This window comes from Pelagicoccus sp. SDUM812005, assembly GCF_031127875.1.
Lineage (GTDB): Bacteria > Verrucomicrobiota > Verrucomicrobiia > Opitutales > Opitutaceae > Pelagicoccus.
Genome location: NZ_JARXIA010000012.1, coordinates 1 through 115,343, shown reverse-complemented (window position 1 = coordinate 115,343; position 115,343 = coordinate 1). Strand labels below are relative to the sequence as shown.

Below are 115,343 nucleotides of genomic sequence, written 5' to 3'. Positions count from 1 at the left end.
TTGTTGATACAAATCTATTCGTTTTCGAAGATCAATGGGCGACTCTGGCTAAGACGCCATGCTATTGGGAACATCACATCCGAACCGCTTTGGAACGTTTCGTTGAAATTTCGCCAATAGAAGAATGCTCTCCGGAGGATATTGCAGTTGTTTCACTCACGGGAGGCAAGCTCGGGGGAGCGGCGGTAAAGATACCGGATTGGAGGGTTGAGTTGAGGGAGTCCCTGTTAATTCCGGAGGAGGGGTTGCCCGATGAGTTTATCGCCAAGATTATTCGACTGGCGACGTTCCCCAATCCCGAGTTTTTTGAAAAGCAGAGGATGCGCTTTCCGGTGTTTGGTATTCCTCGCTACATTGTGAGTGCAGGACGACAATCTGGTTGGATAACGATTCCGCGTGGGTGCATGGAAGCCGTTACGGAATTATTTGCGACTAGGGGGTCCCGTTTGGAGGTCGAGGATTTTCGATTAAGCGAGAAGCGAATACGTATAAGATTCGCGGGGACACTCACCAGAGTCCAGAAGAGCGCTGTCGCCGCAATTGAAGCCAATGAGTATGGTGTGCTGGTAGCTCCGCCAGGATCGGGTAAAACAGTAATGGCATGTGCATTGATTGCTCGATGGAAACTGGCAACGGTCATTCTCATCAACCGTCGCTCTCTTGCAGACCAATGGAGAGAGCGTTTGGGAGAGTTCACGACTATTTCAGAAGAGCGTTGTGGAATCTGGGGCGGGGGCAAAAGGAAGCTAAGCGGTATTGTTGATGTGGTAATGATTCAGAGTCTTGCTCGCACCGAAGACGTGGCCTCGTTCTTTCGCAACTACAGCTTGGTGGTGATCGACGAGTGTCATCATATGCCTGCTGTCAGCTTTGAAGGTGTCTTAAAGCTGTGTGCTTGCCGGCGGATATTGGGGCTCACCGCAACCCCCAGTAGGAAGGATGGTTTGGAAAACTTGCTTTTCCAGCAATGTGGTCCAGTCAGGTTCCGAATATCTGAATATTCGGATCCGAGTCTGGAAAAACGTATCCAATTTGTAGAAACGGGATTTGGGTCAGGGCTTGGAACGCATTTGGCCCTTCATGAGATTTGGGAAGAGCTCATTCAGGATGTGCGAAGAAATGAATTGCTTGTCTCCTTTGTGCGGAGACAGCTAAGGGATGGACGTAAGTGCCTTATCATCTCCGACCGCGTTTCCCATTTGGAGTCAATGGGAACCTTGCTTCGCGAGTGCACGAGGAGGATGGGTATTGTTCCTGAATTGATGACGGGAGGAAGAGGTACGAAGGCTCTGAAGGAGCAAAACGAGCGTATTCGTATGAGTCTGAGTGATGGGAAAGGAATTTGCTTGCTGGCAACTGGCTCATTTCTAGGGGAAGGGTATAATCTCCCTGAATTGGATACGCTCTTTCTGTCGATGCCCATTTCTTTCAAGGGGCGTCTCATTCAGTATGCGGGGCGTTTGCACAGAAAATGCGAAGGCAAAGGCGAAGTCAGGGTATTCGATTTCATCGATGAAAAATTGCCCATCGCGTTGAGCATGTTTCGAAAGCGTAAGCCGGCCTATAAAGAGATGGGGTACGTCGAGGTGAGGGAGTGCTCGGGAGCCTATTGAAACGCCGCTCAAGACAGCCGCCTTGACAAGGGGCTGCGTTTTTGCAGAAATCGTCTCTAGGCAAGCGCAGAAGAAGTAGAGGTCGCTCTCCTTGAGTGGCAGCCCTTTATGGGTGGGATCCTCGGTTTCTGGGGCCTACAATTTTAGAAGCTCTCGAAGTTTTCAACTTCGGGAGCTTTTTGTTTTACGGTTTCGAAGTCGTCAGGCCAGAATTTGATACCGTAACCGAAAGGATTCCCTTCATGGCGATAAACCGATCGCTTGAGGTGCTGAAGATAACTAGGTTCGCTTTCCCCATAAAGGTTTCGCTTCACCGCGAAGTGCACTCCTGATGCGACTGCATCCGCAACTTGTAGGCCGGCAAGTTTCCCGTGTTCAACGGATCTGATCCTTGTAGGATCAACTACTGTTTTTTCGATCTGCACCTGGGCTAGGCCGGGGTCGCTTTGCTCTAGCAGAACACGCAGGTAGTCTTTGATTTCTTCGTAAGACATGATGCTTCTGTTCGAAAAAATGATATCAGCAGAGCCGTTCCCCTCGTCTTTTTTCCGATGATCTCGACAAAGCCAGGATGTCCTTTCGAGAAGTAGGCGGGTTGCATAGCGATACAGTAGGAATTTGTGATTCTGGAATTTTTCGGGTTCTTTGATCGAAGGCTTATGGATCAGTACACTGACCGTTCTTATAGGCAGTTTTCCAACACGCTTGATGTAGGGTACCCTCTGCTCGTGCTTCAGATCGACGAAATGGAGTGGTGTTTTGGGCTTCTTCCTTAGCACTTCTCTCGTTTCCTTAAGGCATTCTACCATCTTGAGGTCATTCGATTTTCGAATGACTGTAGCTGATAAGACGAACCAGCGTGAGCTCCCTGAGCCATCGTTACGGAATACGAATCCTTCATCGCCGGATTCATCTACGTAGACAACAAAGCTGGGCTGCTTCTCGCTCATGAAAGCCCAACTTCGCCAATCTCGGGAAGTTGTTCAATGAGATAAGCGGGATAACCAAACTTCCCCGCTTACTCTATCTCGATGGCAATTAGCGAATTAGGGCGCTTATCGAGGAATGTGGCTCTCGGGAAGCGCGAACACGTGCGTGTTGGAACTCAGATTCCTCTTGCTGTAAAGCATGTCTACTCGTGTCTCTTCGAAGTAAGTTAAAGTACCGAGGAGAGAGGGATTGGTTGAGCGTTGCTCAAGTCCTTTGGACCCGCCCTTGGCGTCCCATCTCCGGTCGCTGCGCTTCCTTCGTCGAACCCTCGGATCGGGTTCTTCATCCCGCTATCTCGTTATTCGACTCTGCGCGTTGAGTGGCGGAGAGTACCGAGGAGCGAAGTGACGACATGTTTCCTCCCTTTGGTCCTCAAGTGTCAGCCTTCGGCTTCGGTACGAGGAGTGCGCGACGGGACAAGGGATTGGCTCACTTCGTGCGGAGCTTCGCTCTAATGCATCGCATCCCCGTTCCGCTTCGTTGAGAGGGAGCCCTTGGGTTTGAATTGCTCTCCTTGTGAGCTCTCTCGGCCAACTTTCTTTGTCCGCGGAGGGGGCGGCGCGGCAGGATGCATTGAGCGCTCGTTGTGTTGCAGCCGGCGCCATCGGAATGCACTCCATCATTAATGTGCGCATTTTGTTCGGAAGCGTCCGTCCTAGTGCGTCTTTCTTTCGGCGACCATGATCTGCTACGGTACGTGGATGGCTAAGGTGTTGTTTTCCCGAGGACGTCGAGATGGTCGCTGTCTAGATCGTTCCGGAGGAGGTGAAGGAGAGTCCGGAATCCTGCGAACGCTTCGGCGAGGAGAAGATGGGAGATCGGCATCGTGCCAATGTAACCGATACGCCGCCTGATCGTCCGGACCAGGTTCAATCCCAAGGGCGCTATCGACGCGGTCCCTTGCCTCGCGACTCTTCCCGGGCGTGAGCTTGCGTCGTTTTTGTGCGATCGCGGACGAGGGCCTCCTTGGTTTTGGCGGGCGCTCGTATGTCGTGTCGCATCGCCGGGAGTTGGGTTTCTGGAAGGATGTCGGCGAAGGCTTGAGGGCTAAGCTCAGGGTTTTGAGCTGGTCCCCCGAAGGCTAGCGGTAGGGCTAGTTCGGGGGAGCAGGTAATTGTTGGGCGATGTTATTCGTCGTAATCGTACAATTTCAAACACTGGGAAGCTCGGCTGCTGCGTGCAGAAGGAACTGCAGCGGATCGATTCGCCCTGCTGGGTAGTAACCGTGATATCGCGTGTTTGCTTGAAGTGTCGGTGGTGATAACGAGGAGATGTGGCCCTAATTGGATAGTAGCGTGACCGATTTCAGGTTTATGGGGTTCCATGCTTTAGAAGCGGGCGCTAGATGAATTGAAACATCCCCGGCTTTCTCAATCTCAATGATTCCTGCTTCGACTTCTTTATACGTATCATAGTCACCGCTTGCGGGTATTTCTGAGTTTATCGATTGATCTCCAATGGAAATCTTAAGGGCGCTTTCCTGCTCTGATGCGGAAGATAGAATAATGCGGTATGTGCCGGGAGAATTTACTACGAAATCCCAATCAATGGTCGCGCGAGTATTCGTCCAATGATCGATGCAATCATTCTCTTTGTTGTAGGCGAGGTGAGAGCCGATGACGTTGTTAATGATCGCCTTCTGGGCAGGTAGGAAGATTGAGCCGTCCGCTTCCTGGATTGTTTTGTCGGCATCGCTGACTTTGGGGGCGCCGCTAAGCTTCAAAACAACAACCGAACTCATCGCATCGGGAGCTTCGCCTGTGAGCGCTATCGTAATCCCTCGCTCGTCAAGCGTGGTTTGGAATCTCTGATTTTCATCTGCCAGCAGATGGCAAGCCTGGACCTTGTTAGTCACTGGGAGAAATAATTCCCCGCTTTTTGGCCAGTCAAAAACGTTTAGATATAAGGTCGTGCTTCCATTTTCCACACGAGTCGTAACACGCCCCCACGCAGGAGTTCTGCAAGGACTGGCGGTAGTCCCGTAGACAGATTCACCGTTTGCTTTCATCCATTGCCCGATTGCCTTTAGTCGCTCTATGCTCGGCTCCGGTATAAGGCCTTCTGCTGTCGGCCCCACGTTGAGCAGGTAATTTCCTCCCTTGCTCGCGATATCAACAAGGTTGTGGACTAGAGTTTTGGTAGACTTCCAATTGTGGTCATAGCTCTTGTATCCCCACGTCTTGTTCATGGTCATGCACGACTCCCAGTCGCCTGGAAGCCCGGTGCCTGGGATGTGTTGTTCCGGTGTGCTTATGTCGCCTTTGTAATCCCCGCCTAGGCGGTTGTTGTGAATGATTCCCGGGCGAAGCTTAAGAAGTGGCAAGAGCTGTTCCGCGCGTCTTTTGTTCATGCCGCGAGGGGTGTCCCACCACAAAACGGCAGGTTTATACTGTGTGAGTATTTCTTCTACCTGAGGGACCGCTATGTTTTTGATATAGTCATCCATGTCGTGGTCCTGCGCAGGATCCCAATTGCCGCCCCTCGCGGAACCTCCTTGGATCCAGTCCTGGGCTTGGGAATAATATAATCCTAATTTCATTCCGTGTTTTTCGCATGCTTCCGCTAAGGGGGCTATCAAATCCTTACCATATGGGGATGCGTCGACAACATCCCACTCTGATACCTTGGAGTCAAACAATGCAAAGCCATCGTGATGCTTGGAGGTAATGACAATGTATTTCATTCCGGCCTCTTTTGCCAATTGAACCCAGGCGTCCGCGTCGTATTTGATTGGGTTGAATTGTTTGGCAAACGCTTGGTATTCGGTCACGGGGATTTTGGCCTTGTTCATGATCCATTCTCCTATGCCGGAAACTTGTTCCCCCTTGTAGGTGCCAGCCGGGACGGCATATACCCCCCAATGAATGAATAGGCCAAACCTCGCTTCGCGGAACCATGCCATACGTGCGTCACGTTCAGCGATCGTTTCATTCGCGTAGGGATCAACTGGCTGGTTTTCGTTTTGAGCAAACAGGTTGCTGATTATTACAAGACCTAATACGTAGGTAAGGATTGTTCGCCTTGGGTTTAGATTTATCATGGTAAATTGCTTGGTCGTGTATTCTCCTTTGATCGGAGTTGAGTAAAGCGCTCGCAGGGTCGTTAGATTTCCATTAGGGGTGCCTTCAGCGAGTATTCGGCTTCCACGGTATGGGTTCCCCGGAGTTGCCATCTCCGATGTCCACTTGCCGACGAGGCTGGGGGAGATGTGCGTTTTCGCTTCGCTTAATGTCGCGAGCGTCGTGCAGGCGGTCCACTCGAGTATGGCGCGGGTTGCGTGTTTTGAATTCATATTCCCTGCCTTTTTCCTCTTGTTCTCGGAGTTGGGGCGTAGGCTTGTCTGGGGGTTAGCATATGGTTTGTCGCCTGGGCTTGTGGCTATTTGGGTTGAGGCATTTCGTTTGGGGGGAGGAGGCGGTGAAAAATGGGAAATTGAGAGCCCTTGGAGTGTCTTTGGGGGATATCAACCAGAGATAATTGCTTGCCGCCTGCGACATCCAGTGCGACAATCCGCACCAAGTTGCGTGAATCCAGTTTCCTAGGTGAAGAGTCCGGAGCCGGATCCCGCATAAATGCTAAGGGTTTGAACAGAAATCGACGAGTTACGCTTCGGGATATCGCACGGGAGGTAGGGGTCTCGCATACGACAATCTCTAGAGCGTTGAGGAATAGCCCCGAGGTTTCAGAGGGCATGAAGGATCGGATCAGGCGTAAGTCCGAGGAAATGGGCTATGTTCCCGATCCATTGCTTTCGGCTCTTTCCCATTACCGTTTGACGAGCAAAGAGAAGCCCGCTCAGTCGGTTCTCGCTTGGCTCAATCCTTGGAGTAGTCCGAAAAGGATGCGAGAGATTGGAGAGTTTCGGCTTTACTGGGAGGGAGCCAAGGAAGCGGCGGAAAGGCTGGGCTTCATTCTCGAGGAGTTTTGTACAGCCGAGGTTCCGCTTAAGAGGCTTGGTCAAGTTTTTAAGGCTCGGAACATTCAGGGGGTGTTGATCGGGCCTGACCATGATCTTAGCTTAGACGGCGCCACGACCGACCTCATTGAGGTTGATTGGAAGGATTTTGCGGTGGTACGTTTTGGTCGATCGAAAGCGTACCCATCCGTTCATTTCGTGACGAGCGCGCAAGCTTCCAATACATCGAAATCTTTCGAAGTGATTAGCGAAAGGGGGTATCGTCGCATTGGTTTCGTCGGCCTTCTTCTCTCGATGCGCATATTTTGTTCGGGGTATTATATGGCCCAGCAGGACACGCCAAAGAATCGCCGTTTGCCCCCGCTTTACTTTCAGGAAGGCGAGTCGGTTGTAGAGCGACAGGACCGCCTTGCTGTTTGGGTCAGCAATACGAAGCCCGATGCGATCATTACGGATCGAGATGACTTGCCCCGTATGTTGGCTGATCTGGGGTATCGAATCCCTGAAGACATCGCTCTAGCGACTACCAGTGTTCACGATACTCCGATCGACGCTGGGATTGACCAGAACCCAAAAGAAATCGGCCGCACTGCGATTCGGACTCTTGTTGGTCTTATCGGCGAACAAAACTTTGGCATACCCCAAAACCGCACCGAGATTCTAATCGAGGGAACCTGGGTGGATGGCTCAATGCTTCCGAGCAGAAGCCAATGAATCTCGAGTGGGAGCCAAGTTTGCTTCAATGGATCGAGTGAATCGTATCGGTTTCTCAGCATAACCACAAAAACCGCATTCCGCGGGCGTTTACGTGGCGGAGGCAGGGATTGGTTGAGCGTTGCTCAAGTCCTGTGGACCCGCCCGTGGCGTCCCATCTCCGGTCGCTGCGCTTCCATCGTCGAACCCTCGGATCGGGTTCTTCCTCCCGCTATCTCGCTGTTCGACGCTGCGCGTCGAGTGGCGGAGAGTACCGAGGAGCGAAGTGACGACATGTTTCCTCCCTTTGGTCCTCAAGTGTCAGCCTTCGGCTTCGGTACGAGGAGCTCTGCCGACGAGACAAGGGAGTATCCCTCGAACGGAGCCGCTTTTGCCTGGGGCAAAAGTGGCGGAGAGAGAGGGATTGGTTGAGCGTTGCTCAAGTCCTGTGGACCCGCCCGTGGCGTCCCATCTCCGGTCGCTGCGCTTCCTTCGTCGAACCCTCAGATCGGGTTCTTCATCCCGCTATCTCGCTGTTCGACTCTGCGCGTCGAGTGGCGGAGAGAGAGGGATTCGAACCCTCGGTACGGTTACCCGTACACGCACTTTCCAGGCGCGCGCCTTCGACCACTCAGCCATCTCTCCTTGGTCACTCTTTCCTGGGGCTCCGGGGAGCTCCTGGAAAAGAACGGCCAAATAAGGCGATTCGGATTCGCTCGGTCAATGACTTTTCTCAAAAAATAAACGCGAGGGCGAATCCATCTGGTTTCGGGCAAATCCCGCTTGCATGTTACCTAGGGCGACGTAGGTTCGGGCGTTTGAAGCTTTCTGAGAAAAATGGTCTCTTCTAACGCAGACATAGGTTACAACAGCAAGGTCGAGGGGGGCGTGATCGTCTCCAAGGCGGACGCTGTCATTAACTGGATTCGCACCCACTCGCTTTGGCCGATGCCGATGGGGCTGGCGTGCTGCGCGATCGAGCTCATGGCCTCCGGGGCTTCGAAGTTCGATATCTCGCGCTTCGGCGCCGAGGTGATGCGCTTTTCGCCGCGCCAGTCGGACGTGATGATCGTCGCTGGCACCGTCACTTACAAGATGGCGCCTATCGTGCGCCGCATCTACGACCAGATGGCGGAGCCGAAATGGGTGATCGCCATGGGGGCCTGCGCCTCTTCGGGCGGCATGTACCGCTCCTACGCGACGCTGCAGGGAGTGGACCGCATCGTGCCGGTGGACGTTTATGTGAGCGGCTGCCCGCCGCGGCCGGAAGCGTTGCTGGACGCCCTTATAAAGCTGCAGGACAAGGTGCGTACGGAGACGTCGGCCAAGGACCTCCTCAAAATTAAATCCTGATCTGCTCGCACGATGATTGCTCAAGATCTACTCGCCGCCCTGCAAGGAGTTAACTCCGAAGTCGCAGAGCGCGAATCTGCCGATTGGCCCTCTTTCAACTGCCCGATCGACTCGTTGGTCGATGTGCTCAAGGCCCTGCGCGACAACCATGGCTACGACATGCTGGTCGACGCTACGGGCATCGACAACGGAGTGGAGGCGAGCCCGCGCTTCACGGTGGTGTACCACCTCTTGTCCACTAGCAACCATGTCTACATCCGCGTGGCTGCCGACTGCTTGGACAGCGAAAATCCGGTGGCGCCGTCGGCGGTGTCGCTTTGGCCGGCGGCCGACTGGCACGAGCGCGAGGCCTACGACATGTTTGGCATCAAGTACGAGAACCACCCGGACCTGCGTCGCATCTTGATGTGGGACAGCTACCCGTACCATCCTTTGCGCAAGGATTTTCCTCTGGCCGGACACGAGGAAGACTTGTGGGACGAGGAGATCCGCGAGGAGACTGGCACCAAGGTGATCCCCGCTCCCATGGCGGGAGGGCCGTTCGTGTCTAGCAGCTCTAGCTTCGAGGCGGATAAGGAGCCTCGAGCCAAGGACGAGAGCTGGAGCGAGGAAAAGGAGAAGCCGGACGCCTAGGCGGCCCGCTGCAATTGCCACATATCGAAACGAATTTAGCCAATGGCGACCGAATCTAAAGAATACACCATGCCGGACGCGGGAGCGCGGGCGGCGCAAGCTTCGGAAGAGTTCGAGACTGAGAAGCTCGAGCTTAGCATGGGCCCATCCCACCCGTCCACACACGGGGTTTTGCGCCTCAATCTCGAGCTCGACGGGGAGATCATCCAGAAGTGCGACCCGGTGCTGGGTTACCTGCACCGCGGCGACGAGAAGATTGCCGAGAACATGACCTACAACCAGTTCGTGCCCTACACGGACCGGTTGGACTACCTCGCCCCGCTGGCCAACAACGCGATCTACGCGATGGCGGTGGAGAAGCTGACGGGCATCGAGGTGCCGGAGCGCTGCCAGGCCATTCGGGTGCTGACCAGCGAGATGGCGCGCATCTCGGCTCACCTCCTGGGCTTGGGCGCCTACACGATGGACGTGGGGGCCTTGACGGTGTTCATGATCACTTTTACCGAGCGCGAGAAGCTGTACACGCTTTTCGAGGAGCTGACGGGGGCCCGCTTCACCACGAGCTACAGCCGCATCGGCGGGGTGACCCGCGACATGCCTGAGGGCTGGACGGACCGGGTTTTGACTTTCTGCGAGGAATTTCTGCCTCTGCTCGACGACGTGGAGAGCCTGCTTTCCCGCAACCGCGTGTTCGTGGACCGTACCGCGGACATCGGCGTGATCAGCAAGGAAGACGCCATCGCCTACGGCTTGACCGGACCGAACGCCCGAGCCTCGGGTGTGGACTTGGACTTGCGCCGCGACGCTCCTTACTCCGGCTACGAGAAGTACGACTTCGAAGTGGTGCTGGGCGAGAACGGGGATTGCTACGACCGTTACTTGGTACGCATGGAAGAGATGCGGCAGAGCGTTCGCATCATCCGCCAGGCGATCGATAAGATGCCGGAAGGGCCTTACCGGGCGGAGGACGCGAAGAAGATCATCCTGCCGCACAAGGACAAGACGCTCACTTCCATGGAGGAGCTCATCCAGAACTTCATGATCACTACCGAGGGGCCGCAGATCCCGGCGGGTGAGGTGTATTTCGAAGGCGAAGCTCCGAAGGGGGCGCTTGGGTTCTTCATCCACTCGAAGGGTGGGGGAGTGCCGTACCGCATGAAGATCCGCGGGCCTTCCTTCTGTAATTTGAGCATCCTGCCAAAGCTTTGCGTTGGCTCCATGGTTTCGGACATCCCGTCCATCCTCGGCAGCTTCGACTTCGTCATGGGGGAATGCGATCGGTAGAAAAGGGCGAATGGTGAAGAGCGAAGGGTGAGTCGGAGCCTGTATCCGATAAGCAATTACCTCAATAAGATCATCCCTCAGAATTCATACTTTTAAAAAATGGACTTAAAGCCAGAGACGCTAGCTGAGATCGAAGCTGCGATTCCGAAGTATCCGGAAGCGCAGAGCGCGGTCATGCCCTTGTTGCACGCGATCCAAAAGGATCAGGGGTTCATCTCTAACGAAGCCGCGGAATGGGTGGCTGAGAAGCTCGGTATCGCGCCGATCAACGTTTTGTCGGTGGTCACCTTTTACCCGTTCTTCCGCCAGCACAAGATCGGCAAGCGTCACATCCGCGTGTGCCGTACGCTTTCGTGCGCCATGGCGGGCGGTTCCAAGGTTTGCGACAAGATGCTTGCGGAATTCGAGACCGAGCTCAACCAGGTGTCTCCTGGCGGCGAGGTAACGGTGGAATTCGCCGAATGCCTAGCGAGCTGCGGCAGCGCGCCGGTGATGCTGGTCGACGAGGACCTGCACGAGAACCTGACCGTGGAGAAGGCTAAGGAAATTTGCGACAAGATCAAAGCGGAGGCGAAATCGTAGTTAAGATGGCAATACATCCCAAAGAGCAGCGCCTCGTCCTCAAGTACGCCGACGAACCCGGCTACACGCCGCATATCGACAGCTACCTAGCCCATGGCGGCTACGACATGCTGAAGAAGGCGGTCACCATGGAGCCGCAGGCGATCATCGACGAGGTGAAGGCGTCTACCTTGCGCGGTCGCGGCGGAGCGGGATTCCCCTGCGGTTTGAAGTGGAGCTTCGTCGACCGTAAGTCCGGCAAGCCGATCTACCTGATCTGCAACTGCGACGAATCCGAACCCGGCACCTTCAAGGATCGCCAGATCGTGCACAAGGATCCGCATCAGCTGATCGAAGGCATGATGATCTCTTGTTTCGCCAACAACGTAGCCAAGGCATTCATCTACATCCGCGAAGAGATGCCGTACGGAGCTAAGATCCTCGACCAAGCGATCTTGGAAGCGAAGGAAAAGGGATTTGTCGGAGATAATGTATTGGGATCTGGATACAGCTGCGATATCGTAGTGCACCGCGGCGCGGCAGCCTATATTTGCGGCGAGGAAACCGGTCTCATCGAATCCCTCGAAGGCAAGCGGGCCAACCCGCGTATCAAACCGCCTTACTTCCCGGCCGTGCTCGGCCTCTACAATTGCCCCACCATCGTCAACAACGTGGAAACCCTGTGCAACGCGGTCCATATCTTGGACCTGGGCGCGGAAGGGTTTAAGAAGATTGGCCGTCCCAACAACGCGGGTACGCGCATCTGGTGCGTGTCCGGCGGCGTCCAGCGTCCCGGCTACTACGAAGTGGGCGAGATGACCTTGGGCGAGCTGGTCTACGACGTTTGCGGCGGCCCTCTTCCCGGTCGCAGCATCAAGGCGATCATCCCGGGCGGCTCTTCCATGAAGATCCTCAAGAACGGCGAGCGCTACAAGGGCAAGAACCCCGACGGCAGCGAGTACGATTGGGGGCTGGAAGACATTCCTTTGGACTACGACGGCATAGCCGCGGCGGGCTCCATGTCCGGTTCCGGCGGCATGATGGTGCTCGACGACACGGTATCCATCCCGGCGGCCTTGGCCAACCTGATGGCATTCTACTCCCACGAATCATGCGGCCAGTGCACTCCGTGCCGCGAAGGTTCGCTTTGGTTGAAGAAGATTACCTCGCGCATGGTGCACGGCCAGGCGCGTCCCGAAGACGTAGACCTGATGCTCGACGTAGCGGGCCAGATCGCAGGCCGTACCATTTGCGCTTTCGGTTTTGCGGTGGCGTGGCCGGTACAGAGCTACATTGCCAAGTTTGAAGACGAATTTAGAGAATATGCGGCGCACCTCAGCGATCCCAATGCTGACCGCCAAGCCATAAAGGAACTCGCGTGTAATGGCTGAGGAAAAGAAAGATAACCTGATAACGGTCAATATTGACGGACAAGACCTGCAGGTGCCTCCGGGTACCAACATGGTCGAGGCTGTCAAAATGCTCGGCAAGGAGGTTCCGCATTACTGCTACCATCCGAAGCTCTCAATCGCGGGCAACTGCCGCATGTGTCTCGTGGAGATGGGCATGCCCGGCAAGGACCGCGCCACCGGCGAGCCGATGCTCAACGAGGACGGCACGCCTAAGATCATGTGGATGCCCGGTCCGGCCATCGCTTGCGGCACCAATGCGGCTCCCGGCATGCACATCAAGACCAACTCGCAGAAGGCCATCGAGTCGCGCGAGTCGGTTACGGAGTTCTTGCTGATCAACCACCCGCTCGATTGTCCGATCTGCGACCAGGCGGGCGAGTGCAAGCTGCAGGAGTTTTCCGCGTCGCACGGACGTGGATACAGCCGTTTCGTTGAAGAGAAGAACGTGAAGCCCAAGCGTACGCGTCTGGGGCCGAGGGTGACGCTCGACGACGAGCGTTGCATTCTCTGCTCGCGCTGTATCCGCTTCTCGCAAGAAGTGGCCAAGGACGACGTGCTCGGCTTCACCGATCGCGGCAGCTACTCGACCTTGACCTGCTTCCCCGGCAAGGAGCTGGCTAACAACTACTCTCTTAATACAGTCGATATCTGCCCGGTGGGAGCGCTGACCAGCACGGACTTCCGGTTCAAGATGCGCGTCTGGTTCCTCAAGGAAACCAAGAGCATCGATTTCGAGTCCAGCGTTGGCTGCAACACGGTGGTTTCCTCCCGCGAGGGCAAGGTCTACCGCGTGACGCCGCGTCGCAACGACGAGGTGAACGATACCTGGATGCCGGACTCCGGCCGCGAGCTTTACAAGCAGATCGAAGCGGAGGACCGCCTCTCGTACTCGACCGTCAACGGCGTGGGCACGTCCGCAGTGGAAGCGCTCAAGGCGGCAGCCGAACTCCTGAAAGGGGAGGGCGTTGCCATCGTCGCTTCCGGGCGCAACACGGTGGAAGAGCAGTTCGTGCTCAAGCAGATCGCCGATCAAGTAAATGCGAAAGGCGTGTATTTGGTCGCTCGATACGGCGAAGACGACGGAATTCTCATCTCCAAGGATCGCAATCCGAACGTACGCGGGGCACTGGCGACGGGCTTGATTTCCGATCTTCCGGCAGAGCAGCTTTCGGTGCTCGGTTCCCAAATCGACAGCGGCGAAGTTAAGACCGTTCTAGCTGCGAAGGAAGACTTGGTGGCGGCGGGCCTTAGCGAAGAGCAGCTCAAGAAGTTGAAGCTCGTGGCCATCGATACGCATGCTACTGCCACGACTCGGAATGCGGACGTGGCGATCGCCGGTCTGACCCAATTCGAAAAGTCCGGCACCTTGATCAACCAGCAGTTCCGTATCCAGAAATTCCATAAGGCGATTCCAGGGCCGGTCGGTTCTATCGACGACCTTGCTGCCTTGTCGGCGATCCAAGCCAGCCTCTCCGGCGAGACCTATCCATCGGTCGTGGGCACTGTATGGGAAAAGATCGCGGCGGAAGGAAGTATCTTCGAGGGGCTTAGCTTCAAGGGCATCGCCGATACCGGCGTATTGCTCGATGGTTCGGCATTTTCCGGACTGGCCTTCGTCGAAGGCAAGTCGCTCCACTTTGAACCTCAAGTTGTGGAGGTAGCGAAGGGATGAATACACGATTTAAGGTAGCGCGGAGTTTCAGCCCGCGTGTTCAATGCAAGATCAACTCTCTGCGGTCGCAGGCCAAGGCTTCGCGCTCCTCCTTCTAGCGTCATGGAACTTACTGATATAGCAATCAAGTCGATCTACGCGATTGTCGTAGTGAGCGTGCTGATGGGATTTTGCTCCTACGCCGTTCTCGCGGAGCGTAAGATTTCCAGCTGGATTCAGGGCCGTGTTGGTCCGAACCGGACCACGCTTCCGATCATCGGATCGATTCCCTACGTCGGCCGTTTCCTGACTCGCCTCGGCGTCTTCCAGCCAGCGGCGGACGGTTTGAAGTTTCTCTTCAAGGAAGACGTAACGCCGGCGCACGTTAACAAGCTCTACTTCACGCTCGCTCCGGTTCTATCCTTGGTTCCGGCCCTGACTACTGTGGTGGTGGTGCCGTTTGGCTATTTCGAGAACGCGGCGGGCGAGGTGGTGAACCTGGTTCTCGCTGACCTCAACGTGGCGATCCTCTTCCTCTTCGCGATTTCTTCGCTGGGCGTCTATGGGGTGGTGCTTGCCGGTTGGGCTTCCAATTCGAAGTATCCATTTCTTGGAGGCATTCGCGCTTCCGCTCAGATGATTTCCTACGAGCTGGCGATGGGTATCTCGGTTTTGCCCGTATTCATGTGGCTGAACGCTCCCGGGACGGATGGTACTTTGAGCCTCGTCGACGTGGTCAACGCTCAAGGCGGGGCCCTTTGGAATGCGATGTGGATGCCCGGATCCTTCCTGATCTTCGTGGTCTGCATTTTTGCCGAGACCAACCGTTTGCCATTCGACATGGCGGAGTCCGAGACGGAGCTGGTGAGCGGCTTCCATACTGAGTACAGTTCTTTCAAGTTCGGTCTCTTTTTCGTGGGCGAATACGCTCACATGCTGGTCGGATCCGCGGTCGTCGCGGTTCTCTTCCTCGGTGGCTGGCATCCGCTGCCCTTCATGACCTGGGCGGATTTCGGCGTCCACGGTTGGCTTGCGGGCGTGCTTTCGGTCGGTACCATGATCGGCAAGCTCTGCGGCTTCATGTTCTTCTTCATGTGGATTCGCTGGACGCTTCCACGTTTTCGCTACGACCAAGTCATGCGCATCGGTTGGCAAATGCTTTTGCCGCTCTCGATCGCCAACCTGATCGTGTACACCTTTGTCATCTACTTTTTGGAGAGACCTTAACCCACACGAGCCATGGCTATCGTCGTTAAGAGAAAACCCCTTACTTTTTTAGAAAAGCTCTACATTCCTGAGATCGTACGCGGTCTCACGGTTACCTTCCGCCGCATGTTCTTCGGCGAAACCGTAACCTTGGAATACCCAGAACAGCGTCCGCCCATTCCGGCCGGCTACCGTGGAGTGCCTACCCTCGTTCGCGATCCGGAAGGCCGCGAGAAGTGCGTGTCCTGCCAGCTGTGCGAATTCGTTTGCCCGCCCAAGGCGATCCGCATCACTCCGGGCGAGATCCCCGAGGACAGCGATTACGCGCACGTCGAGAAGGCTCCCAAGGAGTTCGATATCGACATGCTTCGCTGCATCTACTGCGGCATGTGCCAGGAGGTTTGTCCGGAAGAGGCGATCTGGCTGCAGAACCAGTATTCGATGTCTGGCTACACGCGCGCCGAGATGGTGAACAACAAGGCGAAGCTTTACGAACTCGGCGGCACGCTGCCCGACGATCACTTCAAGTGGAACAAGAAAAAGGAAGCGGCTAAGAACGGCGGCGGACATGGACACGCCATGCCTCCAGCCGATATGCCCCGAAGCGAAAACCCAGAAGTTCCGCCCGTTTTTCCAAAATGACTGACCTGTTTTTCTACCTTTTCGCAACCCTTACGCTCGGTTGCGCTTTTGGCGTTGTTTTCAGCAAGAATCCCGTGAACGCGGCGATGTTCCTGATCATGACCTTCCTCGGCATGGCGTCGCTCTTCGTGTTGCTGGAAGCCTACTTCCTGGCAGTGATCCAGATCCTGGTCTACGCCGGCGCGGTCGTGGTGCTCTTCCTCTTCATCATCATGCTTCTCGACGTGAAGGAGGAAAACAAGCACCGCGTGAAGCCGCTCACTTGGGTGGCCAGCTTGATCGGGTTCGCGCTGCTTATTCTAGGAGTCGTGGCGATCACCTCCAGCGATAACATCAAGGCCACGAGCGAGTCGCTTCCGGAAGCGGCTGGGGCTTCGCTCAAGAACTTCGGCTACGAGCTCTTCACGACTTACCAGTTGCCCATGCAGGTGACGGGTTTCCTCCTGCTTATCGCGATGATTGGCGTCATCGTTTTGAGCAAGAAGGTGAAGACCGATTCCTAACTCTCCATTTCCATTAATACTTACACTTCAATTCGCAGATGACCGTCGGACTTGAACAATACATTGCGGTGAGCGCCGCGCTTTTCGCCATCGGTTTCTTTGGCGTCCTGCGCCGCAAGAACACGCTCGTCATCTACATGTGCCTCGAGCTCATGCTCAACGCCTGCAACCTTGGCCTGATCGCCTTCTCCCGCTACCACGGCGGCATGAGCGGCTCGGTTTTCGTATTTTTCACCATTACGGTGGCGGCCGCGGAAGTGGCGGTCGGTCTCGCGATCATCGTGGCCCTGTTCCGCAAGCGGCAGACCGTGCAGGTGCCTGACCTCAACGCCCTGAAGAACTAGCTTACCGATGAATCCTCAACTATTCGCATACGCTCTTCTTGCGTTTCCATTGATTTCCGCGGCAGCGATCGCTTTTGGCATGCGTCGCAACGGAGCCTTGGCCTCAGGCGTATCCGTCGGGGCGGCGGCTTTGATCCTCGCAACTGCGGGACACATCATCTTTCGCCTCGAGAACTTCGAGTTCTCCTCGAACTGGATACAGCTGGGACCGCTCTCTCTCGACTTCGGTTTCTTGGTCGACGACCTCGCCAAGCTGATGCTCTTCGTCGTCGCCTTCGTCGGTTTCCTTGTTCACGTATTCAGCCTTGGATACATGAAGGAAGATCCGAACAAGGCTCGCTTCTTCGGCGGACTGTCGATCTTCATGTTTTCCATGCTCGGCCTCGTGATGGCCAATAGCTTGGTAACGCTTTTCATCTTTTGGGAGCTCGTCGGCTTTAGCTCCTACATGTTGATCGGATTCTACTTGGACAAGCCAAGCGCCGCCGCAGCTTCCAAGAAGGCCTTCATCGCCAACCGCGTGGGCGACTTCGGTTTCCTCATCGGCATAGCGATGGCGATCGGCCTCTTCGGCACGGTTAGCCTGACCGAGATGCGCGAGCTGGTGGTTTCCGGCGAAGTGGTCGTCGGTACGGCCGCTCTGGGCCTGCTTCTCTTCTGCGGCACGGTGGGCAAGTCCGGCCAGATCCCGCTGCACGTCTGGCTTCCGGACGCGATGGAAGGTCCGACTCCGGTATCCGCTTTGATCCACGCCGCGACCATGGTTGCGGCAGGCGTTTTCCTCCTCTGCCGCACGGGATTCCTCATGACAGCCGATGCGCTGAACGTGATCATGTGGGTGGGGGTCGCCACTGCGATTTACGCCGGTTTGACCGCGATCGCCCAGCGCGACATCAAGAAGATCTTGGCCTACTCCACGGTTTCCCAGCTCGGCTACATGGTGGCCGCTTTCGGTCTCGGCAGCTTGGTCGCTCTCAAGGACAACCCCGGCGACGCGGCCAGCGCGGTGGTCACTGGCGGGGTCGCGGCAGCGATGTTCCACTTGACCACGCACGCCTTTTTCAAGGCGCTGCTCTTCCTCGGATCCGGTTCCATCATCCACGCCTGCCACCACGAGCAGGACATCTTCAAGATGGGCGGTTTGATGAAGAAGATGCCGGTCACCTTCGCGTGCTTCACGCTCGGCTTGGCGGCGCTGGTAGGTACGCCTTATCTCTCCGGCTATTTCTCGAAGGACGCGATCCTCGCTCTCGCGGTTGAGGAAAACATGACGGTTTTCTACCTCTTGGTTTTCGGCGCGTTCCTTACGACCTTTTATATGGTTCGCCTTTGGAAGATCGTCTTCTTGGGAAAAGCGAACTCGGAGAACGCCAAACATGCGCACGAGAATGGCTTGGTAATGACCGTTCCTTTGATGCTTCTGGCCGCTTTGGCGGTGCTCGGTGGATACGCTGGCATCTATCCTGAAGCGATGGCGCCGCTCGTGGACATGGGCGATGCGATTGCGCATGGCGAACACCATGGAACTGTAATGGTGCATGGAATCGGCGCTTGGATCGTCGGTCTTGCTCTCGCCTGGGTCGTCTATGGGGCGGGCGCGAAGGAAGATCGTTTCGGCGGTCCGGCCTACGCGGTGCTGCAGAAGAAGTTCTTCTTCGACGAGGTGTACGATTTCTATATCGCCAAGATCCAGCAGCGCGTGGCCTTGACCCTTCACTTCTTCGAGCAGATCGCTCTGTCCGGTTTGATCATTCGCGGAGCGGCAGGGGTGGCAGGCTTGATCGGTATCGGGCTCAAGAGCCTGCACGTCGGCAGCCTTCACCAATACGTTTACTGGTTTATCGCCGGTCTCGCCATCTTCTGGTTCATCGCGGGCTAAGTGCGTAAACCAGTTGTATCAGTTTTTAACCACAGATGACTCAGATATCACAGATCTCAAAGGTAGCGCGGAGCTTCAGCCCGCGTCCGCAGAGGTTTGATCCTGCCTTGATTACGCGGGCTAAAGCTCCGCGCTACGTAAAATGAACGACTCCGTTTCACTTCTCCATTTCGCCATAGCGATTCCGCTGCTTGCGGCATTCGCCACGCTCTGGGCGGGCAAGCTCGGCCGTCCAGCGGTGCAGATCGTTTCTGTAACCGGTTTTGCGCTACCGACCCTCCTCGCCATTTTCGCTTGGGTTTCCTACAATCCAGAAGTTGCAGGCGGCTACGACTTCGTCACGCGTCACAACACCGGTCTCGAAGCGGTCGGCATCAGCTTGCACCTCGGCCTCAACGGAGTGGCGCTACCGCTATTTGTGATGGCGGCAGTGGTCGGCTTGGCGGCGGGCCTTTACGCCGCCCAGTCCAAGGCGGAGAACCTTTCTCGCTACTTGTTCTGCCTGCTCGTGATGCAGAGCGGCCTGATGGGCGTCTTCGCTTCCATCGACGTTTTCTTCTTCTACTTCTTCCACGAACTCGCCCTCATCCCGACCTTCGTGATGGTAGGCGTTTGGGGCGGTCGCGAACGTAGCTACGCGGCGATGAAGATGACCATTTACCTGACCCTAGGAGCGATGCTTTCGCTCGCTGGCCTGATCGCTCTCTACGTGAAGAGCGGGGCGGAGTCCTTCGATCTGATCACGCTCAAGGCTCACCTCGCGGCGGCGCCTTTGAGCGATACGGTTTCCACCTACGCGTTCGGACTGCTGCTCTTCGGTTTTGGCATTTTGGTATCCCTCTGGCCACTACACACTTGGGCTCCGCTCGGATATGGGGCGGCTCCGAGCTCGGCGGCCATGCTGCACGCAGGCGTGCTCAAGAAGTTCGGCCTCTATGGCCTGATCCAAATCGCGGTGCCGCTCATCCCTGGGGGAGTCGGGCAGTGGGAAGGCTGGATCATTTGGCTGGCTTTGGGCAACGTGGTGATCGTTGGTTTGGTGACCATGGCCCAGCGCGACCTCAAGCAGATGCTCGGTTACAGCTCGGTTATGCACATGGGCTACGCCTTTTTAGGAATCGCGGCGATGTCGGTCATCGGCGTCAGCGGCGCGGTGATCATGATGGTTGCCCACGGTTTGACGGTGGCCTTGCTCTTCATGCTTTCGACCATGATCCACCACCGTACCCAGACTTTCGAGATGGAAGAGATGGGTGGGCTCTCCAAGAAGGCTCCGGTGCTCAGCGCCTTTTTCGTGTGCGGCATGATGGCGAGCATCGCGCTTCCCGGGCCGGGCTTGGCGAATTTCTGGGGCGAGTTCGGGATCTTCGTGAGCCTTTGGCAGTTCAAGCCTTGGGTGCTTTGCGTCGCGGCGACTGGCATTATCATCTCCGCGATCTACGCCTTGCGGGCCATTGCTCGCGTATTCTTCGGCACCGAGTCCGAGGATTTCCAGGAGGTGCAAAAGGAGCACACGGTCATCGACATGACTTGGGCGGAACGCGTGCCGGCCTTGATCCTCATTATCGTTCTCTTCTTCATCGGCTTCTTCCCGAAGACCATCTCTTCCTCACTCAACGACGCGCTTGAGAGCGAACCCGTCTACGCGACGACGGAAGCCGAGCAAGGAGGTTCCCACTAGTAAACGAACATGCCGGAGATTAGCAGGTTTCTCGGAATTGTGGTCCGCATGTATTATAGAGATCATGCTCCCCCGCATTTTCACGCGTTTTACGGCGACTACGAGGTATCTGTTGAGATCGAGTCAGGCGTAGTTGCCGGTCGTTTCCCTAGGCGGGCCTTGAGCGCCGTGTTAGAGTGGACGGAGATCAACAAAGCTGCGCTCCTCGAAGACTGGAGACTCGCTGAACAAGAGAAACCGCTAAAGAAAGTACCTCCTCTAGAATGAAAACGATCTTTGTACACGTAGATGAAGTAAAGCCCTTGGGGGGCTACCGTCTGTGGCTTCGTTTCAACGACGGAGCAGAGGGCGAGGTCGATCTCGAGGGCGAGCTCGAAGGTCCCGTTTTTAGTCCCTTGAAGGACGTGGAGGTCTTTTCACGCGTCTCCATTGAAGGAGGAACGGTTTCGTGGCCGAACGGCGCCGATTTCGCTCCTGAATTTCTTAAATCAAAACTTCGATAATTTCTTACAACGCATTTCTGAGTCTAGGCGCTCGTTAATTATTCACGCATTTTCCCATGCCAACTGATACTCTGAATTCCCTCGGCGAAATCGCTGCTACCAATACTTGGGGGGCGATCTACCCAGAAATGATCCTCGGCTGCTTGGCTCTGTTCTTGCTCGTCCTGGAGGTGGTCCTTCCGAAGTTCGCTCACGGAGCCATTCCTCGCATCGCGATCCTCGGCCAGATCCTGTTGCTCGGCTACATCGTGGTTTTCGACCCGAGCGGTTGCTGCAACGGGGTTGCCTTCGGCGGCATGATCGAGCTGAGCGGTACCGGCCAGGCCTTGCGGATCTTCTTCCTGCTGGCTTCGATTTTCGTGAGCTACTTGGCGATGGTCAGCTTCGAGAACAAGACGCTGGCCCGCGTCGAGTACTTTGCGATTACTTTGGTGGTAACAGGGGCGCTCTCGCTCATGGCCATGGCGAATCACTTCGTGATGCTCTTCGTGGCGCTGGAAACGGCGACGGTCGGCTTCTATGTCTTGGTAAGCTATTTCCGCCAGAACGTGCTCTCGCTGGAGGCGGGGCTCAAGTACTTGATCATGGGAGCGCTCAGCTCCGCGATCCTGCTGTTCGGCATCGTGTTGCTTTACGGGGCGGCGAGCAATCCAGCCCTTGCGGGCAGCAGTGAGGACGCCATGAATTTCCAAAACCTGCGGGCCTTCCTCGAAGCGAATCCCACGGACAGCCTCGCCATTATCGGCATGCTGCTGGTGATCTCCGGCGTAGCTTTCAAGATCGGCGCCTTTCCTTTCCAGATCTGGATTCCCGACGTCTACCAAGGCGCCCCGGTTTCCACGACCGCGTTCTTGGCGGTTTCGTCGAAGGCGGCCGGCTTCGCGGTGCTGTTGACGCTGGTTAAGACCTTCGCCCCGCTTTCCTCAGTGTTGGTTCCGGTGCTTACGGGAATCGCGGCCCTGACCATTCTTTTCGGAAACTTCGCGGCCCTGACGCAGCGCAACCTCAAGCGGCTCATCGGCCTGTCCGGCGTTTCGCACGCAGGTTTCTTGCTCATCGGCGTGATCGCGGCCCAAGCGGTGCCGCAGGCGACCAATTGGGTGCTCTTCTACCTTTTCGCTTACTTGCTCGGTTCCATGGCGGTGTTCGCCGTCTTCGCCCATTTGCCCAAGGTGTGGGACTCCGACCTCGAGCTGGACGACCTTGGCGACATGGCGAAGCGAAACGGTTTCCTGGGAATTGCTTTGGCGATCGGCATCGGTTCGTTGGCGGGCATTCCGCCGCTCGCCGGATTCATCGGTAAGTTCCTCATCTTCGTGGCCGCCTTCAAGGCAGAGCTCTACGTGTTGCTGGGCGTGGGAATCGTGGGCGTGGTGATCTCGATCTACTACTATTTCGGCGTGATCAAGGCAGCCTTCTTCGAGGTCTGGCGCTTCACCGACGAGGACGAGGAAGCCGAAGCGGCTCCGGCGCTTCCGGGAGCTACCCTTACTGGTCTCGGAAAGCTGACCATCGTGGTCGCGATCGCGGGATCCGTGGTCCTCGGCTTTTTCCAGGGACCGCTCGGTTCTTGGCTTTCCGGCCAGTAGTCGCGTTCATGATGCGCTGCTGATTCGATGAATGAAGCTCGTCCCAAAATGGCGGGCTTTATTGCTATTCTCTTTGTACTGGCAACCTTGGGATATTGCTTCAGTTTACCAACTTTTGACGTCCCCAAACCGCACCTTTTTTTGAATGAAAGTTACTGGTCTCGCGATCGTACCCCCTGAAACTGCTGCCAATGAAGCCCAGGTTACTCCTGAGCTCCTCGCTTCCGTCCTCGCTCGTTACTCCCGCAGCAACGAAGGCATCGATACGATCATGTCGAAGGTGGACCTCAAGAACGCCGACAAGTCGATCGACCGCATCCTCAAGTTCGTGGACTACGGGCACGCTTCGATTGGCGGTTTGACGGGAGGAATCGCGGTCGCGATCGACGACGTTTCCATGTGGCTCGCTTTCAAGCTGTTCGAGGTGTCGCAGATGTGCGATGGGCAGGAGTCCAGCACCCGCTATATCGCCATGGACCCGCAGAACATCCCGACTCCGGACGAGATCGGCATGCCGATGGACCTTGCGGAAGAATGGCTCTCGGTCATCAGCGAAGGCTTCGATTGCTACAACAAGGAGTACGACCGCTTGGACAAGGTGGCCGAGGCGGATTCCAGCGTGGTGCGAGCCCCGGAAGGGACTCCGGAGAAGGTGTTGGCTCGCATGCGCAAGAATTTTGCCCTGGACCGGGCTCGCTACTTCATCCCGCTCGCGACCAAGACGAATCTGGCGCTGGTGATGTCGGCTCGCATGTGGGCCCAGACCATCAAGCATGTCGCCTCGCTCCCTCAGAAGGAAGCTCAGGTAGTTGCGGAGCTGATACGCGCTGAAGTCGCCAAGTTCGCTCCTCGTCTCGTCAAGCACAGCAAGGCGGAAAAGTCTTTCCAGAAGCAAGCGCTCGCCGAGCACAACCGCAGCCTGGATTTGCTCAAGACCCGCTTGTCCATCGAAAACCTCGAAGACGAAGTTTGGGTAAATGTCGATAACAGCATGCCGCCGTTCCTTTCGGAAAACCAGTCCATCGGAAACGCCCTGAAGTATCGAGCGAATCGATACGGCTACTGCGGGACGGCGATCCGGCGCATGCGGGTTTCCTTCGCGTGGAACAACATGGCGATCGCGGAACTGCGCGACTTGAACCGTCACCGTACGGGTCATCGCTACACGCCGTGTATCCAGGCCGGCTTCTATCTCGCGCCCGAAACGGATCGTGAAGCCTACCGTCCCTTTTTGGAGCGCCAGAAGGCGCTGCTCGCCAAGCTCATGGATCGCGGCGAACCCGCGTACCTCTACGGCTTGATGCTCGGCAGCCAGACGCCCTTCGAGCATTCGACCCATGCGGACAAGTTCATCTACGAAGCGGAGCTTCGTACTGGCTTGGGCGCCCACTACCGCTATGCGGAGCACTTGAGCAAGGCCTTGGCGGAATTCTACAAGCAGGTCCCGGACGCCCGCGAATGGGTGGTCGAAGGGACGGCGGAGCCGGAGTGATGAGAGGCTTTCGCATCTGGGCGTTCGTCGTTTGCTGGGCAGGCTTGGCAGTCCTGCCTACGGACTCCCCAGCGGCGAAGGACCAGGAGAAAGTCATGCCGGCGAAGGTCGTCAAGGCGAGCGAGACGAAGTTCAAGCACGCCAAGATCGTCGAGAAGAAGGTAAAGAAGAAGCGCTTCCTGTGGTTTAGGAAGAAGGAGAGCAAGGTCGTGGAGCCTCGAATGGCCACCGTCGCGGTGAAGCCGGTGGCGCCGTCCATCGAGCAGCCCAAGGCTGAGGCCGCGAAGGTGATACCGGTGCCGACGAAGCAGGCGAAGGCCAAGTCTTCTGAAAAGGCGACGAAGGTCGAAGTACCCGAGGCGACCGTTCCAGCTGCGGAATCGCCGCGAGACTGAGGCGGGGCTGGAAGCTAGCCTTCGTTGCGGATGGCGTCTTTCTTGGCTTCGCGTTCTTCCTCGAGGCGGGCTCGTTCGTGGGCGATCTGCTTGCGCAGGTCTTCGGCTTCGGAGAAGTTGCCGCTGGCTTGGGCGGCGGCGAGCTTGGGCTTCAGGAAGACTTCGCGCTCGGCGATCTTGGCACGGTACTTTTCGTCGATTTCCGCGAGCTTGGCCTTTTGCTCCTCGGTGACGACTTTGCGGTCGCCGTCGCTGGCGGCGAGGCGTTCCATGGCGAGTTCGTAGGCGGATTTCATAGGCTTTATGCAGTAGGTGGATCGGCTTCCAGGTCAATGGAATTAGAGCGGTGCGCGTGGCTCTGGCGACGCGCTGGCCTGCTGCTTTCCTCAGAGCGCTGGCAGGAGGAAGATCCAAGCGGCGCAGCCGACCAGGACGCAGGCCTGCCAGAGGCGGGCCTTCTGCGGCTCCGCCTGGGAGTAGGCGACGCTGACGAGGCATAGCGAAGTAAGCAGGGCGATCGCTGCCCAAGGGGCAGGGACGGCAGGGGTTGCGATGCTGGCTGCGGGAAGCTTGCTGGTGAGTTCGAGGAAGGTGTGGATGATCTGGATCAAGAAGAGAGCGGCGTTGTTGAAGAGCGCGCTGATGGGAATCCATGCGATTAGGGGCGAGAGAAGCAGGGAGAGGAATCCAGCTATGATGGCGAGGGATGCGATGGGGAGGGCGACGAGGTTTATGAGGATTCCGTAGCTGGGAAGTATTTGAAAGTAGTAGATCCCTAGCAGGGCGGAAATCAGGAAGGCCGCTGTGCTGACGCCTAGAGCATCAAGTATCCACTTTTTGGAGGCGACAATAACTCGCTGGAAAGTGTTGAGGATGGCGTGCGGTCGGTCGGAGAAGAGGGGGAGGAGTTCGTTGAGCGTTTTTCCGAGTGGGAGTCCGAACAGGAGGATGGCGCTGACCGTGAGGTATGACATTTGGAAGCCGGCTTGGAACAGCTGGCCGGGTAGGAGCAGCAGGTAGATCAGGGCGGAAAGGGCGAGCGCGTTGATGGGGGAGGCTTGTTTGTATCCAAAACTCGTTAGGTAGAAGCATGCGACCATGAGCAGGGCCCGCCAGGAGGATGCGGAACCGCCGGTGACGAGTACGAAGCAGGCGATGGCGCTGAGAGCTGCGAGGGCTCGGACGCCGCTCTTGAGGCGCAGCAGGGAGAGCAGTTGGTGGAGGCAGATGGCGATAACTCCGATATGCAGGCCGCTGATGGCGAAGAGGTGCATGGTCCCGTTGGCGAGGAAGAGCTGCTTTTGTTCGGGGGTGAGCTCGCTTTTTTGTCCGAGCATGAGGCCTTTGTAGGCGCCGGTGAGGGGGCTATGGGGGCGTTTGTTCTGGGAGAGGGCGTCGGCGAATTTCTCCTTTATTCGGTTCGTCAGCTTGGAAAGGCCGGCGGCGGAAGCGGTCTTCGCTTGGAGGAAACCTTGCTTGTAGGCGTGGGAGATTCCTTGGTTGCGGAGGTAGGAGTCGAAGCGGTCGCCCTGGGAGTAGGAGGGCAGGGGCCGGATGACACCGAGCGCGGAAAAGCGTTCCCCTTCTCGGGGGTAGTCAGCGAGGGAATCGGTATCGAGAAAGAAGAAGATTCTTAATCCGCTGAGCTCGCTCTGTTGTATCGGAGCGACAACTACGCGAGCGATGCCGAGGGCGGTGTCGGGATCGGTAGCGTTGAAGAGGGTGTCGATTTCCAGCTGGAGAGCGGCTTCGCGCGGGATGTGAGCGATCTGGTCCTGCGGGTCGAGATGGAGGTCGAGGAAGCGGGCGGCGCCGAGCAGGGCGACGGAGGGAACGAGGGCGAGGTGCCAGCGTTTGTTGTAATCCTTGGCGGCATGGTTAGCGAAACCCAGTCCCAAGGCGGAGGCGCTGAGGAGGATCCACGGGTTGGGAAGCGGAAGGAAACGGGCGATGCCGATTCCGAGGGCGTAGGGTAACAGTATCCAAAGCAGCGGTACGCGGCGCGGCTTGGTGGCTTGGGGCATTCTAGGGGAGGTGGTTGATGAAGGGGGATTGGGGGAGCTTTATGGGATTTTCCATGCCTTGGCGAAGGTAGCTTCGGGCGATGGAGATTGAGTTGGGAATGGAGTTTCCTCGGGCTATCTGCGCGGCGATGGCGGCGCTGAGGGTGCAGCCGCTGCCGTGTGTATCGATATCTAGGATACGATTTTGGTTGAATCTCTGGCTTTGGCCGTCCGGGCTGGCTACGACGTCGACCAAGTTGTCGCCCGGGAGATGTCCGCCCTTGAGCAGGACGGTCGCCTGGTAGGCTCTGGCTAGGTCGAGGGCGGCTTCGCGCATTTCTGCGGGATTTGAGATCTGCCGGTTGAGGAGGAGCTTGGCTTCGTCGAGATTGGGGGTGAGGACGGTGGCGAGGGGCAGCAGGTGGAGCTTGAGGGCTTCGAGGGCGTCTTCCTGCAGGAGGGCGTGTCCGCTGGTGGCGACGGAGACGGGATCGATGACGAGGGGGATGAGTGGGGCTTTTTTGAGCCGGCGGGCGACGGCGAGGATGATTTCCCGGTTGAAGAGCATGCCCGTTTTGATGGCTTTGACGGGGTAGTAGCGCAGGACCTGGTCGATCTGTGCTTCGACGAAGTCCGCTTCCGCGGCTTGGATGGCGGAAACGCCGGTCGGGTTTTGGGCGGTGAGGCAGGTGATGGCGGTGGTGCCGTACACGCCGTTGGCGGCGAAGGAGAGCAGGTCGGCCTGGATGCCGGCGTTTGCGCCAGAGTCGGAACCGGCGATGGAGAGGGCGGCGGGAACTGTGGATCGGCTAGCCATTGACCTAGGTGAGAATGCGGGGAGAGGCGGGAATGCCAAGCTTCACTTGGCGGCGGATTTGGGGGTTGTATGCGGGACGACTTGGGTTATGGGACTTGTAGCGATGAAGATAGGGCTGACAGGAGGAATTGGCTGCGGGAAGTCGACGGTTTCGAGGTTGTTTCGGGAGCGAGGCTTTTCGACCATCGACGCGGACGCGATCGTGCACGACTTGTTGGCCAAGGACGAGGAGACGATTGCGGAGGTGGTGGCCCTCTTGGGCGAGTCGGTGCGTTCTCCCGAAGGCGGGATCGACCGGGCGGCGGTAGGGCAGCGCGTTTTTGGGGATGCGGAGCTGCTAGGGAGCCTGGAGGCGATACTGCATCCGAAGGTGAGATCCACCTGGGAAAAGGCGGCGGAATCCGGTGGAGATTGGCTGGTTGAGATCCCTTTGCTTTTCGAAAAAAACCTTCAGAAAAACGTTGATCTTACGATATGCGTGTTCTCTGATCCGCAAACGCAGGTCGAGCGTCTTGAGCAGAGAGGAATGAATCGAACTCAAGCCCTGGCCCGTATGAAGCGGCAGATGCCGGTGTCCGAAAAAGCTGAGCTTGCGGACTTCGTCTTGTTGAATGATGGCAGCCTCGAATTCCTCACTGAGCAGGTTGACCTCCTGATCTCGAATATCAAAAACCTCCAAAACCAATAGCGTGTAACTTTTTGAATGTCAGGCTGATGTGGCCGGCATTCCGGGAACATAAGATCCCTTTCCCACTCTAGAAGCATTTCGATATGTCTAGTGACTCTGACTTTACCAACGATGGCGGACTGCCGCTCGATTACGGTTTCGATGACCTGCCCCGCAAGGCTGCCAAGAAGGCGACCAAGAAGGTAGCGAAAAAGGCCGCCAAGAAGGCCACGAAGAAGGTGGCCAAGAAAGCCGCCAAGAAAGTGGCCCGGAAGGTAGCCAAGAAGGCGACCGAGGCGGAGGCAGCAGCCCCCGTTTCCAAGGAGGAGGCGCCGGCGCCTGTCGAGAAGGAGACCGTTCGCAAGGACGCAGAGCCAGCTCCCGTCAAAGCCGCTCCGGCCAAGCCGAGCGACAACGAGTTTCGCCCGGCGGACTTCAAGGGGCGGGGTTCCCACTCCGAGGGCAAGGAGACGGTCGAGGTCGTTCCCGATGCCAAGGATGCTCCATCCGAGCGCAAGAAGGTGGTGGCGGACGAGGGTCCCAAGCCTGCCGGCGACAGTGAATCGGCCAAGCAGGATGGCGCGGACAAGTCCGATGAGCGCGAGCGTTCCGACAACAGCGACCGCAACCAGCGCAACGATCGCCAGCAGCGCAACGACCGCGGCGATCGCAACCAGCGCAACCAAAAGGGTGGCAAGTTTAACAAGAACAAGAAGGGCGACCATCAAGGCGGCGACCGCAACAACCAGCACGGCGGCAAGCACGGGAAGCACCAGAAGGGCAACCGCAATCAGCAGGGCGGCAAGCAGCAAGGCGGATGGCGCCAGCCGCCGCCTCCGTCGGAGCGCGACCACATCGAAGGCGAATTGCCAGCCTCGGCCCGCTTCCCGAACAAGGAGGCCTGCGAGGCGATCCTGGCGGAGCTCGATGGAACCGAACCGATCGATTTGACCTCCCTCTACGAGCTGAAGGTCGAGCCGATGGGAGCGGAAGTTCGGGCCTTGGGCGCCGAGCTCGAGCCGAAGTCCAGCCGCAAGCAGGCGATCGAAGCGCTCTACAAGTTCGCTCGCGAAGGTAAGAAGGTTTTCAAGGATACTGGATTTTTGGATACAAGCGACGATGGTCACGGCTATGTGGTCCATCAGGTTAGCAACTACCAGCTGAAGCCCGAAAGCGTTTACGTGCCGGCGTCGTTGATCCGTGAATACGGGTTGCAGCGTGGACATGAAGTGGAGGTTTTGGCGGTTGCTCCAGAAGAGGGCGAACGTTGCCCGGCTGCTTTGAAGATCGTCTCTGCCATGGGCGAGGATCCTGTCGAGCTGGCCAAGATCACTCCGTTCGAGGATTTGATTCCCTACTACCCGACCGAGCGGCTGGTGCTCGAGACTCCGGATCCGGGCAACAGCAAGAAGGACGTATCCATGCGCGCCTTCGACCTGCTGACGCCGATCGGTTTCGGCCAGCGTGGCCTGATCGTGGCGCCGCCGCGTACGGGTAAGACGATCTTGTTGCAAGGGCTTGCCAACTCGATCCAGGAGAATTGGCCGAATGCTCACTTGATTGTTTTGCTGATCGACGAGCGTCCGGAAGAAGTGACCGATTTCAAGCGCCGGGTTAAGGGCGAAGTGATCAGCTCGACCTTCGACGAGACGCCGACCAGCCACGTGCATTGCGCGGAGATGGTTTGCGAGAAGGCCCGCCGCATGGTGGAGAAGGGCAAGGATGTCGTCATCCTGCTCGATTCGATCACCCGTCTGGCTCGCGCTTACAATGCGTTGGCCAGCAATAGCGGAAAGATCATGTCGGGCGGTATCGAAGCCACCGCGATGCAGAAGCCGAAGCGTTTCTTTGGTTCCGCTCGCAACATCGAAGATGGCGGCACGCTTACGATCATGGGTACTGCTTTGGTGGATACAGGAAGCAAGATGGACGAAGTTATTTTTGAGGAGTTCAAGGGCACCGGTAACATGGAAATCCACCTCGACCGCGATCTCATCAACAAGCGCATTTTCCCTGCTATCAACTTCGAGCGCAGCGGCACCCGTAAAGAAGAGCTGCTTTACCACCCGCAGGAGATGGAGAAGGTCTACGGCCTGCGCCGCGTGATGCAGGGCGTGCCGGGCGTGGAAGCGATGGAGATGCTGATCAAGCGCCTGAAGGTGACCAAGAACAACATCGAGTTCTTGATGTCGCTGAAGTAGCGAGCGTCGAAACGTTTATTTTATGGGGGCGAGGCGGTCGTAGGACTGCCTCGCCTTTTTCGTGCCGCAGCTCGGATCTTCAGCCTAGCCTGCGTCCGCAGTGGGGGCACAGGAGTCCGGTCGCGGCAAGGCTATTCCGAGAGCGAGTTCGCTTCGCCCGTCCTTTTATTTGTCTGGCGGGAATTGGGGGCTTGGGTTTTGCTGGTATCCGTTATGGCTGACGCGTCGCTTATCCTTCAAGTCGTGGAATCGCGCGGACTTGTGTCCGAGGAGCAACTACACGCGTTGCGAGCGGCTTTGCCGCGGGCCGGGGACGAGGCGTTGGTGGAGGCGATTTTCTCGAAAGGCTATACGGAACGCCGGGTAGTGGTTCGGGAGTTGGCCAAGGAATTCGCGCTCGAATCGATCGATTTGGCGGACGCTCCTTGGCCGAACAACGCCCGCGAGCTTTTGGAGGAGTCTCTGGCCCGGCGCTTCCAAGTGTTTCCGTTGTCGGGTGGACGAGACCGGTTGAAGGTGGCCATCTCGGATCCTTTGCAGGAGCTGGACACGCTTTCCCACCTTTTGGGCAAGCAGGTGATTCCGGTGCTGGCGATGGAGGAGGATGTGGAGATCGCGATCGACGCCTCCTACCTCGACTCGCATTTGACGGCTTCGGCTCGCTTGAGCCAGGAGGAGCGGAAGTTGGCCGACGAGGTTCAGGTCGCGGACGCGGGGGTGGAGATATCGACCACGATGACGGGCGAGGACGACGCCCCGATTATCCGTCTGGTACAGGTGATCATTTCGGACGCGATCCGCATGCGGGCCTCGGACATCCACTTCGAACCTTTGGAAAATCGTTTCCGGGTTCGCTTTCGGGTGGACGGTACCTTGCAGGAGATTCCGAATCCGCCGCCGCAGCGCCTGCAGTTGCCGGTGATCTCGCGCATCAAGGTGATGGGGAAGATGAGCATCGCCGAGAAGCGTCTGCCGCAGGATGGGCGAATCCAGGTGAAGGTGGAGGGGACGGAATACGATTTGCGCGTCTCGACCCTGCCGACCGCCTACGGCGAGAGCATTGTGATGCGTATCTTGGACAAGTCGGGGCTGATGCTGGGCTTGCCGGAGCTTGGCTTTTTGCCGGACGACCAGGAGGTGTACGAGCGAATGATCACCATGCCGGACGGGATGTTGCTGGTCACGGGGCCGACGGGCTCGGGCAAGACGACTACGCTCTACAGTTGTTTGCACTTCCTCAACAAGCCGGACCGCAAGATCATCACGGTGGAGGACCCGATCGAGTACCAGATGCCGGGAATCAATCAGGTTCCGGTGAAGAAGGAAATCGGGATGAGCTTTTCGGCGGCCTTGAAGGCGATCCTTCGCCAGGCTCCCAACATTATCATGGTGGGGGAAATTCGCGATCTGGAGACGGCGGAGATCGCGATCAACGCTTCGCTGACCGGGCACATGGTCTTCAGCACCTTGCACACGAACGATGCGCCGTCGGCGGTTACGCGTTTGGTGGATATCGGCGTAAAGCCCTATCTGGTAGCTACTTCCTTGCGGGCGGCCTTAGCCCAGCGACTGGTGAGGAAGATTTGCCCGAGCTGTCGGGAGCGTTACGAGCCGAGCCTGCGGGAGATCCATGCGGTAGGCTTGGATCCGGTGAACGCCCGGGCGGCGACCTTCATGAGGGGAAACGGTTGCGCCGAGTGCCACGAGCAAGGGTTTCGGGGACGAATAGGGGTTTTTGAGATTTTTAACGTGAACGAGGAGGTGGAGCGTTTGATCTATTCGAACGGGACTTCGGCCCAGCTGCGTTCCTTGTCGCGTCAGTTGGGGATGCGTTCCATGCGCGAGGATGGAGTGCGCAAGGTGATGGCCGGCATGACGACGGTGGAGGAAGTGCTGTCGGTAACGGTGGACGAGCCGACTTTCGCCTAGGGCTGGGCTTGGGTGAGTGGCGCTTTGAAGTCGAGCGCTCGAAATGCGGGAAGAATTTGCGGCTACGTGGATCTTTGTAGGGGAGATTCGTTGCCTTGCGGAGCTCAGGTGGGAGCGGTTTTGGACGATACTGCTTCTATATGAGTTACGAGATGAACGAGCTGCTGGAATTGGTCTTCGACGAGGGGGCCTCTGACTTGCATATCCAAGTGGGCCGTCCGCCGACGATTCGTTTGCACGGCGAGATGGTTTCGGTCGATGGCCCGGACTTGACGCCGTCGGATACGGAGAAGCTGATGCAGTCCATCACTCCGGACTCGTACATCCAGTCGGTGAAGACGACGGGCGGGGCGGACTTTGGCTTCGCCTATCTCGACCGGGCGCGTTTTCGCGTGAGCGTGATGCGGGCGAAGGGGACCTATGGAATGGTGCTTCGTTTGATTCCGGCCGACTTTATCCCGCTCGATAAGATCGGCATTCCGGACAAGATCCGCGACTTGCTGTATCGTCCGCGCGGCTTGATTTTGGTGACGGGCCCTACGGGGTCGGGCAAGAGTACGACCCTTGCTTCGATGGTGAATTACATCAACGAGCGGCGTAGTGGCCATATCATTACAATTGAGGACCCGATCGAATATTACCACGATCATAAGAAATGTATCGTGACCCAGCGTGAGGTCGGGGTGGACGTGGATTCGTTTTCGGGCGCTATCCGCAGCGCCTTGCGTCAGGATCCGGACGTGATTCTGGTCGGTGAAATGCGAGATTTGGAAACGATCGAAGCGGCCATCAGCGCGGCGGAGACGGGTCACTTGGTTTTTGGCACTTTGCATACGAACAGCGCGGCGAAGACGATCGACCGTATCGTGGACGCGTTTCCGGCGAACATGAAGGAGATGATCCGTACGCAGCTTGCGTCTTCGATCGTGGGCGTCATCTCGCAGGTGCTCTGCAAGAAGATCGGCGGCGGTCGCGTGGCGGGTCTCGAGATCATGGTTACGACGACTTCGATCAGCGCTTTGATTCGCGACAACAAAACCTACCGCATCAATTCCGATATCCAGACTGGCGCGGCTCTTGGCATGATCCCTATGGATACGCACCTGTTGAGCTTGTACAACCAAGGGCTCATTACGGCGCGGGACGCGTTCGAAAAAGCGCAGTCGCCGGAGGATATGCTCAAGCGTTTGAGCGAACTGGGCGCGGAGGTGGAGGAATCCTAGGGGATTCGAACAATCGCTGCATTCTAAATTTGGGCACGCCTTGTAATGGGGCGTGCCTTTTTGATGGCTAGCCGGAGCTCGCGTGGCGAGCGGGTCAGGTGGCGGGCTTGATGTTCGCGACGAGTACTTTGGTAAGGCTGTCGCGCAGCTCCATGAGCTTTTCGCCGTCGGAGTCTTCGCCCGGTTCCACCTCGGTGAGGTAGAGGGTGTCGATGGCGATGCCGCGTTCGGTATTGATGCGGGCGAAGGTGATGTCGAAGCCGTGTTTGGAAATCTGGTGTGAGATTTGGTAGAGCAGTCCGAGGTGGTCGGGGGCTTGGACTTCGAGGATGGTGCGTTGGAGGGAGAGCTCGTGGTAGACGTCGACTTGCGGCTCGAAGGATTCGGCGAGCGGGTTGTCGTCGCTTTTGCTGAAGATGTCGGCGGCTTCCTTGCGCACGATCTCGAGGATGCGCGGGTAGAGGTCCTCGTTGGATACGAGGGCGTCCTTGACGGCGTTGGCGAAGGCTTGCTTGGCCTTTTCCGGATCGGAGGGGCCGCGTCCGCTTTCGGTGACGTAGAAGGTATCGATGGCGATATGGTCGTCGCGCGAAATGGCCTTGGCGGAGAGGATGGAGTAGCCGGCGATATTGAGGGCGCCGGCGAGCTTGTGGAAGAGTCCGGCGCGGTCCCAGGTGACGATGTTGACGACGGTGAGGGAGCGGTTGAGGTCCTGCTTCCAGTCGATGACGGGCTTGAGGGCTCCGATGGAGTCGGCTCCGGCGATGGCCTTGATGAGCTCGTTGATCATCTGGATGTGCTTGATGATCTCTTCCTTGGAAGTGTTGATGAAGTAGCGGTCGGGTAGGAGCTTGAAGTGGGCGTCGACCTCTTCGGAACCGACGCCTTCGATGTCGATGGAGAGCAGTTCTTGTTGGGTCATCTTCTTGTGCTGCTCGAATTGCTGGTCCAGCTTGCCTTCCGCCTTGAAGACGTCGAGGGCGCGGCGATAGAGGGTGCGGTGCAGGGTGTCCTTGTACTGGTTCCAGAGTCCGGCGGCGGTGCCTTTGGCGTCGCAGAAGGTATGCACGTAGAGGAGGCGCAGGAGTTCCGGCGACTCGACTTGTTCGGCAAACGCTTTTGCGGTGTCTGGATCATCAATATCGAACCTCTGCCAAAATCGCGCCATTTGTAGGTGGTTCTTGATAATAAATCGTACGGAGGCCTTATTTTCTTCGTCGATTTGCAGGCGGTCGAGGATGGGCTCTGCGATATCGACGCCGTTTTCGGCATGGTTCCTGATGCCGCGGGCTTTGCCGATATCGTGGAGGAGGAGGATGAGGTAGGTCAGGTTGGGCAAGCGCAGCTCGTGGAGGGCCTCGCGGTAGGATTTGTAGATGCCGCTTGGGTTTGAAAATATTTCATCGAGTTCCCTGATGGTATGAAGGGTATGCACGTCGGCGGTGTAGCGATGGTAGTATTCATGTTGTACGAGGCAGGTGAGCTTTCCCCACTCCGGGATGAAGGCTCCGAGCACGCCGAGCTCGTGCATCTCGTTGAGGGTAGGGTAGACGTTGCCGGCCTCCTGCATGATGGTGCGGAAGCTGAGGTTGGCCTCGGCGGATTGGCGTACGGTGTCGTCGATGAGGTCGAGGGATGCTCGAATTAGAGCATTGAGCTCAAAATCTATCTCGACTCCGTGCTGCTGGCTGTGGCGGAAAATGCGAATGAGCCGGGTCGGTTCTTCGGCGAAGACGGTGTTTTCCTCGAAGGTGATTTCCTGGCCTCGTATGAGGAAGCCGTCGACTTTCTTGACGCGTTCCTTGCGGCGGGCCAGCAGGAAGCTTTTGACGGACTCGAGCGGACTTTTGCTTTCCTTCTTGGAGGAGGAGAGGGCGAGGCGTTTCTCTATGTTCTTGGATACGCGGAAGATGATCTGGGCCTGCTTGTAGTAGTCGCGCATGAAGCTCTCGACGCGTTCGAGGATGTCGCGTTGCTTGTAGCCGAGGCGGTAGGCGACCTTGGGCTGGAGTTCGAGGGAGAGCAGGTCGGTCGGACGCTTGACGCGGAAATGGAGCTCGTTGCGCACGCGGATGAGGAATTCGTAGGCGGCGCGGATGTCTTCGAGCTCTTGCTTGCTGAGGTAGTTGAGGGGGACGAGGCCGGCCATGTCCTTGAGGTTGAGGCGGACTTGGGCCATCCAGAGGGTGTTGTGGTAGTCGCGCAGGCCGCCGACGCCGCTCTTGATATCCGGCTCCTGCATGTAGATGGAACCGCCGAACTTGGCGCGGCGGCTCCGCTGGTCGTCGAGGCGTTGCTTGATGTACTCCTTGGGGTCGTCCTTGCGGTAGAAGAGGTGGTAGGAGGTTTGGAAACCTTCGAAGAGTGGGGCGGAGCCGCAGATGCGGCGAGCTTCGAGCAAGGCGGTTTTGGTTTGGATATCGGCTTTGGCTTCCTTGAAGGCTTCGTCGACGGTGCGGGTCGAGTGGCCGACTTTGAGTCCGGCGTCCCAGAGCGGATAGAGAACTTCTTGGACGAGCAATTCCTGGGCTTTTTCGAGCAGCTTGCTGTCTGTCTCTGACGGATACAGGAACATGATGTCGATGTCGCTCAGCGGACAGAGCTCCTCGCGGCCGTATCCGCCGAGGGCGACGACCGAGACGGCTAGGTCGGACTTGCTGGAGAGTTTTTGCACGCCTTCGATGGCGGGTTCGGCGAGGTTTGAGATCAGGGTGTCGATCATCAAGGACCGGGCCTTGCCGACTTCGAGTCCAGGGGCGCCGTTTCGGTGTTCCGCGAGGATGGCTTCGGTCCCGGATTTGAGGAAGCCTTTGAGGGCGGCTAGCTTCTCGGCTGGTGTAGTCTCGGCGGTGAATGCCAGCTGGGCGCTGGCATCGTTCTTCAGTCGTTTAGTGAAGGCTTGGATCATTGACGGGATCGATTGGGAGTACGCGAGTGCGCCTCTGCTCGGAGGGGAGCAAGGCGGATGAGGCGCGATGGGTCAACAGCAACAAGCGAGGCGCTTCTCCAGGCAAGCAAGCCGTTGGTCCCATCCGAAAGCTTACGCTCTCAAAATAGGGACAGGCTATTTATGTGTGGACTTTGAGGTGGTTTTGGGCCATCTGAATCTAGTTATGAGGACGCGGAGGATTAAGGTGACGGATGCGAGCGCTGTTTATCACTGCATCAGCAGGATCGTCGGCGCTGAGTTCCTTTTGGAAGGAGAGCGGGAAAAGGAAGTCCTGCGGAACCAGATCTGGAAAGTCGCCGATTTTTGCGGGGTGGAGATTCTCACCTACTGTATCATGTCGAACCATGTGCACCTCTTGATCCGAGTCCCACCTCCGTCTTCGCTCGCTCGTATCCCTAATTCTGAACTGAGTCGCAGAGTGAAGCGTATCTACGCCCCGGAAAAAGCGGCTGCATTTGCCGAGGGGCTCTCTTCTTCGGAAGCGGACGAACGTGAACGATTCCGATCCCAGTTGGTTACCCGAATGGGAGATCTGTCGCAGTTTATGAAGGAGCTGAAGCAACGCTTCTCGATTTGGTACAATCGCAACCATGGGCGGTTGGGGACCTTGTGGGCGGAGCGCTTCAAGAGCGTTTTGATCGAGGACGAGTCGATGGCGTTGAGTACCGTGGCTGCCTACATCGACTTGAACCCCGTCCGGGCAGGGCTCGTTTCGGATCCTGCCGATTACCGCTACTGCGGCTATGCGGAAGCGATGGGTGGCCACTCGCTCGCGCGACGGGGAATCGCATCCCTCTTCGGACACCGTGGCGCCTGGGCTTCAAATGTATCCATTTACCGGATCGTCCTCTTCGGAAAGGGGCAAAGCTCTCCAGCATCAGGACAGGGAGCTTCCGTAAGCCCTGGCAAGGTCGCTCAAGTGATGAGCGAGGGCGGCAAAGTGAGTCGCGAAGAGGCTCTGCGTTGTCGTATCCGCTATTTCTCGGATGGCGCCGTTCTGGGATCTAAGGAGTTTGTCCAAAAATGCTTGGAGTCAACCATGCCTCCGGCGAATAGGCAAAGAGCTAGGGCCGGACCTCGAGAATTGAAAGGATCCGATTGGAGCGGCTTGAACTGCCTGCGGGGACTCCGCTCTCAGGTTTTCGGAAGCGCCCCGCAGTGAAAGTTATCCCGACCTAGATTGGTTTACTCGACCTTTAGCATTTGGCTCTCTGAATGGCTGTTGAATTCGGGCGCGTACATGCACTGGATTTCGGCAATGCCGCTTTGGTAGCTGCCTTTTAGCTGCACTCGCGTGGAATACTCGAATACGTAGGTCCCTTTGGGGAGGTAATCGATAAAGAAGTGGCTGGCGGTGTCTCGCGTGCTCTCGTAATAGCCGAGGCGGTCTTGGTAGCGGTAGCCGCTCAGCACATTGACGGGTTCGGTGCCGCTGCCGCGCTGGTCTTTGAGATGTAAATACTCCATGTCGCGGTCGCTGCGTAGTTCGAGGCGAACTACAAGTTCGTCGCCCACAGAGAGAGGTCCGTCGACCGCCTTCAGCACCGGACCTCGAGCAGTGTTCTGCTTTACGAATAAAGTCTTTTTCAAGGTGAGCGGCGTGCCTTCGTGGGGCGTGACCTTGCTCATGTCTTCGAGATATTGCCAGTGGACGCTGCCCCAACTCACGCCGTCGTCGCTCTTGGTGACAGTGATGCGTCCCATCTCGGGCTGGACCTCTTGGCGGAGGAAGCGCTTCTCGTAGTAGCCAGTGCCAGCCTCCACGTTTTCAGGGGCGATGGTTGTGTCGCCTAGTTTCACGGCTACGAGGGCGTCGCTGGCGAGCAGGTTTTGTCCGCGCAGCAGCAACGCGTAGACCGCATCTGCAGTGGCTTTAGTGGTTTTCCAATTTTGGGTCTGCTTTTGCTTGAGCAGCCAAACCTTGAGGTTCTCGACGTCTTCGGCGTTTTCGGCGACTTCGCCAAAGGCCTCTATCATCAGCGCTTGGGTTTCGATGGGAGCGTGGTACCACCACCAGCCTCGGCTTTCGCTGTCGCGCCAGAACATGCCGAGTTCCTCGTCGGTAACGCTGCGCTCCTTGAGAGACTTCAAGATTGCTGACGGTACATCGCTGTCGCCGAAGCGTTGCAGGGCAAGAGCGAGATGAGCTTCGCTTTGGCGGCTGGAAACTTTGGTCCAGTGTTCGCGAGCCCGGTCGAGGAAAAAGTCGAGGGCTTTGCGGTGGGCGTTCGCTAGAGGCTGGTCCTGAAGATAAAAGCTGCGGCCGTAGAGGTAGAGGGCAATGTAGTGGTCAGGTACATACGCCTGTGGATCTTCGTAGTTTTCTTGGATATCCTGATAGCGTTCGTGCATCCAGCGATCGAGAGCCTCGAGGGAGCGGATGGCCGGTTCCATGTCGATCTCGACGCCGAGATGGCGGAGGCGGGCGAAGCCTGTGGCGATGTAGAGGGTGATGTAGTCGCTGCCGCGGCCACCGGGGAACCAGGACCAGCGTCCGTCGCCGAGCTGGCGTTCGGCTAGCTTTTGCAGGGCCCGAGCGGATTCGTCGGCGAGTCGGTTTGGGGCGAATAGGTTGCCGAGGCGCCGTCGGGCTTGGCTTTCGGATTGGGCGTCTCTGAGCCAAGGCGTTTCTTCGATAAGAACCGATTTGAGCTCTTGGTTTTTCTCAAGGGGGCTGTCGAGGGCTGCGGTGTTTTTCCAGAGCTCGAAGATGCGGCGAATCGTGGGATCGGACTGGGCAATGTGGGAACCGAGCGTGTTGGCGTAGTAGCGACTGAACAGCTGCTCGCTGCATTCGTGCGGGAACTCCATGAGGTAGGGCAAGGCTAGGACCGCATACCATGCTGGCTGGGATACCATTTGCACAGTGAGGCTTTGGTGTTGAAGCGTATCCGAATTTCCTGACGCGAGAAGTTTATCGAAGTCGAATCGTTTGCTTCCTTCGTTGCGGATTGGCAGGGGCAGGGATTCGGTGATGAGTACGCGGCGGCTCAATACCGGTAAGAAACCCTCCTCGCCGTCGCTCAGGGATTCGGTTGCTCCAACCGCTTTGTAGGTGAGTACGCGGGCCCCGTCGGGGACCTTTAGTCGCCAAGAGTAAGTGCGAGACTCTTTGGCGGGGATGGTAAAGCTCTTGTCTGTATCCAAGTTTTGGAGAGATGCATCTGCTGCCTCGAGGGTGGCGGCGTCGGCGAAACTGAGGCGTACCTGGCCGCTTTGCTCGCTTTCGGATTGGTTGCTGACCTTGACGGTGAACTCTACTTCGTCGCCTTCGCGCAAAAAGCGGGGCGGGTTGGGCTGTACCATGAGATCCTTGGCGGTCACGGCGGTGTCGGTGAGGAATCCGGAGCGGAGCTCGTTGTCGTGAGCGAAGCCGAAGAAGCGCCATTGCGTTAGAGCTTCCGGCATCGTGAACTGGATTTTCACGACACCTTCTTCGTCGCTCAAAAGGTGCGGGTAGAAAAACGCGGTTTCGTTCAGGTTCTTGCGAGCGGAAACTTGGCTGAGGTTTGGAGCTGGCGGTGGGGCGGCAGGTTCGGAGATCTCCATTTTCATCGCAGAGTCACCCGAGACGTCATCCAGTGAGACGGGCAGCCGAGCTTGCTGGAGACGGCTGCCAGCGAGCGTGTTTGTGGAGCGGTATCCTTCGCCCGGTGCGGCTTCGATGGAGAAGGACGACAGTTCGAATACCTCATCGTTGGCGCCGGAGCTGACGGCGGCGCGGGGGAGGCTGCGATAAAAGTCCTGTTGGTAGCCAAAGGCGAGCCAAGGGGGAAGCCTGCGGTGGCTCCAGGACTGGGAACGGTAGTCGCTGCTCCAGTATCCGGCGAAGTGGTGAAGGGGGAGAAGTTCGTTGGCGAAGCTTGGGCTGTGGTAGTATGCTTCGTGGCGGAATTCGCTAGCGAAGCTTTGTATCCAGTTGTGGGTACGGTATTGATCGAGCGAGGCGTCGTAGAGTCCGGCGACCATTTCGGCAGCGGCGCGTTCGGCGTCGGGGCCGGAGAGGGTGGCGGTCCAGGTTTCGGCTTCGCCGGGCTTGAGCTTGGAGCGGAAGCGTTCCCATTTGACGGCGAGCTGTTTGTTTGTCCAAGGAACGTTGATACGTTTGGTTTCGGTGTAGGATCGGTTTTCCCGGACGAAGGTAGTGCGCAGGGTGATGCCGCCGCGGTGCGCTTCGGTGATGGGAAATTCGATAAGGGCTTGGGAGTGGCCGGTTTCGCTCCAATAGCTTTGCAGGCTGCGGCCTTGGGAGAGGATTTCGATGTAGGCTTGGCCTTCGGAGTAGCCGGTGCCCCAGAGGGCGGAGAAGGTTTGGCCTGGCTCGCAAGTGTAGGTGGGAGCTTCGAGGAATTGGGGAAGCTTGATGGAGAAGTGTTCGGCGTCGGGATCGACGACGGTGAGGGTGGAGAGGGCGGTGACGTCTTGGCCGAAGCGGTCTTTGGTGGCGAGCTCGAGACGGTAAGGGCCGGCTGGGAGGGAGAGGCTGAGCTTGGCTTGGCCGTCGGGTCCGGTTCGGAATCGGTGGCTGGAAAGGCGTTGGCCTTTTTCCCAGCTGCTAGGGTTGGAGGGATCGAAGCGGGGCGCTTTCTCGATGGGATCCCACCAGCGGTGGGGGGGCGCGAGGGAGGAGCGCTGTACGGTTTGCGGTTGTTCGAGATGGTAGACCGTGAGGGTGCCGCGGGCGGACTGGGGATCGCCGTCGAGGGAGCTGGTATCGAGGGTGACGGCGACGGGGTCTTGGATGGTTTGCCAGGTCTCGTGGGCGAGGCTGGCTTGCAGGGCGGTGTATCCGGCTCGGGTGACGAGGCGGGCGGAACGGGTTTCGCCATTGGTGTCGGTCACGTCTGCGTAGACGGTGTAGGAGAAAACGGGCTCGAAGTCGCGGGAAATGGCGGGGTCTGGAGCGGCTTGGAATTCGATGGCGAAGCTGCCGTCGGCGGCGGTTTCGGTTTCGCCGTGGGCGATGGCTTGGCTGCCCTGGGGTTCCCACCACCAGCACCAGATGGGACCGCGGGCGGAGCGTTCGACGCGCCAGGCCACCTTTGCCCCACCGATGGCGGCGCCCGTGTAGGCGGTGGCTTTGCCGGTGAGGCTGACGGTTTCGCCGAGCTTGGGAGCGGCTTCGGGAGAGAGGAGTTCCGCTTGGAATTGGGGGCGTTTGTATTCTTCGACGGAGAGGACGGTAGATCCGTGGGGGCCCTCGAGGGTGCGGATGGTCATGCTGCCGCTTAGCCCGCTATCGGGCGCGGTGAAGCTTCCGCTGAAGGAGCCGTAGTTGTTGGCGCGGTGGGTTGCGGTGGCGATTTCCTGGCGGTTGCGATCGAGAAAGACGACGGTGACTTTTTGGTCGGTTAGGGTGGCGTAGCGTTGCTGCTCCCGGTCGGATTCGATGCAGATGCCTTTGTAGTGGACGGTTTGGCCGGGGCGGTAGAGGGAGCGGTCGGTGAAGAAGACGGTTTTTTGAGTGGGCTTGTTGTGGATCGCCCTGCTGCGGGCGCTGTAGTTGTTTTGGTCGGTCGCGACGGCTTGGCCTTGGTGGCTTGCGTGGACGAGGTAGCGGTAGCTGCGGGAGGCTTGCTTGAGGAAGTAGCGGCCGTCGGAGTCGGTGACGCTTTGGTCGCCTGGCTTGTAGTTGCCTTGCTGGGTCTGGTTCCAGATGCGGACTTTGGCTCCTGCGAGGGGGCGTCCGGTGCGGGCGTCGAGAACGAAGCCGTTGACTTGGGTGGAGCGGTCTTCGTCGAACTCCGAGCGAACGACGAGGGCGAGTTCGCTGACCCAGACGTTGGCCTGAGAGAGCAGGTTTTCGTGTTCGGAGAAGTCGGGGTCGAAGCTGGCGACGATATGGTAGTAGCCGGGGGAAAGGGTTTCGGGGGCGGCGAGGGATTCGGTTCGTTCCTTGTAGTCGTCGGTGGGCGGGAGTTCGGCTTGCCACTCGAGGACTGGTTTGGAGTCGAGGAGGTGTTCGCGATCGAAGGAGTGGCGGTAGTTGGATCCTTGGCGGGCGATGGCTTCGAAGTCGGCGGGAATGGCGCGGAAGTAGACTCGGGTGAGGTTTCGGTAGGTGAGCTCGAGAGTGGGATAAGGGGCGTTCCAGACCGCTTCGGTGGAGAGCTGGGCGGATTTGGCTTCGATTTCTTGGATGAGGTTGTGGCAGAAGTTGGCTCCGATGCTTTCGGGGAAGGCGGTCTTGCCGGTTTGGGCGATTCGGTGGGCGGTGAGGGCGTCGCCGGATTGGTAATGGAATTGGGCGAGGCGGGCGCGGGCGAGGGAGGAGATTTCGTGTCGGGCGGCGTTCTCGATGAAGGTTTCCAGGGCGGATTGGTAGCGGCTCTCCCGCTGCTCGCCGGTGGCGGCATTGAAGGCGTAGGTGATGCGGGCGAGGTCGGCGTCGATGTAGGCGCTGGGGTCGGGGTCGTTTTGGTGGAAGCGGAGCAGGTCTTGATAGAGCTGGATGGCTTTGAACTCGGGCGAGTCGTTTTCGGGGGGCTCGGGCGACCAGGCGAGGAAGGCGGGGGCGGGATCGAAGAGAGGGCTTTGGGCGGAGAGTGGGAACGGGTTTTCGGCGGCGATGGCTCCTTGTTCGCCGGTTTGGTAGAAGGACAGGGCTTCGTGTACGACGAAGTCGTAGAGGGTGGGGCGGAAGGCGACGGGGGCGGCACCTTCGGTCAGGAATGCGTCGTAGCTCTCGATGGGGGTGTTTTGGAGGAATTCCTTGTGGGAGAGGGCGGCGGTGAAGCGGGCGTCGATCTCGTGGAGGATGCGGGAGAGGTCCCAGGTTTGGAAGTCGTCGCTGGGCGGGGCGGCGGTTTGCGAGCGTTGGAGGAAGCTCCAGCGGTTTTGTTGGAAATAGTTCCAGTAGGAGTGGGCGAGGAGGGTTTGGAGGATGGGGCGGAGTTCGGCTGGGGCGCGGTCGAGTTCGGCTTGGAAGCGAGGGATGCTTTCCTCGGGGCGTCCGCCTTGGATCTGGGTTTCGAGGACGACCTTCTTGGCGATGGCCTTAATGGCTTCGGCGTGGGCTTGGTCGGCGAGGGCGCTTTGGATGATTGGCTCGAGGTGGTTGAGGGCGATTTGGGGGAGGCGGCTGGCCTCGGCTTCGGAGACTTTGAGCCAGAGTTCGTCGCGGGTGGCGGCGAAGAGGTTGCAGGCGAGGGCGACGAGCGCGCCCAAGAGTAGGTAGGGGCGAAGAGAGGGAGTCATAAGCGGTTTAGGATCGGGTACGTTGAGCGGAGTTCCTTGGATTTGCAAAATGGGGAGGGTGATTGGGGCGAGGGGTACCCCGCGTGGCGCGGGGGGACGAAAAAGGCGTCCTCGGTGGAGGACGCCTTTGTGGGGGAATTTGGATACGCTCGCTATTTGCCGTGGGTGGCTCGCTCGGAGTAGGGGTCGGTTCTGCGGGTGGCGAGGTATTCGACCAGGTCGCGCAGGTCTTTGGAGGAGAGCAGCGGAGCGAAGATGGCGGGCATGCTGGAGGGCATGGCGTCGCGTTTCTTGATCTGGCTTTTGGGGTAGCTCTGGATTTCTCCGGTGGCGAGCTTGAGGGTGAGGCCTTGTTCGTTTTCCTCTTGGACGAGGCCGGCGACGCTGCTGCCGTCGGCGAGGGTGAGGATGACGTTGTCGAAGCCTTCGGCGATGGCCGCGTTGGGGGCGACGATGGATTCGAGCAGTTCGCGTCGGTCGAGGCGCAGGCCGATGTCGGTGAGGTTGGGACCGGCGGCGTCGCCTGGGCCGTTCACGATGTGGCAGCGAACGCAGGCCATGACCTGGTTGTTGTAGAAGACACCGCGGCCGGCGCGGGCGTCGCCGCCTTCGAGGGCGAAGGAGAAGGCGGCGGTGGGATCGGTGGCGGCGGCGAGGCTGGCCTGGTACTTTTGGTAGGCTTGCTGGACGATGGGGGAGGCGTGTTCCTTGGTGGCTTGGATGAGCTCGAGTTGGGCGGCGTGGGGCACGTTTCCTTCGGCGAGGCGTTGGAGGCTTTTCGCGAGCAGCTCGGTGGCGAAGCTTTGCTGGGAGCCGGCGAGGGTTTGGTAGGCGACGCGTTGCTCTTCGACGCTGCCCTGGGCCATGAGGCTGAGGGTGAGCCTCGCTTGCTCGGGGGAGCGTTCGGTGACGATGGGCAGGGTCGCTAGGCGGAGCTCGGAGGCGTTCGATTGGCTGGCGGCGATGACGAGCTCGTCGGTGCGGGGGTCGTCGAGTTTGCCGAAGAGGGTGAAGGCGGCGGCCCGGGCGGCTCCGTTGGCGGCTGGATTTTGGACGAAGGCGTAGAGTTGGTCTTCGAGTCCGGCGACGTTTAGGGAGTCGATGGCTTCGAGGAAGGCGATCTGTACGGCGTCGTTTTGCGAAGCGAAGAACTTGGGGGCTTGGGCCTTGAAGGCGTCGATCGCGACTTGGGCGTCGCGGGCGGCGAGCGGTCGGTAGACGCCTAGTACGCGGTCGCGCTGGAGCGGCTCGGGCCAGGACTGGAGTTGGGTGATGGCTTCGATGCGCAGGGCTTCGGGCTTGGTTTCGTTGGCGGCGTAGGCGGCGAGGAAGTTGGCGTTATCCGCTCCGCCGATGCGGAAGCGGGCGTTGAGGGCCCGGATAGCGAGGATGGGGTCGTCGGCGAAGGGGCTCTCGAGGGCTTGGGCGAGCGAGTGGTAGGCGCCTTCGATGGGGGTGTCGTTGATGGCGCGGGCGGCTTCGAAGACGATTTCCTTGTCGCTGTCGTGGAGGAAGCGGGCGACGTTGACGTCTCCAAGGCGTCGATACGCGAGGAGGGCGGCGAAGCGAGCGGCCTTTGACGGGTCGTTCACGGCTTCGACGAGGGCCTGCATGTTTTTGGCTCCGACGAGTCCCATGACGATGGCGTGGCTGAGGTAGGGATCTTGGTCGGCGTTTTCGCGGGCGGCTTGCAGGAGGGCGGTCGCGGCTGGGGCGTGGGCGAGCTTGCCGAGGCTTTGGGCGGCGAAGTAGCGGACCCGCTTGGATGCGTGGGAGAGCTGCGAAATGAGCAGGTCTTCGGTGCCGCCGATCTGGTGGTCGCCTAGGAGCTTGGCGGCTTGGGCGAGGATTTCATCATGGCCGGCGTTCGAGGCGGCGAGCTTGGCGAGGGCGGCTTTGGCTGGGGCGGAATCGCGGTCGGCGAGAACTCCGAGTCCCCAGGTGGCGTGGAGGCGGGCGTGCAGGGAGGCGCTGCGATCGTTGGCGATCTGGGCGAAGGTTTTGAGGCTTTTGCCTCCGCGGCTGGCGAGCTCGAGTTGGGCTTCGAGGCGGATGTTCCAGTTGGGATGGTCGAGCAGGTCGGCCAGCTCTTTTACGCTGTGGCGGGTCATGCCTTCCGCGTAGAGCTTCTGGGTTTGGGCGACGATGGGGCTGGCTTGCACTTCTGGGTTCGAGATGGAGTAGACGCGGCCTTTGCCGGGCTTGGGCCAGCCGTTGACCCAGTCGAGCACGTAGAACTTGCCGTCGGGGGCGAAGGTGACGTCGGTGGGAAGGACGCCTTTGAGGAAGGGCTTCTTTTGGTCGAGTTCGAACCAGGCGCCTTGGGGTTTGAGGGTGTAGGTGTAGACGCCGCTGGTGGCGATGCTACCTTTGAAGTGGGTGATGAAGAGGTGCCCGGCGTAGTCGGGGGAGAGTCCGGTGCCGGGGTAGAAGGCGATACCGGAGGGGCCGTCTTCGATGTAGGAGATGGGAGGGAGGGCGAATTTTGCGCGGCCTTCGAACTGGGTTTTCCACCAGCCTTCCGACATCCAGACACCGGCGGCCCCGAGGGGGGCGTGTTGGTGGCCGATGCGCCAACCGGAGTCGCCGCCTTCGGCGATGAGGACGAGGCGTTCGTAGTCGCCGTTGTCGCAGTCGTTGTCGCCGGTGAAGAGGTTTCCGAACTCGTCGAAGGCGAGTTCTTGGGGGTTGCGCAGGCCGGTGTGCACGGCTTCGAGTTCGGTGCCGTCGAGGTTGCTGCGATAGACGCCGCCGGTGTCGGGGTAGGAGATGTGGCTGCCGTCGGGCCCGGTGACGTCGGCGCCGCGGTCGCCGATGGAGTAGTAGAGCTTGCCGTCGGGGCCGAGGGCGAGGCCGTGGAAGTCGTGCCCGGTGTAGCCGAAGTGGACGCCCCATCCGCTGAGGAGCTTTTCGCTTTTTTGGGCTTTGCCGTTGGCGTCGATGCCTTGGAATTTCCAGAGGTGGGGGATGTTGGTGAAGTAGACGTCGCCTTTGCGGGCGAGCACTCCGGAGGCGATGCCGTCGACGGAGGTGTTGAACCCGTCGGCGTAGGGGGTGGAGAAGTCGGCCTTGCCGTCGCCGTCGCGGTCTTCGAGGAGGCGGAGGATTTCGCCTTCGATGGCGAAGTTGGGGGCGTCGTCGCCGAAGAGGTCGACGATGCCTTGGGCGCGGTCTTCGACGGTACGGAAGGCCATGTCTTCTTCGAGCATGTCCATGTAGCCGCGGATATCGAGCACGCTGGAGCCGTAACGGTAGGTCTCGGCGACGAAGAGGCGTCCCTGTTCGTCGAAGTCGAAGGCGACCGGGTTCGCCAGCATGGGCTCGGCGGCCCAGAGGGAGGCTTCGAGGCCGTCTGGCAGCTGGAGTTGCTGGAGGGCGAGTTCGGTCTCGGAGCTGGCGGCTTCGATGATGGGTTCGGGCTGCCGGTCGGCGTCGTTGAGCTTCATCTTGGCGGCGGGGAGGCTGCCGGCGGAGAGGCTTGAGAGGGCGATGGTGATGACGAGATTTCTCATGTTTGGTGTAAAGTTGGGGGATCTTGTCGGAAACCGTTTGAGGCGCAACGGGTCTGGGACTCTTATGAATGGGCGATTGTGAAGTTGGTTGCCAATAACCCAAGGCTAGTGTTGATCTTCAGGTCAGATTTCGGCGTATTTAACCCAATTTCCTTACCCCAGTTTTATTGTATGGATACTCGCAGACACTTTTTGAAAGGAGCTTTCGGGCTCGCTGCCGCTTCGTTGTTTTCCCGCGTGGGCTTTTCCGCCGAGGAGACGCAGCAGTCCCGCTTCGACGGGACCTGGTTTGATATTTCGCTGGCCCAGTGGTCGATCAACAAGGCGTTCTGGAGCGGGGAGAAGGACAAGATGCGCTTTGCCCAGATCGCGAAGAGCGAGTTTGGCATCAATGCGGTCGAGTACGTGAACCAGTTCTATATGGAGGGCTACTCGAAGTCTGTATTGGACGAGCTGGTACGGGTCTCTGCGGGCGAGGGCGTGAGAAACGTGCTCATCATGTGCGACCGCGAGGGGCGACTGGGGGATCCGGACGACGCGAAGCGGGAGCAGGCGGTGCAGAATCACGTGCGCTGGATCGAAGCGGCTCGGGCTTTGGGCTGCCATGCGATTCGGGTGAACGCGGCGTCGGAGGGCTTGTTCCACGAGCAGCTGAAGTTGGCTGCGGACGGGCTGCGTCGCTTGTCGGAGATTGGCGATCGCTACGGGATCAACGTGATCGTGGAGAACCACGGCGGGCTTTCCAGCAACGGGGCTTGGCTGGCGGCGGTGATGCGCTTGGTGGACCATCCGCGCTGCGGGACGTTGCCGGACTTCGGAAATTTCGTGGTGAACCGCGAGACGGGCGAGGAGTACGACAAGTATTTGGGGACGCGGCAGCTGATGCCTTTCGCCAAGGGGGTGAGCGCCAAGACTTATAATTTCAATCCGGAGGGCTTCGAGCGGGACATGGATTATCCGCAGCTGCTGGATATCGTGAAAGCGTCGGGATATCGTGGATACATCGGGATCGAATGGGAGGGTAAGTCCTTGGACGAGCCGACCGGGATCTTGATGACGAAGAAGCTGCTGCAGAAGCTGGGCGGCCGAGCTTAGGCTTGCGGGAGGGCTTCAGCTCCGCGTCCGCGGAAGCTCCGCGCTACGGATTTAAAAGGCCGATTCCTGCTGGGGAATCGGCCTTTGTGTTTTTGAGATTGTATTCGCTGCGTAATTACACGTCGCAGGTGCGAATGCCGTGGGCGAGGGCGGCGATGGGATCTTCCCAGGTGGGGACGAATTCCTGGGCGACGTAGCCGTCGAAACCTGTGTCTACGATCGCTTGCATGATGGCGGGGTAGTAGAGTTCTTGGGTTTCGTCGATCTCGTTGCGGCCGGGCACGCCTCCGGTGTGGTAGTGGCCGAAGTACGGGTGGTTTTCGCGGATGGTGTCGATGACGTCGCCGTCCATGATCTGCATGTGGTAGATGTCGTAGAGCAGCTTGAAGTGTTCGGAGCCGACGGCTTTGACCAGTTCCACGCCCCAGGCGGTGTGGTCGCATTGGTAGTCGGCGTGGTTGCGCTTGGAGTTGAGCAGTTCCATGACGACTTGGACCTTGGCCTTTTCGACGATGGGCATGATGCGCTCGAGGCCGATGCGGCAGTTTTCGAGGCCTTGCTCGTCGTCGAGGCCGTTGCGGTTGCCGGAGAAGACGATCATGCGCTTGGCTCCGTGGGCGGCGACCTTGGGGGCGGTGGCGGCGAAGAAGTCGACGATGGCGTCGTGGTTTTCCAGGCGGTTGAGGCCTTTGACGATGCCGCCTGGGACGCCCCAGACGAGGGAGGCTTCGAGGCCGTGCTGCTTGAGGGTGGGGATCTCGTCCGCGTTGACGAGGTCGACGGCTTCGAGTCCGACTTCCTTGCCGCGGCGGCAGAAGGTGTCGAGGTCGTAGCCTTTGTAACACCATTTGCAGGCGGAGTGGTGGATGTTTCGCTTGAAGCTCATGGGGGCGGATTCTTCGTGGTGTTTAGGGAAGGCTTTGGAGCTGGCGAGGGCTGCGGCCCCGAGGGCAACTTTCTTCAGAAGGTCGCGGCGTGGTAGTTGTGGGTCCATAGGTCGTGTTGAGGCGGTTTGGGGTTTGGGTTGTGTGGTGGGCATCGGGCGAGAGCGCGAATGCGGGGGAGATCCTGCTGCGAATGCTGGCGGGCTCAATCCCTTAAAATTTGGAATTCGCAGAACGCGAGACTCCCCGAGAGAGGATCTCGGGTGAAGGGTTTGTAAAAATAGCTCAGACAGTTTGAGGGAAGAGCGTTTTGTTTCGATAATTCCAGTTCCGGCGGAGCGCAGTCCCCACACCCTAATTCTTACCCCTCACAGCTGCGCCTCGCGACACGCGATGACCAACATGCTCCGAAACCGTTTCTCTGCCTTCGGGGGGAGAGCCTGCTGCGGCATGGCCATGGTGGCGTGCAGTTTACTCAGGCCTTTACTCGGGGCTGGGGGCGAGCTGGGCGAGATGAGCTTGGACGAGTTGCTGAAGCAACGAGCGGAGCTGCACCGCGATTCGGAGACGGCTTCCGGGGTGAGCGAGGCAGTGATCGACGCGCCGGCGTCGATGGTCGTGCTGCGCGGGACGGATTTTAAGCGTCGCGGTTACGATAGTCTGGACGACTTGCTGTTCGGCTTGCCTGGCTTCGATGCGATACGAACGGGCGGCACCATGGAGACGGTGGCTTACCAGCGTGGGTACCGGACGCCTTGGACGCAGCGTACGCTGTTGTTGTTCAACGGGAAGCCCGACAACAACTTGTGGAACCACGGGGCCCAGATCTCCCGCCAGTATCCGATGGCGGCTATCGATCGGGTGGAGGTATTGTACGGTCCGGCGGGTGCGGTCTACGGGCCGAACGCGTTTCTGGGGGTGATCAATATCGTGACGCGGGACGCTTCGACCTTGAGCGACGGCGAGAGGTATTTCGAGATCAGCGGGGCGACGGGAAGTTTCGATACCCGAAATGTGGATACGGCGTTTGGGGGGCGTTGGGGCGCCTTTTCGTTTGACGTGGGGTTCAACTATTTCGTCAGCGACGAGCCTGATATCGACGATTATTCGCAGTGGGGCTATGCGGATCCGGCCTTGTTGAGCGACCCGGTGGCCTGGGGCGCGGGAATCGGGGCGGGGATCGATCCTGCGACGGGGCGCTTTAGCCCGGCGGGGGACCTTGACGTCGATGGTGTGGTGGAGCCTCACGAGCTGGTTGGGGGCGTGCCTTTGGGAGGCTATGCGGATCCGACGCGGGACCTTGGTTTTACGGGGGAAGTTCGATGGGGCGGCACGACTTTGGGGATCTTGGCTTGGCAGACGGACGAAGGTTACGGTCCTTACTATTCGTTTCTCGATGGGCAGCCGAATGCGGTTTGGACGCATGCCTCGCGGCAGTACTATCTGGAGCGTTCTGACTGGGTGATGGATGGGCGAGTTGAGGTGGAGTCCGAGTTGGTCGCCCGCGAAAGCCGGGTCGGGGGCGAGGATTGGGCAGAGTCGTTTGGCGGCTTCGTTAGTTTGTCGGATTGGAATTCGTATAACGAGTCCCTGCGAGCCGCCCAGCGATTTCGCTTTCAAAGCAAGGGGAACCTTGACTTCAACGCGGGCTGGAAGTGGGAGCGGAAGGAGTTGAATCGGGCGTATTTGATCAGCAACTACTGGGAAGGCTTGGGGATCGAAGTTGGCGATACTCGACCAGTCCCTGCGGATACGGTATCGTCGGAGAATCCGATGGTCCCGGCAGTCGAGATCCCTCACGATGCGGCGCCGGCTTCGAACGTGAGTACGACGCGAGACATCGGGGCCTACGGGCAAGTGATTTACGAGCTGGGGGACTTGAGGCTGAACGCGGGGTTGCGCTGGGACGACAACAGCGTTTACGGAGCGAACGTCAGTCCCCGCGGGGCTTTGATCTACCACAAGGACGCTCAAACGACTTTAAAGTTTGTTTATGGCGAGGCGTTTCAGGAGCCGTCGCCGAAGGATTTGTTTGGGACCTATGCCGGGCGCGCGAGCAATGCGTCGCTTTTGCCAGAGACGGTGCAAACTGCGGAGTTGATAGCGATCCTGCAGCACGAGCGCTTTCAGCACGACTTTTCGCTTTATCATTCGTGTTTTCAAAATGCGATCGCAACGGGCCAGAACGTGGGAGGACGAAATGTAGTAGGTTTTGAATACAAGAACCATTTTCGGCTGAAGAATCCGATTTTCGGAGTGGGACCGCTGACCGGCAATTTCTACTATACCTTTACGCGGGCGATGAGCGATCGCCAGTACGAGAACAGCGCGGAGCGTTGGGTGGAGGAACGGGATCGGCAGGGAGACGTGGCGCCGCACAAGGTGAACCTGAACGTCAACTTGCCTTTGAGCGAACGACTCAATGCGAATCTTTCCGGCTTGTGGATGGACGAGCGCTCTCTTTTTTCGGAGAATCCCCTTCGGGTTAGCTCCAACGCGGACCGGTCGGTGGAGCGCAAGGCGGAGGCATACACTGTTTTCGATCTCAACCTTTTGTATGACTTTGGCGAATACAGCGTCTCTTTTAAGGTGGAGAATCTTTTCGAGGAGGAATATCTGGCCCCAGGAGTAGAGGGAGCGGGTTCAGGGGACGACTTTTCGGTCGATGTCGACGGGTTTCAGAATTCCCTCCTGCCGCAGGTGAGTTCGAGACGTTTCACTTTGCGCGTGAGTTTCGATTTATAGATAGGTGAAACTCGAATTCTACAGGTGCATTTTGATGTTAGCTCTTTGGTGTGGGCTGGCTTTTGTTTCGCCAGTGTCGGCTCGCGAGGGAACGCTGCCGCATTCCTTGTCGGCTGCTATTATCGTGAAGGTGCTTGCCTTCGAGTCGAGCGATCGGTCGGAGAAGACCATGCGTATCCATGTTTTGGATGAGGGGAATCTAGCGGACGAATTGACTGCCTACGTAGGGACGTCGATTCGCGATCGCAGCTTGGTCGGCGTGACTCGCGGCTTGGAGATTCCGGAGGGGGTGCAGGTGGTGGTCGCGGTCAAGGCAGGGAACTTGGATCGAGCGATCGAGTTCGCTCGTGTCAACAAGGCGCTCAGTGTCACGATCAATCCGGAGCTGAAGAGCCAGGGGGCGGCCTTGATCGTGTATGACGACGAGGGGCTTCCGGGAATATTGCTGAACCGGGAAGCGTCGGGGAGGGAGGGCCTCTACTGGGAGCCGGAGATTTTGCAGATAGCGAGGATGGTGGGCGAACGATGAGCTCGATCAGGACCCAGGAAGTTAGCCTCGGCGAGGGGGCGCCGTTTCGAGATCGTTTTTCGGCGGGTCGCAAGCTGGCCTTTACGGCCCCGATTTTGTTGGTTCCGCTGTTCTTGTTGGCGTACCTTTACGTCGGGGAGATGAACCGGCGGGTGGGAGATGCCGATGACAAACTGCGAGGTTTGGCGACGCTGGCTGCGATGGACGAGGCCATTCGTTTGGTCGTTACGAACGACTTGCCTCGGGTTCATCGGGACGAAGGCCTAAAGGACAAGGTGGAGGAGGCCTTGTCCGTTTCGGGACGGTACTTCGCGGCGGCTGACAGGGCGGAGGACTCCAGGCTAGCTTGGCAGGAGGCGGCGCAGGCCTTGGGCGACGGGCTCGATGGGGACGCGAGTCGCCTGGCTCATGGGTTGGAGGACGTGGTTTCGATGCGAAGCGAGCTTGCGAAGGATTGGGGGCTTCCTAGTTACTTTGCCCGCAATCTACCGCAGCTGCAGCTGAGGCTGTATTCCTTGGGCTTAGCCTTGGATAGGGCGATGCTCGCTGAGTCTAGCGAGGAGGTTAATGGTTTGATCGGACAGGTTGAGGTGTTGTTCGCTCGCACGAAGGAAGAGTTGGAGGCCTTGGGGCGAGCGCGAGAGTATTCTCGCGAGGACGGGGACCTTGACGCGCTTGTGCGAGATCGCGTATCCGAAAGTCGGGCACACTTCGAGAGAGTGGAAGCGGAGCTGGGCAAGCGTTTGGAGGCGAAGCGCCGTTTGGCCTTTTTGGGGATTTTGGGGCAGGGCGAAGCAGCTGCAGGTTCGCTGGAGGGAGAAGAGCCACCAAGCCGCCGCTTGCGATTGCTAGCTCGTTCGTTAGGTGCGACGAGCCAGCGGGTGTGGGAGTCCTTGGTCGAGGAAGTGGAAGCGGAGCAGGGGATGTTCCTGCGAGAGCGGGCTTGGGTGGTAGGGCTGGTCGGCTTCTCGGCCCTCGCCGCTTGTTTGCTTGGGTATTACATTTCCAAGAGCATCCACGCTTCGCAGGACGCGGTCGAGTCGTACAACCAGATCTTGCAGCAGAAGGTGGACGATGGGGTGGCGCGGGCTAATGCGGCTCGCAGGAAGGCGGAGGAATTGAACGAGGATTTGTTGCTCGAGACGAAGCGATCCAAGGAGATGGCGGAAAAGGCGATTCATGCGGAGCGCTTGAAGAGCGAGTTTTTGGCGAACATGAGCCACGAGATTCGGACTCCGATGAACGGCATCATTGGCATGACCCATTTGCTGCAGGATACGGAGCTAGACGAGGTTCAGCGTGAGTTTCTGAAGACGATGGAGAAGAGCTCGGAGTCTTTGCTGGTGCTTATTAACGGAATCTTGGACCTCTCGAAGATCGAAGCGGGAAAGATGGCTATCGAGGCGGTACCCTGCAACTTTATCGACCTGCAGGCTCAGCTTGGCTCGCTATTTTCTTCGATGGCTTTCGAGAAGGGGATCGAGTTTGTTTCGATGTATCCGCTCGATTGCGACAAAGCCTATCTTGCCGATCCGCACCGAATCAGCCAGGTCGTATCCAATTTATTGAGCAATGCGATCAAGTTTACTCAGGAAGGAAGCGTCGTTTTGCGCCTGTCCCACGAAAAGCTGGGCGGGGCGAAGGCGAGGATTTCCTTCGAGCTGGTGGATTCGGGGATTGGAATTGCTCCAGAGTCGATTGGATCCCTTTTTGCGGCCTTTTCCCAGGCGGACGCATCGACGACGCGACGTTTCGGCGGGACGGGGCTGGGGTTGGCCATTTCCGATCGCTTGGTTAGCATGATGGGAGGGACGCTTGAGGTTGAGAGCGGGCTCGGGGCGGGAACTCGATTCTCGTTCTCGCTCGTGCTGGAGGAAGCTCCGGAATCGCCAGACGCAATCGTGGGACTGAAAGCAGAGGGTATCCAAGGGAGCGATACGTTGTGCTACTTCAGCACGGAGCCTTTGAAGGAGTGCGTGGAGGAAACCTTGCGGCATTTTGACGGAAAGTTCGATACGGTCGAGGATTTTGGCTCCCTGCTAGCTGCGTTGCAGGAAAAGGCTTACGATGTGGTGCTCGTCGATGGGCGAGGCTGTTCGGCGGAGCGCTTGGAGCTGCTACTTGCTTCGGTCCAGTCGGCTCGCGTAGGACTGATGCATTGTCCATCCGACAAGGCTTGCCAATCGGTGATAGCGAAGCATGAAATTGCCCTATCTCTGAGCTTGCCCGTTTCGCCCCAGCCGTTGCTTTCGCTTTACCGAACAGAAAATATCATGTCAGAACCCGATCCCCGTTCCGCTCGCCATCAATCGCCATTGTCGGAGGGGCAGCCTTGCCTGAAAGTTCTCTTGGTGGACGACAACGCGACGAACCGTTTGGTCGCCGGGAAAATGCTCGGCAGGACCGGAGCCGAGGTTTGCGCGGTGAACAGCGGGGAAGCCGCGGTCGAGGAAAGCTCCGCTAGGAAATTCGATATCATTTTCATGGATTGCATGATGCCCGAGATGGACGGTTACGAAGCTACCGGATTCATTCGCGATCCGAATTCCCGAAGCAAGAATCGGGAAACCCCTATCATCGCCCTCACCGCCAACGCGATGGAAGGGGACCGCGAAAAGTGTCTTCGCTCCGGAATGAGCGATTACATGGCGAAGCCGATCCGGCCGAAGGAATTGCAAGTGGTCCTGGATAAGTGGGGCGCGGCGAAAGCTTCCGGCTCGGCGGATGTCGCCAATGGCGTCGCAAGCGCGGCTGACTTTGAGGAAAGGCTGGTGGATTTGACCTCGCTCGTCGAGGTGTTCGGCGACAGCGCCGATGAATTGCAGCCCTTGGTGGACGCCTTCGTGGACAGTCTGGGCGAAGAGCTTGAGGCTTTGGAGGGCTTGGAAGGTGGGGAGATGGATTTCGGTCGATTGCGTCTGCATTGCCACACCATCAAGGGCGCCAGCGCCAACTACGGGGCCAAGCCGTTGGAGCGGGTTGCCAAGCAGATCGAGGTCGCCTGTATCGAGGAGCGAAGCTCCGAAGCGGTGGCGAAGATTCCCGAGCTGAAAAGGATGGTGCAGCGTACGATCGAGGCCGCGAGCGGTCTGCTGAACTAGGAGCGCCGTACCTGAGCCGGGCGCGGGCGTGGATCGGGCTTGCCCTCCCTTTAGGCGAGCCTTATCGCTAGGCCCTTTTTTTCGCAAAACCGCTCAAAGCTCATGGCACAGGAAATCAATCAAGGCTACGATCCGAAGGAAGTTGAATCTAAGTGGTACGCCGCTTGGGAGAAAAACGGCTGCTTCGAAGGCGAAGTGGAAGAGGGCAAGGATGCCTATTCCATCATGATCCCGCCGCCCAACGTCACCGGCATCCTGCACATGGGCCACGTCCTCGACAACACCCTGCAGGACATCTTCATCCGCCGGGCTCGCCTCGAAGGCAAGAGCACCCTGTGGTTCCCCGGCACCGACCATGCCTCCATCGCCACTCAGACCAAGGTCGAGCAGGCCCTGCGCAACGAAGGCACTTCCCGCCGCGAGATTGGCCGCGAGAAGTTCCTCGAGCGCGCGTGGCAGTGGAGCGACGACCATGGCGGCAAGATTCTCAACCAGCTCAAGAAGCTCGGCGCCTCCTGCGATTGGCGCCGTACGACTTTCACCATGGACGAGGAGTACGAGCGCTCGGTGCGGGCGGCATTCGTGAAGCTCTTCGAGCGCGGCTACATCTACCGCGGCAAGCGCCTCGTCAATTGGTGCCCCAGCTCCCAGACGGCCCTCTCCAACGAGGAGGTGATCATGAAGCCCCAGAAGGGCAAGTTCTGGAAGATGCGCTACGAGATCGTGGAGGAGCCCGGCCGCTACATCGAAATTTCCACCACCCGCCCGGAGACCATCATGGGCGACACTGCGGTGGCGGTGCATCCGGACGACGAGCGGTACGCGGACCTGGTGGGCAAGCATGTTTGGCGTCCCTTTCCGCGGGCGGAGATCCCCATCGTGGCGGATCGCGCGGTGGAGAAGGACTTTGGAACCGGCGCGCTCAAGGTGACCCCGGCCCACGACCAAGTCGACTTCGAGATCGGCAAGCGTCACAATCTGCCGCTTATCGACGTGATGAATCCCGACGGTACGCTCAGCGAAGCGGCTGGTCCGGAGTTTGCGGGCATGGAGCGCTTTGCGGCCCGCAAGGTTGCGGCCAAGAAGCTCGAGGAGCTCGGCTTGCTGGTCGACACGGAGGACTACGAAAACAACGTCGGTTTCTCCGAGCGCGCCGACGTGCCCATCGAGCCCCGCCTTTCCGAGCAGTGGTACCTCAAGTACCCGAAGGTCGAGGAAGCCAAGGCGGCGGTTGAGAGGGGCATTATCAAGTTCCACCCGAAGCGTTGGGAAAAGGTTTACCTGCATTGGCTCAACAACATCCAGGACTGGTGCATCAGTCGTCAGCTCTGGTGGGGGCAGCGCATTCCGGTTTGGTACAAGAAGGGCGAAGACCGCCTCGATCCCAAGAACTGGCACGTGTCGGTCGACGGTCCTTCCGATCCCGAGAACTGGGAGCAGGACGAGGACGCCCTCGACACCTGGGCGTCATCCTACATTTGGCCTTTCGCCTGTTTCGGTTGGCCGAACGAGGACGAGAAGACGCTCAAGGAGCTCGCTCACTTCTACCCGACCAGCACCTTGGTGACCGGTTTCGACATCATCTTCTTCTGGGTGGCTCGCATGATCATGGCTGGCCTCGAGCTCTACGGGGATGACAAGAAGGAGCTGACCGATGACGAGATCGCGGCTCGTATTCCTTTCAAGGATATCTTCATCCACGGCCTCATTCGCGACGCCAAGGGGCGCAAGATGTCCAAGACGCTCGGCAACTCGCCCGATCCGCTCGACCTGATCGAGAAGTTCGGGGCGGACGGCCTGCGCTTCGGCATCATCAACATCGCTCCGAGCGGCTCCGATATTCTTTTCTCGGAGGAGCGCATCGAGATCGGACGTAACTTCAGCAACAAGCTTTGGAACGCCTGCCGCTTCCGCCAGATGAACGGTTCGGTCGACGCGAACGCTTCGCTCGACGCGATCCTCGAGCGCTTGAAGACGTCGCCACTCGATGGATACAGCAACTGGATTCTCAATCGCATGCTCGAAACCATGCGGGAGATCGAAGGACAGTTCGCCAAGTTCGAGATGCACCAGTTGACGCACTCGCTCTACAACTTCGTTTGGGGCGATTTCTGCGACTGGTACGTCGAAGCGGCCAAGGCCCTGCTACAGAAAAAGGAAGATCCGCGTCACGACATGGCACTGGCGGTATCCGACCTGGTCATTCGCCAGGCCCTGCAGCTGCTGCACCCGGTCATGCCTCATATCACGGAAGAGCTCTGGCACGCTATGGGCTACTGCGAAGAAGGCGCCTTTATCCAGGATACCGTTCTGCTCACAGCGGACGATTTGGCTGCTCAGCTCGCTGCGGCGGGAGTCACGGTAGATGCGGCAGCGGCAGAAAACGTGGAGCACGTGAAGGAACTCATCACGAAGGCGCGTTCCGTGAAGGCGGAGTACAACGTAGCCTCCAAGCGCGACGTAACTCTTTTCGTGAGCGCGGCTGATGCGGCGAGCGCCAAGATCGTGTCCGAAAATCTGGATACGATTAAGAAGCTAGCCGGCGCGGCAACGATCGAACTGAAGGAGACGGTGGACGGCTGTCCCGGAGCGGTCGGTGCCTTGGGGACCGTTTACCTCGATCTTTCCAGCGCGATCGACGTGGCTGCGGAGAAGGAGCGGCTCGGCAAGGAGCTCGCCAAGCTCGATGGAGCGATCAAGGCAGGCAGCGGCAAGCTCAACAGCCCGAACTTCGTCAACAAGGCTCCAGCCCACGTCGTGGAAGGAGCTCGTAAGCAACTTGCGGATACGCAAGCCAAGCGCGACGAGATCGCCCGTTTGTTGGAAAGCTTGTAGTTGGTTTTTGCCCACGAAGGGCACGAAGTGACACCAAGAAAATTTCGAAAGAGCGGGTTTTAGGACCCGCTCTTTTTTGCTCCATCACGATTCTGCGAGGACGCGGTTCTTACTGTGTAGGGCTGGCGCTTGCCGCCACGCCGCATTGCAGGCGGAAGAAAGACCAAGGCAGATGCGGCGTGCCGGCAAGCGGCAGCCCTACAAACGATGATTTTCACTTTGTTTGTGGATGGCTCGTTTGTGGGAACGCTACGGATGGGCGCGAGGGGGGGGACTCAGCCGCCGAGGAAGGCGACTTTGAGCTCGTCGATGGCTTTGTCGTCCATTTCGACCAGACCGCCGAGGGCGTAGGCATCGATGAGGGAACCGGCGCTGAATTCCGCTACTTCTAGGCGGTCGTAGGCTTCGAGTAGTGATTTTCCGACTACGAGTACGGCTTCGTTTTCGATGAGGATGACGGGAGTGTCCTTGCCGATGGCTTGGGAGACTTTTGCTTCGTCGGTGTACTGCGCTCCGAAGGGGAGTCGAGGAATGTCACGCAGGAGGATGTAGCTTTCCGGAATGGTTCGCGTGGCGAAGGGAGTGTCGGTTAGGCAGAAGGCCGCGGAGGACGGTGGTTGGGCGGTAATGATGGAGTTGATCCAGGGATGGTCGCGGTAGACGCGCTCGTGCAGCTGTACGGCTCGGCTAGGGAGCTTGCCGCGTTCGCGTTGTCCTTGTTTTATCAATACGACTTCCGACACGTCGAGAAGCTGGCGATCGACGGCGGTGGGACTGATGAGGAAGCTGTCTTCGCTCAGTCGGGCGGATACGACCCCTTCCAGGCTGGATACCAACTGGTGCTTGTAGGCGCGGTGCATGATTTCGCAGATGTGGCGTCGCAGGGCTTTTTCTTCGCTGCTGCGGGAAGTCGGGTCGAATTCGGGCAGGAGGTGCTTGCGTTGGTGGCGCAGGTCGACTTGTTCCGGGGTGAGCTCTTTGACCTGGCCGAGGCGCTGGGCCTTGATGGCGAGGCGTCCGCAGAACTCGAGGGTTTCGAAGCGGGAGAAGGCGTCGAGCAGGTCCTTGCCGCCGCAGACCACGCCGTGGTTTTCCAGGAGGACGGAATCGTTCCCGCGGGCGAAGGTAGCGGCGATGTTTTGTCCCAGTTGGGCGCTGCCGGGGAGGGCGTAGGGGGCGAAGTCGACGTTTTGGCAGACTTCGTAAGCTTGGGGGATGATGCGGGTAGGCGGGGCCTTGCGCACGATGCTGTAGGAAACCAGGGCGGAGGGGTGGGCGTGCACGATGGCTTCCAGGTCCGGGCGGGCGTCGTAGATCGCCTTGTGGAACGGGAATTCGGATGAGGGGCGGTGGCGTCCGCTGGTGGTGCCGTCGGGCAGTACCTTCACGATGTCGTCCCAGGTGAGCGAACCTTTGTCGACTCCAGCGGGAGTGATCCAGATGGTGCCGTCCGGCTCTCGGATCGAAAGGTTCCCTCCTGAGGTGGTTGTCATGCCGAACTGGTAGATCCGGTCCATGATGCTGAGGAGTTGGGCGCGTGGGTGCAGGTAGTCGAAGTTCATGGGTTCGGGTGCCTTTCGTTTTTTTGGCTATGGGTTGAGTGTATTAGAAAGTGGATACTTGAAACCGGTGCGTTTTGCACCTGTTTTAGGGTTTGGCGCTCAAGGGTGCCGGTTAGCGCCTGCGGGAATGGGAGAGCGGGAGCCTGGGGGGAAGCTGTATTTCAGGATTTGCGGCGGTTTACGTATCGAGTGGGTGGCGTTTTAGACGATTGCTTGTATAGTATCAACCTCGATCCCAATTAATATGTTATATCGCGAACCGTTTAGAGCCTTCCTTGCCATCTTTATCGCGACTCTCGGTTTCGCTGGAGTTGCTGTCGCTGCGGGTGGCGAGGGCATGGTTTCGGAGGATTCTGTTTTGGAGGAGCTCGTTTTCGAAGTCTCATCGAACAAGGATCTCCGGAAGCTGCAAAGGGTGTTGGATGAGAAGGGAGCAACTCCGCTATTGGTTAAGATTGCTGCGGGCGAGTATCGGCTGAAGCGAAGCCTGCATGTGAATCGTTCGAACGTGACGATTCAAGGCGAGGCGGGCGCTCGCTTGAAGCTGGCCAAGAAGGCGCAGGCTCCGGTGATCGCGGTCGGCAGCCAGAGCGAGTATCCCTTGGATGCGGAGCGCATCGAGAACGTGTCGATCTACGATCTGGAGATTGATGGGAATCGCGAGTTTCAGGAGAGCGAATACAACCAGGAGAGGCCGTGGATCCGCAACAACGGCATCGATGCTCGTACGGTGACGGGATTGCGGGTGGAGCGGGTGGTGTGCGGCAATAACCGCTCCGGCGGCTTGGTGATTAGCTGGCGTTGCCGCGATGTGGTGGCGAAGGACTGTGTATTCAAAAACAACTACTTTGACGGCGTTGCCTACTACGACAGCGTGGGGGTCTTTACGGTGGATTGCTTGCTGAGCGAAAATCTAGGAGCGGGCGTGAGCATCGACAATGCGGTGAGCAATGCTTTGTTCGCGAACTGCCGCATCGAGGGGAATCGGGATGTGGGCGTTTTTGCCCGGCATAGCGAGGGATTGATGTTTTATAAGTCGGTGGTGAAGGATTCGGGGAATTGGGCGTTTTTCCTGTCGCATGACGAAAGGCAGAAAGGCGTTTTCGATGTGGAAATCGCCTCTTGCGAGATCGTGGGAAACCATGGTGGCGTGCGTATGGGATCGGTGAATACGATTCAGTCTGCTGGGAATCGGGTGACGCTGTCCGTTTTTTCGGAAAACGGATCGCTCGGCCGGCCGGATCTTTCGACGGCGGGAGCTCCGCTGGATCGCTTGGAGGGCGGTTGGAATCCGGAGGTCGAATACGCCGAGGAGGGAGCGATACCGGAAGGGCCGTTTTCGAAGCGCTTGTACCAGACTCTCAATAGCTACGATGCCTTGGTTAAGAGCCCGGAATCCTAGAGACGATTGTTAGGTCGTAGCTGGGAAGGAGTAAGGGACCTCGGCGTCGGCTGGGAGCGTTAGGCCGAAGTGTTCGCGCAGGATTTGGTGGAGCTGAGGTTGCGTTGTGATATCGCTGCGGCGGGCTTGGCCGTGCCAGTACCGTTGGATGAACTCTGTATCGGCGATTACGATACGGCCGCTTGGGGTGAGTTTGGCTACGAGCAGGGAGTTGCGGAAGCGGGCTTGGGGATGAGTGTGGGAATACCAGTTTCCGACTTCGAGGTCTATGGGAGCGACGGCTTGGGGCTCGAATTGGTAGACGTCCTTCCAGTCGTGGCCGATCTGGATCTGGTGTACGAGTTGTCCGTGGCGCTCGACGATGCGGCGGGGTTCGAAGCGGGTGTGTTGGGTCGTTCTCGATTCGAGGGAGATGGGTTCTACGAGTCCGACGCCGCCGAAGCCGACGTCGGCGAGGTGAGGTCCGGCTTCGGTTTCGACGCGGAGGGTCATGTGGCTGAGCGGGGTTACGATTTCGTCGGGCACCATCCAGCGAACGCGGGCGATGTAGGGGGCGACCTGGAATCCGATTTGGCGGAGAACGGCGGCGAAGAGGGTGTTTTGCTCGAAGCAGTAGCCGCCGCGCTTGCGGGTGACGAGCTTAGAGAAGGCGGCTGCGAGTTCGATGGAGATGGGCTGGTTGAGCAGGGCGTCCAGGTTTTCGAAGGGAATGTTTTCTTGGTGGAGACGGTGGAGCTGCTTGAGGCAGGCGAGGGTGGGGGTGGCTTTTTCGGCGAAGCCGATGCGTTGGAAGTAGGAGCTGAGGTCGAGCGGATGGGATGCGGTGGACATGGAAGCTTTGCTGGCTGGTTTTAGGTTGTAGAGGGTGGCTCCGGAGAGAACGAGGAAAAGCGCGAGCAGCCGGGTGGGAGTGAGGGGGCTGGCGGGGAGGCCGAAAAGCGCAAAATGGCTGACGATGGCGCCGACGAGGAGTTGTCCGCAGATGACGAAGAGCAGAGTGGAAGCCACTCCGAAATCGGGCATGATTTTATAGATGCTGGTGAGGGCGATGGCGCTGAGGAGTCCGCCGGAGATCCAGAGGTGCAGGGGGACGAGGGAGAGCGTTTCGCGGGTGGGGACCTGGCTGCGGTGGGTCGCGAGGTAGGCCGCGAGAGCGAGGAATCCGATCAGGTAGACGGCGGCGCTGGCGAGAAGGGGATTTTGGATACGTTGGCTGAGTTGACCGCTGAGGGCGCTTTGAAGGGAAATGGCCATACCGGCTAAGAGGCTGATGAGGGCGAGTTGCGTTGTAGGCATGGGGCTACTTTAGCAGCAGGGCGTGTTGGACGCATCGACCTATGTTGAGAGGTGGTGTGTTTTTCCGTAGCGCGGCGCTTTAGCCCGCGTCCGTGGAGAAGTGATCCTGCAATGCGGCCGCGGGCTGAAGCTCCGCGCTACGTGTTTGTTTTGCGGATACGGCTGAGTTGAGTGGGGGTGACGCCGATGGCGGAGGCGATGTGGTGAAGCGGGATGCGAGAGAGGAGCGCGGCGTGCTTTGCGATGAAGGCGCGGTAGCGGGCGGTGGAGTCGGCGAGGGCGAGACCGACTTCGATGGGCTCCTTGTCGAGCACCCAGTTCTTTTCGAGGTACTGGATGTGGTACCATTTGAGGTCTTCCTTCGATTCCAGCAGGCGGCGGTAGGCGGTGTGGTCGATGGCGATGACGGAGGTTTCTTCGAGGGCCTGCAGGGCGAAGGTGGAGGGCTCGTTTTTGAGCAAGGCACGGATGGAGCCGGGGAAGGTGTTTTCGGGAAAGAACTTTTTGTTATACTCTTTGCCTTCGTGGGAGAGGGTGTAGGAGCGGAGCAGTCCCTGGCAGACAAAGTAGAGGTGTTGGCTGTAGGCTCCGATGGGCACGAGGGTTTCGCCTTTGGCGAGTTTGCGTTCCGTGCAGGCGTGGCTGAGGGCGGTCCAGGTGGCGTCGTGGAGCGGGGCGTATCGCTCCATGGCGTGGCGGAGGAGTTGGAGCTTGGCAGGGCTCATGGCTGGGAGGGGTGCCGGAGGGCGAAGGTAAGGAGTTCGACGACGGCTGGGAGCCACTGGGCGCGATAGCCTTCGTCGCTGGTTTCGCCTTGCGGGGGGAGGTGGAAGAAGCCGGCGTAGGTCGCATTGCTCAGGCTGTAGCGGAAGAGGGCGTTGTTGCAAAGGTAGCGGCCGGCGTCGGAGCTGAGGAGGATGGGCGCCCCAGGCGACTGGGGGAGCGGTTGGGGCAGGGGCCAGCGGGCGGCGAGCTGGGCGGGGCCTTGGGGATCGATGGAGGCGTCGGCTGGGCTTTGTTGGGTTTCGTCGGCGCCGGAGCGGAGGTTGTGGGCGAGGGTTTCGACTTTGAGGGCGTCCGGGTTGCCTTCGCCGAGGCCGAGCAGGATGTGGGGCTGGAGGCTGGCGATTTGGGGCAGGGCGATCGATTCGACGGCGCCCCAGGTTACCGGGAGGCTGAGGGCGTGGAAGGTGGCGTTGGGGAGGGCGCTGGGCAGGGCGGCGGCGATGGTTTGGGAGGCGTTGCGGGTCCGTCCACGAAAGGGATGGAAGCTGGTGACGAGGATTTTTGCCGGATTGCGCATGCGGGAAGGGAGGGCGGAGCCTAGGATTTTCTAAGGTGGAGCGAAGGAGGCGAGCAAGCGCATGTTTTTGTTGTAGCCGGACTTGCGGCGGAATTAGGGGTGGGGGGCCAGGAGCTATTTTACTATTAGCGGCTCTAAGGCGTTGCCATGGCGCCAGCTTTGCTTCTCATGTGCGCTCCCGTTTATAGAAATTGAACACTTCCCCTCCTCGGAGGGCGAACGGGGGCACCAAGAACTAGATTGAACGCAATTGAAGCTGCGGGTCTGTGAGGATTCGCGGTGGCAAAGCTATGACACAACGCACCGTACGACCTTCGACCGGTCCCATTCTCGAAAATCCTGACGTCGTCCTCATTGGCGGCGGCATCATGAGCGCAACTTTGGGGATCATGCTGAAACGGCTGAACCCCGAGCTGACGCTACAGATCGTGGAATCGCTGCCGCGGGTGGCTCTGGAGAGCTCCCATGCTTGGAACAATGCGGGCACGGGCCATGCGGCGCTTTGCGAGCTGAACTACACGCCGCAGAAGGCGGACGGGTCGGTGGACGTATCCAAGGCGATCAAGATCAACGAGCAGTTCGAGAACTCGAAGCATTTCTGGGCTCACTTGGTGGAGGAAGGCGTGATCTCGGATCCTACCATGTTCATCAAGCGGGTGCCGCACATGAGCTTCGTGCACGGGGAAGCGGATCGCGATTACTTGAAGGCCCGTTTCGAGGCCTTGAAGGCTCAGCATCTTTTTGGGGAGATGGAGTATTCGGAGGATCCGGAAGTGGTGAAGGATTGGGCTCCGCTCCTGTGGCAAGGTCGTCCTGAGGAGGAAATCGTGGCTGCGACGCGCGTGGAGAGCGGCACGGACATCAACTTCGGAGCTCTTACGCAGCAATTGATCGACCACTTGATTTCCCTCGACGGGGTGGAATTGGCCATGCAGGCGCGGGTCACGGACATTTCGCAAGCGGCCGATGGGCAATGGAAGGTCAAGGTCCAGAGCGAGGAGTACGGCAAGCAGCGCCTGTCGGCGAAGTTCGCATTCATCGGCGCGGGTGGCGGATCGCTGCACCTTTTGCAAAAGTCGGGTATCCCAGAAGGCAAGGGCTTTGGCGGCTTCCCGGTGAGCGGACAGTTCCTCGTTTGTACGGATCACGACATCATCGATCGTCACGCGGCCAAGGTTTATGGCAAGGCGGCGGTCGGCGCCCCGCCGATGTCGGTGCCACATTTGGATACGCGGGTGATCGACGGTCGCAAGGCGCTGCTTTTTGGCCCTTATGCCGGGTTCTCGCCGAAGTTTTTGAAGGAAGGGTCGAACCTCGATCTGATCAAGTCGGTGAAGCTCGACAACATCCTGCCCCTGCTGGCGGTCGGCCGCGACAACATGGATCTGACGCAGTACCTGATTAACGAGGTGCGCAAGTCGCATAGCGACCGCGTGGAAGGGCTCCGCGAGTTCTTCCCGGAAGCGAAGGACGAAGACTGGAAGCTGGTGACGGCGGGACAGCGCGTGCAGATCATCAAGAAGCATGCGGGAGGTCGCGGCGGCAAGTTGGAGTTTGGCACGGAAGTCGTGGCGGCTCAGGACGGATCGATCGCGGCCCTGCTGGGCGCGTCTCCAGGGGCGTCGACTTCCGTATCCATTATCGTAGAGGTTTTGGAAAAGTGTTTCCCTGAAGAGGTGAAGACGGAGGCTTGGCAGGAGCGTTTGAGCAAGATGTTGCCTGCGTATGGAAAGCATCTCGCAGGCGACGAGTCGCTGTATCGCGAGTTGCGCGAAAAGTCGGATTCTCTGTTGCGTATCGACTAATCGGGTACGAAGAGAATCTACGGATTTAAGGAAGGGCGGACTCTGGGGAGTCCGCCCTTTTTTTAGTGTTGAGCTTTAGCCCGCGGTGGTGGTGGTGGTGGATTGATCCTGCAATGCGGCGTGAGCCCTACTAGGGAAGGAGGTGTGATGCAGGCTCTATCCTCGGGTAGGCAGGCCGGTAGTGGCGTCTATCTCGGCGCGTCGGGCTTGGGCTTCGGGGGTGTAGCGCTGGCAGACGATGCGGTTTTCGGGGCGATTGTACTCGTCGTAGATCGAGAGGGTGAGGTGTTCGCCTCGGACTTTGTATACGATGCGCGAGATGTCGTAGGCGTAGTCTTCGTTTTGCGAGAGCTTGCCTACCACACGGTTGGTGCGGGCGAGGCGTTCGACTTGTTCTTCGTCGAGAATGTTGAGTTGTCCGTGGCGGCGTTTGTCGAAGTTCTCTGCGGCGATGGCGAAGGTTTTGTAGATTGGCGTGTTGTTTTCGTCTAGTGTAGTGACTTCTAGAATACGGTTGGAGTGGAACTCGATGAGAGTGGGTTCTCCTATCTCTGGGTTGTCGTGAGCGTGGGCGATCCAGCTCCCGGAAAGGAGGGAGTTGCTGGAGTCGCTGAGGAAGTCCGAATCGTCTTCGGCGATGATGGAGAGGCTTTTTTCGATTTCCTTGATCAGTTTTTGCTCGGGCTTGATTTCGCTGTCGCGCAATTCGCGGAAGCGTTGGGACAGGTCGCGAACGATTTCGTAGGCTTGGGCGGTGTCGCCCTTTTCATGATAGAGGGTGGTGGCTTTCTTGAGGGAAACGTATTGGTCGATAAGGGCTTCTCCTCTTACTAGTCCGAGGCTTGCGTCGTCCCTGTCTTTTAGCGTGAGGTTTACTCGCTGCGAGATAGGGAACTTTTGGTTGCTCAGTTCGTAGGAGAGCTTGGCTTGGGCGATGCTTTTGCGGTGTGGCTTGTTCGTAGTTCCGAAAGAAGTGCCCTTCTCAGGAGCGAGGGCGAAGTAGATGGCTCCTTTGCGGAGGCTGAGGAAGAGGGTTTCGACTTCCATGTAGAGGGAGCGTCCGTCGTCGGTCCATTCGAGCATGTCACCAGGAATCCCATACACGCCTGCGATCTTAAATCCGTCTGCGGGCGAGAGGGTGAGTTTCATGTCGTAGGCAAGTTCCGTGACCATGGTTTGGAATTCGTTGGCGAATTTGTCCTGCATGGATTTCACGTCGGGGAAGTAGAAGAGGTTGCCGCCCCGTACCGAGCTGATGGTGTTTGCCAGTTCCGCTCCGAAGTGTCGGCCGACTCCGATGGTGGTGAGTCCGTAGCCTTTTTGAGAGCCGTTGCGCATCTGCGTCATGAAGCCGTGCTCGCTGGTGTTTCCGGTGTTGGGGCGTTCGTCGGTGAAAAGCATGAGGCGGGTGTTGCCTTGGAAGTCGGCTGCGGATTCGTCGGCGAGGTCGTAGCCAACCTTCAGCCCGCTCTCGAGGTTGGTGGATCCGGAGGATTGGATGTTTTGTATTGTTTGTCGGATACGATTTTTGTTTCCGGGGGATGCTTTGATGGGGTCCATGTAAACGTGGCTACGATCGCCGTAGAGGACGACGGAAAGCTGGTCGCGGGAGTCGAGTTGTTCGAGGACTTCGAGCAGCGACTTGCGTACGAGGGAGAGGGGTTGGCCGCTCATGGAGCCGGACTTGTCAACGACGGCGATGAGGTTGAGCGGTTCGCGTTCCCAGGTGGTGGCGTCGAGTCCGGAGGCGAAGCCGATTTGGGCGAGGTGGGTGGCTTCGGGGAGGTTGGGCAGGGTGGCGGGCATGGCTTCACCATAGACGCAGATGAGGCTCTCGCAATCGCTGTCGTTTTGAAGGGGCAGGTCGTATTCGCTCAGGAGGCCTTCTGCTGTGAAGGTGGCAGGTTGCGGAATGTTGCCCATCGCGATTTGGGAGCGCGTGTAGCTGATGTCTTGGGCTCCGCCAGCGCTGACGCTATATCCAGCGTCGAAGGACGCATCGACAGTGAAGGGGCTTAGCTCGAAGATTTCGTCGTCATCGTCCTTCGCGACTTGTCCGTGCAGCAAGGTCGAGAGGTAGAGGGGAAGGGCGAGAAGTGAACTTATGGTTTTTTGTGTATTCGTTTTCATGATGCAGATATTGGGTTGAGGGTTGGTTTTGAGTATCTGCTTTCATGATACGAAATGGGGGTGTGAAAGTCGTCACAGCTCGGTAAAAGGCTGTGAGGAATTGTAGGGAGTTGTCACGGCGGAGTGTGTTATTGAGAATTTAAAAGGCCCGCTCTGTAGGGAGCGGGCCGTGGGAGGAAAATTGGGTTAGAGCGAGGCTTAGTTGCTTCCCCAGGTGTAGCGAACCGTATAGGTGACGGTTCGTTCTGAGTCGGCGTCGAGATCAACTTCGAAGACTATGGTATTGGAATCGATTTTTTCGAAGGGAAGGGTGTTGTTTTGGATCTCCCAATTATTCCAGCGGGCGAGGTGTTCGATGGCCTGTATGGTGACAGGGCTGTCTTTCCGGTTTTTTAGAGTGAGGGTGTATTCTTCTTCGTAGAAGGTGTTTCGGTCTGTGTCGGAGCGGGTGCGGATGCGTTCTCCGATTAAGTCGAATCCGTTTCCGGTGTAGATGCGAAGCATCTCGTTTTTAGGGGTGTGGTCTATGATGTTTTCGCCGGTGAACTCGAGTTGGCCATCGGTATCTTCGCGGTAGAATCGAGTTTTGCCGGCGGGAAGGGGCAGCCCGAGCTTGTTGAGTTTGGAGTTCTCGATTTCGCGGACAACCCAGACGTCTTTGCTGGATGCGATGGGGATGGATTCGTTGAAGCGTAGATTTCTGTGGTTGAAGGGGGTTAGGGTGGTGTTGGCGCCGTCGTAGATATAGAGAGTCTTCGCTTTCACGCCTTCGGCGCGTAGGAACTCGATCTGTTTTGATTGCTTGTCGAGCAAGGTGGTTTTGCGCGGGAGTTCGTAGAGGTGATATTCGTCGAAGCTGCGGGCTTCTACTTCCCGATTGCTCGGGCCTGAAACCTCGAAGGGTGAGAGCTCGAATATTTCCTCCTCTCCAGGGTGTTGGGCTTGATGGACGTCGCCGGCGATGAGCTTGATTTTTGCGTCTTTGAAGGAGGTGCCGCTATCGTTTTCCATGCTGATCCAGCCGACGATATCAACGATATCGGACTGGTTGCCTCCGCTTAGGTTGTAGTCTGCTTTCCAGGTGAAGCCTTGCGTTAGGTAGGCGAGTTCCGCTTGCGCTTTGATGGAGCGGTTGGCGGAGATAAGCCAGTTGAGGGTGGGCTCGAGGATGGAGTCGTCCGGCAGGGGGCCGTATTGGGGCAGGCCGGGCAGGCCAAAGTGTATTTTTCCGTCGACCTTTACGATCGGCTGATTCTGCTCGTTGTAGTTGTAGCGGCGATGACGCGATTGGTTGAAGGAGTTGGGTGTGTATCCACTTCTTAGGAGACGGCCACGAATGATCTTAGGCTCGCCATCTTGGTCGTGGGAGAGGAAGTCGACTTCTTTACCTTCAAGCTGCTTCAGCAGGAGGCCAGGGGAAACGATGTCGGAGCGATAGCTCTGTTCGAGGATGGCAAGGGAATGTTTGTTGTCCTTAGTACTGATGATTACTGACTGAGGATCTAGCAGGGCGGTGACTCCGGAGAATGAGAGTTCGTTCTCTCCTTTCTTGAGATTTAGGGGGAAGCTTTGTCGGACCACTGCGAGGTCCCCGTTGTAAATCGTTAGCGATGGCGAAATGTCTTCGGAGCTAGCAGCAAGCGCAAGGTGCAGGGCGAGGCAGGCGAGGACGAGTCGTCTTGTTTTTGAAACTAGGGTGATGTTCATGATGCAGATTTTGGGTTGAGGGTTGGTTTTGAGTATCTGCAATCATGATACGGAAAGGGGGTGTGAAAGTCGTCACAGCTGGGTAAAAGGCTGTGAGGAATTGTAGGGAGTTGTCACGGGGTGTTGCGAACTGCGCTTTCTGCGTTGGGCTGGGGTTAGGCGGAGAATTTGTAGCCGACGCCGTGCACGGTTTTGATGAGGCTGGGGCCGGACTTGCTTTCGATCTTGGCGCGCAGTTTGGCGATGTGTTGGTCGAGGGTGCGGGTCGTGCCTTGGTAGTCGATGCCCCAGGCTTCGTTGAGCAGGAAGTCGCGGCTGAGGGCTTCGTGGGGGTGGGCGTGGAAGAGTTGCAGCAGGGTGAGCTCGCGTTCGGTGAGCGGCGTTTCGGTTTCTTCGACGATGGCCACGAGGCGGCGGGGATCGATGGTGACGGGGCCGAAGGCGAAGGTGTGAGTGGTTTTCGGTGCGCTTGGCGTGGCGACGGCAAAGGCTTCGACGCGGCGCAGGGCGGCGTGGATACGAGCTAGCAGCTCTCGCACCCGGAACGGCTTTTTTATGTAGTCGTCGGCGCCGAGTTCGAGTCCGAGCACTTGGTCGATTTCCTCTGTCTTGGCGGTGAGCATGAGGATGGGGACTTGCTTGTTGGTCTCGCGGATGAGGCGGCAGACGTCGTAGCCGTTGCGTAGCGGCATCATGATGTCGAGCAGGACTAGGTCGGGCTGGTGCTGATGGAAGAGGGTTACCGCTTCGTCGCCGTTGGCGGCTGCGATGGCGGTGTGTCCGTCCGCGCTGATGGCGTCTTCGAGTCCTTCGCGGATACTGGTGTCGTCTTCGGCTATGAGGATTCTTTTCATGGGAAGGGGGCGCTTAGGCGAGTGGGATTTCGAGAAGGAAACGGGCGCCTTGGCTGTAGTTGGAATCGAGTGATAGCTCGCCTTGGCAATCGCGGGCCATGCGTCGAGAAAGGCTGAGTCCGATGCCGGCACCGGGGCTTTTTTCGGTAAGGGTGCTTTGCTTTTGGTAGAAGGCTTCGAAGATCTTTTGGCGTAGGTGGGATGGGATGCCGGGGCCTTTGTCCTCGATGCGCAGTACGCAGCGGTCGGTTTGGGCGCAGCTGATCTGGATTTGCTTGCCGGCAGCGGCGTACTTGCGAGCGTTGTCGAGGAGGTTGAGCAGGATCTGGCGGAGGGCGGCGGGATCGAAGCGGACGGAGAGCGGGGAATCGAGGCGGATCCAGGTGGCCTGCATGTCTGCGGCCTGCAGGGTGGGCGTGTAGTCGGCGAGGATGGCCTCGATGGTTTCGTGGAGCGGGAGCTCCTTGATCTTGTATTTTTTCTTGCCTGATTCGATGGCGTTGAGGGCGAGGATGTTGTCGACCAGTTCGCTGAGACGAAGGCTTTCTCGGCTGATTGTATCGAGATACTTGCTACGTTTTTCCGGGGGGATGCCTTCGTTCGCGAGCAGGTCGGAGTAGAGGGAGATGTTGGTGAGGGGCGTTTTGAATTCGTGGCTGATTTGGGAAACGAAGGTCGTTTTGCGGAGGGCTTCGTGGCGTTCCTTGGCGGTTCTTCGGGCGATGAGGATTCCGCAGAGGATTCCGATGGCGAGGGTGAGCCCGACGACGGTGTAGCTGAGAGTGTTGAGCAGCTTGCGGTCGGGGTTGGGCGCGAGGGTGAGCGTGAGGGCGTAGCCGGGAAGGATGTCCGAAAGGGAGTTTTCTTGGTCTGCGGTTGCGGGCGTAATCTCAGTTTTGAGGTCGGGGATGGCCAGTTCGGCGAGCAGGGTTTGGAACGCGGTTCGGAGGGTAGCTGTATCGAGTTTTACGATACGCATGGGCTGACCTTTGGCGATGCGGTGCCCAGCGGTCCAGCTAGGAGGCTCCGCTTGACGGTCGAAGTACCAGAATAGGATGGGCTCGATGGCGCCTTCTTCGCGGAGGGCGATTTCCTTGTTGTCTTGATAGTAGCCGGAGCGGAGGGCGGAAGGGGCGTCGGGAGATTCGAGGTGGATGATCTGGGGCGATTCGGCGTGGAGTAGGGGTTGCCAGTCGGTGTGAGGAGGAAGTGGATACGCATCGCTAATCAGGGGATCGCCTTGGGACCACTGACGCAGTTTTCCCGGCAGGCCTTCCTGGTGGAAAGCGACGAGGCTGCGGCCGGTTTGTAGTTGGATTTCGGATAGGTAGCTTGCCAGCTTTTCGGTGAGTCGGGTTTGTTGTTGCTCGATGAGTTCGGCGCGGCGTTGGGCGTCGCCTTTCTCTTCGCGGTAGATGGAGAAGAGGGTGAGAGCCGCGAGAGTGAGGGCTGAGGCTCCGAGCAGGATCCAAGCTAGGGTGGGGTTGGAAAGGCGGTTCACGGGGCGTCGTCGTCGGCTTGCGGAGAGGGGTTGGGGAAGAGTGTTTTGATGAGGGCTCTGGTTTCGATGGTGGACTCGTTCGCTTGTTCGATGGCGTCGATGGTTTGGTTGATTTGTTCGAGCGAGGCTTGGGCTTGGAGCTCGGGGATATCTTGGGCGATGCTGCGAATGTTGCGGGCGAGTCGCTTCAAGTCGCGCAGGGCTTTCTTGCTTTTGCCTTCTTGGTGGGCGGCGAGCGATTCGCGTATTATGTCCGAGGTTTCGTATTCGCAGACGGTTTGGTAGACGTGTGGTTGAATGGAGTCGAAGGAATGGCTGGAGCCCTGGACGAAGCGGGCGCCGATTTCGGCTTCGATGCGTCGGGGGGCGGCGTCGGGGAGGTCGGTTGGCTGGTAGCTCAGCGAGGCGCTGGCGAGGCGGTTGGAATTGAAGAAGGTTGCGGAGGCGTTGAGGGTGGCCTGTACGACGGTGGTGATTTCTTGGTTGGCGAGGAGGGAGCCGAGGTGGAAGGTGACGCGTCGCGAACCGATCTCGGCTTCGCGGCCGATGCTTTCTTCGATGTCGAGGGCGCGGTGGAAGTCGATCTCCAGGACCGCGTTTTTCCCGATCGGTGGATTGAGGGGCTGGAGCTCGGCGGCCATGGCTGCGGCGAGCTGGCTTGGCTCTGGGATGGTGCGGGTGGGGGAGTTGCTGGGAGAGGATATTTGGTCGAGCAGCTCCAGGGGGGCGTCCGAGCCGAGCCCGAAGCTGGTGATGGCGATGCTTTGGCGGGCGATCGAAGCAGCGAGGGTGGCGAATTGTTCGGGATCGAGGGGGCCTTTGTTGGGCGGGCCGTCGCAGATGAGGAAGATCCGGTTTGATGGGTGGTCGGCGGCGTTCTTGAGAATTTCTTCACGGGCGCGGCTGAGGCCGTCGAAGAGGGCGGAGCCGCCGTCGGTGGTGAGGTTGGCGATTTTGGCGGAGGCGTTGCTCAGCTGGTCGAGTTGGGTGGGCGGGATGAGGGTTTCGACGCTGGAGCCGAAGGCCACGAGGGCGATGCGGTCGTGCGATGAGAAGTTCGCAAGGGCGCCTTGGAGGCTGGTTTTGAGGGCGGCCAGCTTTTCGCCTTCCATGGATCCGGAGCGGTCGACGAGGAAGACGATGTTGGAGGCGGGGGAGCTCGATTCGCTGGGGAGGTCCCCCGTATGCACGGTGGTTTTGAGGTAGAGATTGTTTTGCTGGCCTTCGATGTAGAATTCGCGGTCGAGGGCTAGTTCGAGGCGTGGGGCCGCCGCGCCGCTGAGGCAGAGGGCGGCGAAAAGGGAGGCGGCTAGGAATCTCGTGACCGAGGGCATGGGGCGATTTTAGCAGATCTCGAAAGGGAAAGGGTCATCGATCTGTAAAACTTTGTCACGAATTTGTGTGCGGTAGGGGAGGGGCGGCTATTGGTCGAGGTCAACGACGATGGGAGTTTCGAGGCCGTCCCGGTTTTCGATGACGCGCTCCGCGGCGAGGCGGAAGTCGGCGGTGACGGAGAGGCGAAGGCGGCCTAGCGGGGCTTGGTCGAATCGCGCTTCGCGGCCTTCCTGTTCGTCGATGTAGAGAATGATGTCGTCGTTGTCGTCGGCGGTTTTTTCGAGCGAGACGGAGATCTTGGCTCTTTTCTTTCCTCCGATGACCGTGACTTGGATGGGGCGGACCGCGAGCTGGAGATCGGTGCGGGGCGGCTCGATGGTTCCGCTGTTTTCGACGAGGATTTCGAGTTCTGCGGGCAGGTAGCCGTCCTTTTCGAAGGTGAGGAGGTGCTTGCCTTTGCGGACGTTTTGGATGCCGAGGGAGGAGAGGCCGATGTATTCACCATCTAGGTACGTCTTGGCTCCGGAGGGGAAGGTTTTGGCGATGATGGTGGCGGATACGCTTTGCATGTCCGCGAGGATTTGGTTTTTCCGCTGGGACCAGGCGACGAGGAGGCGGTTGCGGGTGTCCTGGTCCAGGTCTTTGACGAAGGCCTTTAGTTCCGCGTCGAAGGCTTCGAGTTCGGCGAGGCTGCTGTTGAGGTCGAACTCGCTAGCCCGTGTTTGCATCTGGGCGGCTTGGGCGTCGCGTTTGGCGAGGCTCTCCTCGATGGCTTTACTTTGCTGGGTCCAGGTTTCGATCAGCTTGGGGTCGGCGTCGTTGCGGGCTTGGTAGCGGGCGATTTGGGCGTGGATCTTGTCGAGATCGCCGCGGGGCGAACGTTCGTTGAGTCGATAGATCGCTTGCGAGGTGGCTTTGGCGAGCTGGACGGTTTCGCTCGCGTAGCGTTCCTGGGCATTCGCGTTGAAGTAGTAGTAGCCGAGGCCTCCGACGGAGAGGAGGATGACGAGGGCTAGGAGGACGAGGGCGATTCCGCCTCGACGAGGGTTGGAAGTGGGGCGGATGTGCATCGCTGAGAAGGTCGATGCGCGGAGCTTGAGAGGCAATCGAAAAGGGAGGGGGCGGCGAGGGGAAGAAGGTGAAACTTAGAGCTCGCCGTTTTTGATAAGCATCGCTTCGGCACTTGCTTTGTTGCGGAGGAAGGCGGGGTGTCGGGGGTTGATCGCGAGGGCTTTCTCGAATTCGAAGAGGGCTGCGGCGTGGTCTCCGAGTCGACCGTAGAGGATGCCTAGGTTATGGTGGGTTTGGGCGTTGCCCGGTTCGCGTTCTGCAAGTATTTCGAATTGGCTTATGGCTTTTTCGAGATGTCCCCGTTCGCGAAGGCTGGTGGCCCAGAAATTGTGGAGTTCATGGTTCTCTGGGTTTCGGTGTAGGAACTTTTCCAATACGAGGTCGGCTTGGGAGGGCTCTTCCGTTTGAAGGAGGAGCAGGGCGTAATTGCGGGTTGCGAGGATGTTGTCGGGGAAGCGCTCGAGCGTCTCTCGGTAGACGGCTTTCGCCGCGGCGAATTGTCCTAGGGAGCTGAGGGAGATGGCGTAGTTGATCCAGGCGTTGGGGCGACGGGGGGCGAGTTCCAGGGCACGCTTGAAAGAGGCGGCAGCTTCGGGGGGACGTTGGGTTGCTAGGAGCAGGTACCCGAGCTCGTAGTGGGCTTCGGAGAAATCGGGATCTTCCTCGATTGCGGTGCGGAAGCCAGCTTCCGCTTCGGCTGTTTGGCCGTGCTCGAAGGCAATTTTTGCGAGGTTATGGGTGGCGGTAGGATGATGCGGGACAAGGTGCAGGACGTTTTCGAAATAGGCTTGGGCGGCTGGAAAATCGCCGGCTTCGGCTTCGAGCAGGCCGAGGTTGTTGATCGATTCGGTGTAAGTGGGGTGGATGGCGAGGGCAGCTTCGAAGCGGTGGCGAGCGGCTTCGGATTGTCCTTGGTTTTTGAGTACGATCCCGAGGTTGTTGTGCGCGAGGTAGTTCTGGGGATTGACTGCAAGAGTGTGAGTGAAGAGGGATTGACTGTTTTTCCAGTATCCTATCTGGCGATACGTGGCGCTTGCTAGGAGCAGGATAGGAAGGAGGGAGGCTACGAGAACCGTTCGGCTGTGGCAGGGAAAGCGTTGGATCAGCTGCTGGAAGAGGTAGGCGAGAATCAGGTATAGTCCGATGAAAGGGAGGTAGGCGTAGCGGTTCGCCATGGCTTGGGATCCCGCTTGAACAATGCCGATCATGGGTACGAGGGTGCCGAGATACCAGAGCCAGCCGAGTAGGTAGGTGGGACGCTGGCGCCGGAAAGCCCAGAGGCAGCCAAGGGTGAAGGCTAGGAGAAGGGCGAGGGAGAGGAGGAGAGCTGCGAGCGAGCTCTCGTGTTGGTAGGGGTAGAAGGGAACGAGCCGGCTGGGGAAGAAAAATTGTTTCAGGTAGCTCGCGTAGGCGAGGGCTGCATTGGCGAGCCGAACGCTCAAGGGGAAGCTGTCTAGAGAGCCAATCGCGTTGATGGAGCGTTGGCAGAGGATGGTCATGTAGGAAGCAAAGAAGGAGACGGCGAACAGGGGGATCTTCTCCGCGAGGAGGCGGCTAGGAGTCGTTTTTGGGGTGGGGCTTGGTCTTGCTAGGAAATCGAGCAGAAGCATTACGCAGGGAAGGGTGACGGCGAGCGGTTTGGCCATCACTGCGAGAGCGTGTAGGGAAAGAACGAATACGAAGTCTAGCGGTTCTCTTCGCTGTTGGTAGCGGAGATAGGCGAGGAGGGAGGAGAGCGAGAAGAAAAGCGCTAGCACGTCTTTTCGCTCGGTAATCCAGGCGACGGATTCGACATGGATGGGGTGGAAGGCGAAGCAAGCGGCTGCAAATGCGGCTGGTTTCCAGCTGGCGATCATTCGTGCTAGGAAAATCGATACAAGAGCCGCGTTGGCGGCGTGCAGGAGGAGGTTGACGAGATGGTGGGGGCCGGGGGCGGCTCCGAAGAGGGAGACGCTGGCTTGGTGGGAAAGCCAGGTGGCGGGGATCCACATGCTGGGGCCATGGATTTCGAAGGCCCACTTTACGTTTTGCCAACTTAGGCCTCCGGTGACGTGGCTGTTGTCGTAGAAGTAGTGGTTGTCGTCGTAGTTTACGAAGTCGAAGGTGACGCTGCGGAGGTAGAGTCCCGCGGTGAGAAGGAAAAGAGAGAGGGGGATGACGTGCTTGGCTTTCACGGGTTCGCTCTCTCGAATCGGAAGCGTGTGATTGCGAAAAGGATACGGGCGCCGACTTGGAACACGGAGACTTTGCTGTTTCCCGCGGCACGGTTCCGGGTGCCAATGGTGAGCTCGCTAAGGTGGAGTTTGTGGCGAAGGGACTTGGCTATGATTTCTACCTCGTACTCAAAACTGTCGCTTTGCAGGTCGATGCGACCAGCCGCTTCGCGGGTGAGGGCTTTGACTCCGGCGAGAGCGTCGGTGACGCGTTGACCGTAGAGAAGGGAGAGGTAGGCGCTGACGAGCCAGTTTCCGCAGTTGCGGACGAGACTGGCTTTTACGTCCTTGGGGCTTTCCGGATGAAATCGCGAGCCGATGGCGACGTCCGCATGGCCTTCGAGCAGAAATTCGGCGAGCTTGAGAAGGTCGTGCGAGAAGAATTGTAGGTCGGCGTCGAAGAAGGCGATGATGTCGCCGCGAGCGAGGGCGATACCGGTGCGGATGGCGTGGCCTTTGCCGCGATCGCCGACGTTTTTGCAGTAGCGAATGCGAGAATCTTTCGCTTCGGCTTGGCGAACGATAGGGGCGGTTTGGTCGCTTCCGCCGTCCACCACGAGGAATTCGGTATCTGCGGGTAGGGTTGTCGTGAGTTCCTGGAGACAGGCTGCTATCGATTTTTCCTCGTTGAAGGCGGGCACGACGACAGAAATCTTTGGGTTTGGCATCAGGAACGGTTTGCTGCGGGCGATAGTGATTGGGAACAAGAACTCAGGCTCCTGAGGAGCGGGCAAGGTTTAATCTCGCCCCAGGGTTTACAAAGCTCCTAAATGAAAACGCATATGCTCGCTGTCCGAAGTTTTTCCGCCCTCACACAGATCTTAGCATACGGCGGAATCGGTGTCGCCGTTCCTTTCCTGAGCGCGGTGGACTGCGCGCCGGGGACCTATACTTTGGATGGGATCAATTGCATCGAGGCGGAGCCCGGCCATTACGTGGATACTCCGGGAGCGACCAAGCAGACTCCAGCGTCCCCGGGCACCTACGTGGAAGTCTACGGCGCCTCAGCGGCGCAGCTTGCTCCGGTGGGAACCTATGTAGCTACGGAAGGAGCAAGCGCGCCGACGCCAGCTCCCTTAGGCAGCTACATTCCGATCGAGGGGGCTACCAGCGCTCAGTTGGCTTCTCCCGGCTACTACGTGGATAGCGAAGGGGCGTCCTATCAAACGCCTGCTCCAGCGGGCAGCTACATCCCGATCGAGGGCGCGAGTTCGTTGTCTGCAGCGATTTTAGCTCCAGTGGGAAAGTATATTCCAGTAGAGGGGGCGTCTGCGGCGAGCGCGGCTCTTGTGGCTCCTTTGGGTAGTTTCGTGGCGACTGAGGGAGCGTCTCGAGCGACGCTTGCTCCGCCAGGGCGGTATGTTTCCGAGACGGGAGCGACGGCAGCGGTCTCAGCGGAGCCCGGCAGCTTTGTTGCAGTGGAGGGCGCCACGAGTCCGACCTTGGCGTCGCCCGGCCATTATGTTGAAGCATTTGAATCCACGGGGCAGACGCTTTCTCCTCCTGGGCGATACATACCAGCTAGCGGAGCGAGTTCCCTGTCGGATTCCGTCGCGGCCGAGGTGGGAACATTCATAGCGGAGCCCGGCGCGTCCTCAGCGAGCGCCGCGATTCTAGCTCCAGCCGGTAGTTATGTTCCTACTACAGGCGCCTCAGCGGCAACTATCGCTTCGCCGGGCTATTTCGTAGCTATCGCTGGCGCGTCCGCTCAGACGATATCCCCCAAGGGCAGTTTTGTGGCGGAAGCGGGAGCGAGCGCGCCGACCTTGGCTCCGGCGGGCACCTATGTCGATCGTGAGGGCGCGACGGAGGCGATTGAAATTCCGGAAGGAACTTGGAGCGATGAGGGGGCGGTCGCTCCGCGAGCGGCTGCAGCGAATTTGCTAGTAGATGGGACGCCGATCGTAGGGCCACGTTTGCAGAGCGAGTGGGGATCTCGCGGATCGAATGATTTGGGCGCTTGGGTTTCGGTTGTCGGTTTTGGTATCGAGATTCGAAATACGGCAGCGTTTCTGGGAGGCGGTAGCAGCTTGACGCAGCTCACTTTGAAATCGATCGAATTCGGCGGCGATGCCGCGGCTTCGGTGCGGCAGGTCGGGGGCCTGTTGCCTTTGGTACTGGACGAAGGCGCGGCTGCTGAGCTGTCGTTCGAAATATCTGGGGTCTCGGGTGCGGGGTCTGTCGACATTTCGCTTTTGACGGACGAGGAGGCAGCCTTTGGCGAAGACGGCAAGCGGTTCGACTATCGTTTCGATTTCGTGCTGAACCAGAGTCCGGAATACGACGCTTTCCGTGGGAGCCATTTTTCCGAATCGGAATTGTCGGATGTAGAAGCGACGGCCTTTTTGGCCGACTTCGATGGGGATGGTATCGAGAACGGGATGGAGTTTGTTTTTGGGCTCGACCCGAAATCGCCTCCGGGCCCTGGCGCCTTTGAGTGGCTACCGCAGCAGCTTGTCTTGGAGGAAGCGGAGGGCAGGCGAGTGGCTCTCGTATTTTCATTGCCGGTTGACCTTTTCCAGTCGCTCGAGCTGAGCGTTCAGGCTTCCAGTTTAGGGGAAGCCGAATCGTGGGTGCCGATCGCTACTTTGGATTCGAGCGCCGTTTGGCAGGGGGCAGCCGCGGTTGAAACTGGGCCTGTTCAGGGAGGTCGTGTTTCCGTGTTGGTAAAGGATGTCGTTGTATTGGAAAACGAATTACAAGGTCGGCGTTTTCTACGTTTGCAGGCGAAGGTTCTAGGAGAGCTGCAATAGGGCGTCGAATGGATCGCGATATGTCGTTTTGGGAGGGGAAGCGGGTGTTCGTGCCTGGAGGCGCGGGCGGGATCGGTTCCTACCTTTGCGAGTTTCTGGTCGAGGTGGGAGCGGATGTGGTGGTGTTGGATGATCTATCTAGCGGAGCGGAGGCAAACCTGTCCGGGATCGCGGGGCAGATCGAGTTCGTAAGAGGCGACGTCAGGGACCGGGGGCTTGTCGATACCTTGATAAGTGGGGCGGACGTGGCGATGAATCTGGCAGGAGTTGCTCCAGGTTTGTATGAAGAGGAGGGGCGGCATGAGCTGCTTTATCGGAAGAATCTAGAGATTGCGGATTCTGTATTGGATTGTTCATTACGGAATGGTGTCGAGCGGCTGCTGGTCGTGAGTTCGTCCTGCGTATATCCGGACGATGCGATCGTGCCGACGCCGGAACTGTCGATCGAGGAGGGCGAGCCGGAGGCAGCGAATCGGGGCTACGGATTGGCGAAACGCGAGATGGAGCATCGGGCAATCGCTGCGGCGAGGAAATCGCACTTGAAGATAGCGATAGCCCGCCCTTTCAACGTTTACAGCGATCGCGATCTTTTCGGCGGAAAAGGTGGGCATGTTATCCCCAGCTTGCTGGAGCGCGTGCTGAAGGAGGATGGTGGCCCTGTGGAGGTCTGGGGTTCTGGCAAGCAGACCCGTAGCTTTATCCACGCTAAGGATTTAGTGAGAGGCCTGCTCGGTTTGACGGAAGTGCACGCTTGCGGAGAAGCCGTGAATGTCGGGAGCTCTCGGGAGCTTCGCATGTCGGAACTGGTTGGACTCTTGGTGGAGCTTTGCGGGGTGGAGCGAGGGATCTTCTTTGACGCGAGCAAGCCGGAAGGCGCCCTGCGAAAGGGGGCGGATACGGCGCGGCTACGGCAGGTTTTGACCGGTTTTCGCGAACAGGTCGATTTTCGGGAAGGCCTTGCGGACGTAGTGGCTGCGCGGCGAGCGGGATTGGCTGGCGCTTGCCTTTCCTCGCTGGGGTGAAACCGCTCCGCGCTGCGGGGTGATCTGGCTTTGCGGCGTGTCGCGAGCGACAGCCCTACGGGGTCGCTCGTTGAGGTTCGCGAGAAAGGTCGCTCCTACGGGGTTTCGTAGAGGGTGTCGGCGACGTTTAGGGTGTCGTCTAGGGTAGCCACGGATTGGATACGGTGGTGGGGGAGGGGCTTCGCCAAGAGCTTTTGGAAGGGGGCGAAGTCGAGCAGATCGTGCGTTTTGCGTTCGCCGTTTTCGACGAGGGTGACGCGGTAGCCGGTTTCGCCGTCCTTGAGGCGGCGGATCTTGGGGGCGGCTTTGGCTTTGGGCTGCTTGGGGGCTTTGGCGCGTTTGGCTTTCTTGCGGGAGGGCAGCTCGACCGCGGGATCGTCGAAGGGGTAGGGTTCGCCAAGGATGTCCGAGATGGTGGTCTCGATGTGACTGAGGTCGGCGAGGCTGGTCTCTCGCTCGATGAGCAGAGAGTTGACCGCGACGAGCTCGTCTAGGGACATGTTTGTTGGCATAGGAGGTCTGTTTGCCCGCAGCTCGCTTAGGTTTTCACGGTTGGTGAAAAGCTATGGATGCGGGGAAAGAGTGCGGGAGCTTACTCTTCTTCTTCTTCGGCTGGCTTGTCGGCGTCGGCCGCTTCTTCGGTCTTGGGCTCGTCTTCCTTGGCGGGCTTAGGTGCTGCTTTCTTGGCGGCCTTCTTAGCGGGAGCTTGTGTTGGGAAAGCGGATACGGGAGCGGGGGGCTCGGGGAAGGGGAATACGCCTTCTTCGCCGACGATGGATTCGACTTGGCTCTCGAGTTCGCTGATGCGCTGGTAGGCGGCTTCGCGTTCCTCGAGCAGGGTGTCGATCTTGGAACGGGCTTCGAGGGCTTGGCGGATGGTTTCGCTGTCGCCGCGGAGGACGATTTCTGCGAAAGTCAGGGGTGCGAGTTTTTGTGGTTTCTTAGCCATGGTTCTTATTCTTTGAAGAAGCTTAGGATGTTTTTGAGAATGGTTTTGCGGGCGCCGCCTTGGCGAGTCGCGGTTGTTGGTTTTTCGAAAGTTTTTGCGCCTGAGGGTGTATTCGCTGCTTGGAGACGTTGGGCAATGGTCTTTTCGGCGGCGTTGGCGATGTCTTGGTTTTCGTCGTAGCAGAGCTCACGGAGCTGGGGCTCGGGAACGTTGGGGTTGCTGGCGACGGATTCGCGAACTTTCTCGCAGATGTCGTGGCTGAGGTGGGCGAGGGTGTTGGGGGAAAGGCTAAGGGCCGCGGCGGCGAAGGCGCGCAGGGAGGGGTTGGGGCTGGCGGCGAAGCGTTCGGCGACGGCGGCTTCGACGTGGGGGTAGTCGATGGCTTGGAAGGCGATGTGTTCGGCTACGGTATTGTCGCTGCGGTGGTTGATGAGCAGGTCCCAGTGGTGGGCGCCGAGGTCGTCGCGGTAGGCGACGAGGGTGGCGACTTGGGGATCGGGGTGGAGGCAGAGCTCGTTGAGGAGCTCGGGGCTGGCTTGGGGGTTCTTGGCGAGGGCGATGCAGGCCTGGAGGTCGTGGGAGGTGGCGATGCGCTCGGCGATGTCTTGCTGGAGATTGGCGCTGGCGGCTAGGTAGCGGCGTACTTTGGTCGCTGTATCCTGAGCGAGGATACGCTGGATGGCGGCGGGGAGGTCTGGCTTTTGGGCGAGGTAGACGCGGTCTTCGATGGTGTCGGACTCGGCGAGCCAGAGCATTTCCGGGAGGGAGAGGGGGCTGCTGTCGAGAGCGGGGAAGCGGACGCTGGGGTGGGGGGAATAGCGCAGGGAGTTTCGCACGGAGGCGGGGAACTTGTCGGCGCGGCGCAGGAGAATGGCTTGGAGGATCTCGTCGTCGGAGTCGGCCCACATCTGGAAGAGCTCGGGATCGAGGTACTTGTTGCGCAGGAGGGCGGCCTTGACGAGGGCGGAGGGATCGCGGCTGAGGCGGTGGGCGACGTCGCCGTCGAGGTTTTCGCGCTCGGCGAGGGCTATCTTGACGGCGGGTTCGGCGTCGGTGGCGAGGATGAACTGGAGGTAGGTGGGCAGGCTCGGGTTTTGGGCGATGGCGGCGCGGACGAAGGGGGCTTCGTCTTGGGCGAGCGTTTGGCACTCCTTGGGGCTGACGTTGGGGTTGCTGGCGACGGCGATGCGGACGCTGGCGCTGGGGTGGGCGGCGAGCAGGCCGAGGGATTGGGCGGGGCTGCGGGGGTTGCTGGCGAGGGCGGTAGCGATGGCGACCTGCTTGGGTTTGAGGTCGGCGGCGATGCTTTGGGCGAGCTCGGAGGGGAGCAGGGGGTACTGGGCGAGGAAGAGGAGGTATTCGTCGTTGTCGGCGTATTCTGAATACAGGCTGCGCAGGGCGAAGCTGGAGATGGGCTTCTTGCGAGTGGCCTTGATGACCTTTTCAGGTCCGTGCTCTTCGAGGGCGTCGAGCAGGTCGTTGATGGAGAGGATGTCCATTTAGTCGCTGCTCTCCTGAAGGTTGAAGGATGAAGGGTGAAGGGGGAAATAGGAGAGGGATTTGCCCACGAAGGGGCACGAAGTGGCACGAAGGAGGGAGAGGGATCCTGCAGTGCGGCGTGGCGCGAGCGCCAGCCCTACGTGGTTTGGGCGGCTCATTGTTGGAGGTCCTCCAGGGTGACGAAGACTTCGCGGGGGGTGGAGCCGTTTTGGGGGCCGATGTGGAAGCGGTCTTCCATTTCTTCGATGAGAGTGGCGGCGCGGTTGTAGCCGATGCGCAGGCGGCGCTGCAGGTAGCTGGTGCTGGCTTTTTGGGTCTCGGCCACGATGGCGAGGGCTTGCATGTAGAGGTCGTCGGCTCCGTCGGCGAGGGACTCGGCGGTGCCTTCGGCTTTGGTCTCGAAGGCGGAGAGGTCGACGCGGTTGCGGTCGGGTTGCTCTGCGGAGACGTGGGTGACGACGCGGGTGAGCTCTTCGTCTTGCACCATGGGGCTTTGGATACGGACGAGGCGGGCGAATCCCGGCGGGTTGAAAAGCATGTCGCCTTGGCCGAGGAGGGACTCGGCGCCTTTGCAGTCGAGGATGGTGCGGGAGTCGACGATGGAGGAGACTTGGAAGGCGATGCGGGTGGGGTAGTTGGCCTTGATGACGCCGGTGATGACGTTGACGGAGGGGCGCTGGGTGGCGATGATGGTGTGGATGCCGACGGCGCGGGAGAGCTGGGCGATGCGGGCGAGGGAGGCTTCGGCCTCGCCTTTGGAGGTCATCATGAGGTCGGCCAGCTCGTCGATGATGACGACCATGAAGGGCATCTTGTCGAAGCCTTGGGCTTCGGCCTTGGCATTGTAGCTGGCGATGTTGCGGACCTGCTTTTCGGCGAGGATCTCGTAGCGGTTCTCCATTTCCTTGACCACCCACTTGAGCAGGAGGACGGCGGTCTTGGGGTCGCCGACGACGGGGTGGATGAGGTGGGGGACTTCTTTGAAGAGTCCGAACTCGACGCGTTTGGGGTCGATGAGGACGAGCTCCAGCTCCGCGGGGGTGAATTTGTAGAGCAGGCTGACGATTAGGTTGCTCATGCAGACCGACTTGCCGGAACCGGTGGCGCCGGCGATGAGGAGGTGGGGGGCCTTGGCGAGGTCGGCGACGATGATCTTGCCCTGGATGTCCATGCCGATGGCGAGCGGGATGGTCTCGCTGCCGTGTTGCCAGGCTTTGGATTCGAAGACGGAGCGCAGGCGGATGGGCAGGGTGTTGCCGTTGCCGATCTCGACGCCGACGAAGGGTTCGCCCGGGATGGGGGCTTGGATGCGGACGTTGGTCTGGGCGAGGTTGAGGGAAATGTTCTTCTGCAGGCCGGAGATCTTTTCGACGCGTACGCCGATGCCGGGGCGGATGCGGAACTGGGTGACGCGGGGGCCGACCACGGCGTCGTAGACCATGGCGTCGACGGCGAAGTTATCGAGCACGCCTTGGAGCTTGAGCTCTTGTTCCTCGAGGGTTTCGGGGGAGACGAGGATGGCGTCTTCGATGCTGGAGGCTTCGAGGAGCTCGAGGGTGGGGGTGTTGTATTCCTTGGACAGGCTCGGGATTTCCGCTTCGCTGCGAGGAGCGGGAGCGCTTGGCGCTGCGGGTTCTTCCGCTGCGGGCTCCGGTTCCTCGATGGGGGGGCGGCCGGCGAGCTGGGCCTTGGCGCTTTCGAGCATGAGCTGGAAGCGGGATTCGCGCTCGGCGGCGAGGTCGGCGAAGTAGGCTTGGCGTTCTTCGCGGTCGCGCAGGACGGCTTGGAGCTCGCCGCGCCATTTTTCGATTTGGCGGTGTTCGGCTTCCAGGTTCTTGCTTTCCAGCTGGGCGATGCGAACGAGGTCGTCGGGGAGGTTTTCGGTGTTCTCGGCGACGGGGGGCTCGGCTGCTGGGGAGTCGGCTTCTTCCGGTTCCTGTTGTTCGCCTGCCATGGTCTCGAGGAAGCGGCGCACGCCGTCTTTGACTCGTTTGATGGACTTCTGGGATTGCTTGGAGGGACCGGGCATCGTGGCTGTTGGAAGGGAAGCCGATGACGCTGTGGAAGCCGGGCGGGGATTCAAGGATTTGTTGCGGGAATTTGCAGGCCTCAGGGGAGCTGGATCTGTCCGGCAGCGATTTTGGCGATGGTGTCGGGGTAAAGCTGGTGCTCCTGCTCGAGGACGCGGGCTTGCAGGCTCTCGGGGGTGTCGTCGGGGAGGACGGGGACGCGGGCTTGCTGGAGGATGGGGCCTTCGTCGTAGACTGCGTCGATGAGGTGCACGGTGGCGCCGGACTCGGTTTCGCCGGCGGCGATGACGGCGCGGTGCACGTGCATGCCGAACATGCCTTGTCCGCCGAACTTGGGGAGGAGGGCGGGGTGGATGTTGAGGATGCGGTTTTGGTAGCTGGAGAGGAGTTGGGGGCCGATCTTCTTCATGTAGCCGGCGAGGATGACGAGGTCGACTTGGGCGGAGCGGAGGGCGTCGAGGATGGCGGCGTCGAGATCGGCGGCTTCGGGGTGGGTCTTGCCGTTGAGGACTCGGGCGGGCATGCCAGCCTTGGCGGCGCGGTCGAGGGCGCCGGCGCCGGGGTTGTTGCAAATGAGCAAGGCGGGCGTGGCGGGGATGCGGCCTGCGGCGCAGCCGTCGAGGATGGCTTGCATGTTTGAACCGCCGTGCGATGCGAGGAATCCGAGTTTCATGGGAAGGAGGTTTGGAGAGTGCCGGGGGAAATGTGAAGGGCGAATTGGAGGCTCACGGGTCGTCGCCGGCTTTTGAAGCGGCGAAGCGCGCTCGGGGCGGCATTTCTTTTTTGCGCGCAGTTTGGCTGGAGGGTGGGGCGGGGGATGTCCGAGGGGGCGCGCTAGGCTGGGGGATGGCTAGCGATCAAGTGGATTTCGAGGGAAATGAGGCGCGTTCGGAGAGGCGGGGTGGCGAGTCGCGGCGGCATCGGGAGCTGAAGGGGCTGGCGAGGGAGTGGTTGCGGGGACAGGGGTGTCGAGCGGTGGCGACGGAGGTGCGGCTGCCACTTTCGCCGTATCGGGTGGACGTGGCGGGCTATCGGGCGACGGGTCGCATGGGCGTGTTGGGCGAGACTTATGCCATGGAGTGCAAGCAGAGTCGGGCGGACTTTTTGAGGGATGCGAGCGTGGAGGGGGAGGCGCGGAAAGAGTTGCAGGGGGTAGCGGAAGAGGTGGAGGGATTGCGGGCTTTGTTGGGGGTGCACTTGCCGGATTGTCGGCAGGGCGTGTCCTTGTTTCGCGAATACGACGAGTACGATTTCGGGGAGCTGAGGCACGAGCGTTGGCGAAGCTTGGTGGCTCGTTTGGCTTTGCTGGAACGGAAGCTGGCGGAGGGGGTGAAGTTTTCGCGGATCGCTCGCTACGGGGCGGCGAATTTCTGCTACCTGGTGGTAGAGGAGGGAGTATTGCGGCGTTTGGGCGAGGTGCCGGTGGGCTGGGGCTGCTTGGTCAGGGAGGAAGGGACGCTGCGGATGGAGCGGGAGGCCAAGCGGTTGGTGAGCAGCGAGGGGGCGCGTCTGGCGCTCCTGGAACGGATCGCGGGGCGGAGTGCGGCGGGGTGAGGGCGCGGCGGCTCGGTTTGCGGCGAGCCGCAAGCTCGAGTAGCGGCTTCTGGGGCCTGGGTTCGGCTACACGAGGTAGTGGGCGGCGATGGCGGTGACGCCGGCGGCGAAGCAGTAGTAGGCGAAGTAGATGAGCTTGCCGCGGGTGACGATGGAGATCATCCACTTGCAGGCGAGCACGCCGGATACGAAGGCGGCGATGGCGCCGGCGACGAGGGCGACGGGGGGGACGACGGAGTTGGCCATGCCGCCGTCGAGGATGTCTCTGCAATTGGCCCCGATGATGGGGATGAGGACCATGAGGAAGGAGAAGCGGGCGACTTTGTTCTTGTCGACGCCGAGGAGCAGTCCGGTGGCGATGGTGGAACCGGAGCGGGAGATGCCAGGCATGACGGCGATGGCTTGGGAGATGCCGATGATGATGGCTTTCTTGAAGGTGACGGGGCCGCCTTCCTTGGGCGAGTAGTAGGTGAAGGAGAGCAGGGCGCCGGTGACGAGCAGCATGCAGCCGACGAGCAGGACGTTGCCGGTGAAGAGGCTTTCCACTTCTTCCTTGAAGAAGAGGCCGACGATGACGACGGGGATGGAGGACCAGATAAGCAGGGCGATGTAGGTCTTGGACTCGTTCCAGCTGGAGGTGAAGAGGCCGCGCAGGAGGTCGAGGATGTCGCGCCAGAAGATGACGATGGTGGAGAGCACGGTGGCGCCGTGCACGACTACGGTGAAGGTGACGTCTTCGGTGGTTTCGATGCCGAGGATGGCTTTGCCGAGCTCGAGGTGTCCGCTGCTGCTGACGGGGAGAAATTCGGTGAGGCCTTGGATAATGCCGAGAATGATGGCTTCGAGAAGGGACATGGCTGGAGTTGTGAAGAGTGAAAGGTGAAGAGTGAAGTTCTTTTCGATTCGGGTTGGACTATCGTGAAAGCAGTTGGCGGGCCATTTGTTCCGCTTGGTGGGCGTAGCTGGCTCCGAAGAGGTAGAGGTGGTTGAGGCAGTGGTAGAGGTTGTAGAGAATTTTGCGGCGTTCGTATCCGGAATCTAATGGCAGCGCCTCGCGGTAGGCTTGGTAGAAGCTGGCGGGGAAGCCGCCGAAGAATTCGGTGAAGGCGAGGTCGGCTTCGCGATCGCCGTAGTAGCTGGCGGGGTCGTAGAGGAAGGGGGAACCGTCGCTGGCGAAGGAGACGTTTCCGGACCAGAGGTCGCCGTGCAGGAGGCTGGGGGAGGGCTGGTGGTTTTCGAAGAAGGAGGGGAGGGCGGCGAGGAGGGCGTCGCTTTGGGGGAGGTTGTAGCCGCGGCTGGCGCAGAGGGAGAGCTGGCGCTCCAGGCGGTGGAGGCGGAAGAACTCGGGCCAGGAGTCGGTGCGGGGATTGGCTTGGGGGGTGGCGCCGATGTGGTTGTCGTGCGTCCAGCCGAAGAAGGATTGCTCGATGCGGTGGAGCTGGGCGAGCTGGCGTCCGAGGCTTTGCCAGTCTCCGCTGTGGGAGGGGCGGGTTTCGATGTATTCGAGGATCAGGTACGCTTGGGAGTCGCCGGCCAGGGCGGCAACGACATGGGGGACGCGGACGGTTTGGGTGGCGGCTAGTTCGGCGAGGGCTTGGGCTTCGGTTTGGAAGGCGGGGAGGAAGCTGGGAGAGTTCGCTTTGACGAAGTAGGTTTGGCCGTCGTCGCCGCGGAGGCGGTAGGCGTCGTTGATGCAGCCGCCCCCGATGGCTTGTTGCGAAGCGATGGAGAAGGGGGTGCCGCGGTGCTTGGAGAGGGCGGCTTCGATGAGGTCGCGGTCGGACAAGGCGAGAGGGATTCGGTGGTCGCGGCGTTGGATCATGTGGGGGTGGCGGAGGCTCTTTCGCTTCCAAAGGTCCCCCCGAGGCGATGGCTAGGCTTTTATCTGTTTGAGGATTTGCTGGCAGCCGTCTTCGAGGAGGTCGAGCACGTGTTCGAAGCCTTGGGCTCCGCCGTAGTAGGGATCGGGGACTTCGGTATCCGAATGTTGGATGCAGAAGTCGCAGAAGCGTTTGATCTTGTGGCGGTTCGCGGTCGTGGAGATCCGCTCGAGGTCGGCGAAGTTCTCGTTGTCCATGGCGAGGATGAGGTCGAAGCGGTCGAGGTCTTCGGAGGTCACCTGGCGAGCGGAGCCGGTCATGGGGAGCCCGCGTTTGCGGCCGGCGGCGCTCATGCGGGGGTCGGGGGGATTGCCGGTGTGGTAGCCGATGGTGCCGGCGGAGTCGCAGAGGACGGTGTCGCCCAGTCCGGCGTCTTCGAGGAGCTTGCGCATGACGTTTTCTCCCGAGGGGGAGCGGCAGATGTTGCCCATGCAGACGAAGAGGATGGAGGTGATCGGTTTTGCTTCGGCCATGTGTGTCAGTAGAAATAGGTTGGTGAATTAATAAATAGGTTGGTGAATTAATAAATAGGTTGGTGTACGAAAATAACCTACGGTGGATTAGGGTTAATTCATTGTCCAGCAGTTCCTTAGCAAGAGAGAGACCGTGTTTTACAATCAGAACTGCAATTGCCCGCTACTGCGAAACCGGTGAGTTGTATTGATATGGTTGTCGCAGTCCCGATAAGGCTAAAGTTAGCATTTTCTCAGAGATCAACTCAGTCTCAATAAGATGCGATTTGGCTTTTTCTCAGAAATCAACCTAGTCGCAATAAGACTGTGAGTCGGCGTTTTTAGCAAACTTAACCCTCCTTGTGTTTCTGGTTCTGAGGCACTCTCTTTGCGACAGGTTAGCCACCTTATTTTGCTTTGATCAGAACAATAGTAAACGATTGGTGTATTTTGTGACAAACAACTAGGCTGCCATTAGCAACGAGTAGTGGCTAAGTCAGCTTTAGTACGACTTCACTACCCTGTTTCGAAGTTAGCTCCTCAGTTCTTCTTCAATCAACGCTATCGTCTCAGTTGGTTGCCTGTCGCTTGTGTGGGTGTGGCTTGATGTCTCTCACTTTTTACTTTCCAGGAGTTCCGTTATTTCTGCTGCGATCTCCTGAATTGTGTGGGTAGCTGTGCTTCTTGCTACTTTGTCTGCGACCGATGGACTGAAATCCATAACTTGCTGCTTGGTCAAACCATGCCAAATTGGAAGAAGAATCTGCTCGCCAGATACGGAACGAGTTACGATTCCGTCTAATTCATAGTTTGTCCAACCTTTGGCGATGAAAGCCTGAGAAAGAATCACTAAGCCAACGCGGCTATTCGCTAAGCCTTGATCGATTTTTTGCCTTAAGCTGTCGCCAATTCGAAGGGTTAGTTCATCGTACCAAACATCCAAACCATGGGAAATAAGTTCATTCGCTAACGGGCGTACGAGATCGGCTTTGTCTTCGGAAGCGTGAGATATGAATACGTCGTGTATTGTCTGATTGCTCTCTGGTGCAGGAGGCTCTGGTTCTCTGACTAAACTGGTGATCTCGGATAACGGGGCTTCTCTTAATTCTGGTAGTGGGGCTGGAAGAATTCGGACGGATGCTCTAGTGCTTCCTCTCAAACCTTGCATGTCTATCGCCACATGCCAATGGCCCGAGTGGGGTATTTGAAGTCTGATAGGAGAACGTTTCGCGAGTCCACCGGTGTATCTATGTTGACGACCGTTTTTGTAGTTCGAAAAGTTCGAACTGTCCATGAGACGGACATTTGCGCCGCTGGAAAGCGTGACTTCCACGATTTCTCCTTGTTTACGGTGTCCAAGATCGTTGTGAAGAAAGTTCATTTTTGTTCATATCATCGTCAAACTTAGGCGATGGTTTTTTTGGCGTTGTTTTGTATCCGGCTTTTTTCCTCAACGGCCCTCTTTAAGTCGCTTTTTAGAATCTCAAGGAACGTGTGATTTCGTGCAGCAGCGTCACCAACAACGGAGTCGAAGGACATCAAGCAAAGAGGTGTTGGGACGTATGACCCGTCGTTTCGTGTTAGCTTTCGTTCAGCATAGTAGACCTTGCCTTTGGAATATAAGGGTGCCCAACCATCGTCGCGTAGATACTGATCTAGCGATTCGCTAATGTCAATGATGCCAAAGTACCATGCTCGCTGTATATTCGGACAGTAGTCGATGAGTTTTCTGGCACGTTGGACTAATTGGCTGGAGGCATAGGTGTTCTCTTTGAGGTCATCTGTTTTACGCTTCAGCTCGACTATCACCACGTCGACCATCTCGTCCCCGTCTGGGTCCGCTGAGAAGATCATCGAAATGTCTGGGCGACTGATTTCGCCGCTCGCATCAGCATCGACCGTGATCTTTTCGATAACGTTCTGCATTCTCGCCTCGCTCAGGATGGTGCGGAAACTCATGAATTTGTCGTCAAGCAGCCAAGCGTTGTTGGTGTAGATGTCATCGACTAGCGAATCGCCCTCGAAGCTTTTCCCTCGAGGAGCGATGAGGTTGTGAACCACGTCTTCACGGTCTTTCTCAGAAATCTCTCCTAGCTTTTTGATGATGCGCTCCCGGTAGAGGATGTACTCGGTGAGTGTTCGAGAAGAAAGCTTGAGGCTCTTCTTGAATGTTTTGTCATCTAGGGATTCGCACTCCAGGATCTCTTTCTGGTCTTTGAAGTAGCGTTGTTGGGCGACCTCGATTGCCTCGTCTTTGTTGATCAGGCCGACAGTCTCCTCTTCGAAATATCCGGTGAGATGTGGGTACTTGCTCTCGAACTCCCCTTTAGTTTCTTGGTTCCGCTCAGCAAGCTCTGGGATCTGCTCGTTCAGAATGGCCGAAATCTGACTTCTTAAGGATTTGTACAAATCTCTTTCAGATATGCCCTCGGGGAGGGATAATCGCTGTCTGGCTGTATCCGAATTTCCATTAAAGAGCTCCGATTCGAAAAGGAATATTGCCGAATGATTTAGGGGGATTGATGTGGGATGGAGAATGTTAACCGGAATGGTTCTTCCGTCGACTGAGGCTGCGGTAAGAAATGTCTTTTCACCCATCTCTGATTTGAGCCAGTAGTGGATTGTGATGTCGGAAAAGGCATCTACCGTATCATCCTGATAGGTGATGGCTTCGAAGCTAGGAACGTTAGCTACGGCTATAGTGGTGCTGTCTGAGAAGAACTCCTGCTTTGGATTAGATTTAGATGTCTCTAGGCTGATCGAAATGGAGAACTCATGTTGATTCTTCTTTCGGTCGAACATGTATGGCAGGAACTGCTCGACGATCCGCTGCTGTAGGTAGGACGGTTTGAGGTCGTCGTAGGTCTTTAGCCTCTCTCCTGTGAATCCAGAAAAGCGGAGAGTTGTTCCTTGCGTGTCGCCTTCTTCCGCATCTTGGACTGTGGACTCTCCAGTGTAGCTCTTCGAAAAGTTAAGTGTTCGCTTTTTGTCTCCGTAAACGCTTACGACTCTTACGCTACTAAAGTAGTTGAGGTAGACGAGTCTCCCCATTCCTTTGTGGAATTTGTCCTTTGGTCTTCGGATCTCCGCAAACCGTGCGTATCGCTCATCGGTCAGGCCTTCGCCATCATCTTTAATGATGATCTCAAGTTGCTCGGGGCTGATGTTCCCATCGGTTGAAATCTCGATGCTGATGTTGTTTGCGTTAGCATCGAACGCGTTTGCGATGGCCTCGAAGTATATTTGAGTAAAGGACGGGTTGGAGAAGAACAGCGTTACTGCGTAGTCGTTTTCGAGCTTCATCGAGTGTGGAAATTATGGGTTGCTCTAGTTGTTCCTATATTTCCCCGCCTACGCCTTTGAATTTTTCTACGAATGTAGCGATTCTGCGGAATACACTTTGTTTCTTGGGGAGGTACTTGGGATTCAGAGGGCTCATCTTGGGAAGGATCGCGTTTAGTTCCGTGCCGTTATCGCTGGCGTATTCTCTTTTCAATGACGTCAGGATGTAACGGCGTGCCGCTTCCGTGTTCAATTCCTCGGTTTCGATGAGTTCGCCTGCTTCGCGTTTTTGCTCGGCTTGGGCGAAGGTGAAAAAGGCATCAATGATACTGGCTTTGTCGCCGATCTGGTCGAGGTCGGTTTGGTTGATGAAGTCCACTAGCAAGCTCTCTTTCGCGCGGTTGCCCAAACTTGCGCGGATTGCTCGGCGTACGTCTTCCACGAGGGAGGACTTGTCCTTTACCTTTTTGTTCTTCTCGAAAATCAGCTCCAGAATGTAGTCTAGGTTGATCTCTTGAGATTTGAGTAGATCCACTTCGAAAACGACGTCGTCCCAGTCGATGGTTGAGCTGTCTTGCTCTGCAGTGGCTTTTTGTCGGCGTAGCCAGTCGCGGATATCGTTGTAGGTGGAGCGATAGTCTTGGATTTTTCGTTCGGCGGGGATTTCGATCTCTTTCAGGTTTTCCAAGGCTTCGTCATCGAGGTGATGCTTGGTCTTGAATTCCTCGACGGCTTCCGAGTCGTTCGTGTCGATTCCCTGCAGGGCTCTGAGGCTGGCGAACTCATCGAAGTTCTGCAGCACGTTCTCGACGCGTAGATATTCGCCAAAGAGCTTCGCGAAGGCTTTCTTGTCGGCTTCGGTTTCGATCTTTTCTGGGTTTGGGAAGCATTCTTCCAGTTCCGATACGACCTCCTTGTAGCCTCGCCTCGCTTCGCCGGTAATGAGATCGGTAAAGCCTTCCATGTACTCCTTGTAGGACTTTTCGAGCACCACGTTCTTGGTATTCTTGTCGCCAAACAAGGTAATGGCGTCGACCGTGGCTTGCTCGAGGTTGCGGAAGCTGACGATGTTGCCAAAGGCCTTGGTCGCGTCGTAGATGCGGTTGGTGCGCGAGTAGGCTTGGATCAGGCCATGGAAGCGGAGGTTCTTGTCGACGAAGAGCGTGTTCAATGCGGGCGCATCGAAGCCGGTCAGGAACATGCCTACTACGATCAGCAGATCTACCTCTTTGCTTTTTACGCGCTTGGCCAGATCGCGGTAGTAGTTCTGGAAGCCTTTGCTGTCCAAGCCGAAGTTCGTCTTGAAATACGCGTTGTAGTCGCCAATCGCAGCGCCCAAGAACTCCTTGGCGCTGCTGTTCATGGCGGAGACGTCGAAGCTCTCGTCCTGGATTTCTCCAACTGCTTCCTGCTCTTCGTTCGCGGCGAAGGAGTAGATGGTAGCCACCTTCAAGGGCTTCTCGCTGTCCTTCTGCAATTGCTGGAGCGACTCGTAGTAGAGCTTGGCCGCTTCGACGCTGTTCACCGCGAACATCGCATTGAAGCCTTTGGCGCCTGTTTGCAGACGGTGCGTTTTCTGACGGTAGTTGTTGAGGATATACTGCGAGATTTCCTTGATGCGGTCGGGATGCTGCAAGGCTTGCTTGTTCTCAGCGGCACTCAGCTTCTTCTCGTCTTGCTCGCACTCGATGGCTTTGAAGCGAGGTCGTACATCGTTGTAATCGACTTTGAACTTTAGGACCTTCTCGTCTCGAATGGCGTCCGTGATGACGTAGGAGTGTAGTTCACGGCCGAATACGCTGGCGGTTGTTTCCGCACCGAGGGCGTTTTGCGGGAAGATCGGCGTTCCGGTGAAACCGAATTGATAGAAGGCCTTGAACTTCTTCTTCAGGTTTTTCTGGGCTTCCCCGAATTGGCTGCGGTGCGCTTCGTCGAATATGAAGACCACTTGCTTCTTGTAGATCGGCAAGTCGCTCTCGCTTTTCATCAGGTTGTTGAGCTTCTGGATGGTGGTGACGATGATCTTGTTGTCGTCCTTATCCAGATTGCGTTTGAGACCTGCAGTGCTGTCCGAGCCGTTGACGCTGTCAGGCGAAAAGCGCTGGTACTCCTTCATGGTCTGGTAGTCCAGGTCCTTGCGGTCCACGACGAAGAATACCTTGTCGATGAACTCCAGCTCCGTCGCCGATCGTGCGGCCTTGAAGCTGGTCAAGGTCTTGCCCGATCCAGTCGTGTGCCAGATGTAGCCGCCGCTTTCGGGTTTGCTCCAGCTCTTGGACTGGTAGGAACTTTTTATCTTCCACAAGATGCGTTCCGTCGCCGCAATCTGGTAAGGACGCATGACCAGCAAGGTATTGCTTACATCGAAGACCGAGTAGTGCAACAATACGTTGAGCAGCGTGTTTTTCTGGAAGAAAGTGGCCGTAAAATCCTTGAGATCTTTGATGAGGCTGTTGTCGGCTTCCGCCCAGTTCATCGTAAAGTCGAAGCTGTTCTTGTTGCGCTTCGTTGTATTGGCGAAGTAGCGACAATCCGTTCCGTTGGAGATGACGAACAGTTGCAGGAATTTGTAGAGCGAATGCTCGCTGTTGAAGCTCTCCTTGCTGTAGCGGTGGACTTGGTTGAAAGCTTCGCGGATCGCTACACCTCGCTTCTTTAGCTCGATCTGCACGAGGGGCAGGCCGTTGACCAAGACGGTAACATCGTAGCGGTTGACTTGAGTGCCAGTCTGCTCGAATTGTTTGATTACCTGCAGCTTGTTGCGGGCGACGTTCTTTTTGTCGAAAAGATAGATATTTTGGATACGCCCGTCGTCGAAGACGAAGTCGTGCACGTAGTCGTCATGGACCTTGCGGGTCTTATCGACAATGCCCTCGCTCGGTTTGTCGAGGTAGGTTTCGACGAAACGCGCCCACTCGGATTCGAGGAAAGATACCGAGTTGAGCTGCTGGAGTTGGGTGCGCACATTGGCCAGCAGCTTTTCGGGAGTGTTGATGTCTGGGGCAAACTCGTAGCCTTGATTCTCGAGGTCTTGGATGAACTCGCGCTCTAAGGCATCCTCGCTCTGGTAGCTCTCGTTGACCTCCCACTCCCGGGTATACTTGTCGAGAACGATGAAGTTCTTGGATTCGGCGATGGTTTTGTAAGTGGTCATTGAGGCTCTCCTTGTTGCCAGTAGCCGTAGTTGTCGACGAGGTGCTGGAGCAGGACGCCGACGGTGTTCTTCTCCGGTTCGCTGGGCTGGGCGACGGTTTCGCTCGATAAAGTGCTGTGGCTGGTGAATTGCATGATCCGATTGAGGTAGGCTTGCTTGTCGTCGGGCAAGAGTTCGGGCCACCTCGGGTAGCCTAGGAAACTGGCGGTTTTCTCGTACAGATTGCGCAAGAGGGTGAAATGGTACCGTTCCACTTGGTTGGTGGCGATGGCGGCTTCAATCGTTTGCTTTAGATGCAGGTGGTAGGAGAAACTCTTGTTGGAGTCGCCGTACTTCACATTCAGCTCGAAGGTGCCGTCTTCGTAACGTTCCAATAGGTAGCAGCCGTCTCTTCTATTGCCCTTGCTGAGGCCGAGTTCGTTGTGAAGTACGTTATAGAAGAGCGGATTGTGAGTGGTGATGACGAAGCGTAGGCTCGACTCGCTGGACCGAATGAGTGCGGCGAGGTTGACGGCTAGTTCGATCAAGTGATTTTCGTCTAGGGAACTGACTGGATCGTCGATGAAGATGTACTCCAAAGCGTCGAACTGATTGCTCTCTCGTTCACTCGGTTCTGGGACGTTGAGGATGTTGATGACTTGGTCAATCAGCGTGTAGAAGACGCTCCAGATGAAAGTGCTCTCTTCGCCTTTGGAAATCTTGAGACTGCTGGAAGATTCGTCATCGCCGCGTTCGATTGAAAATGTGACTTCCGAAAAGTCCTCGCTGAAATGGGGCGACAGGTGTGGGTTGGCGTAGTGCTGGAAGTTGGAGACTATATTTTGGTCCTGTCCTTGTTCTTTCAATACCCATTCGGTGAACGAGTTTGGCTGGATCTTAAGCTTAGGCTCGGCGTCCTCTTGCAAGTCGTTGTCCCAATAAAAGAGATCTTCGGTAAAGGCGTTGTAGTAGAGGATCTTGTTTCGCGATAAATTAGACTCGTCAGTATCCTCTTCGGATTCGGGTGTCTCGCCTTTGGGGGCGATGAGATTCTTAAACTCGCGGGAGAGCCGCGTCTTGCCGGTGCCATTGAAGGCGTAGATGAGCTGAACCTTCTTGTTCGCATCCCGGAGTTGGGTAGCGATCTCTGTAAGGGTGCTTTCCATACTAGGCTACGCCCTCCGGCTTGGGGAAATTGAGAAGCTGGTCGCGGTAGTATTCGTACTGCTTCTGGCGTAATTCGATTTCACGTGGCAGGCCCTCGCTGATTGAGTGTGTCAAGGCATCGAACTTGTCGAGGATGGCTACGATGCGGGACTGTTCGGCGAGGGATTTGTCGGGGTCGTTTGGATACGGTATGGGGATTCCAACTTTTGAGACTCCTTTGATTAGCAGTCGTTTTACCTTCCCTCGGCTTACGTGTTGTTCTTTCTCCGTGTTGAATTTAGCTGTTTGTAGATAGTAGGAAATGAACTTCGGATTCATCGAGTGGCGGAAAGCATAGCTATCATCATGGATGGCGACATTTCCGTTTCCAAGCCAGGCAACTGCTTTTCCGACTTCCTCAACTGTTTCTCCAACACCGGCCAAAATCACATCACCCGGCTCTGCATAACGTAGCGAGGACTCCATTTCCATGCGAACTTGCGAGTGGGCTTCTTCAGTTGAGACTCCATAGCGAGTATAGATCTCGCCATAGTGGATACATCTGATCCCATCCTCTACATAATCCTTTTTGGTGAAGCGTTTTCCTCGAATGAATTCACCGACTTCGCCCAGAGGCTTCCATTCGACTTGGTCTTCTTCGAAGGTGAGGAGTTGGTCGCGATAGTGGTTGTATTGTTTTTTGCGTGCGGTAAGCTCGGTGGTAAGCTCGGTGGTAAGCTCGGTGAATGTATCCAAAATCCGGACGATTTCCGCTTGGATCTCAAGAGAACGTTTCGGGTCGGAGGGGCACGGTATGGGGATTTCGATTTTAGCCATATCAGTCGCAGATACGTCTATAACCTTCGCTCCCTTTGCGTACTTTCTCTTCTCGTTTTCAAATCTTGGCGACTGGGTATAGTATGCGAAGTACTTTCCCAATATAATCCCTCCTGGCTTGAATATCGTAGCATGCCCGCCAGTAACCGCTTGCTGTTCGCCAAGATAAACCAACGCCTTTCCAACGTCTTCAAAGTTCTCGCTCGTATTGGTGATGACAACATCGCCAGTGTTTACCTTCTTCAGTCGCTCAGCGGTTTTGGGAGAAACAAATGAAATCGTTTCCTCGGTCGAAAGTCCGTAGTAGGTATAGATTTGACCGTAGTGAATGGCTGGGACTCCAGATTCAGTAAAATCCTTTTTGGGTAAACCATTTCCGCGAACCAACTCTCCGACTTCCACGAGCCGCTTCCACTCAACCTCAGCTCCCTCGAGTAGCTTTTCTAAAAAATCGACCTGACTCATGCCTTGCCTCCCGGTTTGCGACTTTCCTTCTTCGCCTTCTTATCCAGCTCGGAGATGGTCTTGAGGTAGTCTTTTTCCACGCTGTCGAGGGTCTTGGCTTTGTATTTCTGGTACTCGATCTTGGCTTTGCCGTGGGCTTGGCTTCGGGAGACGGTTCCGGCGTTGTCGAGCAGTTTGCGACCGGTTGACGAGAGGATGGAATCGAGTTCGCGCAGGTAGTCGGCCATGCGCATTTCGCGTTGCTCGATGGCGCTAAGCTCGGCGAGGTCGAAGTAACCGGATACGAGATTGTTCAGGACTTTGAGCTCCGATTCGTTGAGGTAGTTTTTGGCGATCATGGCTTCGGCTTGGGTGGGCTGAGCGCCTTTGAAATTACTCAGGCCGGCGAAGGGCTTGTCGCTATCGACGCGGAGGTAGATGACCTCGCTGGCGGTGTGGCCGTGGGCGGCGTAGTGCAGCTTGTTCTGCACGATCTTGAAGAACTGGTGACTTTCTTCGCTGCTCGGATTGTAGTCGGAGGCAGTGGCGTACAGGTCCAGGACTTGGCGGTACATGACCTTCTCGCTGGAGCGGATGTCGCGAATGCGATCGAGGAGCTCTTTCCAGTAGTTGCCGCCGCCGAGGTTCTTCAAACGCTCGTCGTTTAGGGCGAAGCCCTTTTCGAGGTACTCCTTCAGAACGGTGGAGGCATAGCGCCGAAACTGCACTCCACGGGGAGAGCGGACGCGGTAGCCGACTGCTAGGATAACATCCAAATTGTAGAGGGTGATGGAGCGGGAGACCTCTCGTTCGCCCTCCTTTTGAACTGTCAACTGTTGGTTGACAGTTGCCTGCTCATCCAGCTCCCCATCTTCGTAGATGGCCTTGATATGCTTGCTGACGTTTTGCTTGGTGGTTTGGAAAAGCTCGGCGATTTGCAGTTGAGAGAGCCAGACGGTCCCGTCCTCCAATCGCAAATCGATCTTGGTCCGTCCGTCGTCGGTGGTGTAGAGAATGACGTCGCTCATCTGGATTATTCTCCTGCTTCGATCTCGGCCACAATGGCGTCGATATCTGCACGGAGGCGGTCGATTTTGCCGACGGTGGTTTTGAGTTCGGCGTTGAGCTGGGTGATGTCGATGACCTCGCGGGTGTCCTTGGCTTCGACGTAGCTGCTGACGGAGAGGTTGAACTCGTTGGCCTCGATTCTCTCGAAGGGGATGGATTTGGCGAAGTGATCTTGGTCGGCCTTGCTGTCGAAGGCTTGCATGATCTGCTCGATGTGGTCGGCGGTGAGGGCGTTGTTGTTGGTCTCCTTCTTGAAGAGGCCGGTGGCATCGATGAACTGGGTATTCGTATCGGTCTTACGCTTGGATAGCACGAGGATGTTGACCGCGATGGTGGTGCCGTAAAAGAGGTTGGGGGCGAGGGCGATGACGGTTTCTACGAAGTTATTCTCTACCAGATACTGACGGATCTTTTGCTCGGCCCCGCCACGATAGAAGATGCCGGGGAAACAGACGATGGCGGCTCGGCCTTTGCTGGAAAGGTGGCTGAGGGCGTGGAGCACGAAGGCGAAGTCGGCCTTGGACTTGGGGGCGAGAACGCCGGCCGGGGCAAAGCGTTCGTCGTTGATCAATGTCGGGTCGTCGCTGCCGATCCATTTCACCGAGTATGGCGGATTGGATACGATGGCATCGAAGGGCTTTTCGTCGTCGTGGAGAGGTTCGGCAAGGGTATCGCCGAGCAGTATGTTGAACTTGTCGTAGTTGATGTTGTGCAGGAACATGTTCATCCGCGCCAAGTTGTAGGTGGTGTGGTTGATTTCCTGCCCGAAGAAGCCGTCCTCGATCACGTGGGCGTCGAAGTGCTTCTTGGCCTGCAGCAGCAGGGAACCGGATCCGCAAGCGGGGTCGTAGATCTTGTTGACGCTGGTCTGCTTGTGCATGGCCAGCTGGGCGATGAGCTTGGACACGTGCTGCGGAGTGAAGAACTCGCCGCCCGACTTGCCCGCATTGGCCGCGTAGTTGGAGATGAGGAACTCGTAGGCGTCGCCGAAGAGGTCGATGTCGCTGCCGTGGAAGTCGCTGAAGTCTAGGCCGGCCACACCTTTGAGGACGGCTGCGAGGCGCTTGTTTTTGTCGGCCACGGTATTGCCGAGTCGATTGCTGGTGGTGTCGAAGTCGGCGAAGAGGCCCTTGATGTCGACTTCGGAGGGATAGCCGTTAGCGGAACTTTCGATGGAGGTGAAGATGGCGGCAAGATCGGTATTGAGGCTGTCGTTCGTGTTGGCGCCGGCGGCGATGTTTACGAACAGCTGGCTTGGGTAGATGAAGTAGCCCTTGGTCTTGATGGCGTCGTCTTTGATCTCCGGCGTGATGACGCTGTCGTCCATCCCGGCGTAGTGGATATCCGGATCGCCCGCTTCGATGTAGAGGGCGAAGTTTTCGCTGATGAAGCGGTAAAACAGAGTGCCAAGGACATACTGCTTAAAATCCCAGCCATCTACGGCTCCACGGACGTCGTTGGCGATTTGCCAGATCTGGCGCTGAAGGGCGGCTCGTTGTTGAATGCTGGTCATGAAATGAAAAGGGTCGTTATCGGGAAAGAGGGTAGCCTGCTATTGTGGTAGAATATTCTGTGCAGCAATCGCTTAGAGGAGGACGCAGCGGATTTAGAAATTGGGAGCTCAGGCGGGAGCTGGCGAGCTAAAGGTTTTTACTTAGGACGGTTTTCTTTGATTTGAGAAGATAGAGAGTATCAGACTGACTGGGACAGGTGTTGTCCGAGGCTGAGGTAATGTCGTTGCTTGCTTCCCGGTTCTGTCGGCTTTTGTCGATTCGAGTATCCGTTGGCTGTGGATGCCGGAAAGAAGGGACTCATTCGCAGTCATAATCTCTCTCGCAAAAGTTCAGTGCCGACCGATTTCTAGACAGGCTCAATTGCGTTGAGAATATGTGCTCCAATTACGCCATGCCGGACGTTGTTGGCATTGAAACCCGACTGAGTTAAGCCTCGATCAACTCCGTGAACCGCTCGTTTCGGCCCTACCGCCCGGATTCGTACCCGGCCATCGGAAGGGTGCTTTTCGAATAGGTGTGCTAGAATGGTACGCTGCGATGTTCTTGGTGTGGGAGCCGGGTGTGTACTTGCTGGCCTGTAGGTCGCGTTGCGAACGACAATTGAGTGTCGCAGTGATGACTGTCTGGCTGTCCATGGCCAGTTTTTAACTAAATTCGGGTGGTCTAAATTTTAGCAAGGTTTTGCCAGTCCCCTCCTCTGCGTCCTCAATATCCTCGATTATTCGCGATCAGCTGTGTTTTGGTCGCGCGTATCGTTTGAATTGTCGGGGATTTCCTGTTCGATAATCTCAAGTGTAGCTCGGCGATTGCCAGCCGTGAACTCCTTGCGGTAGATCGTTATTCCCTCGAAGTTGTTTGTCTTGGCAATGAACTCCTTTAGGAAGGCCTCAACGGTCTTGGCTTGATCGATGTTCTCGCAGCGGGCTGACATCTCAGCCTGCCAGGCGGGTGCGAAGATCGCTGTCAGGCGCTCTAAGCAGTTGGCATCGAGCGCTTTTGGCAATTCGGGCTGCCCTCCCTTCAGGTCGGCGCGGATCAGGTCACCTAGGTAGGCGGACATTTTCCCTCGAGCAATCTCTGCTGCGCGTTTCTTCGCTAGCTTTTCGAGGTCGTCGGGTAGGTGTGCGGATAAAGTTCCCATTTTCTAGAGATTCTATAGAAAGGAGTTGACGCGGCAATGTTTAGTTTCTCTAATTTCAATAGAATAGTGGATTTCTCCGCTCGGCAAGTTGAAATATCCTCCTGCAAGTTCCTGAACGGAATGTCAGACCTGCTCAAAGGGTATTTGGCGCTAAAATCTCGAACCTCTCCCTCTTTCTTCAATAAAACATGAGAAGGCCTCCTCCTGATGAAAAAAGGATCAGCAAGTTGATCAGCAGTGGCCGAGGTCGGGGCGAAGGCTCCAGCTACCTGCCTTGGCTTGAAGTTAGAGATGTTCCGTCTCGTGGAAAGTCCTCCCGCCCCTACGGCACGAAAACAGGAAGAAAGCATGTCTTACTTTCTCGGCTGGAGCTGTACTACTTTTACATACTCGAATGGTCGCCGGTTGTGTCCGATATAAGGGAGCAGTACCCTCTTCTGCCGTTGCGAAAAACCTTAGAGCTAAGCGAGTTGGCTGGGATACGGCACCCGCATCACAATGCAAGCGGCAGAGACGTCGTGATGACGACGGATTTTCTGCTAACTAAATCTGACGGTAGTTTGCAGGCGAGAACCGTCAAATATACGAACGACCTTAAGAAACGTCGCTCACTCGAAAAACTCGAATTAGAGCGTCTTTATTGGTTAGATCGAAAGATTGACTATAAAATAGTAACCGAACGGACAATTAATACTACACTAGCTCGTAATGTTGAGTGGATATTGGCCAAAAAAACAAAATCAAGTTTAGAGCCGTTATGTAATGCCGATATTGATGCGATTCGTAGCAGGCTCCAGCCCAATATCGCCGAGACGACGAATACACCGCTCGCTTTGTGGTGTTCTGATGCTGATTCACATTGTGGATATCCTCCAGGTTCGGCACTTGCTGTAGCTAGGCACCTGCTCGCCTTGAAGGAATGGTCTGCCGAAATACATGAGAAAAAGATAAATCCGACATTGCCGGTGCCGCTTGTAGCGAAGGTGTCATGAGTTGTGAGGTGGTTTAGTTGCGACAATTACTCCAGTGGATTGAACGATGGAAGCATTATGAGTATTTATCGGAAAAGGTTCGGATTGAATACTAAGTCGGTATTTATTGTTGAAACGAAATAGGCGTTCGAAGACCAATGGCGATGTTTGATTTAGCTAAGTTAGAATCTTATGAACATCCGGCTGTGCCGAAGTCTCATCGATTTTGTCTTTTTGCGGTTCTAGCATACTCAAGATTTATCCACATCTCTATTGTATCTGATATAAATAGTGGAACCGTTTTGTCTTTTGTGGAGAATGCCTTTGGGATGTTTGGGGGTTGTCCTCGATTCTTGAACTTAGACATTTGTTTGGCTTCTACGACCGCTATTGATAAACGCTATCTCAAAAGCCTTGGGGGACGCGACGGATTTTCTTTGATGCACAGAGCCGAACTTCACGTCGTGGGCTATGTAGAGAAAATGATTCATGCCCTCAAGCAGGATATCCTGAATTTGGGAGGCTACATTAGCTTTGAGGAGCTCTCAAGCTTTTGCGAAAAATGGAAAGATTGCAAAAACTCACGTGTTGATCCGCTTACTGGGCGTAGTCCTGTGGGTCTCCTGGCGGAGGAGGATCTCATCCCATTGCCTTCGGAATTCAACAGTGAGATCGAAAGCGATCACTAGGGGCCGAGAGATCCGATCTCTAGCTAAATTTTATACTGATCGAAAACTTCTACGACTCTAAAATTTAGGAATGCCAGTACCTGCCGTCAACCTGATCATCCAATGGTTATACGATGAAGAGATTAGCTCTGAGCGTATCCTTGCGTATTCTTTGGAAGGTTACGCTGCTTGCGTGCAAATGGATGGAAGTTCAACAGTCCCTAATATAAGGAAGACGTGTGATATCGAAGACGCTTTAAGTACCGGATTTGCTCAGGTTGCTCTTAGTGACCCGTACCTTCGCAAAATACTACCCGAAGACGAGATTCCGAAAAAGCACATAGCGCGAAGGAACGCAAGTTGGGAGCTGATTGCAGGCATTGTCGATTCAGGTAAAGAAATGTTGTTCGACCCTAAATTGAGGCGAAAACTAATTTTGGAAAGTGTAAAAAAGAACGCGAAAGCGGAAAAAGTTGTAAGAGACAATTTGCTGAAGTACTGGCGAGGGGGGCAAACGAAGAATGCTTTGCTTCCGAACTATCGCAATTTTCTCCTATGTGAAGACGAAGATGAGAGCGATGGTGATCAAGGAGGTAAGCGAAAGGGTAAGTGCGTAGGTAGGGCTCCCAGGGTTGTTGTGACTGATCGGATGAAGCTATTCTTCGACAAGGCGATCAAAAAATTTTATGAGAATGGCGATAGAATTACATTTGTCGCAGCGTACAAAAAAATGATTGAACACTACTTCTCTTCGGGAAGAACAAAATATCGTGGCCATGATGTGCCTAAAATATTCCCTGACGATCAGATTCCAAAGATATATCAATTTCGCTACTATTATAATAAAAAGAAAAACATAAAGAAAGTTCTGCAGAGTCGCGAAGGAAGAAACTTTTATTTAAAACACAGGGAGATTCTCGGGGATTCGATGGATTTGGCCTATGGGCCAGGTTCGTGTTATCAAATTGACTCTACTCCTTTTGATGTATACTTAGTAAGTTATTTTGATCCGAAACGTCTGATCGGCAGACCTTTTTTGTATATCGTAATTGATGTGTATTCGCGTTGTATAGTGGGTTTTCATATATCTCTCGAGAATCCCAGTTACTCAGAGGCGTGTATTGCGATCGAAAACGCCATTAGTGATAAAGTAGAGGTGTGCGGACAATACAATTTCGATATCGAGCCTGGGGAATGGCCATGTCAGGGAGTTCCTGAGTCGTTGGTTGCTGACAGAGGGGAGCTTGTTGGAGAAATGCCCGACGCTATTTCGGAGGGTCTTAATATTCGCCTCGATAATACTCCGCCATACCGTGCTGACTTGAAAGGGGTTGTTGAGCGTTTCTTTAGGGCTTTGAATGAAGAGTTAGCGCATTACCTGCCGGGTTCTGTCAAAAAGGACTCAGGTTCGAGGGGAGCACCAGATCCACGTGTGTCGGCAACACTAAATCTTAGGGACTTCTCGAAACTCGTTATTGAATATATAATATTGCACAATAATCGATTAATGAAAAGCTATACCCCAGATTTGGCTCAAATGCAAGATTCTGTCGAACCAAGGCCAACGACTATTTGGAGTTGGGGGATCAAAAATAGGGGTGGCATTTTGCGTAGTATCGATCGAAAAGCGGTCAAGGTTTTATTGCTCCCAAGTGATGAAGCGAGTGTAACTTCACGTGGAATTCGCTACAAGGGATTGCGTTACACTTGTGAGCGTGCAGTGCGTGAGAATTGGTTTGCAAGGGCAAGGGAAAGGGGCGCTGAGAAAGTGAAAATATCATACGATCCGAGAAGCGTGGATCACATCTACCTTCGCGTTGAAGGAGGCGTAGAGGAGTGTGTGCTTACAAAGCCAGATGAGCACTATAGCGGTGCGTCAAAAGTAGATTGTAAAGATTATGACCAAATGCGAAAGGAAAAGTTGGAGTCCGAGCGTCATCGTGAATTACAAACCGATGTAGCCTTTGGTTCATTGGTTGAGTCTACGGTCAAGGAGTCGAAGGAAAGGTGTCCTAAACAAAAGGTTCCTAAGTCTAGTCTAACAAGAGGGATTAGGTCCAATCGGAAAAATGAAATCGCACTTCAGGCTGGTTCTGGCGATGTCTCAAACGTCACCGCTGGTGAGTCCCATCTCGGTGCAGATGAAGAGTATATACCGCCAAAGTCCCACGCGAGCATATTGCGAAGAAAGTCGAATCCTGAGAAATAATGTCATACACATCTGCAGATTACAAAAAGTGTGGACTGCCCGAGTTCGATTGTAACCCGCTGATATCCGCGCTGCCTCCTATTCTTACCTACGAGGATGCTGCTCTAGCACTCTCGAGGAGGCCAATGTATGACCCCGGAGTGCGGAGCTTGCCCGCCCATTTGAGGCAGCATGCGATAAATGCGATATTGCATTTATTTCAGCCTTTGTCTCAACATTTAGATTTAGAAGATAAATTTTCTAGAATGATTAGGGCTGGGTACGAACGTCGAACCCCTACGGACCTGCGTTATTTCGCTACGGCTTCCCAGAATGCCCGAAAAGTCAGTCTAGAGAGTAAGTCGACTTCTGCGGCTTTAGGGTTTAATTTGGTAGGGACATCGGGTACTGGAAAGACAACTACGATAAATCGCATTCTAGATCTATATCCGCAGGTTATTGAGCACACTCGATACGAGGACCAGGATATTTACCACGTGCAACTGGTTTGGCTGAAGTTGGAGTGTCCGCATGATGGATCAATCAAGGCTATCTGCTACCATTTTCTTGAGAAAGTAGATGAGGCGTTGGGGACAAGCTATCGGAAATTGTATAAATCAAGATCAACGTTAGACGAACTTATTCCCATAGTTGCGCAAACCGCCGGAAACCACACGTTGGGTGTTCTTGTCATCGATGAGATACAACACTTATCGACTGCCAAAAGTGGTGGATCCAGTAGAATGCTAAATTTTTTTGTCGAACTGACGAATAGGATGAGCATGCCGGTCATGCTTGTGGGAACCCCCAAGGCGATCTCTCTGATGTCTAGGGAGTTGCGCAGTGCCCGTCGTGCTTGTGGGCAGGGAGAGGCAATTTGGTATAATGTACCCCAAAATGAAGAATGGGAAATTCTACTGAACGGTCTTTGGGAGTATCAATATACAAAGGATATAACTCCGCTTACCGCGGAAATCTCGGATGTTCTTTACGACGAAAGCCAAGGTATTACGGATTTTGCTGTTAAGCTATACATGCTTTCGCAAGTCCGAGCGATATCCCATGGGATCGAGATTATAACGCCGGCTCTCATTCGGTCCGTTGCTAAAGATTCTCTGGAGAGTGCAAAACCATTCCTATACTCATTGAGAACTCGAGACTTTAGCTCGTTAGCCAATTACGAAGACGTCATTGTTCCGATAGACTTCGCGCGGGAGGCAAAAAGACGAACCCCGGGTAAGCCAAAATCGAAGAAGCCTGCAAGTAATCAGGCGTCGCCCGTTCAGAATGGGAAGTCAAAAAAATCTGCGAGTCCTAGGGGTGAGCAATCTTCTCGGGAATCAACAGGGATTGCTTCGGTGCACACCGAGTCAGACAAAGATAGCAATTATTCGAAGTTGGAAGAAAAAGGGCTCATTGCTGATAAAGACGAACTTGATTAATGTTCCCGACATTTCCCATTCCATTTCCGGATGAACTGCTTTTTGGCCTATTGACAAGGCTTTCACATGGTTTGCTTCATCCATCGCATAACGCGCTGACAACGCTTTTAATTAGTACTAGCAAAGTGTTTCGACCTACTATATTTTTTCCGTCCGACTTTGATCGCATTGTTGGGAGCTTGCCAGAGAATCACCCACTCGGAAAAATTGATTTGGTCTCTAATCACACTCTGCATCCGCTCTTTGATCAGGATCCTTCTGGGATTCGTTACCTCGGAAAACCTAAGGGTTGTTATCTTTTCTCTTGCGAGTCCTGTAGAAAATCGGATGCGTCGAAGTACGGAATAGCATATTGGCATCGTTCCCACCAGATTCCGGGTGCTTTGGTGTGTTACCGACATCGCACTCCCCTTCAATGGTCACTTTCGAACCAAGGCCCGCATCCAAGAAAATCTGGAAGACAAAGGTTCTTGCTCATGCCTGAGGAGATCGAATGGCTGCATTCTCCCCCAGAAGCGCCTGGTCTTCTTACTTACCGCGATGATTATCACATTCCATCGGGCACCAAATTCGATAAATGTGAACTAGAGTCTTGGTTTCGCTTTCATCAGTTCTCGCAGTCTATCCTTTCTGGGTTATCCACGATCGATGATTATTGTGATATTGTCTGGCAACGAGTCTCCGGTTTGGATTCGGACGAACCCTACGCACACACGATCGAGAAGAATGTTAAATCGTTTTTTAGGCGGTCAGGACGTGAAATACACTATTTATATCGCCTTCCCTCGACTCCAGGTAGAGCCGCGAAAGCGGCCCTTGAAACTTTGTATGGACCGATAAGGAATTTTTATCACCTTATATTTTTGCTAGAATCTTTATCAATTGATCCGATTCGAGCGAATTCAATAGAAAGAAAAACTACGAATGTGGCAGAGTTGAAATGATATCGTGTTTCCCGATACCATTCCCGGATGAGCTCTTCTACAGTGTTCTTTGCCGGGCTCACGATCGACTGGGCAAACCAAATAGAAGCGCTTTTGCCGAAATGCTTTTCGGGGGAGCTGGTCGATTTCCAGGCATTTTGTGCGCCAAGCACACTGATGCCTTAGTCAATCGGATGTCCGACCGTCATCCGCTGCGGGGTATCGATTTTGATGGCAAGCATTCGCTATTGCCGCTTTTCGAATCATTTTGTTTTGGGAAGCGGTTTTCACCGACTGAACCGCATCATTTAAGCTCGTGTCCGGCCTGTCGGGAGGAAGACATCAAAGCTTTCGGGTGTGCGTTTTGGCATCGCTCTCATCAGGTCCCGTATGGCAAATTTTGCCACAAGCACGCTCTGCAGCTTCAAACATCAATACAACCCTGCGTCTCTAGTCGGGAAACTGGTCGGAACCTTGTTGTTCATTTTTTGATGCCAGAAGAAGTCGAGTGGATTGATCATCCCCATCCTTCCAGAGTAGAGGTTTTTCTTCGTTTTCATGCTAGAGTCCAAGAGATCTTGAACGGTCAATCGCTCTCAGGAAATGATCGTGTACAAACTGTCTTTGGAGCGTGCCAATCACAAGGGTATATAAACGGGCTTCACATCGAATCGGACAAAATTCTCAGAGATGGGCGGTCTATTGTTGGTGATCTGTTGGAGTCGCTTTTTCTCATCCCCTCTGGTGATTATGCCAAGAGTGTCGTAAGTTCAATTGTCAGAGGTCGTGAGGCCAATCCGAATAGAAATCTTTTTGTCTATGAGGTGCTGGGGCTTGGGGTAGGAGAAAGGGTAAAAGCTAATCCCATCTCTCGGAAAGAATCGAGGAGGCGTGGGATGAGAGTTGTTAACCGAGAAAAGTGCGGGCAGTTTCGAGCTATTCTTCGAACGATGCCAGACGCTGACACTTCTCAGATACAATCTGCGGATCCATTGCTTTTTCAATGGCTGGTAGAGAACGATCCCGATTGGTTGAATTCAACTTTGTCCCTACGCTCCAGGAGGAGGAGGCTAAGAGATGGCCGTTTGGCCATCGAAGATCCCTTGTCAGCTCGCTGCGTACGTAAAGGAGAGTCGCTACTCAAATCCCTGGCTGGGCGCCCAAGGAGAATCAGCCGGTCGGCAATTTTAAAGATGCTTAGTGCAGAGGAGCGAAGAATGGCCATACGCTGTTGGCGGCAGCCTTTAACTCAAAAGGCTTTTAAGGAAGCCGAAGAAACTTACGAAGAGTTTATCTTTAGGAGGATCGATTGGGCAATATTGCAACTGCCCGCGGGGGGGCGTCCCAGTTTGTGGGATTTTTCGGCGCTTGCTGGAATCAGCAATGGTTTTTGCAGGCTCCCTGAATTGAAATACGCGGTGCAGCGTAGGCTAGACGATTGGGAAAGCTCCTACCAGTTTGCGTTTCCGTTTTGGGTATCCGAGATAGTTTAGCTACTTTTACTGCTTTATTTGGATTAGAGGTGTGCATCCTTTCGGGGTGCCCCTGGGGAGAGGAGATTTTCTGAATCGCTTGCTTCGCCTGGATCCCCGATAGATTGGGAATGGCTTAGAAATGAGAGAAGTTGAACAGGGAAATTGTGCGCCTGAGGTGGGCATGTTACTCACGGTTCTGAAGCGATCTGGAGCGACGAAGGAGGAAGCGACAGCGGCTTTGCGAGACGCTGTGCGAATTGTCGGGATTGATGGCCTCGTCGGCGAAGGTAGCGAAATTCGGGAGCTTCACGGAATGCTGTCGCTCCGCTCCATTTTAGAGGACGAGAATTTCGAGTTCAAAGAAGAGGGAGGCGCATCAACCGCTGTGGAGCTCGGAGCTTTGCTCGGAGGGGAGAGCTCCTCAACCATTCTTCGTTGGCGCCGGGAGGGAGCGCTTATCGGATTTTGGAACCGGAGATCGAAAAGGTGCCTGTATCCAAATTACCAAGTCGAATCCGGAGCAATCTTAGATGGTATCGTTGAGTGCCTCGCGCTCTTTCGTGAATATGGAATACGGAATGATTCAATGGTTCTCGCTGCGCGTTTATTGTCACCCTTGACGGCATCCAGTGGTGCGTGTGAAAGGGTTATCGATCAATTGAGAGCGGGAACGCCAGAAAAGGCGCTCGTGCTTCTAAAGACAGATTTTTCGAGACGTTGAGTTGGCTTTTTCGGTTTTAGCAAAATCAGGATAGGAGTTCGTTTTTCCGCTTCATGAAAATACAGGTGCTGAGTGATTTGCACATTGAACAAGGTGCCTACGATTTCGTCGACGCAGGGGTGGACTTGGTGGTGCTAGCTGGAGATATCCATCGGCAAACTGAAGGGGTCGATTGGGCTATCTCCGAGATTCGAGACAAACCGGTTTTGTACGTTTTGGGGAATCACGAATACTATTCCGACCGTTTCCCTGGGTTGGTCGATGATTGCCGATCTTTGTCGGATGGCACAAACGTTAAGGTGCTTGAACGGGAGGGGGTTGAGTTTGATGGATACAGGTTTTTTGGAGCGACCCTATGGACTGACTTCGGCTTGTACGGAAAAGCGGGTCAGCACGCGAGATACGCCCGAGTAACGATGAACGACTACAGGGTAATCCGAAACAACAAGACTGGGAGGGGACTTGAGCCAAGGGAAACGATACGTTGCTATAATGAAACTGTCGCAAAACTGAGTGATTTTTTGGATACAGGAGATTTGAGTCGCTCTATCGTCATAACCCATCACCTGCCAAGCTTTCGCTCCGTTCATCGAAGTCGTAAAGGCGATCCCTTGAGCGCTGCTTTCGCGTCCCGGTTGGATCGTTTAATTGAATTAAAGGGACCTTCAGTTTGGATACATGGCCACAATCACGATTGCCTTGACTACACGATTGGGAAAACCCGAGTCTATTCGAACCAAAGGGGATATCCTGGCGAGGAGGTTCGGATGGGGCGATTCGATGGTTTGGCTACGATCGATCTCGACGCGGAACGTTCCCGCTTTGCTAACGGTTCGTAGATCGGTTAGTCGGTTTACCTTTCGAACCTCTTGACTGATAGTTTCGATCTTTTCGAGGAGAGTGCGTTCCTCGTCTCTTCGATAGGCGCGAGGTGATTTCGGCTAGGGCATACTTGTCGCTTCGTTTTTCGGTCCTCTCCCTTGAAAGTCTGCTGCCCTTAAACCTCCTCTGTCCAGTCGATCGAACCTGTTGTCGGATGGAAGGTGCCGTACTATTTGGCTATTTCCGGGGAAGCCGCTTCACGAGCACCTTTCTGGCGCAAGCCAACCTAAGGCAAGTATTTGCATATAGAAGGATTACCCAATAGACGATGCTGCTCCGAAGGACTGGCAAATAGCCTTCAACCCTTCCTGTTGGTCCGTAAAGGTTGGTGGAATTTACACGTAATGTAGCGAACAAGCGCAATCGCCACAACCTCCGGTATAAGCGATAGGCTCTCAGCATGGCTTTCGGATTTTGAAGCGTTTAGGATCAGTATCCCATTCTGGACAATGTTTGGTCCCGAAGTGAACTAAGGTTCTTTCAGGATTCTCCTGCCATTTGCCATCCGCATGATCGCCAATCAGGTAGCCCCCCGTCATTAGGGTCTTGTTGGGGTAAGTTATGAGCTTATTGGTGAACTCTAAATCTAAGTGCTCTTCTACCCATATTCCTTTTTCGTTGCGGCTTTCAGGATTGCGAGCTGAGGGGGCTATCAAGGTGTAAACTTGGTATTCTTGCCTGAGTTCGTTTACCGCATCGATCGCTCCCTTGCCAGGCTTCAGGCTCCGAAAGAAGTCCGGCTCGTTCTGTAAGGGCCTTGTATCTGGCTCTGGTTCTTGCTTCGTTTCCCGATCTGAACCATAGTCGCGGAACACGTTGTCCATATCCGCGTATGCGACTTTCTCCGATTGCTTGGTATCCGTCGAAGCCATGGTTCCTTCCGCAATTTCGCTCTCGCTCAACGATTTGAGCAGGATTATCGTTTCCAAATCGTCAGGCCAGATTTCCAGCGAATCGTTCAAGGTGCTTTTCGCCTTCTCGTATCTCCCTTTCGTGGAAAGACCACGCGCGAGCCAGAGGTATTCAAGAGGGCTTTCTTCCGGGGTGCTTTCGATGATTCTCCCGCTGTATCCAATTAAATCCACCCAGCGTTCCAGCATGAAGTAGCAGTCCATCCGTGTCAGCTTCGCACCGAGGAAGTTCTGAGCGTCCTTTGGGCTAAGCTTCTGGAGGTCATCCAGAATACTCTCAAATAGCTTGGGGGCCTTGAGTTCGTGTGCCCTGCGGTGCGCCTGCTTGATATCTTGTAGCTCCATTTCCTTGTTTGATTAATTGACTGTCAGCTCTCAACAAAGAGAAGATGGACTATCGTTCCGTTTGCCTCGATTTTTAAGTATACCGGAAAATCGAGGACAATGCCTGTCTCATACCTGATTAATGCCAATAATTTGGGTTGAGCCCTTTCGTTGACCTTTAGGATTCGGTGGGCATGAAGGAAGGTCAGCCAAGTGAGGATCAACCGTCTTTATTGGAGGGCGAATTTTTACCGCCTACCGCTCGCAAGACCTAATTCGAGAAGGTCTCCGGATCGACCAGTCTTGTTCCTTTTGTCGCCTACGAGGTGATTCGGCATGTGGATTGTCCGCGAAGAGCCGGATTTCGAAGGCGTCTGGGGTTCGGATCGTTTTGACGACATCGCGGACGAATATGTCTTCGACTAAAGGTTCGCGTCTGAGGGCTTTCTCCTCAAGCTTTGTCCGCCTAAATGGAAGGAAGCGAGAGGGATGACAATCTAGCCAGGCTTCGCCGAAGAGGGGAAGAGGCCCTCAAGCGATTGTCTCTCGAGGTCGAGGCTGAAGGTGGGTTCGCATCCCCTGCCGAATTCGCAGTTCTAGTAGGGACGACCGAGAGCGAGGTCCTCGCGATGCTCGCTCGCGGCGAACTCTTCGGCGCTTCCGACGATGAGAGATTTCCCGACGGGATTCCCGGGCTGCTGGCGTGGGACGGCAAGCCTCTTCCGCTTCTGCCCTGGCTTCTCGAGCGTGCGGTCCGCAAGGGGATGAGGGATTCACCTTTCATTGTTGGCTACCTCCTGGCCGACTTCGAATTGCTGGGCGGCCGTCCGCTGGATTTCCTGAGGGAAGGCTCTAAAGAGTCCCAGGATCTCGTCCGGGAGCATTTCAGTCGTTACGGAGAAATGGGCGGATAGTGTTATTTTCGTTCCAGCCTGCATCGGGGCCTTCGTTCGCTGTCCTGCTTGGCGTCGCTGTGCCCAAGTAGCTTTTGGATCGTGCGGATGTCGTGGTTGGCCTGGAGACGGTGTGTGGCGTAGGTACGGCGGAACGTGTGCGAAGTAGTGCGTTTGTGTATGCCTGCCTCGTAAGTCGCCTGAAGAATGGCCGAGCCGACCTTGGTCTCGTGCGCGTTGTACCGTCGGGTTTCGCCAGATGATGGAACGTGGGTCAGCTGCTTGGCTGGAAACAGCCATCGCTTTCCGAGCCGCTTTGCGGCGCTTATGTATTTGCGGGACATCGCCTCCGGCATGAACGTGCCGTCGAACCCTTTTTGCAGATCGTTTTTCAGTAGTTCCTCAACTCTGCGGATCTGGCGATTCAGTTCGTCCGTGATTGAGACTGGAAGGGGAACTATCCGGTCCTTCCCTCCCTTGCCGTTGCGAATGGTCAGGAGCCCCGTCTCGAAGCAGAGGTTGTTGACCCTGAGATTGACCGATTCGGAAAGTCTGAGCCCGCAGCCGTAGATCATGCGGACGATAAGGTCGAATGGGTGGCTGGCCTTGGCTATCAGGTCGACCTCCTTGCGCGACAGGACCGTCGGCAGGTAGTTGGAGCGCTTGGCCCGCTCTACGCCCTCGAAGCCTTTGAATTCGCGTTCCCACACCTTTTTGAATAGGAACAGCTATACGTTGAAGGCCTGGTTCTCGGTCGATGCCACCACCTTTCGATCGACGGCTAGATGCGTGAGGTGCTTCGCGGTGTCGGCCGATGTTACCGTGCCGGATCCTTCTCCTCGAGGAAGTCCCGGAAGCTTCGCGTCCAATGCCTGTATGTGGCGAGTGTCTTTCCGGAATACTGCGGCGTCGCGATTCGTCTTTCCAGTGCCTGTATGGTCTCGTCCCAAGGGGAAAGCGGAATCGACTCCACCAATGACGGGTGCATTTTTCGCAGCCCTTGCGGCCTGGAGCTGCTGGAAAGCTCTTTTGCCGCTGCTCTCGAGGCCTATTGCGAAGAGATCGACGCTTTGCAGATGCGTTCCGGGCAATCGTTCCTTTCGCAGAAATCGAGATAGAACCGAAGCCACATTTCGTAGAACGGCTTCTGCCTTTCTGGGATATGCTCGTTTGCGAGTGCGTTCTGGAACGGTTCCAGCACGTTATTTGGAATTTTGATCATAGGATATTATCCAAACGTTTGGATAATATCCGAAAAAGGATGTTTAACGATTGAAATTAAGCAGATTTACCTACAAAAAAGGTTGCTTCCGACCGTTTCGGTCAAGATATTATCCAGAAATCTTACAATCACTTGTTCTGCGAAAAAGATGAGCAACCCCAAACCAGCAGTTGAGATACTGAAACGTATCGACGGTACATTCGGAGAGAAAAGATCCGACGAACTGCTTGGTATCTTATGCATCGACTGCTTACCGGTTCTTCTAGTTGGAGCGTTCGTCTACTCGTACTACAAAAACGGATCCCCTCCCGAACTATCAATGTTCATCCTGATATTGATACCATTACTTTTCTTTTCATGGGTAGTTCACAGAAGATCTGGAAAGCTGTATTCTTTTGATGGATTCAAGGTACGAGAGAAGGATAGGAATGACAAAACGATGAATGAACTATTGATAGACGACTTAATCGATCTCTCGTACACGAAAACGGGACCGACCTTTATGCGCCTCAAGACTCAAGAAACTAAGCTCGACGTTTACGTTTCGAAGGACCTAAGAGAAGCAATCAAAATTGCAGAACAAGGCGCTTGTCACAACGCGGGCAAGCCCGCGTCGTGACAGCTTGGCGTTAGGTAGAAAAAATGGATACAATCTCTGAAGCTGTTGGAAAAGATTACCTTTCTCCGAAAACAAAAGAAGCCTACACGATATTGGCAGCTTTCGACGGTTCATACCCAGCTGAGTATTCAGAGACCGAACATGGAAAACCGATAGCCGAAGACGGTTGCGGAAACTTGATCACCACGAAAGAAAACAAAGCCGTTTACTTCTGGGATCACGAAACCGACGAGACCACGTTGATAGCCGATTCCGTTGAAGAAATAATTAAAGAAGCAAAAGATCCAGAGCCAGTTGATTTCGATGAATCAAAAGTAGAGTCTTCGTGGATGGATCCGGCATTCGCAAAAGAAATCGGGATCAAGACAGATGAAGAAGGATGGATTAAGAAACCAAAGAAATCACGATGGAAATTCTGGAAGAAGTAATACCTAACAAGTCGTGCCATACAACTCCGGCCATCGCTCCGCGATGACCTCCGCGTATGCACTCAGCGTTAGTCAGAAAATGAAGACTGAGACATCACAGTTGGATATCGAGTTCATCGACGAGCCGACCTACACGTTTGGTTCGACCGATAATTTGCGTTCATATCCAATTGAATGGTTAGACGGTACAGGTCAGCCGGTTTCTTCGCACGGCATACTGATTGAAGGAAAGCCTTTCGCTGTGATTGGAGCATTTGGTGGAGCTACAGGCGTTCATGAGAATTCTATGTTGCAGTTGAACGGAATCGCTTACTTCGCGGTTGGCGATCAAGTGGTATCGTTCGATTTAATACAGAAAGAAAAGAAATGGAATCAAAGAATAGATGACGCAACTTGCTTTGGCATCTACTATTCGAAGCAACACGATGCTCTAATCTCTCACGGGGAACTTCTCATTTCACGCTTCAGCCCCGAGGGAAGAGTAATTTGGCAGTCAGCTGGGAGAGACATCTTTACCGAAGGATTTAGCCTTCTTGACGACTGTATTCATACGACTGATTTCGAAGGAAACGAATACCGATTCAGCTACGAAGATGGAAAAGAAAAATAGGACTAACAAGGCGTGCCAGGCAACGAGCGCAAGCGCTCGCCGCCTGCACTAGTCGTTCGGCAAAAAAATGAAACAAATCATCACAGCATCGATGCTCCTGCTTTTGATCACCGCATTAGGATGCTCAACTTCAGCTTCTCATAAGCTACTGGAC

85 protein-coding genes and 1 tRNA gene (1 of these 86 running past the window's edge) are annotated in these 115,343 nt (G+C 56.9%); 45 read left to right on the top strand and 41 right to left on the bottom strand.

The window, feature by feature from the left end; genetic code table 11:
• Positions 1-1,613, top strand: the 3' portion of a protein-coding gene (locus QEH57_RS14870) for a DEAD/DEAH box helicase family protein (protein WP_309007543.1). The gene continues 766 nt to the left of window position 1, outside the view; the window shows 1,613 of its 2,379 coding nt (coding positions 767-2,379); the start codon falls outside the window, past its left edge; the stop codon is at positions 1,611-1,613.
• Positions 1,614-1,756: 143 nt separating this feature from the next.
• On the opposite strand, the gene QEH57_RS14865 is transcribed toward QEH57_RS14870, so the two are convergent.
• Together QEH57_RS14865 and QEH57_RS14860 are read right to left on the bottom strand one after the other, a co-directional pair.
• Entirely contained in the window at positions 1,757-2,563 is an 807-nt protein-coding gene (locus QEH57_RS14865) for a DUF3800 domain-containing protein (RefSeq protein ID WP_309007542.1), read from the bottom strand.
• A gap of 1,319 nt (positions 2,564-3,882) precedes the next feature.
• Positions 3,883-5,895, bottom strand: coding sequence for an alpha-L-fucosidase (locus QEH57_RS14860; protein ID WP_309007541.1), 2,013 nt, complete (start codon positions 5,893-5,895; stop codon positions 3,883-3,885).
• A 150-nt stretch (positions 5,896-6,045) separates the two neighbouring features.
• Between QEH57_RS14860 and QEH57_RS14855 the strand changes: the two genes are divergently transcribed.
• Positions 6,046-7,233 (top strand): LacI family DNA-binding transcriptional regulator, encoded by a 1,188-nt coding sequence (locus tag QEH57_RS14855; protein ID WP_309007540.1) that lies wholly within the window; start codon positions 6,046-6,048, stop codon positions 7,231-7,233.
• Positions 7,234-7,767: 534 nt separating this feature from the next.
• On the opposite strand, the gene QEH57_RS14850 is transcribed toward QEH57_RS14855, so the two are convergent.
• Positions 7,768-7,857 (bottom strand) — tRNA-Ser (locus QEH57_RS14850).
• 192 nt (positions 7,858-8,049) lie between these two features.
• On the opposite strand from QEH57_RS14850, the gene nuoB reads away from it, so the two are divergent.
• From nuoB to QEH57_RS14770, 17 genes are all read left to right on the top strand, one after another.
• On the top strand, positions 8,050-8,565 hold the full coding sequence (gene nuoB, locus QEH57_RS14845; RefSeq protein WP_309007539.1) for an NADH-quinone oxidoreductase subunit NuoB: 516 nt from the start codon (positions 8,050-8,052) through the stop codon (positions 8,563-8,565).
• 12 nt (positions 8,566-8,577) lie between these two features.
• Positions 8,578-9,198, top strand: coding sequence for an NADH-quinone oxidoreductase subunit C (locus QEH57_RS14840; RefSeq protein ID WP_309007538.1), 621 nt, complete (start codon positions 8,578-8,580; stop codon positions 9,196-9,198).
• 42 nt (positions 9,199-9,240) lie between these two features.
• Positions 9,241-10,482 carry an NADH dehydrogenase (quinone) subunit D gene (gene nuoD / locus QEH57_RS14835; RefSeq protein ID WP_309007537.1) on the top strand — a complete coding sequence of 414 codons (1,242 nt, stop codon included), beginning with the start codon at positions 9,241-9,243 and terminating at the stop codon, positions 10,480-10,482.
• Between the two features lie 99 nt (positions 10,483-10,581).
• The gene (locus QEH57_RS14830) at positions 10,582-11,064 is read left to right on the top strand and encodes an NAD(P)H-dependent oxidoreductase subunit E (RefSeq protein WP_309007536.1); all 483 of its coding nucleotides are present in this window, start codon (positions 10,582-10,584) and stop codon (positions 11,062-11,064) included.
• Positions 11,065-11,069: 5 nt separating this feature from the next.
• The gene (gene nuoF, locus QEH57_RS14825; protein WP_309007535.1) at positions 11,070-12,434 is read left to right on the top strand and encodes an NADH-quinone oxidoreductase subunit NuoF; all 1,365 of its coding nucleotides are present in this window, start codon (positions 11,070-11,072) and stop codon (positions 12,432-12,434) included.
• A complete protein-coding gene (locus QEH57_RS14820) occupies positions 12,427-14,127 on the top strand; it encodes a 2Fe-2S iron-sulfur cluster-binding protein (RefSeq protein ID WP_309007534.1) in 1,701 nt (566 codons plus the stop codon). The genes nuoF and QEH57_RS14820 overlap by 8 nt, the downstream gene beginning before the upstream one ends.
• Before the next feature lie 102 nt (positions 14,128-14,229).
• Positions 14,230-15,333, top strand: coding sequence for a complex I subunit 1 family protein (locus QEH57_RS14815; protein ID WP_309007533.1), 1,104 nt, complete (start codon positions 14,230-14,232; stop codon positions 15,331-15,333).
• 12 nt (positions 15,334-15,345) lie between these two features.
• Positions 15,346-15,954, top strand: coding sequence for an NADH-quinone oxidoreductase subunit I (locus QEH57_RS14810; RefSeq protein WP_309007532.1), 609 nt, complete (start codon positions 15,346-15,348; stop codon positions 15,952-15,954).
• Entirely contained in the window at positions 15,951-16,457 is a 507-nt protein-coding gene (locus QEH57_RS14805; protein ID WP_309007531.1) for an NADH-quinone oxidoreductase subunit J, read from the top strand. The genes QEH57_RS14810 and QEH57_RS14805 overlap by 4 nt, the downstream gene beginning before the upstream one ends.
• 38 nt (positions 16,458-16,495) lie before the next feature.
• Positions 16,496-16,801 (top strand): NADH-quinone oxidoreductase subunit NuoK, encoded by a 306-nt coding sequence (gene nuoK / locus QEH57_RS14800; protein ID WP_309007530.1) that lies wholly within the window; start codon positions 16,496-16,498, stop codon positions 16,799-16,801.
• A gap of 7 nt (positions 16,802-16,808) precedes the next feature.
• Positions 16,809-18,680 (top strand): NADH-quinone oxidoreductase subunit L, encoded by a 1,872-nt coding sequence (locus QEH57_RS14795; RefSeq protein ID WP_309007529.1) that lies wholly within the window; start codon positions 16,809-16,811, stop codon positions 18,678-18,680.
• 142 nt (positions 18,681-18,822) lie between these two features.
• Complete coding sequence (locus QEH57_RS14790; protein ID WP_309007528.1) at positions 18,823-20,361, top strand: NADH-quinone oxidoreductase subunit M; 1,539 nt, start codon at positions 18,823-18,825, stop codon at positions 20,359-20,361.
• Between the two features lie 9 nt (positions 20,362-20,370).
• Complete coding sequence (locus QEH57_RS24980; RefSeq protein ID WP_343224784.1) at positions 20,371-20,628, top strand: DUF4160 domain-containing protein; 258 nt, start codon at positions 20,371-20,373, stop codon at positions 20,626-20,628.
• Positions 20,625-20,864: a DUF2442 domain-containing protein gene (locus QEH57_RS14785; protein ID WP_309007527.1), complete on the top strand. Its 240-nt coding sequence runs from the start codon at positions 20,625-20,627 to the stop codon at positions 20,862-20,864. The genes QEH57_RS24980 and QEH57_RS14785 overlap by 4 nt, the downstream gene beginning before the upstream one ends.
• 56 nt (positions 20,865-20,920) lie before the next feature.
• Positions 20,921-22,453 (top strand): NADH-quinone oxidoreductase subunit N, encoded by a 1,533-nt coding sequence (locus QEH57_RS14780; RefSeq protein WP_309007526.1) that lies wholly within the window; start codon positions 20,921-20,923, stop codon positions 22,451-22,453.
• A gap of 145 nt (positions 22,454-22,598) precedes the next feature.
• A complete protein-coding gene (locus tag QEH57_RS14775; protein WP_309007525.1) occupies positions 22,599-23,945 on the top strand; it encodes an FAD-dependent thymidylate synthase in 1,347 nt (448 codons plus the stop codon).
• The gene (locus QEH57_RS14770) at positions 23,945-24,340 is read left to right on the top strand and encodes a hypothetical protein (RefSeq protein ID WP_309007524.1); all 396 of its coding nucleotides are present in this window, start codon (positions 23,945-23,947) and stop codon (positions 24,338-24,340) included. The genes QEH57_RS14775 and QEH57_RS14770 overlap by 1 nt, the downstream gene beginning before the upstream one ends.
• 14 nt (positions 24,341-24,354) lie before the next feature.
• Here QEH57_RS14770 and QEH57_RS14765 read toward each other — a convergent pair whose 3' ends face one another.
• The 3 genes from QEH57_RS14765 to thiD all read right to left on the bottom strand — a co-directional run bounded on the left by QEH57_RS14765 (position 24,355) and on the right by thiD (position 27,160).
• Positions 24,355-24,636, bottom strand: a complete 282-nt coding sequence (locus QEH57_RS14765) for a hypothetical protein (RefSeq protein WP_309007523.1) — start codon at positions 24,634-24,636, stop codon at positions 24,355-24,357.
• A 90-nt stretch (positions 24,637-24,726) separates the two neighbouring features.
• Complete coding sequence (locus QEH57_RS14760; protein WP_309007522.1) at positions 24,727-26,364, bottom strand: ComEC/Rec2 family competence protein; 1,638 nt, start codon at positions 26,362-26,364, stop codon at positions 24,727-24,729.
• 1 nt (position 26,365) lies between these two features.
• Positions 26,366-27,160 carry a bifunctional hydroxymethylpyrimidine kinase/phosphomethylpyrimidine kinase gene (thiD, locus tag QEH57_RS14755; RefSeq protein ID WP_309007521.1) on the bottom strand — a complete coding sequence of 265 codons (795 nt, stop codon included), beginning with the start codon at positions 27,158-27,160 and terminating at the stop codon, positions 26,366-26,368.
• Between the two features lie 88 nt (positions 27,161-27,248).
• On the opposite strand from thiD, the gene coaE reads away from it, so the two are divergent.
• From coaE to QEH57_RS14735, 4 genes are all read left to right on the top strand, one after another.
• Positions 27,249-27,848, top strand: a complete 600-nt coding sequence (gene coaE, locus QEH57_RS14750) for a dephospho-CoA kinase (protein ID WP_309007520.1) — start codon at positions 27,249-27,251, stop codon at positions 27,846-27,848.
• 83 nt (positions 27,849-27,931) lie between these two features.
• A complete protein-coding gene (gene rho, locus QEH57_RS24975) occupies positions 27,932-30,028 on the top strand; it encodes a transcription termination factor Rho (RefSeq protein ID WP_343224783.1) in 2,097 nt (698 codons plus the stop codon).
• Between the two features lie 213 nt (positions 30,029-30,241).
• A complete protein-coding gene (locus QEH57_RS14740) occupies positions 30,242-31,957 on the top strand; it encodes a GspE/PulE family protein (protein ID WP_309007519.1) in 1,716 nt (571 codons plus the stop codon).
• 140 nt (positions 31,958-32,097) lie between these two features.
• Positions 32,098-33,180 carry a type IV pilus twitching motility protein PilT gene (locus QEH57_RS14735; RefSeq protein WP_309007518.1) on the top strand — a complete coding sequence of 361 codons (1,083 nt, stop codon included), beginning with the start codon at positions 32,098-32,100 and terminating at the stop codon, positions 33,178-33,180.
• A 94-nt stretch (positions 33,181-33,274) separates the two neighbouring features.
• On the opposite strand, the gene glnD is transcribed toward QEH57_RS14735, so the two are convergent.
• The gene (gene glnD, locus QEH57_RS14730; protein ID WP_309007517.1) at positions 33,275-36,088 is read right to left on the bottom strand and encodes a [protein-PII] uridylyltransferase; all 2,814 of its coding nucleotides are present in this window, start codon (positions 36,086-36,088) and stop codon (positions 33,275-33,277) included.
• Between the two features lie 205 nt (positions 36,089-36,293).
• Between glnD and QEH57_RS14725 the strand changes: the two genes are divergently transcribed.
• Entirely contained in the window at positions 36,294-37,292 is a 999-nt protein-coding gene (locus tag QEH57_RS14725) for a transposase (protein WP_309007516.1), read from the top strand.
• 23 nt (positions 37,293-37,315) lie between these two features.
• Here the strand turns inward: QEH57_RS14725 and QEH57_RS14720 are convergent, their stop codons facing one another.
• On the bottom strand, positions 37,316-43,327 hold the full coding sequence (locus QEH57_RS14720; protein ID WP_309007515.1) for an alpha-2-macroglobulin family protein: 6,012 nt from the start codon (positions 43,325-43,327) through the stop codon (positions 37,316-37,318).
• A 152-nt stretch (positions 43,328-43,479) separates the two neighbouring features.
• A complete protein-coding gene (locus QEH57_RS14715) occupies positions 43,480-46,839 on the bottom strand; it encodes a PVC-type heme-binding CxxCH protein (RefSeq protein ID WP_309007514.1) in 3,360 nt (1,119 codons plus the stop codon).
• A 171-nt stretch (positions 46,840-47,010) separates the two neighbouring features.
• Here QEH57_RS14715 and QEH57_RS14710 point away from each other — a divergent pair, with 171 nt between their 5' ends.
• Positions 47,011-47,934: a sugar phosphate isomerase/epimerase family protein gene (locus tag QEH57_RS14710; protein WP_309007513.1), complete on the top strand. Its 924-nt coding sequence runs from the start codon at positions 47,011-47,013 to the stop codon at positions 47,932-47,934.
• A 115-nt stretch (positions 47,935-48,049) separates the two neighbouring features.
• Here QEH57_RS14710 and QEH57_RS14705 read toward each other — a convergent pair whose 3' ends face one another.
• Positions 48,050-48,928, bottom strand: coding sequence for a TIM barrel protein (locus QEH57_RS14705; protein WP_309007512.1), 879 nt, complete (start codon positions 48,926-48,928; stop codon positions 48,050-48,052).
• A gap of 283 nt (positions 48,929-49,211) precedes the next feature.
• On the opposite strand from QEH57_RS14705, the gene QEH57_RS14700 reads away from it, so the two are divergent.
• From QEH57_RS14700 to QEH57_RS14685, 4 genes are all read left to right on the top strand, one after another.
• Positions 49,212-51,563: a TonB-dependent receptor gene (locus QEH57_RS14700; protein ID WP_309007511.1), complete on the top strand. Its 2,352-nt coding sequence runs from the start codon at positions 49,212-49,214 to the stop codon at positions 51,561-51,563.
• 34 nt (positions 51,564-51,597) lie between these two features.
• Positions 51,598-52,092: a YfiR/HmsC family protein gene (locus tag QEH57_RS14695; RefSeq protein ID WP_309007510.1), complete on the top strand. Its 495-nt coding sequence runs from the start codon at positions 51,598-51,600 to the stop codon at positions 52,090-52,092.
• Positions 52,089-55,193, top strand: coding sequence for an ATP-binding protein (locus tag QEH57_RS14690; RefSeq protein WP_309007509.1), 3,105 nt, complete (start codon positions 52,089-52,091; stop codon positions 55,191-55,193). The genes QEH57_RS14695 and QEH57_RS14690 overlap by 4 nt, the downstream gene beginning before the upstream one ends.
• A gap of 102 nt (positions 55,194-55,295) precedes the next feature.
• Positions 55,296-58,028 carry a valine--tRNA ligase gene (locus QEH57_RS14685; RefSeq protein WP_309007508.1) on the top strand — a complete coding sequence of 911 codons (2,733 nt, stop codon included), beginning with the start codon at positions 55,296-55,298 and terminating at the stop codon, positions 58,026-58,028.
• Between the two features lie 275 nt (positions 58,029-58,303).
• Here the strand turns inward: QEH57_RS14685 and QEH57_RS14680 are convergent, their stop codons facing one another.
• Entirely contained in the window at positions 58,304-59,590 is a 1,287-nt protein-coding gene (locus tag QEH57_RS14680) for a class II aldolase/adducin family protein (protein ID WP_309007507.1), read from the bottom strand.
• 244 nt (positions 59,591-59,834) lie between these two features.
• Between QEH57_RS14680 and QEH57_RS14675 the strand changes: the two genes are divergently transcribed.
• On the top strand, positions 59,835-60,992 hold the full coding sequence (locus QEH57_RS14675; RefSeq protein ID WP_309007506.1) for a right-handed parallel beta-helix repeat-containing protein: 1,158 nt from the start codon (positions 59,835-59,837) through the stop codon (positions 60,990-60,992).
• A 9-nt stretch (positions 60,993-61,001) separates the two neighbouring features.
• Here QEH57_RS14675 and QEH57_RS14670 read toward each other — a convergent pair whose 3' ends face one another.
• The 3 genes from QEH57_RS14670 to QEH57_RS14660 form a co-directional block, all read right to left on the bottom strand.
• Entirely contained in the window at positions 61,002-62,288 is a 1,287-nt protein-coding gene (locus QEH57_RS14670; RefSeq protein ID WP_309007505.1) for an arylamine N-acetyltransferase, read from the bottom strand.
• Positions 62,289-62,425: 137 nt separating this feature from the next.
• A complete protein-coding gene (locus QEH57_RS14665) occupies positions 62,426-63,013 on the bottom strand; it encodes a cyclic nucleotide-binding domain-containing protein (protein WP_309007504.1) in 588 nt (195 codons plus the stop codon).
• Entirely contained in the window at positions 63,010-63,591 is a 582-nt protein-coding gene (locus tag QEH57_RS14660) for a hypothetical protein (RefSeq protein ID WP_309007503.1), read from the bottom strand. Before QEH57_RS14660 ends, QEH57_RS14665 begins: the two co-directional genes overlap by 4 nt.
• 290 nt (positions 63,592-63,881) lie before the next feature.
• Here QEH57_RS14660 and QEH57_RS14655 point away from each other — a divergent pair, with 290 nt between their 5' ends.
• Complete coding sequence (locus QEH57_RS14655) at positions 63,882-65,396, top strand: malate:quinone oxidoreductase (RefSeq protein ID WP_309007502.1); 1,515 nt, start codon at positions 63,882-63,884, stop codon at positions 65,394-65,396.
• Positions 65,397-65,552: 156 nt separating this feature from the next.
• Here QEH57_RS14655 and QEH57_RS14650 read toward each other — a convergent pair whose 3' ends face one another.
• From QEH57_RS14650 to QEH57_RS14615, 8 genes are all read right to left on the bottom strand, one after another.
• Positions 65,553-67,526 carry a VWA domain-containing protein gene (locus QEH57_RS14650; RefSeq protein ID WP_309007501.1) on the bottom strand — a complete coding sequence of 658 codons (1,974 nt, stop codon included), beginning with the start codon at positions 67,524-67,526 and terminating at the stop codon, positions 65,553-65,555.
• Between the two features lie 198 nt (positions 67,527-67,724).
• Positions 67,725-69,233 (bottom strand): hypothetical protein, encoded by a 1,509-nt coding sequence (locus QEH57_RS14645; protein WP_309007500.1) that lies wholly within the window; start codon positions 69,231-69,233, stop codon positions 67,725-67,727.
• Positions 69,234-69,388: 155 nt separating this feature from the next.
• Entirely contained in the window at positions 69,389-70,087 is a 699-nt protein-coding gene (locus QEH57_RS14640) for a response regulator transcription factor (RefSeq protein ID WP_309007499.1), read from the bottom strand.
• A gap of 13 nt (positions 70,088-70,100) precedes the next feature.
• Entirely contained in the window at positions 70,101-71,588 is a 1,488-nt protein-coding gene (locus QEH57_RS14635) for a HAMP domain-containing sensor histidine kinase (protein ID WP_309007498.1), read from the bottom strand.
• On the bottom strand, positions 71,585-72,922 hold the full coding sequence (locus tag QEH57_RS14630) for a VWA domain-containing protein (RefSeq protein ID WP_309007497.1): 1,338 nt from the start codon (positions 72,920-72,922) through the stop codon (positions 71,585-71,587). Before QEH57_RS14630 ends, QEH57_RS14635 begins: the two co-directional genes overlap by 4 nt.
• Before the next feature lie 87 nt (positions 72,923-73,009).
• Positions 73,010-73,993: a PEGA domain-containing protein gene (locus QEH57_RS14625; protein WP_309007496.1), complete on the bottom strand. Its 984-nt coding sequence runs from the start codon at positions 73,991-73,993 to the stop codon at positions 73,010-73,012.
• Positions 73,994-74,068: 75 nt separating this feature from the next.
• On the bottom strand, positions 74,069-76,168 hold the full coding sequence (locus QEH57_RS14620) for a tetratricopeptide repeat protein (RefSeq protein ID WP_309007495.1): 2,100 nt from the start codon (positions 76,166-76,168) through the stop codon (positions 74,069-74,071).
• Complete coding sequence (locus QEH57_RS14615; RefSeq protein WP_309007494.1) at positions 76,165-76,875, bottom strand: glycosyltransferase family 2 protein; 711 nt, start codon at positions 76,873-76,875, stop codon at positions 76,165-76,167. The genes QEH57_RS14620 and QEH57_RS14615 overlap by 4 nt, the downstream gene beginning before the upstream one ends.
• A 102-nt stretch (positions 76,876-76,977) precedes the next feature.
• Here QEH57_RS14615 and QEH57_RS14610 point away from each other — a divergent pair, with 102 nt between their 5' ends.
• Together QEH57_RS14610 and QEH57_RS14605 are read left to right on the top strand one after the other, a co-directional pair.
• Positions 76,978-78,960, top strand: a complete 1,983-nt coding sequence (locus QEH57_RS14610) for a hypothetical protein (protein WP_309007493.1) — start codon at positions 76,978-76,980, stop codon at positions 78,958-78,960.
• An 8-nt stretch (positions 78,961-78,968) separates the two neighbouring features.
• Positions 78,969-79,982 carry an SDR family NAD(P)-dependent oxidoreductase gene (locus QEH57_RS14605; protein WP_309007492.1) on the top strand — a complete coding sequence of 338 codons (1,014 nt, stop codon included), beginning with the start codon at positions 78,969-78,971 and terminating at the stop codon, positions 79,980-79,982.
• A 95-nt stretch (positions 79,983-80,077) separates the two neighbouring features.
• Here QEH57_RS14605 and QEH57_RS14600 read toward each other — a convergent pair whose 3' ends face one another.
• From QEH57_RS14600 to purN, 5 genes are all read right to left on the bottom strand, one after another.
• Positions 80,078-80,482, bottom strand: a complete 405-nt coding sequence (locus QEH57_RS14600) for a hypothetical protein (RefSeq protein ID WP_309007491.1) — start codon at positions 80,480-80,482, stop codon at positions 80,078-80,080.
• 92 nt (positions 80,483-80,574) lie between these two features.
• Positions 80,575-80,931: a hypothetical protein gene (locus tag QEH57_RS14595; RefSeq protein WP_309007490.1), complete on the bottom strand. Its 357-nt coding sequence runs from the start codon at positions 80,929-80,931 to the stop codon at positions 80,575-80,577.
• 5 nt (positions 80,932-80,936) lie between these two features.
• Entirely contained in the window at positions 80,937-82,430 is a 1,494-nt protein-coding gene (locus tag QEH57_RS14590) for a hypothetical protein (protein ID WP_309007489.1), read from the bottom strand.
• 155 nt (positions 82,431-82,585) lie between these two features.
• Positions 82,586-84,460 (bottom strand): DNA translocase FtsK, encoded by a 1,875-nt coding sequence (locus tag QEH57_RS14585; protein ID WP_309007488.1) that lies wholly within the window; start codon positions 84,458-84,460, stop codon positions 82,586-82,588.
• 80 nt (positions 84,461-84,540) lie between these two features.
• Positions 84,541-85,134, bottom strand: coding sequence for a phosphoribosylglycinamide formyltransferase (gene purN, locus QEH57_RS14580; RefSeq protein ID WP_309007487.1), 594 nt, complete (start codon positions 85,132-85,134; stop codon positions 84,541-84,543).
• Between the two features lie 173 nt (positions 85,135-85,307).
• Between purN and QEH57_RS14575 the strand changes: the two genes are divergently transcribed.
• Complete coding sequence (locus QEH57_RS14575; protein ID WP_309007486.1) at positions 85,308-86,015, top strand: hypothetical protein; 708 nt, start codon at positions 85,308-85,310, stop codon at positions 86,013-86,015.
• A gap of 66 nt (positions 86,016-86,081) precedes the next feature.
• On the opposite strand, the gene QEH57_RS14570 is transcribed toward QEH57_RS14575, so the two are convergent.
• The 11 genes from QEH57_RS14570 to QEH57_RS14520 all read right to left on the bottom strand — a co-directional run bounded on the left by QEH57_RS14570 (position 86,082) and on the right by QEH57_RS14520 (position 100,831).
• Positions 86,082-86,870, bottom strand: a complete 789-nt coding sequence (locus QEH57_RS14570; RefSeq protein ID WP_309007485.1) for an undecaprenyl-diphosphate phosphatase — start codon at positions 86,868-86,870, stop codon at positions 86,082-86,084.
• Between the two features lie 58 nt (positions 86,871-86,928).
• Positions 86,929-87,837, bottom strand: a complete 909-nt coding sequence (locus tag QEH57_RS14565) for a fructosamine kinase family protein (protein ID WP_309007484.1) — start codon at positions 87,835-87,837, stop codon at positions 86,929-86,931.
• Between the two features lie 51 nt (positions 87,838-87,888).
• On the bottom strand, positions 87,889-88,368 hold the full coding sequence (locus QEH57_RS14560; RefSeq protein WP_309007483.1) for a low molecular weight protein-tyrosine-phosphatase: 480 nt from the start codon (positions 88,366-88,368) through the stop codon (positions 87,889-87,891).
• A 592-nt stretch (positions 88,369-88,960) separates the two neighbouring features.
• Positions 88,961-89,728 (bottom strand): DUF1883 domain-containing protein, encoded by a 768-nt coding sequence (locus QEH57_RS14555; protein WP_309007482.1) that lies wholly within the window; start codon positions 89,726-89,728, stop codon positions 88,961-88,963.
• Positions 89,729-89,751: 23 nt separating this feature from the next.
• A complete protein-coding gene (locus QEH57_RS14550; protein ID WP_309007481.1) occupies positions 89,752-91,650 on the bottom strand; it encodes an ATP-binding protein in 1,899 nt (632 codons plus the stop codon).
• A 34-nt stretch (positions 91,651-91,684) separates the two neighbouring features.
• Entirely contained in the window at positions 91,685-94,783 is a 3,099-nt protein-coding gene (locus tag QEH57_RS14545; RefSeq protein WP_309007480.1) for a type I restriction endonuclease subunit R, read from the bottom strand.
• Positions 94,780-95,928 carry an AAA family ATPase gene (locus QEH57_RS14540; protein WP_309007479.1) on the bottom strand — a complete coding sequence of 383 codons (1,149 nt, stop codon included), beginning with the start codon at positions 95,926-95,928 and terminating at the stop codon, positions 94,780-94,782. Before QEH57_RS14540 ends, QEH57_RS14545 begins: the two co-directional genes overlap by 4 nt.
• Position 95,929: 1 nt before the next feature.
• The gene (locus QEH57_RS14535; protein WP_309007478.1) at positions 95,930-97,210 is read right to left on the bottom strand and encodes a restriction endonuclease subunit S; all 1,281 of its coding nucleotides are present in this window, start codon (positions 97,208-97,210) and stop codon (positions 95,930-95,932) included.
• Positions 97,207-98,217 (bottom strand): virulence RhuM family protein, encoded by a 1,011-nt coding sequence (locus QEH57_RS14530; RefSeq protein ID WP_309007477.1) that lies wholly within the window; start codon positions 98,215-98,217, stop codon positions 97,207-97,209. Before QEH57_RS14530 ends, QEH57_RS14535 begins: the two co-directional genes overlap by 4 nt.
• A 5-nt stretch (positions 98,218-98,222) precedes the next feature.
• On the bottom strand, positions 98,223-99,770 hold the full coding sequence (locus QEH57_RS14525) for a type I restriction-modification system subunit M (RefSeq protein WP_309007476.1): 1,548 nt from the start codon (positions 99,768-99,770) through the stop codon (positions 98,223-98,225).
• A gap of 719 nt (positions 99,771-100,489) precedes the next feature.
• Positions 100,490-100,831: a hypothetical protein gene (locus QEH57_RS14520; RefSeq protein ID WP_309007475.1), complete on the bottom strand. Its 342-nt coding sequence runs from the start codon at positions 100,829-100,831 to the stop codon at positions 100,490-100,492.
• Positions 100,832-101,100: 269 nt separating this feature from the next.
• Between QEH57_RS14520 and QEH57_RS14515 the strand changes: the two genes are divergently transcribed.
• From QEH57_RS14515 to QEH57_RS14485, 7 genes are all read left to right on the top strand, one after another.
• Positions 101,101-101,904 (top strand): TnsA endonuclease N-terminal domain-containing protein, encoded by an 804-nt coding sequence (locus QEH57_RS14515; protein ID WP_309007474.1) that lies wholly within the window; start codon positions 101,101-101,103, stop codon positions 101,902-101,904.
• 137 nt (positions 101,905-102,041) lie between these two features.
• A complete protein-coding gene (locus QEH57_RS14510) occupies positions 102,042-102,572 on the top strand; it encodes a hypothetical protein (RefSeq protein WP_309007473.1) in 531 nt (176 codons plus the stop codon).
• A gap of 70 nt (positions 102,573-102,642) precedes the next feature.
• Complete coding sequence (locus QEH57_RS14505; RefSeq protein WP_309007472.1) at positions 102,643-104,760, top strand: transposase family protein; 2,118 nt, start codon at positions 102,643-102,645, stop codon at positions 104,758-104,760.
• Positions 104,760-106,181 carry an ATP-binding protein gene (locus QEH57_RS14500; protein WP_309007471.1) on the top strand — a complete coding sequence of 474 codons (1,422 nt, stop codon included), beginning with the start codon at positions 104,760-104,762 and terminating at the stop codon, positions 106,179-106,181. Before QEH57_RS14505 ends, QEH57_RS14500 begins: the two co-directional genes overlap by 1 nt.
• A gap of 476 nt (positions 106,182-106,657) precedes the next feature.
• Complete coding sequence (locus tag QEH57_RS14495) at positions 106,658-107,125, top strand: hypothetical protein (RefSeq protein ID WP_309007593.1); 468 nt, start codon at positions 106,658-106,660, stop codon at positions 107,123-107,125.
• On the top strand, positions 107,122-108,597 hold the full coding sequence (locus QEH57_RS14490; RefSeq protein WP_309007470.1) for a TniQ family protein: 1,476 nt from the start codon (positions 107,122-107,124) through the stop codon (positions 108,595-108,597). Before QEH57_RS14495 ends, QEH57_RS14490 begins: the two co-directional genes overlap by 4 nt.
• A gap of 756 nt (positions 108,598-109,353) precedes the next feature.
• Entirely contained in the window at positions 109,354-110,139 is a 786-nt protein-coding gene (locus QEH57_RS14485; protein WP_309007469.1) for a metallophosphoesterase, read from the top strand.
• 438 nt (positions 110,140-110,577) lie between these two features.
• Here QEH57_RS14485 and QEH57_RS14480 read toward each other — a convergent pair whose 3' ends face one another.
• Positions 110,578-111,438, bottom strand: a complete 861-nt coding sequence (locus tag QEH57_RS14480) for a hypothetical protein (RefSeq protein ID WP_309007468.1) — start codon at positions 111,436-111,438, stop codon at positions 110,578-110,580.
• A gap of 518 nt (positions 111,439-111,956) precedes the next feature.
• Between QEH57_RS14480 and QEH57_RS14475 the strand changes: the two genes are divergently transcribed.
• Complete coding sequence (locus QEH57_RS14475; protein WP_309007467.1) at positions 111,957-112,331, top strand: hypothetical protein; 375 nt, start codon at positions 111,957-111,959, stop codon at positions 112,329-112,331.
• Between the two features lie 2 nt (positions 112,332-112,333).
• Here QEH57_RS14475 and QEH57_RS14470 read toward each other — a convergent pair whose 3' ends face one another.
• Both QEH57_RS14470 and QEH57_RS14465 read right to left on the bottom strand, forming a co-directional pair.
• A complete protein-coding gene (locus QEH57_RS14470) occupies positions 112,334-113,020 on the bottom strand; it encodes a tyrosine-type recombinase/integrase (protein WP_309007466.1) in 687 nt (228 codons plus the stop codon).
• Positions 113,021-113,127: 107 nt separating this feature from the next.
• On the bottom strand, positions 113,128-113,298 hold the full coding sequence (locus QEH57_RS14465) for a hypothetical protein (protein WP_309007465.1): 171 nt from the start codon (positions 113,296-113,298) through the stop codon (positions 113,128-113,130).
• A gap of 382 nt (positions 113,299-113,680) precedes the next feature.
• Between QEH57_RS14465 and QEH57_RS14460 the strand changes: the two genes are divergently transcribed.
• The 3 genes from QEH57_RS14460 (at position 113,681) to QEH57_RS14450 (ending at position 115,189) form a co-directional block, all read left to right on the top strand.
• Complete coding sequence (locus QEH57_RS14460; protein WP_309007464.1) at positions 113,681-114,151, top strand: hypothetical protein; 471 nt, start codon at positions 113,681-113,683, stop codon at positions 114,149-114,151.
• A 23-nt stretch (positions 114,152-114,174) separates the two neighbouring features.
• Entirely contained in the window at positions 114,175-114,579 is a 405-nt protein-coding gene (locus QEH57_RS14455) for an SMI1/KNR4 family protein (protein WP_309007463.1), read from the top strand.
• Between the two features lie 79 nt (positions 114,580-114,658).
• A complete protein-coding gene (locus tag QEH57_RS14450) occupies positions 114,659-115,189 on the top strand; it encodes a hypothetical protein (protein WP_309007462.1) in 531 nt (176 codons plus the stop codon).
• The last annotated feature ends 154 nt before the right edge of the window (positions 115,190-115,343 follow it).

Bases quoted from the DNA above. Each gene is read 5' to 3' on its own strand.
- QEH57_RS14865 (WP_309007542.1), bottom strand. From the start codon at position 2,563: ATGAGCGAGAAGCAGCCCAGCTTTGTTGTCTACGTAGATGAATCCGGC.
- QEH57_RS14860 (WP_309007541.1), bottom strand. From the start codon at position 5,895: ATGAATTCAAAACACGCAACCCGCGCCATACTCGAGTGGACCGCCTGC.
- nuoB (WP_309007539.1), top strand. From the start codon at position 8,050: ATGGTCTCTTCTAACGCAGACATAGGTTACAACAGCAAGGTCGAGGGG.
- QEH57_RS14840 (WP_309007538.1), top strand. From the start codon at position 8,578: ATGATTGCTCAAGATCTACTCGCCGCCCTGCAAGGAGTTAACTCCGAA.
- nuoD (WP_309007537.1), top strand. From the start codon at position 9,241: ATGGCGACCGAATCTAAAGAATACACCATGCCGGACGCGGGAGCGCGG.
- QEH57_RS14830 (WP_309007536.1), top strand. From the start codon at position 10,582: ATGGACTTAAAGCCAGAGACGCTAGCTGAGATCGAAGCTGCGATTCCG.
- nuoF (WP_309007535.1), top strand. From the start codon at position 11,070: ATGGCAATACATCCCAAAGAGCAGCGCCTCGTCCTCAAGTACGCCGAC.
- QEH57_RS14820 (WP_309007534.1), top strand. From the start codon at position 12,427: ATGGCTGAGGAAAAGAAAGATAACCTGATAACGGTCAATATTGACGGA.
- QEH57_RS14815 (WP_309007533.1), top strand. From the start codon at position 14,230: ATGGAACTTACTGATATAGCAATCAAGTCGATCTACGCGATTGTCGTA.
- QEH57_RS14810 (WP_309007532.1), top strand. From the start codon at position 15,346: ATGGCTATCGTCGTTAAGAGAAAACCCCTTACTTTTTTAGAAAAGCTC.
- QEH57_RS14805 (WP_309007531.1), top strand. From the start codon at position 15,951: ATGACTGACCTGTTTTTCTACCTTTTCGCAACCCTTACGCTCGGTTGC.
- nuoK (WP_309007530.1), top strand. From the start codon at position 16,496: ATGACCGTCGGACTTGAACAATACATTGCGGTGAGCGCCGCGCTTTTC.
- QEH57_RS14795 (WP_309007529.1), top strand. From the start codon at position 16,809: ATGAATCCTCAACTATTCGCATACGCTCTTCTTGCGTTTCCATTGATT.
- QEH57_RS14790 (WP_309007528.1), top strand. From the start codon at position 18,823: ATGAACGACTCCGTTTCACTTCTCCATTTCGCCATAGCGATTCCGCTG.
- QEH57_RS24980 (WP_343224784.1), top strand. From the start codon at position 20,371: ATGCCGGAGATTAGCAGGTTTCTCGGAATTGTGGTCCGCATGTATTAT.
- QEH57_RS14785 (WP_309007527.1), top strand. From the start codon at position 20,625: ATGAAAACGATCTTTGTACACGTAGATGAAGTAAAGCCCTTGGGGGGC.
- QEH57_RS14780 (WP_309007526.1), top strand. From the start codon at position 20,921: ATGCCAACTGATACTCTGAATTCCCTCGGCGAAATCGCTGCTACCAAT.
- QEH57_RS14775 (WP_309007525.1), top strand. From the start codon at position 22,599: ATGAAAGTTACTGGTCTCGCGATCGTACCCCCTGAAACTGCTGCCAAT.
- QEH57_RS14770 (WP_309007524.1), top strand. From the start codon at position 23,945: ATGAGAGGCTTTCGCATCTGGGCGTTCGTCGTTTGCTGGGCAGGCTTG.
- QEH57_RS14765 (WP_309007523.1), bottom strand. From the start codon at position 24,636: ATGAAATCCGCCTACGAACTCGCCATGGAACGCCTCGCCGCCAGCGAC.
- QEH57_RS14760 (WP_309007522.1), bottom strand. From the start codon at position 26,364: ATGCCCCAAGCCACCAAGCCGCGCCGCGTACCGCTGCTTTGGATACTG.
- thiD (WP_309007521.1), bottom strand. From the start codon at position 27,160: ATGGCTAGCCGATCCACAGTTCCCGCCGCCCTCTCCATCGCCGGTTCC.
- coaE (WP_309007520.1), top strand. From the start codon at position 27,249: ATGGGACTTGTAGCGATGAAGATAGGGCTGACAGGAGGAATTGGCTGC.
- rho (WP_343224783.1), top strand. From the start codon at position 27,932: ATGTCTAGTGACTCTGACTTTACCAACGATGGCGGACTGCCGCTCGAT.
- QEH57_RS14740 (WP_309007519.1), top strand. From the start codon at position 30,242: ATGGCTGACGCGTCGCTTATCCTTCAAGTCGTGGAATCGCGCGGACTT.
- QEH57_RS14735 (WP_309007518.1), top strand. From the start codon at position 32,098: ATGAGTTACGAGATGAACGAGCTGCTGGAATTGGTCTTCGACGAGGGG.
- glnD (WP_309007517.1), bottom strand. From the start codon at position 36,088: ATGATCCAAGCCTTCACTAAACGACTGAAGAACGATGCCAGCGCCCAG.
- QEH57_RS14725 (WP_309007516.1), top strand. From the start codon at position 36,294: ATGAGGACGCGGAGGATTAAGGTGACGGATGCGAGCGCTGTTTATCAC.
- QEH57_RS14720 (WP_309007515.1), bottom strand. From the start codon at position 43,327: ATGACTCCCTCTCTTCGCCCCTACCTACTCTTGGGCGCGCTCGTCGCC.
- QEH57_RS14715 (WP_309007514.1), bottom strand. From the start codon at position 46,839: ATGAGAAATCTCGTCATCACCATCGCCCTCTCAAGCCTCTCCGCCGGC.
- QEH57_RS14710 (WP_309007513.1), top strand. From the start codon at position 47,011: ATGGATACTCGCAGACACTTTTTGAAAGGAGCTTTCGGGCTCGCTGCC.
- QEH57_RS14705 (WP_309007512.1), bottom strand. From the start codon at position 48,928: ATGGACCCACAACTACCACGCCGCGACCTTCTGAAGAAAGTTGCCCTC.
- QEH57_RS14700 (WP_309007511.1), top strand. From the start codon at position 49,212: ATGACCAACATGCTCCGAAACCGTTTCTCTGCCTTCGGGGGGAGAGCC.
- QEH57_RS14695 (WP_309007510.1), top strand. From the start codon at position 51,598: ATGTTAGCTCTTTGGTGTGGGCTGGCTTTTGTTTCGCCAGTGTCGGCT.
- QEH57_RS14690 (WP_309007509.1), top strand. From the start codon at position 52,089: ATGAGCTCGATCAGGACCCAGGAAGTTAGCCTCGGCGAGGGGGCGCCG.
- QEH57_RS14685 (WP_309007508.1), top strand. From the start codon at position 55,296: ATGGCACAGGAAATCAATCAAGGCTACGATCCGAAGGAAGTTGAATCT.
- QEH57_RS14680 (WP_309007507.1), bottom strand. From the start codon at position 59,590: ATGAACTTCGACTACCTGCACCCACGCGCCCAACTCCTCAGCATCATG.
- QEH57_RS14675 (WP_309007506.1), top strand. From the start codon at position 59,835: ATGTTATATCGCGAACCGTTTAGAGCCTTCCTTGCCATCTTTATCGCG.
- QEH57_RS14670 (WP_309007505.1), bottom strand. From the start codon at position 62,288: ATGCCTACAACGCAACTCGCCCTCATCAGCCTCTTAGCCGGTATGGCC.
- QEH57_RS14665 (WP_309007504.1), bottom strand. From the start codon at position 63,013: ATGAGCCCTGCCAAGCTCCAACTCCTCCGCCACGCCATGGAGCGATAC.
- QEH57_RS14660 (WP_309007503.1), bottom strand. From the start codon at position 63,591: ATGCGCAATCCGGCAAAAATCCTCGTCACCAGCTTCCATCCCTTTCGT.
- QEH57_RS14655 (WP_309007502.1), top strand. From the start codon at position 63,882: ATGACACAACGCACCGTACGACCTTCGACCGGTCCCATTCTCGAAAAT.
- QEH57_RS14650 (WP_309007501.1), bottom strand. From the start codon at position 67,526: ATGAAAACGAATACACAAAAAACCATAAGTTCACTTCTCGCCCTTCCC.
- QEH57_RS14645 (WP_309007500.1), bottom strand. From the start codon at position 69,233: ATGAACATCACCCTAGTTTCAAAAACAAGACGACTCGTCCTCGCCTGC.
- QEH57_RS14640 (WP_309007499.1), bottom strand. From the start codon at position 70,087: ATGAAAAGAATCCTCATAGCCGAAGACGACACCAGTATCCGCGAAGGA.
- QEH57_RS14630 (WP_309007497.1), bottom strand. From the start codon at position 72,922: ATGCCCTCGGTCACGAGATTCCTAGCCGCCTCCCTTTTCGCCGCCCTC.
- QEH57_RS14625 (WP_309007496.1), bottom strand. From the start codon at position 73,993: ATGCACATCCGCCCCACTTCCAACCCTCGTCGAGGCGGAATCGCCCTC.
- QEH57_RS14615 (WP_309007494.1), bottom strand. From the start codon at position 76,875: ATGCCAAACCCAAAGATTTCTGTCGTCGTGCCCGCCTTCAACGAGGAA.
- QEH57_RS14610 (WP_309007493.1), top strand. From the start codon at position 76,978: ATGAAAACGCATATGCTCGCTGTCCGAAGTTTTTCCGCCCTCACACAG.
- QEH57_RS14605 (WP_309007492.1), top strand. From the start codon at position 78,969: ATGGATCGCGATATGTCGTTTTGGGAGGGGAAGCGGGTGTTCGTGCCT.
- QEH57_RS14600 (WP_309007491.1), bottom strand. From the start codon at position 80,482: ATGTCCCTAGACGAGCTCGTCGCGGTCAACTCTCTGCTCATCGAGCGA.
- QEH57_RS14595 (WP_309007490.1), bottom strand. From the start codon at position 80,931: ATGGCTAAGAAACCACAAAAACTCGCACCCCTGACTTTCGCAGAAATC.
- QEH57_RS14590 (WP_309007489.1), bottom strand. From the start codon at position 82,430: ATGGACATCCTCTCCATCAACGACCTGCTCGACGCCCTCGAAGAGCAC.
- QEH57_RS14585 (WP_309007488.1), bottom strand. From the start codon at position 84,460: ATGCCCGGTCCCTCCAAGCAATCCCAGAAGTCCATCAAACGAGTCAAA.
- purN (WP_309007487.1), bottom strand. From the start codon at position 85,134: ATGAAACTCGGATTCCTCGCATCGCACGGCGGTTCAAACATGCAAGCC.
- QEH57_RS14575 (WP_309007486.1), top strand. From the start codon at position 85,308: ATGGCTAGCGATCAAGTGGATTTCGAGGGAAATGAGGCGCGTTCGGAG.
- QEH57_RS14570 (WP_309007485.1), bottom strand. From the start codon at position 86,870: ATGTCCCTTCTCGAAGCCATCATTCTCGGCATTATCCAAGGCCTCACC.
- QEH57_RS14565 (WP_309007484.1), bottom strand. From the start codon at position 87,837: ATGATCCAACGCCGCGACCACCGAATCCCTCTCGCCTTGTCCGACCGC.
- QEH57_RS14560 (WP_309007483.1), bottom strand. From the start codon at position 88,368: ATGGCCGAAGCAAAACCGATCACCTCCATCCTCTTCGTCTGCATGGGC.
- QEH57_RS14555 (WP_309007482.1), bottom strand. From the start codon at position 89,728: ATGAACTTTCTTCACAACGATCTTGGACACCGTAAACAAGGAGAAATC.
- QEH57_RS14550 (WP_309007481.1), bottom strand. From the start codon at position 91,650: ATGAAGCTCGAAAACGACTACGCAGTAACGCTGTTCTTCTCCAACCCG.
- QEH57_RS14545 (WP_309007480.1), bottom strand. From the start codon at position 94,783: ATGACCACTTACAAAACCATCGCCGAATCCAAGAACTTCATCGTTCTC.
- QEH57_RS14540 (WP_309007479.1), bottom strand. From the start codon at position 95,928: ATGGAAAGCACCCTTACAGAGATCGCTACCCAACTCCGGGATGCGAAC.
- QEH57_RS14535 (WP_309007478.1), bottom strand. From the start codon at position 97,210: ATGAGTCAGGTCGATTTTTTAGAAAAGCTACTCGAGGGAGCTGAGGTT.
- QEH57_RS14530 (WP_309007477.1), bottom strand. From the start codon at position 98,217: ATGAGCGACGTCATTCTCTACACCACCGACGACGGACGGACCAAGATC.
- QEH57_RS14525 (WP_309007476.1), bottom strand. From the start codon at position 99,770: ATGACCAGCATTCAACAACGAGCCGCCCTTCAGCGCCAGATCTGGCAA.
- QEH57_RS14520 (WP_309007475.1), bottom strand. From the start codon at position 100,831: ATGTCCGCCTACCTAGGTGACCTGATCCGCGCCGACCTGAAGGGAGGG.
- QEH57_RS14515 (WP_309007474.1), top strand. From the start codon at position 101,101: ATGAGAAGGCCTCCTCCTGATGAAAAAAGGATCAGCAAGTTGATCAGC.
- QEH57_RS14510 (WP_309007473.1), top strand. From the start codon at position 102,042: ATGGCGATGTTTGATTTAGCTAAGTTAGAATCTTATGAACATCCGGCT.
- QEH57_RS14505 (WP_309007472.1), top strand. From the start codon at position 102,643: ATGCCAGTACCTGCCGTCAACCTGATCATCCAATGGTTATACGATGAA.
- QEH57_RS14500 (WP_309007471.1), top strand. From the start codon at position 104,760: ATGTCATACACATCTGCAGATTACAAAAAGTGTGGACTGCCCGAGTTC.
- QEH57_RS14495 (WP_309007593.1), top strand. From the start codon at position 106,658: ATGCCTGAGGAGATCGAATGGCTGCATTCTCCCCCAGAAGCGCCTGGT.
- QEH57_RS14490 (WP_309007470.1), top strand. From the start codon at position 107,122: ATGATATCGTGTTTCCCGATACCATTCCCGGATGAGCTCTTCTACAGT.
- QEH57_RS14485 (WP_309007469.1), top strand. From the start codon at position 109,354: ATGAAAATACAGGTGCTGAGTGATTTGCACATTGAACAAGGTGCCTAC.
- QEH57_RS14480 (WP_309007468.1), bottom strand. From the start codon at position 111,438: ATGGAGCTACAAGATATCAAGCAGGCGCACCGCAGGGCACACGAACTC.
- QEH57_RS14465 (WP_309007465.1), bottom strand. From the start codon at position 113,298: ATGCACCCGTCATTGGTGGAGTCGATTCCGCTTTCCCCTTGGGACGAG.
- QEH57_RS14460 (WP_309007464.1), top strand. From the start codon at position 113,681: ATGAGCAACCCCAAACCAGCAGTTGAGATACTGAAACGTATCGACGGT.
- QEH57_RS14455 (WP_309007463.1), top strand. From the start codon at position 114,175: ATGGATACAATCTCTGAAGCTGTTGGAAAAGATTACCTTTCTCCGAAA.
- QEH57_RS14450 (WP_309007462.1), top strand. From the start codon at position 114,659: ATGAAGACTGAGACATCACAGTTGGATATCGAGTTCATCGACGAGCCG.